General features: G+C 45.1%; 112 protein-coding genes and 1 riboswitch (1 of these 113 cut by a window edge). Of the genes, 80 read left to right on the top strand and 32 right to left on the bottom strand.

From position 1 onward, the window contains the following. Positions 1–4: 4 nt before the first annotated feature. The 4 genes from chvE to TCA2_RS14200 all read left to right on the top strand — a co-directional run bounded on the left by chvE (position 5) and on the right by TCA2_RS14200 (position 5,026). Positions 5–1,090 (top strand): multiple monosaccharide ABC transporter substrate-binding protein, encoded by a 1,086-nt coding sequence (gene chvE, locus TCA2_RS14215; protein ID WP_047912253.1) that lies wholly within the window; start codon positions 5–7, stop codon positions 1,088–1,090. Between the two features lie 36 nt (positions 1,091–1,126). Further along, complete coding sequence (mmsA, locus tag TCA2_RS14210; RefSeq protein ID WP_047912252.1) at positions 1,127–2,677, top strand: multiple monosaccharide ABC transporter ATP-binding protein; 1,551 nt, start codon at positions 1,127–1,129, stop codon at positions 2,675–2,677. Next, positions 2,670–3,833, top strand: coding sequence for a multiple monosaccharide ABC transporter permease (gene mmsB, locus TCA2_RS14205; RefSeq protein ID WP_047912251.1), 1,164 nt, complete (start codon positions 2,670–2,672; stop codon positions 3,831–3,833). The genes mmsA and mmsB overlap by 8 nt, the downstream gene beginning before the upstream one ends. Before the next feature lie 407 nt (positions 3,834–4,240). Further along, the gene (locus TCA2_RS14200; RefSeq protein ID WP_047912250.1) at positions 4,241–5,026 is read left to right on the top strand and encodes a C40 family peptidase; all 786 of its coding nucleotides are present in this window, start codon (positions 4,241–4,243) and stop codon (positions 5,024–5,026) included. A 46-nt stretch (positions 5,027–5,072) separates the two neighbouring features. On the opposite strand, the gene TCA2_RS14195 is transcribed toward TCA2_RS14200, so the two are convergent. Further along, positions 5,073–5,978: a transcriptional regulator gene (locus TCA2_RS14195; protein WP_081872500.1), complete on the bottom strand. Its 906-nt coding sequence runs from the start codon at positions 5,976–5,978 to the stop codon at positions 5,073–5,075. 199 nt (positions 5,979–6,177) lie between these two features. Here TCA2_RS14195 and TCA2_RS14190 point away from each other — a divergent pair, with 199 nt between their 5' ends. The 7 genes from TCA2_RS14190 (at position 6,178) to TCA2_RS14160 (ending at position 13,729) form a co-directional block, all read left to right on the top strand. Continuing rightward, positions 6,178–7,692 carry an alpha-N-arabinofuranosidase gene (locus TCA2_RS14190; protein WP_047912249.1) on the top strand — a complete coding sequence of 505 codons (1,515 nt, stop codon included), beginning with the start codon at positions 6,178–6,180 and terminating at the stop codon, positions 7,690–7,692. 712 nt (positions 7,693–8,404) lie between these two features. Next, complete coding sequence (locus TCA2_RS14185) at positions 8,405–8,653, top strand: hypothetical protein (RefSeq protein ID WP_047912248.1); 249 nt, start codon at positions 8,405–8,407, stop codon at positions 8,651–8,653. Positions 8,654–9,055: 402 nt separating this feature from the next. After that, a complete protein-coding gene (locus TCA2_RS14180) occupies positions 9,056–9,613 on the top strand; it encodes a MarR family winged helix-turn-helix transcriptional regulator (protein ID WP_047912247.1) in 558 nt (185 codons plus the stop codon). 63 nt (positions 9,614–9,676) lie between these two features. Next, positions 9,677–11,134, top strand: coding sequence for an aryl-sulfate sulfotransferase (locus tag TCA2_RS14175; RefSeq protein WP_047912246.1), 1,458 nt, complete (start codon positions 9,677–9,679; stop codon positions 11,132–11,134). Next, positions 11,127–12,137 carry an ABC transporter substrate-binding protein gene (locus TCA2_RS14170; protein WP_047912245.1) on the top strand — a complete coding sequence of 337 codons (1,011 nt, stop codon included), beginning with the start codon at positions 11,127–11,129 and terminating at the stop codon, positions 12,135–12,137. Before TCA2_RS14175 ends, TCA2_RS14170 begins: the two co-directional genes overlap by 8 nt. A gap of 14 nt (positions 12,138–12,151) precedes the next feature. Continuing rightward, entirely contained in the window at positions 12,152–12,928 is a 777-nt protein-coding gene (locus tag TCA2_RS14165; protein WP_047912244.1) for an ABC transporter ATP-binding protein, read from the top strand. A 27-nt stretch (positions 12,929–12,955) separates the two neighbouring features. Continuing rightward, positions 12,956–13,729, top strand: a complete 774-nt coding sequence (locus TCA2_RS14160; RefSeq protein ID WP_047912243.1) for an ABC transporter permease — start codon at positions 12,956–12,958, stop codon at positions 13,727–13,729. A 74-nt stretch (positions 13,730–13,803) separates the two neighbouring features. On the opposite strand, the gene TCA2_RS26960 is transcribed toward TCA2_RS14160, so the two are convergent. From TCA2_RS26960 to TCA2_RS14130, 6 genes are all read right to left on the bottom strand, one after another. Continuing rightward, positions 13,804–13,977, bottom strand: a complete 174-nt coding sequence (locus TCA2_RS26960; RefSeq protein ID WP_193746051.1) for a hypothetical protein — start codon at positions 13,975–13,977, stop codon at positions 13,804–13,806. 107 nt (positions 13,978–14,084) lie between these two features. Then, positions 14,085–14,912, bottom strand: coding sequence for a hypothetical protein (locus TCA2_RS14150; protein WP_052512002.1), 828 nt, complete (start codon positions 14,910–14,912; stop codon positions 14,085–14,087). Positions 14,913–15,104: 192 nt separating this feature from the next. Next, entirely contained in the window at positions 15,105–15,575 is a 471-nt protein-coding gene (locus tag TCA2_RS14145) for a DUF5381 family protein (protein WP_047912241.1), read from the bottom strand. Between the two features lie 23 nt (positions 15,576–15,598). Next, positions 15,599–16,663, bottom strand: coding sequence for a WXG100 family type VII secretion target (locus TCA2_RS14140; protein ID WP_047912240.1), 1,065 nt, complete (start codon positions 16,661–16,663; stop codon positions 15,599–15,601). Between the two features lie 242 nt (positions 16,664–16,905). Beyond that, on the bottom strand, positions 16,906–18,702 hold the full coding sequence (locus TCA2_RS14135) for an ABC transporter ATP-binding protein (RefSeq protein WP_047912239.1): 1,797 nt from the start codon (positions 18,700–18,702) through the stop codon (positions 16,906–16,908). After that, on the bottom strand, positions 18,692–20,437 hold the full coding sequence (locus TCA2_RS14130) for an ABC transporter ATP-binding protein (protein WP_047912238.1): 1,746 nt from the start codon (positions 20,435–20,437) through the stop codon (positions 18,692–18,694). The genes TCA2_RS14135 and TCA2_RS14130 overlap by 11 nt, the downstream gene beginning before the upstream one ends. 390 nt (positions 20,438–20,827) lie before the next feature. Between TCA2_RS14130 and TCA2_RS14125 the strand changes: the two genes are divergently transcribed. Together TCA2_RS14125 and TCA2_RS14120 are read left to right on the top strand one after the other, a co-directional pair. Next, a complete protein-coding gene (locus tag TCA2_RS14125; RefSeq protein ID WP_047912237.1) occupies positions 20,828–21,733 on the top strand; it encodes an S-layer homology domain-containing protein in 906 nt (301 codons plus the stop codon). 107 nt (positions 21,734–21,840) lie between these two features. Beyond that, entirely contained in the window at positions 21,841–22,362 is a 522-nt protein-coding gene (locus TCA2_RS14120) for a Crp/Fnr family transcriptional regulator (protein WP_047912317.1), read from the top strand. Here the strand turns inward: TCA2_RS14120 and hmpA are convergent. Beyond that, on the bottom strand, positions 22,357–23,586 hold the full coding sequence (gene hmpA / locus TCA2_RS14115; protein ID WP_274520938.1) for an NO-inducible flavohemoprotein: 1,230 nt from the start codon (positions 23,584–23,586) through the stop codon (positions 22,357–22,359). The two genes, TCA2_RS14120 and hmpA, sit on opposite strands and share 6 nt — an antisense overlap. Before the next feature lie 164 nt (positions 23,587–23,750). On the opposite strand from hmpA, the gene TCA2_RS14110 reads away from it, so the two are divergent. Further along, a complete protein-coding gene (locus TCA2_RS14110; RefSeq protein WP_152557757.1) occupies positions 23,751–24,695 on the top strand; it encodes an EcsC family protein in 945 nt (314 codons plus the stop codon). A gap of 112 nt (positions 24,696–24,807) precedes the next feature. Here TCA2_RS14110 and TCA2_RS14105 read toward each other — a convergent pair whose 3' ends face one another. Continuing rightward, positions 24,808–25,401 carry an NAD(P)H-dependent oxidoreductase gene (locus TCA2_RS14105; protein ID WP_047912234.1) on the bottom strand — a complete coding sequence of 198 codons (594 nt, stop codon included), beginning with the start codon at positions 25,399–25,401 and terminating at the stop codon, positions 24,808–24,810. A gap of 76 nt (positions 25,402–25,477) precedes the next feature. On the opposite strand from TCA2_RS14105, the gene TCA2_RS14100 reads away from it, so the two are divergent. Both TCA2_RS14100 and TCA2_RS14095 read left to right on the top strand, forming a co-directional pair. Then, a complete protein-coding gene (locus TCA2_RS14100) occupies positions 25,478–26,545 on the top strand; it encodes an AraC family transcriptional regulator (RefSeq protein WP_081872498.1) in 1,068 nt (355 codons plus the stop codon). 22 nt (positions 26,546–26,567) lie between these two features. After that, positions 26,568–26,768 (top strand): hypothetical protein, encoded by a 201-nt coding sequence (locus tag TCA2_RS14095; RefSeq protein ID WP_047912233.1) that lies wholly within the window; start codon positions 26,568–26,570, stop codon positions 26,766–26,768. Positions 26,769–26,929: 161 nt separating this feature from the next. On the opposite strand, the gene TCA2_RS14090 is transcribed toward TCA2_RS14095, so the two are convergent. The 7 genes from TCA2_RS14090 to TCA2_RS14060 all read right to left on the bottom strand — a co-directional run bounded on the left by TCA2_RS14090 (position 26,930) and on the right by TCA2_RS14060 (position 32,783). Then, on the bottom strand, positions 26,930–28,198 hold the full coding sequence (locus TCA2_RS14090; protein ID WP_047912232.1) for an MFS transporter: 1,269 nt from the start codon (positions 28,196–28,198) through the stop codon (positions 26,930–26,932). A 219-nt stretch (positions 28,199–28,417) separates the two neighbouring features. After that, complete coding sequence (gene queF, locus TCA2_RS14085) at positions 28,418–28,915, bottom strand: preQ(1) synthase (protein WP_047912231.1); 498 nt, start codon at positions 28,913–28,915, stop codon at positions 28,418–28,420. Positions 28,916–29,231: 316 nt separating this feature from the next. Next, positions 29,232–30,011, bottom strand: coding sequence for a 7-carboxy-7-deazaguanine synthase QueE (gene queE / locus TCA2_RS14080; RefSeq protein ID WP_047912230.1), 780 nt, complete (start codon positions 30,009–30,011; stop codon positions 29,232–29,234). Further along, positions 30,004–30,498 carry a 6-carboxytetrahydropterin synthase QueD gene (queD, locus tag TCA2_RS14075; RefSeq protein ID WP_047912229.1) on the bottom strand — a complete coding sequence of 165 codons (495 nt, stop codon included), beginning with the start codon at positions 30,496–30,498 and terminating at the stop codon, positions 30,004–30,006. Before queD ends, queE begins: the two co-directional genes overlap by 8 nt. Next, complete coding sequence (queC, locus tag TCA2_RS14070) at positions 30,498–31,160, bottom strand: 7-cyano-7-deazaguanine synthase QueC (protein ID WP_047912228.1); 663 nt, start codon at positions 31,158–31,160, stop codon at positions 30,498–30,500. The genes queD and queC overlap by 1 nt, the downstream gene beginning before the upstream one ends. A 252-nt stretch (positions 31,161–31,412) precedes the next feature. Next, positions 31,413–31,456: riboswitch (PreQ1 riboswitch) on the bottom strand. Positions 31,457–31,574: 118 nt separating this feature from the next. Continuing rightward, on the bottom strand, positions 31,575–32,279 hold the full coding sequence (locus TCA2_RS14065) for an AIM24 family protein (protein WP_047912227.1): 705 nt from the start codon (positions 32,277–32,279) through the stop codon (positions 31,575–31,577). 63 nt (positions 32,280–32,342) lie between these two features. Next, positions 32,343–32,783 (bottom strand): hypothetical protein, encoded by a 441-nt coding sequence (locus TCA2_RS14060; RefSeq protein ID WP_052512000.1) that lies wholly within the window; start codon positions 32,781–32,783, stop codon positions 32,343–32,345. Between the two features lie 299 nt (positions 32,784–33,082). Between TCA2_RS14060 and TCA2_RS27205 the strand changes: the two genes are divergently transcribed. From TCA2_RS27205 to TCA2_RS14050, 3 genes are all read left to right on the top strand, one after another. Next, positions 33,083–33,238: a hypothetical protein gene (locus TCA2_RS27205; RefSeq protein ID WP_193746050.1), complete on the top strand. Its 156-nt coding sequence runs from the start codon at positions 33,083–33,085 to the stop codon at positions 33,236–33,238. A 199-nt stretch (positions 33,239–33,437) separates the two neighbouring features. Then, complete coding sequence (locus TCA2_RS14055) at positions 33,438–34,202, top strand: hypothetical protein (RefSeq protein WP_238546391.1); 765 nt, start codon at positions 33,438–33,440, stop codon at positions 34,200–34,202. A 230-nt stretch (positions 34,203–34,432) separates the two neighbouring features. Next, on the top strand, positions 34,433–35,437 hold the full coding sequence (locus TCA2_RS14050; RefSeq protein ID WP_047912225.1) for a YafY family protein: 1,005 nt from the start codon (positions 34,433–34,435) through the stop codon (positions 35,435–35,437). Positions 35,438–35,448: 11 nt separating this feature from the next. Here the strand turns inward: TCA2_RS14050 and TCA2_RS14045 are convergent, their stop codons facing one another. Further along, positions 35,449–36,123, bottom strand: a complete 675-nt coding sequence (locus TCA2_RS14045) for a 3'-5' exonuclease (protein WP_047912224.1) — start codon at positions 36,121–36,123, stop codon at positions 35,449–35,451. A 238-nt stretch (positions 36,124–36,361) separates the two neighbouring features. On the opposite strand from TCA2_RS14045, the gene TCA2_RS27200 reads away from it, so the two are divergent. Both TCA2_RS27200 and TCA2_RS14040 read left to right on the top strand, forming a co-directional pair. Further along, positions 36,362–36,526, top strand: a complete 165-nt coding sequence (locus TCA2_RS27200) for a hypothetical protein (protein ID WP_193746049.1) — start codon at positions 36,362–36,364, stop codon at positions 36,524–36,526. An 85-nt stretch (positions 36,527–36,611) separates the two neighbouring features. Then, entirely contained in the window at positions 36,612–38,360 is a 1,749-nt protein-coding gene (locus TCA2_RS14040; RefSeq protein ID WP_047912223.1) for a proline--tRNA ligase, read from the top strand. Between the two features lie 443 nt (positions 38,361–38,803). Here the strand turns inward: TCA2_RS14040 and TCA2_RS14035 are convergent, their stop codons facing one another. Beyond that, entirely contained in the window at positions 38,804–40,642 is a 1,839-nt protein-coding gene (locus tag TCA2_RS14035; RefSeq protein WP_047912222.1) for a 5'-nucleotidase C-terminal domain-containing protein, read from the bottom strand. 360 nt (positions 40,643–41,002) lie between these two features. On the opposite strand from TCA2_RS14035, the gene TCA2_RS27195 reads away from it, so the two are divergent. From TCA2_RS27195 to TCA2_RS14020, 4 genes are all read left to right on the top strand, one after another. Next, a complete protein-coding gene (locus TCA2_RS27195) occupies positions 41,003–41,176 on the top strand; it encodes a hypothetical protein (RefSeq protein ID WP_193746048.1) in 174 nt (57 codons plus the stop codon). Positions 41,177–41,486: 310 nt separating this feature from the next. After that, positions 41,487–42,899, top strand: coding sequence for a deoxyguanosinetriphosphate triphosphohydrolase family protein (locus TCA2_RS14030; RefSeq protein ID WP_047912221.1), 1,413 nt, complete (start codon positions 41,487–41,489; stop codon positions 42,897–42,899). 20 nt (positions 42,900–42,919) lie between these two features. Continuing rightward, positions 42,920–43,864, top strand: a complete 945-nt coding sequence (locus TCA2_RS14025) for an MsnO8 family LLM class oxidoreductase (protein ID WP_047912220.1) — start codon at positions 42,920–42,922, stop codon at positions 43,862–43,864. Between the two features lie 113 nt (positions 43,865–43,977). Continuing rightward, positions 43,978–44,376, top strand: a complete 399-nt coding sequence (locus TCA2_RS14020; RefSeq protein WP_047912219.1) for a hypothetical protein — start codon at positions 43,978–43,980, stop codon at positions 44,374–44,376. Here the strand turns inward: TCA2_RS14020 and TCA2_RS14015 are convergent. Both TCA2_RS14015 and TCA2_RS14010 read right to left on the bottom strand, forming a co-directional pair. Further along, a complete protein-coding gene (locus tag TCA2_RS14015; protein ID WP_047912218.1) occupies positions 44,364–45,419 on the bottom strand; it encodes a glycoside hydrolase family 99-like domain-containing protein in 1,056 nt (351 codons plus the stop codon). The genes TCA2_RS14020 and TCA2_RS14015 overlap by 13 nt on opposite strands. Before the next feature lie 71 nt (positions 45,420–45,490). Further along, positions 45,491–46,504: a glycosyltransferase gene (locus tag TCA2_RS14010; RefSeq protein WP_047912217.1), complete on the bottom strand. Its 1,014-nt coding sequence runs from the start codon at positions 46,502–46,504 to the stop codon at positions 45,491–45,493. A gap of 511 nt (positions 46,505–47,015) precedes the next feature. Here TCA2_RS14010 and TCA2_RS14005 point away from each other — a divergent pair. Both TCA2_RS14005 and TCA2_RS14000 read left to right on the top strand, forming a co-directional pair. Continuing rightward, complete coding sequence (locus TCA2_RS14005; RefSeq protein WP_193746046.1) at positions 47,016–48,728, top strand: methyl-accepting chemotaxis protein; 1,713 nt, start codon at positions 47,016–47,018, stop codon at positions 48,726–48,728. An 83-nt stretch (positions 48,729–48,811) separates the two neighbouring features. Further along, on the top strand, positions 48,812–49,789 hold the full coding sequence (locus tag TCA2_RS14000) for a TRM11 family methyltransferase (RefSeq protein WP_047912215.1): 978 nt from the start codon (positions 48,812–48,814) through the stop codon (positions 49,787–49,789). Between the two features lie 151 nt (positions 49,790–49,940). On the opposite strand, the gene TCA2_RS13995 is transcribed toward TCA2_RS14000, so the two are convergent. Then, on the bottom strand, positions 49,941–50,897 hold the full coding sequence (locus TCA2_RS13995; protein WP_047912214.1) for a D-2-hydroxyacid dehydrogenase: 957 nt from the start codon (positions 50,895–50,897) through the stop codon (positions 49,941–49,943). Between the two features lie 613 nt (positions 50,898–51,510). On the opposite strand from TCA2_RS13995, the gene thpR reads away from it, so the two are divergent. The 3 genes from thpR (at position 51,511) to TCA2_RS13980 (ending at position 54,092) form a co-directional block, all read left to right on the top strand. Continuing rightward, positions 51,511–52,074 carry an RNA 2',3'-cyclic phosphodiesterase gene (gene thpR / locus TCA2_RS13990; RefSeq protein ID WP_047912213.1) on the top strand — a complete coding sequence of 188 codons (564 nt, stop codon included), beginning with the start codon at positions 51,511–51,513 and terminating at the stop codon, positions 52,072–52,074. 314 nt (positions 52,075–52,388) lie between these two features. Further along, complete coding sequence (locus tag TCA2_RS13985) at positions 52,389–53,288, top strand: cell wall hydrolase (protein WP_047912212.1); 900 nt, start codon at positions 52,389–52,391, stop codon at positions 53,286–53,288. Positions 53,289–53,408: 120 nt separating this feature from the next. After that, a complete protein-coding gene (locus tag TCA2_RS13980; protein WP_047912211.1) occupies positions 53,409–54,092 on the top strand; it encodes a metal-dependent hydrolase in 684 nt (227 codons plus the stop codon). Between the two features lie 123 nt (positions 54,093–54,215). Here TCA2_RS13980 and TCA2_RS13975 read toward each other — a convergent pair whose 3' ends face one another. Continuing rightward, positions 54,216–55,373 (bottom strand): UDP-N-acetylglucosamine--LPS N-acetylglucosamine transferase, encoded by a 1,158-nt coding sequence (locus TCA2_RS13975; RefSeq protein ID WP_047912210.1) that lies wholly within the window; start codon positions 55,371–55,373, stop codon positions 54,216–54,218. Between the two features lie 242 nt (positions 55,374–55,615). Between TCA2_RS13975 and TCA2_RS13970 the strand changes: the two genes are divergently transcribed. The 4 genes from TCA2_RS13970 (at position 55,616) to TCA2_RS27190 (ending at position 64,193) form a co-directional block, all read left to right on the top strand. Next, positions 55,616–56,203, top strand: coding sequence for a TetR/AcrR family transcriptional regulator (locus TCA2_RS13970; RefSeq protein WP_193746045.1), 588 nt, complete (start codon positions 55,616–55,618; stop codon positions 56,201–56,203). 168 nt (positions 56,204–56,371) lie between these two features. Beyond that, on the top strand, positions 56,372–58,663 hold the full coding sequence (locus tag TCA2_RS13965; protein WP_047912208.1) for a YhgE/Pip domain-containing protein: 2,292 nt from the start codon (positions 56,372–56,374) through the stop codon (positions 58,661–58,663). A gap of 582 nt (positions 58,664–59,245) precedes the next feature. After that, on the top strand, positions 59,246–63,841 hold the full coding sequence (gene gltB, locus TCA2_RS13960) for a glutamate synthase large subunit (RefSeq protein ID WP_047912207.1): 4,596 nt from the start codon (positions 59,246–59,248) through the stop codon (positions 63,839–63,841). A 205-nt stretch (positions 63,842–64,046) separates the two neighbouring features. Continuing rightward, entirely contained in the window at positions 64,047–64,193 is a 147-nt protein-coding gene (locus TCA2_RS27190) for a hypothetical protein (RefSeq protein WP_193746044.1), read from the top strand. Between the two features lie 246 nt (positions 64,194–64,439). Here the strand turns inward: TCA2_RS27190 and TCA2_RS13955 are convergent, their stop codons facing one another. Further along, complete coding sequence (locus tag TCA2_RS13955) at positions 64,440–64,811, bottom strand: helix-turn-helix domain-containing protein (protein ID WP_047912206.1); 372 nt, start codon at positions 64,809–64,811, stop codon at positions 64,440–64,442. 223 nt (positions 64,812–65,034) lie between these two features. Between TCA2_RS13955 and TCA2_RS13950 the strand changes: the two genes are divergently transcribed. The 24 genes from TCA2_RS13950 (at position 65,035) to TCA2_RS13840 (ending at position 87,661) form a co-directional block, all read left to right on the top strand. Beyond that, entirely contained in the window at positions 65,035–65,466 is a 432-nt protein-coding gene (locus TCA2_RS13950; protein WP_047912205.1) for a hypothetical protein, read from the top strand. Positions 65,467–65,584: 118 nt separating this feature from the next. After that, entirely contained in the window at positions 65,585–66,343 is a 759-nt protein-coding gene (locus tag TCA2_RS13945; RefSeq protein WP_047912204.1) for a tyrosine-protein phosphatase, read from the top strand. 37 nt (positions 66,344–66,380) lie between these two features. Next, positions 66,381–67,130 (top strand): YveK family protein, encoded by a 750-nt coding sequence (locus TCA2_RS13940; RefSeq protein ID WP_052511998.1) that lies wholly within the window; start codon positions 66,381–66,383, stop codon positions 67,128–67,130. After that, positions 67,111–67,800, top strand: a complete 690-nt coding sequence (locus TCA2_RS13935; protein ID WP_047912203.1) for a CpsD/CapB family tyrosine-protein kinase — start codon at positions 67,111–67,113, stop codon at positions 67,798–67,800. The genes TCA2_RS13940 and TCA2_RS13935 overlap by 20 nt, the downstream gene beginning before the upstream one ends. Positions 67,801–68,053: 253 nt before the next feature. Continuing rightward, entirely contained in the window at positions 68,054–68,962 is a 909-nt protein-coding gene (gene galU, locus TCA2_RS13930) for a UTP--glucose-1-phosphate uridylyltransferase GalU (RefSeq protein ID WP_047912202.1), read from the top strand. Positions 68,963–68,991: 29 nt separating this feature from the next. Continuing rightward, complete coding sequence (locus TCA2_RS13925; RefSeq protein WP_047912313.1) at positions 68,992–69,651, top strand: sugar transferase; 660 nt, start codon at positions 68,992–68,994, stop codon at positions 69,649–69,651. A 21-nt stretch (positions 69,652–69,672) separates the two neighbouring features. Beyond that, on the top strand, positions 69,673–70,614 hold the full coding sequence (locus TCA2_RS13920) for a GDP-L-fucose synthase (protein WP_047912201.1): 942 nt from the start codon (positions 69,673–69,675) through the stop codon (positions 70,612–70,614). A gap of 28 nt (positions 70,615–70,642) precedes the next feature. After that, a complete protein-coding gene (gmd, locus tag TCA2_RS13915; protein ID WP_047912200.1) occupies positions 70,643–71,626 on the top strand; it encodes a GDP-mannose 4,6-dehydratase in 984 nt (327 codons plus the stop codon). 23 nt (positions 71,627–71,649) lie between these two features. Beyond that, positions 71,650–72,747, top strand: a complete 1,098-nt coding sequence (locus TCA2_RS13910) for a glycosyltransferase (RefSeq protein WP_047912199.1) — start codon at positions 71,650–71,652, stop codon at positions 72,745–72,747. Positions 72,748–72,749: 2 nt separating this feature from the next. Further along, positions 72,750–73,790 carry a glycosyltransferase gene (locus TCA2_RS13905; RefSeq protein ID WP_047912198.1) on the top strand — a complete coding sequence of 347 codons (1,041 nt, stop codon included), beginning with the start codon at positions 72,750–72,752 and terminating at the stop codon, positions 73,788–73,790. Positions 73,791–73,793: 3 nt separating this feature from the next. Further along, positions 73,794–74,690, top strand: a complete 897-nt coding sequence (locus tag TCA2_RS13900; RefSeq protein ID WP_202964137.1) for a hypothetical protein — start codon at positions 73,794–73,796, stop codon at positions 74,688–74,690. Further along, positions 74,606–74,938, top strand: a complete 333-nt coding sequence (locus TCA2_RS27385) for a glycosyltransferase (protein ID WP_202964136.1) — start codon at positions 74,606–74,608, stop codon at positions 74,936–74,938. The genes TCA2_RS13900 and TCA2_RS27385 overlap by 85 nt, the downstream gene beginning before the upstream one ends. Before the next feature lie 21 nt (positions 74,939–74,959). Beyond that, complete coding sequence (locus TCA2_RS13895) at positions 74,960–76,465, top strand: lipopolysaccharide biosynthesis protein (protein WP_047912197.1); 1,506 nt, start codon at positions 74,960–74,962, stop codon at positions 76,463–76,465. 84 nt (positions 76,466–76,549) lie between these two features. Then, complete coding sequence (locus TCA2_RS13890) at positions 76,550–77,791, top strand: hypothetical protein (protein WP_152557747.1); 1,242 nt, start codon at positions 76,550–76,552, stop codon at positions 77,789–77,791. Continuing rightward, entirely contained in the window at positions 77,788–78,975 is a 1,188-nt protein-coding gene (locus TCA2_RS13885) for a glycosyltransferase (protein ID WP_047912195.1), read from the top strand. The genes TCA2_RS13890 and TCA2_RS13885 overlap by 4 nt, the downstream gene beginning before the upstream one ends. Before the next feature lie 14 nt (positions 78,976–78,989). Further along, positions 78,990–79,916 carry a glycosyltransferase family 2 protein gene (locus TCA2_RS13880; RefSeq protein ID WP_047912194.1) on the top strand — a complete coding sequence of 309 codons (927 nt, stop codon included), beginning with the start codon at positions 78,990–78,992 and terminating at the stop codon, positions 79,914–79,916. Continuing rightward, positions 79,885–80,475: a putative colanic acid biosynthesis acetyltransferase gene (locus TCA2_RS13875; protein ID WP_047912193.1), complete on the top strand. Its 591-nt coding sequence runs from the start codon at positions 79,885–79,887 to the stop codon at positions 80,473–80,475. Before TCA2_RS13880 ends, TCA2_RS13875 begins: the two co-directional genes overlap by 32 nt. Further along, positions 80,472–81,749, top strand: a complete 1,278-nt coding sequence (locus tag TCA2_RS13870; protein WP_047912192.1) for a glycosyltransferase family 4 protein — start codon at positions 80,472–80,474, stop codon at positions 81,747–81,749. Before TCA2_RS13875 ends, TCA2_RS13870 begins: the two co-directional genes overlap by 4 nt. After that, the gene (locus tag TCA2_RS13865) at positions 81,746–83,107 is read left to right on the top strand and encodes a sugar phosphate nucleotidyltransferase (protein ID WP_047912191.1); all 1,362 of its coding nucleotides are present in this window, start codon (positions 81,746–81,748) and stop codon (positions 83,105–83,107) included. The genes TCA2_RS13870 and TCA2_RS13865 overlap by 4 nt, the downstream gene beginning before the upstream one ends. After that, the gene (locus TCA2_RS13860; protein WP_052511996.1) at positions 83,085–84,242 is read left to right on the top strand and encodes a hypothetical protein; all 1,158 of its coding nucleotides are present in this window, start codon (positions 83,085–83,087) and stop codon (positions 84,240–84,242) included. The genes TCA2_RS13865 and TCA2_RS13860 overlap by 23 nt, the downstream gene beginning before the upstream one ends. After that, positions 84,239–85,573 (top strand): UDP-glucose/GDP-mannose dehydrogenase family protein, encoded by a 1,335-nt coding sequence (locus TCA2_RS13855; protein WP_047912190.1) that lies wholly within the window; start codon positions 84,239–84,241, stop codon positions 85,571–85,573. Before TCA2_RS13860 ends, TCA2_RS13855 begins: the two co-directional genes overlap by 4 nt. Before the next feature lie 62 nt (positions 85,574–85,635). After that, complete coding sequence (locus TCA2_RS13850) at positions 85,636–86,586, top strand: LCP family protein (RefSeq protein ID WP_047912189.1); 951 nt, start codon at positions 85,636–85,638, stop codon at positions 86,584–86,586. Next, positions 86,583–87,110 (top strand): VanZ family protein, encoded by a 528-nt coding sequence (locus TCA2_RS13845; RefSeq protein ID WP_047912188.1) that lies wholly within the window; start codon positions 86,583–86,585, stop codon positions 87,108–87,110. Before TCA2_RS13850 ends, TCA2_RS13845 begins: the two co-directional genes overlap by 4 nt. Before the next feature lie 59 nt (positions 87,111–87,169). Beyond that, entirely contained in the window at positions 87,170–87,661 is a 492-nt protein-coding gene (locus tag TCA2_RS13840) for a hypothetical protein (protein ID WP_047912187.1), read from the top strand. Between the two features lie 123 nt (positions 87,662–87,784). Here the strand turns inward: TCA2_RS13840 and TCA2_RS27880 are convergent, their stop codons facing one another. After that, the gene (locus TCA2_RS27880) at positions 87,785–87,910 is read right to left on the bottom strand and encodes a hypothetical protein (protein WP_274338231.1); all 126 of its coding nucleotides are present in this window, start codon (positions 87,908–87,910) and stop codon (positions 87,785–87,787) included. A 313-nt stretch (positions 87,911–88,223) separates the two neighbouring features. On the opposite strand from TCA2_RS27880, the gene TCA2_RS13835 reads away from it, so the two are divergent. The 4 genes from TCA2_RS13835 (at position 88,224) to TCA2_RS13820 (ending at position 91,579) form a co-directional block, all read left to right on the top strand. Then, entirely contained in the window at positions 88,224–88,604 is a 381-nt protein-coding gene (locus tag TCA2_RS13835) for a hypothetical protein (RefSeq protein WP_152557746.1), read from the top strand. 73 nt (positions 88,605–88,677) lie between these two features. Further along, entirely contained in the window at positions 88,678–89,583 is a 906-nt protein-coding gene (locus tag TCA2_RS13830; protein WP_047912311.1) for an ABC transporter ATP-binding protein, read from the top strand. Continuing rightward, entirely contained in the window at positions 89,580–90,359 is a 780-nt protein-coding gene (locus TCA2_RS13825; protein ID WP_047912185.1) for an ABC transporter permease, read from the top strand. Before TCA2_RS13830 ends, TCA2_RS13825 begins: the two co-directional genes overlap by 4 nt. Before the next feature lie 140 nt (positions 90,360–90,499). Continuing rightward, a complete protein-coding gene (locus TCA2_RS13820) occupies positions 90,500–91,579 on the top strand; it encodes an AI-2E family transporter (RefSeq protein WP_047912184.1) in 1,080 nt (359 codons plus the stop codon). Between the two features lie 99 nt (positions 91,580–91,678). Here TCA2_RS13820 and TCA2_RS13815 read toward each other — a convergent pair whose 3' ends face one another. Further along, positions 91,679–93,031 carry a hemolysin family protein gene (locus tag TCA2_RS13815; protein WP_047912183.1) on the bottom strand — a complete coding sequence of 451 codons (1,353 nt, stop codon included), beginning with the start codon at positions 93,029–93,031 and terminating at the stop codon, positions 91,679–91,681. Between the two features lie 277 nt (positions 93,032–93,308). On the opposite strand from TCA2_RS13815, the gene cls reads away from it, so the two are divergent. Together cls and TCA2_RS13805 are read left to right on the top strand one after the other, a co-directional pair. After that, a complete protein-coding gene (cls, locus tag TCA2_RS13810) occupies positions 93,309–94,748 on the top strand; it encodes a cardiolipin synthase (RefSeq protein WP_047912182.1) in 1,440 nt (479 codons plus the stop codon). Between the two features lie 184 nt (positions 94,749–94,932). Next, complete coding sequence (locus TCA2_RS13805) at positions 94,933–95,820, top strand: YitT family protein (protein ID WP_238546401.1); 888 nt, start codon at positions 94,933–94,935, stop codon at positions 95,818–95,820. Between the two features lie 146 nt (positions 95,821–95,966). On the opposite strand, the gene ligD is transcribed toward TCA2_RS13805, so the two are convergent. The 4 genes from ligD to TCA2_RS13785 all read right to left on the bottom strand — a co-directional run bounded on the left by ligD (position 95,967) and on the right by TCA2_RS13785 (position 99,949). Further along, complete coding sequence (ligD, locus tag TCA2_RS13800) at positions 95,967–96,860, bottom strand: non-homologous end-joining DNA ligase (RefSeq protein ID WP_047912180.1); 894 nt, start codon at positions 96,858–96,860, stop codon at positions 95,967–95,969. Positions 96,861–96,863: 3 nt separating this feature from the next. After that, positions 96,864–97,820, bottom strand: a complete 957-nt coding sequence (locus tag TCA2_RS13795) for an RNA ligase family protein (RefSeq protein ID WP_047912179.1) — start codon at positions 97,818–97,820, stop codon at positions 96,864–96,866. A 31-nt stretch (positions 97,821–97,851) separates the two neighbouring features. Beyond that, entirely contained in the window at positions 97,852–98,715 is an 864-nt protein-coding gene (locus tag TCA2_RS13790; protein WP_047912178.1) for a VOC family protein, read from the bottom strand. A 304-nt stretch (positions 98,716–99,019) separates the two neighbouring features. Beyond that, positions 99,020–99,949 carry a Ku protein gene (locus TCA2_RS13785; protein ID WP_047912177.1) on the bottom strand — a complete coding sequence of 310 codons (930 nt, stop codon included), beginning with the start codon at positions 99,947–99,949 and terminating at the stop codon, positions 99,020–99,022. Between the two features lie 180 nt (positions 99,950–100,129). On the opposite strand from TCA2_RS13785, the gene TCA2_RS26955 reads away from it, so the two are divergent. From TCA2_RS26955 to TCA2_RS28030, 8 genes are all read left to right on the top strand, one after another. Further along, the gene (locus TCA2_RS26955) at positions 100,130–100,453 is read left to right on the top strand and encodes a hypothetical protein (protein ID WP_152557745.1); all 324 of its coding nucleotides are present in this window, start codon (positions 100,130–100,132) and stop codon (positions 100,451–100,453) included. A gap of 1 nt (position 100,454) precedes the next feature. Beyond that, complete coding sequence (locus TCA2_RS13775; protein ID WP_370510356.1) at positions 100,455–100,640, top strand: H-type small acid-soluble spore protein; 186 nt, start codon at positions 100,455–100,457, stop codon at positions 100,638–100,640. A 162-nt stretch (positions 100,641–100,802) separates the two neighbouring features. Beyond that, positions 100,803–101,285 (top strand): tRNA (adenosine(37)-N6)-threonylcarbamoyltransferase complex ATPase subunit type 1 TsaE, encoded by a 483-nt coding sequence (tsaE, locus tag TCA2_RS13770; RefSeq protein WP_047912176.1) that lies wholly within the window; start codon positions 100,803–100,805, stop codon positions 101,283–101,285. Between the two features lie 2 nt (positions 101,286–101,287). Beyond that, positions 101,288–102,109: a tRNA (adenosine(37)-N6)-threonylcarbamoyltransferase complex dimerization subunit type 1 TsaB gene (gene tsaB, locus TCA2_RS13765; protein ID WP_047912175.1), complete on the top strand. Its 822-nt coding sequence runs from the start codon at positions 101,288–101,290 to the stop codon at positions 102,107–102,109. Between the two features lie 20 nt (positions 102,110–102,129). After that, positions 102,130–102,651, top strand: a complete 522-nt coding sequence (gene rimI / locus TCA2_RS13760; protein WP_047912174.1) for a ribosomal protein S18-alanine N-acetyltransferase — start codon at positions 102,130–102,132, stop codon at positions 102,649–102,651. Next, entirely contained in the window at positions 102,648–103,694 is a 1,047-nt protein-coding gene (tsaD, locus tag TCA2_RS13755; protein ID WP_047912173.1) for a tRNA (adenosine(37)-N6)-threonylcarbamoyltransferase complex transferase subunit TsaD, read from the top strand. The genes rimI and tsaD overlap by 4 nt, the downstream gene beginning before the upstream one ends. A gap of 162 nt (positions 103,695–103,856) precedes the next feature. After that, positions 103,857–104,348: a hypothetical protein gene (locus TCA2_RS13750; protein WP_047912172.1), complete on the top strand. Its 492-nt coding sequence runs from the start codon at positions 103,857–103,859 to the stop codon at positions 104,346–104,348. 127 nt (positions 104,349–104,475) lie between these two features. Next, the gene (locus tag TCA2_RS28030) at positions 104,476–104,838 is read left to right on the top strand and encodes an Imm26 family immunity protein (RefSeq protein WP_052511994.1); all 363 of its coding nucleotides are present in this window, start codon (positions 104,476–104,478) and stop codon (positions 104,836–104,838) included. Between the two features lie 327 nt (positions 104,839–105,165). On the opposite strand, the gene abc-f is transcribed toward TCA2_RS28030, so the two are convergent. Beyond that, entirely contained in the window at positions 105,166–107,112 is a 1,947-nt protein-coding gene (gene abc-f, locus TCA2_RS13740; RefSeq protein WP_047912171.1) for a ribosomal protection-like ABC-F family protein, read from the bottom strand. A gap of 412 nt (positions 107,113–107,524) precedes the next feature. Between abc-f and TCA2_RS13735 the strand changes: the two genes are divergently transcribed. From TCA2_RS13735 to groL, 7 genes are all read left to right on the top strand, one after another. Then, positions 107,525–108,208: a 5-formyltetrahydrofolate cyclo-ligase gene (locus TCA2_RS13735; RefSeq protein ID WP_081872491.1), complete on the top strand. Its 684-nt coding sequence runs from the start codon at positions 107,525–107,527 to the stop codon at positions 108,206–108,208. A 20-nt stretch (positions 108,209–108,228) separates the two neighbouring features. After that, positions 108,229–108,735 carry a cyclic pyranopterin monophosphate synthase MoaC gene (moaC, locus tag TCA2_RS13730; protein WP_047912170.1) on the top strand — a complete coding sequence of 169 codons (507 nt, stop codon included), beginning with the start codon at positions 108,229–108,231 and terminating at the stop codon, positions 108,733–108,735. A gap of 16 nt (positions 108,736–108,751) precedes the next feature. After that, a complete protein-coding gene (locus TCA2_RS13725; protein ID WP_047912169.1) occupies positions 108,752–109,246 on the top strand; it encodes a molybdenum cofactor biosynthesis protein B in 495 nt (164 codons plus the stop codon). Between the two features lie 148 nt (positions 109,247–109,394). Beyond that, positions 109,395–109,637 (top strand): twin-arginine translocase TatA/TatE family subunit, encoded by a 243-nt coding sequence (locus TCA2_RS13720; protein ID WP_047912168.1) that lies wholly within the window; start codon positions 109,395–109,397, stop codon positions 109,635–109,637. A 107-nt stretch (positions 109,638–109,744) separates the two neighbouring features. Next, a complete protein-coding gene (tatC, locus tag TCA2_RS13715; RefSeq protein WP_047912167.1) occupies positions 109,745–110,530 on the top strand; it encodes a twin-arginine translocase subunit TatC in 786 nt (261 codons plus the stop codon). Between the two features lie 216 nt (positions 110,531–110,746). Beyond that, positions 110,747–111,028: a co-chaperone GroES gene (gene groES, locus TCA2_RS13710; RefSeq protein ID WP_047912166.1), complete on the top strand. Its 282-nt coding sequence runs from the start codon at positions 110,747–110,749 to the stop codon at positions 111,026–111,028. Between the two features lie 137 nt (positions 111,029–111,165). Next, on the top strand, positions 111,166–112,800 hold the full coding sequence (gene groL / locus TCA2_RS13705; RefSeq protein WP_047912165.1) for a chaperonin GroEL: 1,635 nt from the start codon (positions 111,166–111,168) through the stop codon (positions 112,798–112,800). 329 nt (positions 112,801–113,129) lie between these two features. Here the strand turns inward: groL and TCA2_RS13700 are convergent, their stop codons facing one another. Then, positions 113,130–113,408 carry a hypothetical protein gene (locus TCA2_RS13700; RefSeq protein ID WP_047912164.1) on the bottom strand — a complete coding sequence of 93 codons (279 nt, stop codon included), beginning with the start codon at positions 113,406–113,408 and terminating at the stop codon, positions 113,130–113,132. A gap of 237 nt (positions 113,409–113,645) precedes the next feature. On the opposite strand from TCA2_RS13700, the gene TCA2_RS13695 reads away from it, so the two are divergent. Then, a complete protein-coding gene (locus TCA2_RS13695) occupies positions 113,646–115,010 on the top strand; it encodes a TrkH family potassium uptake protein (protein ID WP_047912163.1) in 1,365 nt (454 codons plus the stop codon). Positions 115,011–115,112: 102 nt separating this feature from the next. On the opposite strand, the gene TCA2_RS13690 is transcribed toward TCA2_RS13695, so the two are convergent. Further along, on the bottom strand, positions 115,113–115,343 hold the 3' portion of the coding sequence (locus TCA2_RS13690; RefSeq protein ID WP_152557744.1) for an RICIN domain-containing protein. Its footprint extends 1,782 nt past the window's final position; the window shows 231 of its 2,013 coding nt (coding positions 1,783–2,013); its start codon lies off the right edge, out of view; it ends in the stop codon at positions 115,113–115,115.

The following is a 115,343-nucleotide window of genomic DNA, read 5'->3' as shown; positions in this document are numbered from 1 at the left end:
AACGATGAAGAAAGCACTAACCTATCTTCTTCTCTTCGTGCTCGTTATCTCTTTGAGTGCATGTAATCTTGCGGAGACGACAGGCGGCAGCGAAAGTCAGGGCTATGTCGGCATCGCCATGCCAACGAAATCGGCGGAGAGATGGGTAGCCGACGGGAATAACATGGTGAAGCTGTTTGAAGAGAAAGGCTTCAAGACCGATCTGCAATATGCGGAGGATGTAGTCGAGAATCAGATTGCACAGATCGAGAACATGATTACAAAAGGCGTGGATGTGATCGTGATTGCATCCGTTGACGGAAATACATTAACCGATGTCATCAGCAAGGCTCATGACCAAGGCATTCGTGTCATTGCTTATGACCGATTGATTCGTAATACAGAGCATCTGTCCTATTATGCTACATTTGATAATTTCCAAGTCGGTGTTCTTCAAGGCTCTTATATAGAGGAGAAGCTGGGCCTCAAGGAAGGCAAGGGACCGTTTAATATCGAGCTGTTTGGCGGATCACCGGACGATAACAATGCTTACTTCTTCTTTGACGGCGCTATGTCTGTTCTACAGCCGTATATTGACTCCGGTCAGCTCGTCATACGAAGCAAACAGAATTCAATGAGTCAAATCGCTACGCTCAGATGGGATGGTGCGGAAGCGCAGAAGCGGATGGATAATTTGATCAGTGCGCATTACTCAAATGAGCGGATTGATGCAATTCTTGCTCCTGCTGATTCGTTAAGTCTGGGCATCATTTCTTCTCTAAAAGGTGTAGGCTATGGAAGCTCTAACAATCCGATGCCTGTAATTACTGGACAGGATGCAGAGCTGTCCTCCATCAAATCCATCGTCAGAGGAGAACAGACACAAACCGTATTTAAGGATACACGTCAGCTGGCGGAGCGAACGGTTGCCATGGTTGAAAGCGTTCTCTCTGGGACCGAAGCAGAAGTGAATGATACGGAGAGCTACGATAATGGAAAAATGGTTGTGCCGTCCTACCTGCTTGAGCCAGTATCTGTGGATGCGACGAATCTGGAGGAAGTTGTAATTGATTCCGGATACTACACCAAAGATGAAGTTGGGCTGGAATAGAATATCTGTTAACTTTTGATGCGGGAAGGTGAAATCATGGCTGAATATATACTTGAAATGCGCGGGATTACAAAGGAATTTCCCGGTGTTAAAGCATTGGAGAATGTAAACCTGAAAGTGAAGGCAGGCGAGATTCATTCCTTATGCGGCGAGAATGGTGCCGGTAAATCAACACTGATGAAGGTACTGAGCGGAGTGTATCCTTACGGTTCCTACGAGGGAGATATTCTATTCGAGGATCAGGTATGCGAATTCAAAACGATCAAGGACAGCGAGGAGAAAGGGATTGTCATCATCCATCAGGAACTCGCGCTTATCCCATACTTGTCTATTGCCGAGAACATTTTTCTAGGTAACGAGCGGGCAACCAAAGGGGTAATCAATTGGCAGGAGACCATCACGAAGACCTCTGAACTGCTCAAGGAAGTGGGGCTGGATGAGAATCCTAACACGCTGGTCACGAATATCGGTGTCGGTAAACAACAGCTTGTCGAGATTGCAAAGGCGCTGTCCAAGAAGGTGAAGCTGCTTATTCTGGATGAACCGACAGCAGCGCTTAATGAGACAGACAGTCAAAATCTGCTCAGACTGATGCTGGAATTCAAGAGGCAGGGAATCGCTTGTATTCTCATTTCACATAAGCTGAACGAAGTATCTGAGGTGTCGGACTCTGTAACGATTCTGCGAGATGGCAAGACGATCGAAACGCTGGATATGAAATCGAAGGATATGAGCGAGGACCGAATTATCCGAGGCATGGTTGGCCGTGACCTAACGGATCGTTATCCGGAACGCAGGCCAAACATTGGTGAAGTTATGCTTGAAGTCAAGGACTGGACTGTATACCACGAGCATCATGCCGATCGCAAAGTACTGGATGGAGTCAATCTCAATGTACGGCGCGGAGAGATTGTAGGAATTGCCGGTCTCATGGGAGCGGGACGGACGGAGCTTGCGATGAGTATTTTTGGAAAGGCCTACGGACAGAAAATCTCAGGGGAGCTGCGCAAGGACGGACAGGTCATTCACAATAACACAATCAATCAGGCGATTGATAATGGATTTGCCTATGTAACAGAGGATCGCAAGGACTATGGGCTTGTACTGATCCAGGATATTAAGCGAAACATTTCGTTAACCGGAATCAAGAAGCTGCAGAAGGCTTCGGTTATTAATGAAAATGAAGAAGTGATCGTTGCGGAGCAAATGCGTAAACGGCTCAAGATCAAAACAAACAGTATCCACCAGGAGGTTCAGAACCTTAGCGGTGGTAATCAGCAGAAGGTTGTGCTGAGCAAATGGATCTATTCCGAGCCGGATATTCTTATACTCGATGAGCCTACGAGAGGAATTGACGTAGGGGCCAAGTTTGAAATTTACTCGATTATTCAGGAGCTGGCGAATGAAGGAAAGGCCATTATCGTTATTTCTTCCGAGCTTCCAGAAATACTCGGCATCTGTGACCGAATCTTCGTTATGAATGCAGGAAGGATCACAGGTGAGGTGAATCGGAGTGAAGCGAATCAAGAGCTGTTGATGAAATACATGACGAACACGACCAGATCGGGAGGGCATACAAATGGATAACTTAATGCAGCTGCTCAAAAATAATATTCGCCAGTACGGCATGATTATAGCATTAATACTCATTATGATTTTGTTCGGGGTCCTTAGTGGCGGATTATTATTCGAACCAATCAATATTACGAACCTCATTTTGCAAAACAGCTATATTCTCGTCCTCGCCATTGGTATGGTGCTGGTTATCATTACAGGACACATTGATTTGTCCGTAGGCTCCGTAGCTGCCCTGGTAGGTGCTTGCGCTGCAATTATGATGGTAGATATGAATTTGCATCCGGTCGTAGCGGTCATTCTGTCGCTTCTGCTGGGAGCACTGATCGGCGCATGGCAAGGGTTCTGGATAGCATATGTCCGTATACCGGCCTTTATCGTCACTCTTGCCGGGATGCTCTTGTTCCGTGGTCTTACGATGATTGTACTGGAAGGCCAGTCCATATCCCCTCTTCCGGAAGGGTTCCAGAAGATTAGTGCAGGCTTCATTCCGGACTTCGGGAATGCAGGGACGAATCTGGTAGCAATTCTTGCAGGTGTGATTGTAACCGTACTTTACATTATTAATGAAGTGAAAGCACGTAAAAATCAGCAGAAGTATAAATTCGAGACCAGTTCTACGCCGCTGTTTATAACGAAAATGGTGCTGATTGCGATCGTCGTTAACGTATTTTTCGTGGCGCTTGCCAGCTATGCAGGGATTCCGAACATCCTGGTGCTGCTTGCCGTGCTTATTGTAGGTTATTCCATTGTTATGAATAAGACAGTTATGGGACGTCACATCTATGCGGTAGGCGGTAATGAGAAGGCTGCAGGCCTGTCTGGTGTAAAAACAAAGAAGGTTACCTTCTGGGTATTTGTTAACATGGGGGTACTTGCTGCGATCTCCGGCTTGATCTTTACTGCAAGATTGAACGCGGCTATCCCAAGAGCGGGTACAAACTTTGAGCTTGATGCGATCGCGGCCGCGTTTATCGGTGGAGCCTCCGCATCAGGGGGAATTGGAACCGTATTTGGCGCTATTATCGGTGGTCTGGTTATGGGTGTGCTGAATAACGGGATGTCGCTGATCGGGCTCGGTATCGACTGGCAGCAGGGAATTAAAGGACTTGTATTGTTGTTAGCTGTCGCGTTTGATATTTACAACAAGAACAAACGAGCTGCTTAAACTGTAAACGTTTCAATAGGTTACAAAAAGGTTAAAAAGTAAAAACAAAACTTATTGACGGATATAATATCCAATGTAACTACTAGTAAGTTTATCCAATTCATAAAACAGCCTTTTTATTTATAGGTCTATATACCTAATAAATTTAAGGCTGTTTTTTCTTGCTTATTTGTAATAATGTGTTGATATATAAGAATATTTTGATTTGTTTTCATCAGTATTATGCAATCTGGAATTAAATCATATAACGTATTTATATAGTTTTATATACCTATCTTTATAAAGGGGTGATCAGGACTAAAGTCCGATGATTTAGGTTGCTTGCCTGTCCTACAATGGGGACAGTTGATGGCAAGGTGATGTCATGAGGAATTAACAAAACCTAAAACTTCAGGAGGTTCTACAACATGAAGGTTACAAAAAAGATACTAACTGCAACTATAGCATCAGCATTAATGTTCGGCTCAGTGAGCATGCCTGTATTCTCAAGCCAGGCTTATGCAGCTACAACAACTAAGGAAGTTCTCTACGGTGTTAACCTGAGAGAGAAAGCAACCACTTCTTCATCCGTCATTCGCATGCTGAAAAAGGGAGAAACCGTATCTGTTCTTGGAACATCTGGATCCAGCTGGCTTAAAGTCAAAGATACAAAAGGAAACACAGGATATATTTCTTCTTCTTCTAAATATACAAAGACAGTAAGCGGCGGAAGTTCTTCTAGCGGTGGCAGCGTCTCTGCCAACAGCACAAGTTCAAAGACTGTGGAGAAAGTGATCGACGCGGGCGCGAAGTATCTGGGAACGCCTTATGAGTTCGGCGCACCACGCAGCAGCACCAAGACATTTGACTGTTCTTCTTTTGTAAGACGTGCATTCATGGATGGGGCGGGTATTACGCTTCCAGCGGATTCTCGTCAACAAGGAACATATGTTAAGAACAAAGGTAATGCAAAATCCAGCATTTCTTCTCTGAAACGCGGTGACCTGATGTTCTTCATGTCTTACAAAGGTTCGAGCAAATCCTCGTACTCCGGAATCAATAAGAGTTCAGCAAGAATTACGCATGTCGCGATTTACCTGGGTAATGGCAAAATGCTTCATACGTACTCGACTGAATCCGGCGGCGTAAAAGTCGATACCTTCAAAGGCAAGCATTGGGAATACCGCTTCCTGTATGGCGGCAGCGCGCTGTAATATCCTATCTAAGACAAGCCTCTTCCTTAACGGAAGAGGCTTTTTTTTAGTGGTACAGTCTCAGAATGATGTTCTGATTATAGTTACCGAAGCCTTCACCGTATAATGTTAATCCACCGACATGCTTCGCGTCCTGTTCAACAGCTAGACGGAATGTCCATTGATTACGTTCTATCGGAATATCTTGAATGGTCATCTCCGACATGCGCTGTCCATCAATAAAAGTAGCCTCGTTCGTGATGCGAATGACCTTCAAGAGTCCATATTGATTCACTTCATCCTGCCACCACTCGGGTGTGAAGACACCTCTGCCATTTCCGGAGTCTCCGGGACTTGTCCATTTTCCGAGCGGTATGCCGTTTAAGGTAAAGGAAATGTCAGATGGCCAGTTGGGATTAACGCCTGGAGCCTCAGAGCCGATCTCAAATGAAATTTCAATCTCTGTAATTTGTTCGTTTTGCAGCAAATAATTCGGGATTTTATATTCTACATATCCTCTACCAAACCATAAGATGTGTGCATTCACACGCTCGGGATCGAGAAAATAACGCGGATCATCGTACTGTCCAATGACTTTTTCTGTCGTTGACAATCCACAGGTCGGATACACATCAAACTCGGTGTAATGCCCGATTGGAATAGAGGTCTCCTTATACTTGCGTGCTAGCTGCTGAACCTTGTTCGGCATCATAATCTCGATCCAATCGACGGCCAGGGAATTAATCTTATGTGTTCCGCCATCCTTGCGGATCATCTTGGATTCCACAATGCCGACTTCTTGCAGTTTGCGGACGTGGCTGGTTACAATCGCGCTGCTTAGTTCAAGAGAGGCCGCAAGCTCCTTAATATTCATAGGCTGCTCTGCAAGAAGCCGGATGATGGACAGCCGGACACCGCTGGCTAACGCTTCGTACAGAGGGAGCCATTTATCTTCAGCATTTGCTCTTATCATATGTTCTATTCGCTCCTGAATCCGTTGATTTAATTATTAACTCTTATTATAGGATTAATGATTAAATAAATTCAATAATATTTTAAAAATATCAAAAATGTTATTGCATTTAAGTTTTATTTGGATTTTAATAAAAGAGGGAATTATGATTTGCTTAAAGGATTAATAATTAAATTAATTTAAGGAGTTGGCATAATTCATGGCAGATAAAGCAAAGATGATCGTCGACAAAGATTTTCGAATCGCAGAAGTGGACAAACGAATTTATGGTTCTTTTATAGAGCATTTAGGTCGTGCGGTATATGGAGGAATTTACGAACCAGGTCATGAGACTGCGGATGAAGCTGGTTTGCGTCAGGATGTATTGGGACTCATCCGGGATCTTCAGGTTCCGATTGTCCGTTATCCAGGGGGCAATTTTGTATCCGGTTACAATTGGGAGGACAGTGTGGGTCCGAAGGAAGACCGTAAACGCCGTCTGGAGCTGGCATGGCGCACAGTGGAAACCAATGAGTTTGGCTTCAATGAATTCGTGGATTGGGCGAAGAAGGCCAATACCGAGGTCATGATGGCCGTTAACCTGGGTACACGCGGAGTCGATGCTGCCCGTAATATTGTCGAGTACAGCAATCATCCTTCCGGCTCCTACTACAGTGATCTGCGTATTAAGCATGGTTACAAGGATCCGCACAACGTGAAGACCTGGTGTCTTGGTAATGAGATGGATGGTCCATGGCAGATTGGACATAAGACGGCAGAAGAGTATGGTAGAGTTGCGCTTGAGGCTGCTAAGGTTATGAAGTGGGTGGATCCAACGATTGAACTTGTTGCCTGCGGAAGCTCCAGCATCAACATGCCGACGTTCCCGGAATGGGAAGCGACCGTGCTTGATCATACCTATGATCATGTAGAGTACTTATCGCTGCACCAATATTATGGCAATCGTGAGCAGGATTCTGCGTTATTCCTGGCGAGATCGCTTGAAATGGATCGTTTTATTGAGACCGTCACGGCAACCTGTGATTATATCAAAGCGAAGAAGCGCAGCAAGAAGAAGATGCTTCTCTCCTTCGATGAATGGAATGTGTGGTTCCACTCCAATGAGAACGACAGCAAGATGGAACCATGGCAAATTGCGCCTCCACAGCTCGAGGACGTCTATAATCATGAGGATGCACTGCTTGTTGGCTGTATGCTGATCAGCCTGCTCAAGCATTCCGACCGTGTGAGAATGGCATGTCTCGCTCAGCTGGTCAATGTCATTGCTCCGATTATGACAGAGAATGGCGGGGCTGCTTGGAAACAAACGATCTATTACCCTTATCTGCATACTTCTGTATACGGTCGAGGTCAGGCCCTTGTGCCGCTGGTTCAATCTCCTAAATATGATACGAAGGAAATTACAGACGTTCCTTACCTTGAAGCCATTGCGATCCATAATGAAGAGGCCGAGGAGGTTACGGTCTTTGCTGTAAACCGCCACCTCAATGAATCCTTGCCTGTGGAAGTGGACTTGCGCAGCTTCGGCCAATGCCAGATCATTGAGCACATTGTGCTTGAAAGCGATGATCTAAAAGCAGTGAATACAGCAGCTCAGCCAGACCGTGTTGCTCCGCATAAGAATGGAAATGCGGTTGTTGATGGTACGACGGTGACTGCGCAGCTGGGTAAGGCGAGCTGGAATGTCATTCGGTTGAAGGTGAGTGCGAAGTAAAGTGTTGAGGTTTTGAAAATGAGTGAGGTGGCTCCAGCTAAGGACGCTGCGAGGTGAATGTGGGTTCGGATCGTAAGTTGTCTGCTGATTCCCGGATTAGACTCAGGCAAGGAAGGAATCAGCAGACAAAAAACGAACGCTGACGCTTCCTCTCTCCACAATCACCTCTTCGCTAATCGCTGGAGGCAAACCTCAAACCATCTTCGCACCCCCTTTTATGGGGAGCGGGGGTGAGGCCAGAGCCGCAAGTATGCGAAGCTCTGGCCTTTTTTTGTAAGTAGTGCTGCGAGGTGAATGTGGGTTCGGATCGTAAGTTGTCTGCTGATTCCCGGATTAGACTCAGGCAAGGAAGGAATCAGCAGACAAAAAACGAACGCTGACGCTTCCTCTCTCCACAATCACCTCTTCGCTAATCGCTGGAGGCAAACCTCAAAGGCACCTTCGCATCCCCTTTTGTGGGGAGGCGGGGGTGAGGCCAGAGCCGCAAGTATGCGAAGCTCTGGCCTTATTTTGTAAGTAGGGCTGCGAGGTGAATGTGGGTTCAGATCGTAAGTTTTCTGCTGATTCCCGGATTAGACTCCAGGCGAGGCATGATGGCGATAATCCTTTTTCTATGATTCAAGTAACGTGTATACTAGTTAAGATTGGAGCTAAGTATTATCTTAAAGAAACAAGCTCCAAAAATAATAGCGAAAAGGTATAAATATGAAATATGAAAACATACACCTGTCTTGTTTGTGGATACAATAATCTGGAAGACCCTCCCATATATGAAACTGGAGAGAAGTCATTTATCGTTTGCCCATGCTGTGGATTTGAGTTTGGCTTTCACGATGATGATCAAGAATACACTTATGAGGGTTATTTAAAAGAGTGGATTCAAAATGGAGAAAATTGGGCTTACCTTCCTAAGCCAGAAAATTTTGATTTACAAAAACAGTTAAAAAATATTAAGCAATAGCTAAAAGAAAGAAGCAGCCGTTACTGGGTGCTTCTTTATCAATTTATACAAATTTAAGCAAAATTTTAAATGCAAAGCATTATCTAAAAACACACTTGACAGGTTGGATTAATTGGTTTAATCTTGCAACAAGACATTTACACCACAACTCATTAAATGAGTGCTCATTAAGTAAATGTTCATTAATTAAGCAATCGTTATTTTAATACTGAAGCATTTGGTATGAAGCGAACGATCAACATTTGATTCATACCATATGCCTAACTAACTCAATACATAACGGTCAGCCGATTGGACCAACCAAAGGCTCCTAACCATCTCTTCCTTCGTGATGCGAATGCATGCGTGAAGAGGTGCTAGGGGCCTTTTTGCATTCCATGGTATGCACCTGAAAGGAGCGATATGCAGGAGAAGGATTGGATTCTACTGGAAGAGGTCGATTATTTGTTCCGCAAAGTGGTTCGAAGATTTGTGAAGGAGAGAGACAAGGTATCGGTGGAAGGCATATCCCTCCCGGGTCTTCTTATCCTGAATACGATCTTGCGCGAAGGTGATCAGCGGCTTGGTGATCTTGCGGAGCAGCTTGATTTTACCTCAGGAGCAGTGACTGCTTTATGTGACAAGCTGGAGGCTAGTGGATTTGCCATACGCAAGCGGAGTGATACTGACCGGAGATCGGTCGTTCTTGGAATTACTCCATCGGGTAATGAAATGATCATGCGGAACAAGGATAGTGGCTCCATTATCATTGATGAGATTTTTGGTTGCTTTACAAACAAGGAGCTTGAGTCTGCTGCCACTTTTCTGAAACGACTGAATGTACAGCTAGAGGGGTTGTCTGACAATGTGATTACACGGATAGAAGCGACTGTGAATCAGATAACCGCTGAATCTGTGAATGAGTATGAGGGTCGATCAGACAGTGAATTAGACAGACCCAATCGATTTATATCCTATTAAAAAATTTCTGCAATTATATGATCCAGTGCTTGTTAAACCACAAATTTGAGGGGAGAAATCAACATGGGACATCCAACCATTTATCCAACAGGGGCAACGGTATATTTGCCAGAGAAGGCATGGGGCGGGTACACGATTTTTCAGGCGGCAGATACGGGAGCGCTGCTTATTGATATGAACGGCAGAGAGGTGCGGCTGTGGAAGGGGCTGAGAGGATTTCCGAACAAGCTGTTTCCAGGCGGCTATGTACTGGGAAGCACGAAGGAGAGAGATCCAAAATACGGATTTCAGGACGAAGCGAATCTGGTTCAGGTGGACTGGGATGGCAATATTGTCTGGAAGTTCGATCGGCAGGAATGGATTGAGGACCCGGATCATGAAGGGGAGTGGATGGCACGCCAGCATCATGATTATCAGCGTGAAGGCAATCCAGTAGGCTATTACGTCCCAGGTCAGGATCCGAAGGTCGACTCCGGCAATACGATCATTCTCGCTCACAAAAATGTACACCGTCCCGAAATATCCGATAAGGAGCTGCTCGATGACATCATTATTGAAGTGGACTGGGAAGGAAACATCGTATGGGAATGGTCAGTGAGTGACCACTTTGAAGAGCTCGGATTCGATGAGGATGCCAAAAGATCGCTTTACCGCGATCCGAATTCCCGCGGCTTTGGTAGTCACGCCGGAGACTGGATGCATATCAATTCAGCGTCTGTTTTAGGACCTAATAAGCATTACGATGCAGGCGATGAGCGTTTTCATCCGGATAATATTATATGGGATGCGCGGGAGACGAATATTATCGCCATTACAGATAAGAAGACAGGCAGCATCGTGTGGAAGCTGGGACCAGACTATGGGACAGAGGAGCTTAAGCAGATCGGATGGATCATTGGACAGCATCATGCTCATCTGATACCTCAAGGATTGCCTGGGGAAGGGAATATTCTTGTATTTGATAACGGGGGCTGGGCCGGCTTCGGAGCTCCGAACCCGGAAGCACCGGACGGCGTAAAGGTAGCACGTCGTGACTACTCCCGAATTCTTGAGATTAACCCGCTTACGCTCGAAATTGAATGGCAGTATACACCGGCAGAGGCAGGATATATTGTACCCCTTGATGCTTACCGGTTCTACAGTCCTTATATCAGCTCCGCCCAGCGCCTTCCGAATGGAAATACACTCATTACCGAAGGAGCAGATGGCCGGATCTTTGAAGTTACCCGAGAGCATGAGATTGTGTGGGAGTATATATCTCCATATAAAAATAAAATAAATGCCAATATGGTCTATCGTGCTTACCGTGTTCCTTATAACTGGGTTCCCCAGCTGGAACAGCCTGTTGAAGTGGAAATTGCTCCACTGGATGTCGCTGATTTCCGTTTGCCGGGTGCAGCCCCAAGAGGCGCGGTCAGTGCCGTCGAAGTACAGGGAACAGAATCTTATGGAGAAGGGGCCTTCTGTGTAGCGACTCAGGATGAAGTCACGCAGCGAAAGGGCGGGGATCAACATGAGTAAATTAAGAGCGATCATCCGTTATGTAAGCTTGTTTGCTGCCCTTATCCTTACCGTCTCCCTGCTTAGCGGCTGCGGGACTTCTGCAGAAGGGCAAGGCAGTAACAAGCTCAAGCTCCGAATTGCAGATATTTCAACAAATCCGATTTTTCGAGTGGCGAAGAGCAAAGGGATCTTCGATAAACACGGGATTGACGCAGAGCTTGTTACTTTTGCAACACCAGCAGAAGGAATTAACTCACTCTTCATTAAACAGGTAGATGTTGCTTTTGGAGCGGATTATCCGCTTATTAATGCAGTGAGCAAGGGAGACTACTCCATCTTCGCTTCTTCAGGCAGCGCTACCGATCAAGGCGCCAAGGAGTGGAAGCTCTATGTACGCAATGAGATCAAGAGTGCGGAGGATTTAAAGGGGAAGAAGCTGAGCTTCTCCAGAGGTACCTTCATTCCTTACTTATGGGATGTGTATCTGTCTGAGAATGGAGTGTCTTTATCCGAGGTTGAGCTCATTGGCCAAGGCGCATTTGACGAAGCTTATGTCGCTCTTCAAAAAGGAGAGATTGATGCAACCTGGATATACGGAGCCGTGCTGAATGAGAAATTCAGTGCACTGGAGGAAGCTCATGAATTGACAGATATGTCACAGACGCCTGTGCGGCTGGGTACGGGCTTAATTGCAACCAATGAAGTGCTGGACAACAACCAAGAAGGTATGGTTGCATTTCTAAAAGCACTGGACGAAGCTTCTGAATACGCCCAAGCTAATCCTGATGAAACAGCTGATATTCTGTATGAGGAAGTCAAGCAGCCGAGAGAAGCTACGCTGAAGGACCTGCCCAATAATCCATGGAATGTCGGGTTTAGCGAGAAGGCCTATGAAGGACTGGTCGGACAGAAGGAATACATGATCAGTTCGGGTACGATTGAAACAGATTTTGATCTGAAAGAGAAGATTAATCTGAATCTGATTCGCACCGCTTTTCCGGATCGGGTTGAAGTGGAATAAGGAGGGGATACGTTATGAGAGCAGCAGCAAGCGCCAATGAGATCTATATCGAGCAGCTTAATAAGAGCTTTACTCAACAGGCCCAAGGGGAGCTCCATTACATCATTCAGGACGTTAATTTGACGGTCAAAGGAGGAGAATTCTTTATTCTGCTTGGTCCGAGCGGCTGCGGTAAATCTACGTTGCTCAGTCTGATCGCAGGATTCGTGTCTAAGACGTCGGGGCAGGTCAAGGTTGGGGAAAAAGAGGTTGAGCGACCGGGACAGGATCGTGCGGTTGTATTTCAGCAGGCGGACTCTTCCCTGTTCCCTTGGCTTACGGTGAGGGAGAATGTGGAGTTTGGTCTCCGGATGAAGCGGATACCCGCTGCAGCACGCAAGCAAATTTCGGATCAGTATATATCCATGGTAGGGCTTGCCGGTCATGAGCACAAGTTCCCCAGGGAGCTGTCAGGCGGAATGAAGCAGAGAGTTCAGCTTGCCAGAGTGCTATCCAATGACCCTGCTATTTTGCTGATGGATGAACCCTTTGGTGCGCTGGATGCGATGACGAGACGAACGATGCAGCGAGAGCTCGTGAAGATCTGGCAGGAGACAGACAAGACGGTGATCTTTGTAACGCATGATATTCAGGAAGCACTGCTTCTTGGGCAGCGAATCGGCATTATGTCTGCAGGCCCTTCCTCCAAAATAACAGATGTATATGATGTTCCTTTTGCTTATCCAAGAGATTTGTCTGCACCTGAGTTTCATGAAGTCTATAACCAAATTCAATCTCATTTTGATGAATAAAGCGGATATCGGAAGGCGGAGATTGTTATGAGCAAGTATAAAAAAGCAGCACTGCATATCACCTTCTGGTTCGCACTTATTATCCTGTGGCATCTGCTGTCACTTGTATATGAACCAGAAATTCTACCAGGTCCACTCTATACACTGCAAGGCGGCTATGAGCTGTTCATGGATGGCACATTGCTTCAATATATAGGAATCAGCTCATACCGAGTGCTTCTGGGCTGGACCCTTGGCAGCCTTCTGGCTATACCCGTAGGGATTACAATTGGGAAGGTTCATGCGATCCGGCTATTCGCCGAGCCGTTTCTGAATTTTATCCGGTTCATACCGCCGATTGCCTTCATTACATTGTTCCTTGTCTGGTTTGGGATCGGGGAGACGTCCAAAATTATGCTGATTCTGTACGCAACCTTCTTTATCGTCACACTGAATACGCTCACGGGTGTTCTGTCCGTGGAAGAGGATAAGATTCGTTCAGCCAGAAGCATGGGGGCGTCAGAGTGGCAAATTGTTCTTCATGTTATTGTTCCAGCAACCGTGCCTTATATGTTCACAGGGATTCGGTTAGCTATGGGGACCTCCTTCATGGCGATTATTGGCGCAGAGATGATTGCTTCCAATGAGGGAGTGGGTTACCTGATCTGGAACTCACGGCTCTTCTTCCGCACCGACTGGATCTTTGTTGGACTCTTATGCCTGGGGCTCATGGGATTTCTCACGGACCGAATCGTAGGACTGATCGGACGAAAACTTCTCTCCCGTTACGGGGTAGTCAGCTCCAATGCGCTGCGCAGGTAAGGTGAAAAAAGCTTCACGGTACAATGTGACCGTGAAGCTTTTATTTTGGTATAGAGAGGTTCGGCTCTGTTGAACTACAGATTTGGATCCTGCTCCAGATTGTTATTTTGGGATGAAGGCTGCTTCTCAAACACATGAGCTGCTTCTTCAGCAGAAAATTCAGTGTCATTCTCCCCAGGGACTGGCAGCTTGTTCAGCTTCGTGGAGATGACCTCGGCTTCTGTAGCTTGGTTCTTAGATTTGCTCATCAGTAACACACCTCCTCCCATCTCCGCATACTCAAGTATTTTTTCAAGCAGGCCAGAATTTTATACCTGTTCATGCAGGATAAGGAGGTGAGCTATACAATTAGGTATTACTGATTGGCAAATTGCTTGATCATGCCTTGAAGATGAGTCCGCAGGCTGCTCTCACCAGTACGTTCAATGGTGATGAGCGTTTCGGCTTCTGATTCCTGTGGGGTATCATATACGCTCCAGAAATGATTGTCTGTGTGGAGCAGCAGTAATATGCTCTCTGCAGCCGGCAGCTCTTCCTGTGAATAATTCATAATGCTGAGGTTATCCAGGCTTCGTCCGGATGCTTGAAAATCGGTGCACCAGGATACAATCAGATCCTTATCCGCGGCATCGACGGACCATTCGTTAATTAAACGCTCTGCATTATTAAGGGCAGGGTTCTCCGTCAATTGGCTCCATTGTGATTCAGGCAGCTGGAAACGGGAGGAGGTACCAGGCGGTAGCGTACGTGCTTGTCCCACGTATAGACGGTATAATTCTTCTTCCCATTCACTTGGCTCCGTCCAGGTAAAGAGGTGGATGCGCTGATCAATAGATAAATGATAGAGGTATGGATCTCCTGATTCGGTTCCTTTATGGATCGTCAGAACTTTCTCCTGGCCGTCCCAATCGGTGTAGCCTCTGAGCATGCTCCGGCTTTTTGCAAAATGAACAAGCATGTCCAAGAGCTCGGGGACGAATTCAATTTCATTTTCTTCCATACGTACGATGAGGCCTTTGGATAGAAGACTATGTGATGCTGCTCTCAGCACTAGCTCCCATTCATTTTCTTTAAGTTCACCGTACATTGGTTTCAGCAGGCCGGCTGCGACATCATCTGCGCCCAAGGAAGCCAGTGCAAAACCAAACTCTTCGATGGATAACGTAATTAATGATTTGTCCATAAGATCTCCTTTTTGCTAACGATATTTTGGCTGATTAATAGATGATTTTTGCAAGAAAGGCTCTGATAAGAAAAAAGAGGAGACATATTAAAGTGTGCAAAACAACAATTTTACGATGATAAGTTACTTTAGTCATGATCTGCCTCCATAAAATATAGGACAGTTTTGAATAGGTTCAAACTTTTGGAGTGGTCATGATTTTTTTTGTTTATTTTGATTCCAGGCGGAACGAAGCTCTTTTAGTACCTCTGTGTCCTTGTCTTTCAGCAGACTGTAAGTATAAATCCTTTTTTCGGACTTGTCGTTCAGTACAACAAGAAAGTGAGAGGGTACGGGAAGCAGGAATTTATTCATTTTCCCCTCAATGCTCTCAAGCTTCTTGATCTGATGCCAAGAAATGGTTTGATTGTCGTTAAACACAATGCCTTCTTTATTATAGGAAAACAAAATATTGCTGCCGGCTGTCCTGACAGCGCTCCAATAAAAATGAGGGCCCATAAACCAAAAAGCAAGGAAAGCGCCAGAAGCATAATAGAATCTAAAGATCATACTATGCCTGCCATTAATGACTTCCCAGGTAAGAAATAAACCGACAATAATAAACACGAAGCAGATAAGAGTGTTACGTATTGCAGTTTTGCGTTCAAAGGTAACAGAAGTCATGATAGTATACTGCCTCCAAAAGGTTATTTAAACAGCCCGCTGACCCACTTGATTCCTTCTTCCGCAGCCTTGGCAAGATGTCCCCCCGCAACCGAACCAATTGTACCTCCAATATATGCGCCTACTGCTGCACCCGCAGGTCCCAATACGGCTCCAGCTGCTCCACCCAGCACTGCACCGGCGCCGGCTGCAGCAGATTTTATTACGACATTGGATGCAGATACGGCGATATCCGTACCGGTAAGGGTTCCCGCTTTAATTTTTGAGACTGTTTTAACTCCTTCATCGAAGACATTGAGTCCGACGTTAATCGGAAACAGTCTCTTCCCGATCATCTTGGGAATGGCAGATATTTTCATTCCGTATTGCCCTTTGGGTACACCAGCTACAACGTTACGAGTCCACTGAGAGAAACTATTCGCTTTACTGAAGCCGAGCCCAAGCTTACCCATCTTCAATGTCCCTGCGAGCTTATCGAAGCCTTTGAGTCCCTTCATGACAAGTCCAGGATTGCGGAACTGTTTATCCATTCGACGTGCCATGTTTCTAAGAAAAGTATTCGGACCCTTGCCATTGACCCACTTGGCATTATGGACAACTGCCCGGGTAGGATTCTTTGGACTGCGCTTGAATTCAACGGTTTTGGTCAGCACAAGTGTGCTTGCCAAAAGGCTGTACATGCCTGTACCTGCGAGCGCCAAGTTCCCGCGAATGCCGTTAGCAGTACTCCAAGCATTCTCCCCATGATCAAATAAGTTAGACAGGGTTTCCTTCGGATTTTGTCCTTGAGAATTACCGTCCGTATGTATTCCGTTGCCTGCGGTCTGATCGGTTTCGGCAAATTTAACAGCAATGGAGCGAAGCTCGGTTCCAATGGATGCAACAGAAGTGGTGAAGCTCTCCATTTGTCCGCGAGCGACCTGAAATTCTTGAAAGAAACGTTCTTGCGTAATGCCTGCCCATCTGCTCTGCAGAGACAGAATCTGTCCGTTCAGGTTAGAGATCATACTGCTAGTGAGCGTAGAAGCTTGAGCAAATTGCTGTGATATTTCCTGAATTCGTTCAGGAGGGACAACAATTCTAGTCACCTTGTTCACCTCGTTTGTATAGTGGGTTCTTACTTATATAGAAGCTGTGAAGTCATCAACTTGGTATATATACCCATTAATTGTAAGGTCAGAAACGCTGCATTGGCAACGAAAGTCGGATAAAACAGGACTTTTGTAAGAGGCTCGTAATGGAGAACTGCATCCAAAGTCCAGCTTTTGCGTCATGAACCAATAGCCGACTCGGCAGAAAAATCGCGAGTCGGCTCTAGTGGACAGCAGGTCTATCCTGCATCATTATGCGTATGTTCCTTGGAAGCCGTACCGGATTCCAGGGCATGATCGTATAGTTCTCTATAATAGCCGCCAAGCCGCATAAGCTCCGGATGCGTACCAGACTCGACAATGGAACCATCCTTCATGACCAGAATACGGTCTGCATGCATCACGGTGGACAGCCGGTGCGCAATGACGATCGTCGTCCTTCCGGCGGAAACCGAATCAAGTGCAGACTGAACCAGCTGCTCGGTATGGGAATCAAGATTTGCTGTTGCTTCATCCAATATGAGAATGCGTGGCTTGAAGACAACAATCCTGGCAAAGGATATAAGCTGCCGCTCTCCCGCAGATAGTCCGCTTCCTCGCTCTGACAGATGCGTATCATAGCCCTCCGGCAATCTGGAGATCATCAGATCCGCACCCACATAGCTGCACGCCTCGATGACTTCTTCACGGCTGATCTCCTCGCGGAACATCCGTACATTATCAATGATTGAGCCTGAGAACAGGAAGGGCTCCTGTTGAATGAGACCGACAATCCGGTGAAGGCTCTGCTGTGGCAGCCGCCGAATATCGATATCATCGATTAGAATGCTGCCCTCTGTTACATCATAGAAACGGTTCAGCAGAGAGATCACCGTGCTCTTGCCCGCACCGGTCGTTCCTACGACACCAATCATTTCTCCAGGCCGTATCGTAAGATTCAGTTGATGAATGATAGGCTGGTCCGCTGAATAACCAAAGGACACATCGTCGAATGTGATCTTGCCCTTCACTTGATCCGAGTTCAATTTTACGGTATCCACATCCTTCGGATCTGGAATTTCGGGCTCAGTACTGAGAATACTCCATATTCTTTCCATGGAAACGGTGGTGGACTGGAATGTATTCCATTGCATCGTAATTTGGTTAATCGGCTGAAAAAATTGACGGATATAGCTGATAAAGGCGTACAGCACACCGACCTCGAGAGATTTGCCCAGCACAGCCTGCCCCCCTAGCCAGACCATCAATACAAGAGCGATGTTGCCCAGTATATCAAAGGTCCGGTTAAATATAACGTTGGAGCGGACCTGACGAATATTGGCCGAATAGTAGCTTTCATTCTGTTTATTGAACTGCTTCAGCTGCTCCTTCTCCTGATGGAAAGCCTGAATCAAGAACATCCCCGACAGGTTCTCTGCAATAAAGGCGACAAGTCTGGACAGCCGGGTTCTCGCTTGCTGATAAGTCTCCTTCAAATAATTACGGAACAGGACGGCAACGATCGCAATGACCGGAAGTACAGCCAAAGAGTAGGCGGCGAGGGTAACATCCAGCTGGAACATAAAAAAGATAATCATAATGAGCATCATGCCGTCACGAATCAGACTGAGCAGCACCTGAGTAAAGAACTGGCTGATCGTCTCGGTATCACTGGAAACATTCGTGACCAGACTTCCGCTGTGTCTGCGGTCAAAGAAGGACATGGACATTCTTGTGATGTGTTTGAACAAATCCCTGCGCAGCGATGCGACGATGCTCTGTCCGGTAAATTGGAGCAGATTGTTCTGGATATACGTAAATATGAAGCTGATAATGGATAGAACCAAATAAAGAACAGCGATGTAGATGAGAAAACGAAGCTCTGTGTTTCCGATTGCAAGATGATCATCGATCGCGATCTTAATCAGATACGGCTGTGACAGCTCAGCGGCTATACCGAGCAGCGAACAGAAGAAGATGAGTACAAACTTCATCCGGTGCGGCCGGCCATAGCTTAATATTTCACGAAATGCACTCCGATTCGGTTTAGATCCCATGATTTAACCCCTCCTCCTGAATGCGGGCAAGTGATGCATATTGTCCGCCCAGTGACATGAGCTGCCGATGGCTGCCTTGCTCCACGATCCGTCCTTCCTCCAGAACGACGATGAGATCGGCATGCTTGACCGCGCTGATGCGGTGAGAAATGATGAGTGTGGATTTGTTCTTTCGTTCCTTCTTCAAGCTGTTTAATATTCCGGTTTCGGTTACGGCATCGACAGCACTCATACTATCATCAAGAATCAGCAAGGGTGCCTTCTTCATCAGTCCTCTTGCGAGACTGGTCCGCTGACGTTGTCCTCCAGACAAGGTGACCCCGCGTTCCCCGAGAGGGGTATCAAATCGCTTCGGAAACTGGATGATATTATCAAAAATCATCGCCTGCTTCGCCGGTGCTTCTACTTCAGTCTGGGATGCACTGCGGTCGCTGAAGGCAATATTGTCCCGAATCGTCGTGCTGAACAGGAATCCGTCCTGCGGAACATAAGACAATTTGGAACGGAGACTCTCGAGCGTTAATTGCCTGATATCAAGACCGCTGATAAAAACGGTGTTTGCAGGCGGTTCATAAACACGCAGCAGCAGTTTGACGAGAGTACTCTTGCCGCTGCCTGTTCGGCCCACAATGCCGATGGTTTTGCCAGCGGGAAGGGCAAGATTGATATTATGCAGGGCATGTTCCTTGCTTCCGGGATATTTGAAGGATAGATTACGAATCGTAATATCCTCTACCTTGCTTAGAGGAACAGCATCCGGCACTTCTTGGACATCCGGAATTTCAGCCAGCAGGTTATTTACCCGGTCGAGCGATGCGCTGGACCGCTGCATCATATTGATCACATTCCCAATCTGCTGAAGGGGACCCATAATCATGCGCAGATACAGAGTTAGCGCGACGAAGCTTCCCAGGCTGATCGTATTCTGTATCGTCATATAACCGCCGATGACAATGGAGATGACTAGAGACACGGCCCCGAGCAGGGGCAGAAGGGCTTGAAACAAAGAGGACAGCCTTACGAGCCGCAGCTGCTTATCTCGAATAGCATCAACAGAGGCGCCGAAACGGTTCTGCTGGGTCTCCTCTATGGCAAAGGTCTTGGTTACTCGAATCCCGCCCAGCTGCTCTTCAGCGGACTCGGTCATGGATGCAAGTGCTTCCTGCACATGCTTGGATCTCTCGCGGATCCGTGGTCCGAAATAGACAACAAGCACCGGAATGGCAAGCAGTGGACCGACGCTGATTGCAATCAGGGTTAGAGGGATTCCGTCAATCATCATCATGACAATGCAGGATAAGAGCAGAAAGACAGCATTCGTTGTCTGGTTAATTCCATTTGAAATCGCTTCACGTACCGAGGTTACATCGTTCATCACATAGCTGAGCAGTTTTCCCGTACCTTGCTTGGCAAAATATTTCTCACTCAGCTCAGAAAATTTACCGAACAGCTTCTCACGTGTGACGTACTCAAATCTGCGTCCGAGCCGCATAATCATAAATTGACCCAGGCCAAACAGCGCATTATAAGAGATGGCAATGAGGAGCAGCTGCAGGCTGTAATAAACAATTTTTTCCATGGTGAGTGTTTGAAGCTGGAGTTCATCTGTAAAATTACCAACCACACGGGGGAGCAAAGCCTGATCAATATTAGAGATGATAATCAGCAGGATGGCAGCGAGGTAGGAAGGCCAGTGAGAACCGACATAATGGCGAAGCATACTTCGATCTTGCATAAGGCAAGTCATCTCCTTGGCTATTTTTTAGTTAGACACGGCAAGAAAAGGGCAGATGCCTTTTTTATCAAAAAAAGCATGCATGCCCCTTCACATACATAAACGTTTTGTTCGCATTTCTAACCGAAACTAAAGGTATTATGAAATGGATTCATCCGTAAACAACATACATTTAATTCTTATGCATAATACCTTCGTTGTCAAACCATCAATTATGTAAATATCAGTGGAAATAATTTGAGAGACGGATGGAGAGACTTCAATCTAAGGTTAATTAAGGATATGGAGCGAAGAACCTCAGGCAAGTGAAACATTTTGGAGCCGGGGCTCGTTTAGAGTGTAAATAGAGATGGAAAATATAGATTGACTAAAGATGGAGGCTGGTTACTAATGAAGCGTAGAACGATTAAAGCATCTGTAGCTGCAATGAGTATCGCGATGGCACTGGGCGGAGCGTCCGCTTATGCCTTTGATGATGTCAGCTCGAAGGAGCAGTTAAGTCTGTTGGATTCACTGAGAAGCAAAGGAATTGTGAGCGGGGTGACGAGCCAGCTGTTTCATCCAGAGCAGCGGTTGACTGAGGCGCAGGGTATTCAAATGATCGTAAATGCTTATGACCTGAAAGATGAAGCGAATGCTGAAGCCGTACGCTGGTATGATGGAGCAGTGAATGCTGCCAAAGCACACGGTCTGTCCGTTCCTGAACAATTCGATGCGAGTAACAGCTTGACGAGAGAAGTGTTTGCCCAGCTGCTGTATGAAGGGCTGAATACGACAGGAACTTATCCTACGATTCTTCGTTACAACTTCATTGCCGATGGTGACAAGATCAACAAGGAATATGAGGGCTCGATTCAAACCTTGCTGAACATGAATATCGTCAGTTTGAACGATAAGGATGAATTCAGACCGGATGAAGAGCTGACCCGAATGGAGGCAGCAGAAATGGTATTTAACGCACTCAAGGTTGTAGATCGTTATGGAAACGGTGGTGGTTCTGAGGAACAACCAGGTACAGATATTCCAGGGAGCGGCCAGCAGGCTTATGTACCTGAAGTGACTTCCCAAACCGTAGATGAGAAGACGATTAAGGTCAAGCTCAGCTTGGAGCTGCCAAATCCGGGCTATGGACTTGAGATCAAGAAGGTAGAGCTTGGGAAGGATGGCAAAGCGATAATTAAATATCAGATTATCCAGCCAGACCCGGACAAGATGTATCCACAGGTCATTACGGAGCGTACAGCGGAAACCAATATCCCATCCGGATATACGCCGCTCGTAGAGCCTTTTTCATAAAAATGTTCCTGAATATAAAGGAAGCCTCGGAATGTATTCCGGGCTTCTTTTTTGTTAAGATGAATCAGTATCATCACTCAAATGTATTAGAAAGCTGGAGGAGAATCATGATTTTACATAAAGGCGAGATTCTTTTTCGTCAGGGAGATACAGGGCCGCTGTATCATCTTCATAAAGGCTTGCTAAAAATCGTCCGAATTCAGGAGGATGGCAATGCTTATCTCGTTAATCTTATTGTACCCGGAGAAACCATTCCTCATCATAGCCTGATCAGTCCGGGTCCTTGTTTCGGAACGGCTATTGCTCTAACTACATGTGAGATTGAAGTGATCCCTTCCACAGCATGGTATCATGCTTTATCGGAGCAGCCCGCGAAGTATCGGGATATCGCGCTTCTGCTGCAAAATAAGGTTAGAATGATGCAGGAGAGAATGGATCAAATGACAGAGACCAATCCCGCAGAACGGCTTCGCCGGCTTCAGGGCTGGATGGAAGGTTACCTCGCTCCAGAGAAAATGACCGATGTGCTCACCCAATCCGAGATCGGACAGCTGATTGGTCTCCGAAGAGAGACAGTTAACCGCTTGCTGAGAGCAGGTACATCAGAAGAGCAGGGGCCGGACTTATAGCTGCTCCTTGGGTCCGAAGAATTCATAATGCAAATCCTGCTCACATACACCCCAGTCCAGCAGCATGTCCCGAAGACTCTTCATGAACAAGGTCGGTCCGCAGAAGTAAAAATGAGCATCTGTCGTCTGAACGACCTCTGCAAGCCAGGCTGAATCGATTCTCCCTGCTCTGTCGTATCCCTCATCTTCGGATTGAGGATCGCTGTAACAGAAGTAAGCAGACAGACGGTCATGCTCCTGTTCCAGTTGCCTGATCTGTGGTCCCATGGCTTGGACCTTCATGTGCTGAGCTGCATGAATGAACGTAATGTCACGTTCTGCGCCGCTGGCCAGTTCAGCGTGAAGCATGCTGTTGAGGGGAGTGATGCCGATGCCTCCTCCGATGAGCACAAGCGGACGATCATCCTGGATGTCAAGCTTGAAGTCTCCTGCAGGTGCTGACAGCCATAGGGTGTCGCCTGCGTGAATCTGATCGTGGAGATAGCTGGATACTCTGCCCGCAGGTGAATCCCCTCTGGCTGCCTCTTTCTTGACACTGATTCGGTAATGCGGCAGACCGGGAGCGCCCGACAAGCTGTACTGGCGAATTTGGGTATATGAATCACCTGGAATTTCGACTTTCACACTAATGTATTGCCCAGGATCGAACGGAGCGAGCGGCAATTGATCTGCAGGCTGTAAGTAGAAGGAACGGATAATGTCACTTTCGTCCACGGTTTTTACGACCTCAAATGCACGGAAGCCTTCCCAGCCTCCAGGCTGATCTGAAGCCTCCTCATACATTTTGGCCTCCATTTGGATAAATACGTCGGCAATGATCTGGTAAGCATTCCCCCACGCCTCAATAATCTCATCTGTAGCGGCTTCACCCAGTACATCCTTGATCGCCATAAGCAAATACCTGCCAACGATGGGATAGTGCTCTGGCTTTACCCCAAGGCTGCGGTGCTTATGGGCGACTTGGGTAACAGCTGGCAGCACAGTTTCAAGTCGATCAATATATTTGGCAGCAGCATATACCATCGCGGCTAGTGCTGCTTGCTGCTTGCCTTGGCTCTGATTGGCATGATTGAAAATATGGAGCAGCTCGGGATGATGTTCAAACATCAGCTTATAGAACCGCCGTGTAATCTCATTGCCGTGCACTTCGAGCACAGGAACAGTAGACTTGATGGTACGGATATCTTGAGTACTTAACATAAATAAAGCCCCCTTCTGTTGAATTATCTCAAGTATAGAAGAGACATAGGGGGCAACTTGTGATTTGGATCACACCTAATGTGAACAGGAAATGAAGAATAGAAATGCATCCTTTCTCCATTCTAACTCGTATACATGTTGTGAAATTCAAGAGAAATGAATAGAAGGAGAACGACAACATAATGAAGATGGAACATGCCGATGAATTGAAGAGCCAGCTGGCTGACATAGAGAAATGGGAGAACGAGCAGAAGGATATCTTTTTTTGGGAAAAGCTTGGCCGGCTGCCCTTTGTGATGCTGGATAAGATGACACCGAAGATTATACGCGACAAGCTGGGAGACGTTCTGAATGAAATGGGTGCTTTTATTCAGAATGGCGGTAAATTTCTGGTTAACCCAAAAACGGTGCTTCGCCGGATTAATGACATACTGCAAGGTGAAGCTCAGGAAGGTTCCACTAAGGAAGAAGACAAGAAAGGCAGTATGAAGACGCTGTTCAAACAGCTGAGCACAGCCGCTTCAAGCGTCACTGCGAGTGTAACAGGCAAAGGCCAGAAGCAGAAGGATGCTGACCATGAAGAGGCCTCTGCAATTTCACTTGAACAGGTATCACACCTGCCTGTCTTGGTAATGGACCAGGTAGCAGATGACATTATCTCGGAGCGCGTGAAATTTGCAGCGGCAAGCGGTGCAGCTACCGGGGTCGGCGGATTTATTACGATGGCTGCAGACATGACGCTGGTTCTCGGCAATTCACTCAAGACGCTCCAAGAGATCGCCATCTGTTACGGCTATGATCCGAATGATCCCATGGAGCGAGTATTTGTACTCAAATGTCTTCAGTTCTCTTCCGCCGACATCGTCGGAAAGAAAGCGATCCTAACCGAACTCGCTACCTTCGATGAAGAGCATACGAATGCTGAGGTCATATCCCAGATCCAGGGCTGGCGAGAGGTGGTTAATACGTATCGGGACAGTCTTGGCTGGAAGCAGCTATTTCAGATGATTCCCATTGCAGGAATTATATTCGGGTCCATCAGCAACAAAGGAACGCTGTCCGATGTGTCTGAAGCCGGGAAAATGCTGTATAAAAAGCGCCGCTTGCTCAAACGATTGACAGAGCTTGCGTAGAGTCTTACTCTCAGTCATACAGCAACCCCGCATGGGCATTTGGAGAACAGCATGGGAACCATAGCAAGATACGAATCAATCCTATCGCTCGATGCATAACTTTTCTGTAACGTCAGGCCAGCTTGGCTCCAAGCTTGTAGATTTTACTCAGCCACTGATGTCTCTTAACGTCTGTCGATGTTTTAACTGGACCGATTTCGGTAATTTTCCGTGTCTTGATCCCGCAGTAACCGAATATACCTTGTTTGACCACTCGGTGTCCTGCCCTTCCATATATGAGCCGATAATACAAGGATGGAGTATCCATCGTGACAATAAGGTGGGCTGTCTTGCCGTTAAGAAGCTTATCCCAGAGCAGACTGCTCGGACGCTGCAGATAAGCATAGTGGGGAAGAAGAATCCGATCAAAGAAGCCTTTGAGAAGCGCCGGCATGCTTCCCCACCAGAGGGGATAGATCAGGACAATGTGATCCGATTGCTTGATCATCTCCTGAGCATACAGCAGGTCCGGCTCCAGCTCGGTGCGTTGTCTGTATCCGTATTTGAGGTTGGGGTTGAAGCTCAGCTCGCCGAGTTCAAGCAAGTGAACGGTCGCTCCTTGCTCTCTAGCTCCCTTCATATAAGCTTGAGCGAGTGCGGTGCAGTAGCTGTCACGATCAGGATGTCCTAGTATAATGGTAATTACGGGTAGTTGAGATTTACTCATATCATTCAATCCTCCTAATGGATGCGTGTGAAATGTTCTTCGTTACTCATCATATAGGAAGTTTGAATTTATACTTATGATCTATCACGCAGAATTCATGTTCTATTCTGCTTTTTTAAGGGAGGTGGGGGAGATCGTCGATTATGGCATATCCATTACGATGCTATATACCATGATCAAGAGCGTTTCTTTATCCGGTTATGATGTGGACGCCTTTTGCCGGGACAATGGTCTGGACCCCAGATTGCTGCAGGATCCGGAAGCCCGCATTGGGGCAGAGCAGCATGTGAAGCTGGCTTGTGCGGCGGCAGAGCTTCTGGAGGATGAGCATTTTGGACTTCACCAGGGTTCTCAAATGGAGATGGCGGATCTTGGAGTGCTGGGGTATACGATGGTGCATTCGGGGACGATTGGGGAATGTATTCACGCCTATCAAAGATATTATGCAACGGTCTGCAGCGGTTATGATATACGGCTCTCTAGGCAGGGTTCAGAGGCGGTACTCACTTTATCGCTGGAAGAGCTGTCCTATCCGCCATCAAGACATTGTGTAGACGATATGGTGAGCTCGCTTGTTCATATCATGATTCGGCTTAGCGGCAGAGCCATCAAGTTCAGTAGGATAACGCTCATGCATCCGGAACCGGACATCGGAGATGAATACAGGAAAGTGCTGGGTGTGAGACCAGAGTTTAATAAGGACCATACAAGTCTGTATTTTCCTCAGGAAGTACTGGAGTATCCAGTGCTTTATGCCGATGCCCGGCTTGCCGGATGGTTTGAAGAACGGACTTCAGATGTACTCCTTAAGCTGAAGGCCGGCCGTCATTTTACCGATGAGCTCACAAGGTGGATCATGGAGCAGCTCAGGGTCAGCCTGCCAAGTATAACGGATGCTGCAGCTCATTTTCATATGAGCACGAGAACGCTCCAGGCTAAGCTTCAGCAGGAGAATACGACATACACAAGGCTGCTCAATGATATTCGCAAGGAGCTGGCGCTTAGATATCTTAAGGAGCCGGAGCAGTCGATTGCAGACATTGCTTATTTGCTTCATTTTTCGGAGGACAGTGCGTTTCAGCATGCTTTTAAAAAATGGACAGGGCTCGCTCCAGGACAATATCGTATAATCGGTGCGAAGTGAAGCGAAGGGAGTGCAGCGTGCGGTGAAGAATACTAGGCGAAGGACGGGGAATCGTCTCTTTTATACGTTGATTGGACTGGTGATTCTATTCCTTATGGTGACGGCAGGTATCCCTGCTCCATTCATTATCATAGGTATTATATTTATCGTCGTGCAATTACTTATATCAATGCTAGTACAGAAGCGGCCTGACGACAGCAAGAGGAATAACATAGATAAGTAACAGAGGCGAAGTAACAGAGCGGGAATATTATAAACACAGGAAAACGGCCTAAGTAATTAACAAGCCTCTTCTATTGCAGTGGGTTGCTGCAGACAGAAATAAAGCGCACGGGATGATTCCCGAGCGCTTTTCTACGTTACCTATACAATTCTAGTATTTCCTTAGGAAGCGGTATGATCCGTCCAGGAGGCGAGACGTTTATCGGTTGGCAATAGGAAGGTGAGTACACCCAGCAGCGGCATGAAGCTGCAGACGAACATCACTGTATTAATTCCTGCTGCGTCGATCCAGTTGCCAAGCACCAATGAGCCAAGGCCCCCGAGTCCAAAGGCAAGACCTGTGATCATGCCGGATACAGTACCGATCTTGCCCGGCACGAGCATTTGGGCATAGACGACGGTTACGGAGAAGCTGGACAGCATGATAAATCCGATGATGGTCAGCAGTACTCCTGTCCAGAACAGATTCGCATAAGGCAGAATCAGTGCAAGCGGAGAGGCCAGTGCCATTGACGCCAAAATGACATTGCGCTTACCAAAACGGTCAGCCAGCGGTCCGCCCAGGAAGGTACCCACTGCACCTGCTCCCAGGAACAAGAAAATAAAAATCTGTGCATCTTCCGTCGAAAGCGCAAAGGCATCCTTCAGGAAGAAGGCATAGTAGCTGCCGATCGATGAAATATACCAGGACCGTACAAATACGAGCAGAACGAGTACGACAAAGGCATACATAATTTTGTTTTTCACTGCTGGATTCATGACACCTGCGTTTGCTTTTTTCTTGGCGTACCCTGCGCTTCGAAGGGTTCTTCCGTACCATCTCGCGATGTAGATTTGAACAGCAATTCCAACCATTGCCAGGGCTGCGAAGCCGAGTGAGCCCATAAGTCCAAAAGGAATGAACACCCAGCGGGTTAGAAGCGGTGCCAGCGACTGGCCCGCGTTACCTCCAACCTGAAAGATAGATTGAGCCAAACCGCGGCGATTGCCTGCCGCCATATGGGACACTTTGGAGCCTTCGGGATGGAAGGCGGCCGAGCCTAATCCGACCATAATTACCGCAAGCAGAATCGCCATATAACTATTGGCAAAGGCGAGGAAGATCATCCCTGAGCAGGTAAACGCCATACCGATCGGAAGCAGCGCGGGCGTTGGCCGTTTATCGGAGAAATAACCTACGACCGGCTGCATGATCGAAGCGGTGATATTCAGGGCGAATGCGATCCACCCCATCTGACTGTAGCTGATCCCCATGTTATCCTGCAGCACCGGAAAGATCGCGGGAATGACGGATTGCACCGAATCATTGAGCAGATGCACAAGACCAATGGCAATCAGAATGGGGAAGATTGTAGTCTGCGGATCACTGCCCGGACGCGGCAGCAGCCGGGCGCCAGAACCGCCGGCTTTTGTTAACGAATTGAGTGACATGTGATGGTCTCCTTTGAAGTACAGGGAAGAAAAGATAAGGTGTAATCGATGCCAATCATCCCCTGCATAGTTAAGTGAACAACCGTAAGCAACGAAGATTCTCTCATCATATGGCAAAAATTACTTAACCTGCAATGGCGGAATAACGGTAAATAGCAAAAGGAGCCCCTTCACTGCAAAGTGAAACGGCTCCATACACCTGTTAGCTTGGAATCTCGATTAACGGTTATCGATTTTCTCCGGGTACATATCATGCTGGAACAAGCGCTGTGTAGCCAGCTCTTCATATTTGGATCCTGGACGGCCATAGTTGCAGTAAGGATCAATGGAAATTCCGCCTCTTGGCGTAAATTTACCCCATACTTCAATGTAACGCGGGTCCATCAGCTTGATGAGATCATTCATGATAATGTTGACTACGTCCTCGTGGAAATCTCCATGATTGCGGAAGCTGAACAGATACAGCTTCAGCGATTTGCTCTCGACCATTTTGATGTCTGGAATGTAGCTGATATAGATGGTCGCGAAGTCAGGCTGTCCTGTAATCGGGCACAAGCTTGTGAACTCCGGGCTGTTGAATTTCACGAAGTAATCTCTGTAAGGATGCTTGTTATCGAAGGTCTCCAGAATGTCAGGGTCATATTCAAAATTGTATTTCGTTCCTTGATTGCCAAGCAGGGTAATATCCTGCAGTTCATCGGATTGGCGTCCGGCCATTGTCATCATTCTCCTTGGATGCGGAACAATTTGTGTAAAAGCGTTCGGTTTTTGGCTGAATCACTCCGGTTGACTACGTCAAAAGTCGTTCTTCATCCAAAAACCTCACTCCATATTCTGAAATTGCTTCCGCTTTATTTTTATATAGGGGGGCGTTGCTCGCTGATATTAGGCTCGCAGGCCCGATGTAGAAGCGTTCGGTTGGTTTTTGACTGAATCACTCCGGTTGACTACGTCAAAAGTCGTTCTTCATCCAAGAACCTCACTGCGTATATTGAAAATTGCTTCCGCATTATCACTGCTTCAATAGATGACGCTACACTCCGCGCTTATTGCCCCACACTAGCGTGTGCAGCTGTGGAAGCACCCTCACCTCATTCATATCAGGCAGCTCCATCGTTCGGTCGATCAGCCATTCATATCGATGCAGCAGGGAAGAGGCATGGTTCTCCACATCACCAGTGGTAACATCTGGGTTGCCTGTTTGCAAGTACATGGATACTTCCGGGTAGCGCTTATGCACCTTACGTGCATACTCCAGATCCTTCTCATCAAAAATGACGACTTTCAGGCTGTAAGCTGTGTCACTCGTACGGTTTGCAAGGCGCTGAACGATCTCATCAAGCTTCTGCCAATCGGTTGTCATTCCTGAGCTCGGCGGCTTCGGAGATAGTGTGACTTCACTGATATCCATCAGCCAGTCCTGCCATTTGGAGCCTTGAGTCTCGACGGCCGTACGAATGCCTCTAGCCTGCAGCAGCTTCACGAGCTCTCCCATCTGAGGCAGTAAGGCCGGATTCCCTCCGGAAATCGTAACGTGGGAGAAACGGTCACCGCCAATTGCTTTCAGCTCACTCCAGATGTCCTCACTGCTCAGCAGACGAATCTGATCCTTGGCACTGCCATTCCAGGTAAACGCCGAGTCACACCATGAGCAGCGGTAATCACAGCCAGCCGTTCTGACGAACATCGTTTTCTGGCCGATGACCATCCCTTCCCCTTGAACGGTTGGCCCAAAGATTTCGAGCACAGGGATGGGACGATGAGCTGGAGATCTCCGCTCGGACGGAGCAGTCGATAGATCTGTGCTATTCATCAAGCATCCACTCCCGTCTGACTTCCGCATAGCTCGTTGGAGTCTCGAACAGTCTCACAAATTCGGTCCGTCCACCTTCAATTTGTGTCTTGTATGGCTCACTCTGCAGCGCAGCCTCCATTTGTTCATAGATCCAGACCACCATATTTTCCGCCGTTGTATTCATGGCCGGGAGTGTTTCGTTCAAATATTGATGATCGAGATAGCCTTCAATTTGAGTCTTCCAAATTTCTTTGACATCTCCAAAGTCCACGGTGATCCCCGTCTCACCAGGAATACCACTGATACCAAAAACGACTTTGTAGGTATGGCCGTGCAGGTTCTTGCATTTTCCCTCATAGCAGTGCAGGTGATGCGCCGCGTCAAAGGTAAACTCCTTGCTGACAAGGACCCGCTTCCGGTGATAGCGGAGCTGCTCTTGCTGAATGTCCTCACCTATACGCTGCAGCCGTTCTACAATCCGAAATGTGCCGGGTTCTGGTCTCATCACTTTACACCGCCTCGTTCAGTCAAATATTCATCAAGCCCTGCTTTGCGCAGCTTGCAGGCAGGACACTCTCCACAGCCGTCACCTTTAATGCCGTTGTAGCAGGTCAATGTACGCTCGCGTACATAATCAAATGCACCCAGCTCATCCGAGAGCGCCCATGTTTCGGCTTTGTTCAGCCACATGAGCGGCGTATGAATGACAAACTCATAGTCCATTGCCAGATTGAGCGTGACGTTCAGCGATTTGACGAATACATCACGGCAATCTGGATACCCGCTGAAATCTGTTTCGCACACGCCTGTAATAATATGCCGTGCGCCTTTTTGCTTGGCCATTACTGCTGCGAAGCTTAGAAAGAGATGATTTCGGCCGTCTACAAAAGTACTCGGCAGCTGTCCCTCTTCCTGTGTAATCTCAATGTCACTGCGTGTAAGTGCATTCGGCGAGAGCTGGTTCAACAGGCTCATATCAAGCACGGTTTGCTCTACATCAAGATCGCGGGCGATATCGGCAGCTACCTCGATCTCCAGCTTGTGCCGCTGTCCGTAGTCAAAGGTAACGACCTCTACTTCCGCAAAATGCTTCTTCGCCCAGAACAGGCAGGTCGTGCTATCTTGACCGCCGCTAAATACGACGATTGCTTTTTCATTTTTAAGCATAAAAAAACCTCTCCATCTTCTAGAATTTGCGTGCCGTAAATACAGTACGCTTCAAAGGAAGAAAAGAGAGGTTCCCTAACTCGTTCAACAAAAAACAGGCCTCTGCTCTACGGGCAGGGCTCATATATAGATTGACGTTTCAAGATGACAGGCATAAGAAAAAAACAATCCAGGGTAACTCTAACCAAGCTGTATTACAGCAATCAGTCAGGTTACAGGCCCAGACAGTAAATTTAAAGTTCATCTTTGACAATCTGTATAGTTTTTTATAGAGGGAGTTCGCGAACCTCTCCCATGGATCTCATCCATGGATTTCAATTTTCAGTTGTCATATAAGCTAATCATAACAAAAGTTCCAGTAAGTATTATATCAGAAAAACCGAACATTAGAAGCTATTTTTCATTATCCACATTTTACTTGATCCACACATTGCCAAAGGGCAGCATTTCACGCATCAAGCGCTTAAAGAAGCCTTCATCATTAATATCGTTCTCCAGCTTCTGATTCTCCCGGCCCGCCTGGAACAGAACGGTTCCGTGACCGGTCATCTTCCAGTGGTAGTTCATATGCTGACTGGCAAGGTGATTGCCGTACACAGTCAGCTCTAGCTTCGCATTCTCCGGATAGGCAATGATGCTGCCTGCATCCACATATAATGGAGCGGTTGGATGAAGCTCTTGTTCACAGACCTGTCCTTGGGTCAGGATCCCGATCGTACCTTTTCCGGAAAATTTCATCTTGATCGCATCCCGGGTGATGAGCATGTTCTTCAGCTTGAGAATGCGGGTCTGCATTTCAATTCCATCGCTATAAAATAGTAAATGCCGAAAATCGTACAGCAGATCGCTGTGCTCATCCAGGTCGATTCTTTTCATCGTAATACCCGGAGGGAGGGCACATACAAACTGGCAAGGCCCGCTCATTTCAGAGCGAATCAGCTTTCTTTTGCGGTACATGCCCTGGATATTTGTCAAACGATCGTTCCGACCGCTTGACGGCCCCCGATAGGCAACGATTTGCTGAGGGTGGAGGATATGAATCTTGTCCTGCTCCGTCAGTGAAAAGGTTGCTGCTTGTCCGGACATACCCGGTGCATCCATACTTTGTGAGATTTGCATTGATCAAGATAATCTCCTCTAATCGATTGATTGTCATTGTGTGCACTATAATCCTGGCAGGATCTAGTGTCTTGAAGCTCGGCGCATTCGGAACCGTATAACTCGGATGAACACAAAATACCCGATAATGAGCAGGACACCCACAATTGCCGTATTGATGACCTTCTGCTGCGCAGCCTTACGGTCAGCCTCGGCCTGCTGCATCTGTGAAACAAGCTGATTCAGATTGGCATTCTGCTTCATGAGCTCCTCATTCTGCTGAATCAGGTCTTCGTTTCTCTCCTGGAAGGACTCCATGTTTTGCTTGGCACTGTTCAGCTCATTCATCGTTTGCTCATAGCTTTGCTGCAATTGATTGACTTCCTCAGGGAGCTTAGAGTACTGCTCGTAACCGTTATATAGATTCTCCCAAAACCCCGCGTGTGTTCGGGCGTCAGATATGAATAGTGTGATACTGTATAGGACCATGGTGAGAAGTGACAGCTTCATTCCTGTATTTCTCATCCAATCACCACCTTATTTTCAGAATACATACAAGTGGTTGTTACCCGTTGTGAGTCTAGCGAAATCTGTTATTTTATACGAGATTTTCTTATTAATTGTTTCATATTTCACCATCGTTTGCCAATGAAAAGTTTGTAATGTTCTTGTTTAATCTTGTAGATAAGAGGGTAAGTAGAAGAAGGAACGACACGAACTTAGAGCTCATCACCGTCCATTTCATAATTCCCTATTAGGATACGAAGCGAAACAACATATATAACAAATGAGAACGCAAGGATAATAAAAGGAGAACGATAACAATGATGAACAATCAAATGGAAAAAGAAGTACACAAGACGATTATGATTACAGTAAATGGAAAACCGGTAGGAAGCGGATATGTATTCGACGGCTATACACTTGCTCCCATTGATCACGAGCGATTGAATACCGAAGATAAAGTATTGGCCGTCTAAACGACACATATGAATTCACTCATTATAACCACTGATCTTGGAGATTGGTGGTTTTTTTGTCGTTTTGAGTCGAATTTACAAAGCCGAATCGCGTAAAGTCACATTTTTTTGCAATATTTTGTACCGAACATATGTTCCGTGACAATCAGTTGTCGATTTGAACTGTTAGTATTAAGAAAAGCCTTACAGGGGAGGAGAAATGATGAGTTCGATATTGGACGTATTTTGCACCTGGAATCGTGAAGTAATTTCTGTCTCTGGAGAAAACTCACTGTATTTGCTGATGGAGTGGCGCAGCGGTCCTCCTGCCAAGAGACAATCCAAGCTCACGCCCAAGCTCTTATATCGTGATGTAGAGCTGCTGCTTAAGCCGGAAGACGGGGTCATTATCAGAGCCGTACACGGAGCAAGAGCGAAGGAAACGGATGCAGGCTGGGTCTTGCAAATGGGAAGCGCTTATAAAGGAAAAACCAAAACATTACTGCTTGAGCTGGGAGTATCTTCACAGTCTGCCGGTAAAAAATCAGTATGCTCCGCCTACTGGAGTGCCTTCAAATCGAAACAGGAACAGCGCGTTCTCTTGCGCAGGGAGCAGATCTATCTGCAAATTTCAGCTCACTTGGGACTTATGAACAAGCAGCCTGATCCGAGAGTTCAAAAACATGTCAAGCTGAGCGAGACGACGGGAATCATGAAGCAGGCACTTCGCGCTTTTGAAAGAGGAAGAACAGAAGAAGGCTGCGAAATCATTAAGCGGCATACCGATGAACTGCTGATTATGGCTGTTAGATCGGGAGATTTAGAATATTACCGCGAAGCTCAGATTCTGATTCAGTTAGGCGAATATTATCAAATGACATATGAGAAATTAAATGATGAACATAGCGACACAGTCAGAGAATCATCCGGTACCTATTATCTTGAAGAAGATGATGAAGATTTCATAGAGAAGCAAGCTAAATAATGAATTCGAACACGAACAATATAGAGAAAGATCATCCGTTGTCTGCAGCGTTTATTATCGTATGAAGTTATACATAATGAAATAAAGGGTAATAACCGATATAAGTCTAAAGCACTATGTTAAAGGATGACGATAAGGATATCACTAGATAGAATGGACTATATGAATATAGGTCTATAGCACATGAGTTCATTTTAAAATGTTAAGTTTATCGTTGTAGGAGGATACGCATGACAGAGCGACTTATTCGATTAATGCGCATTATTACCTTGGTACAAGCGAAGCCTGGTATCTTGGCCAGAGAGCTTGCTGAACGCTGTGAGACGACGGAGCGCACCATCTACAGAGATATGGATGCCCTAAGTGCAATGCACATTCCGGTTGTAAATATGGGACATGGCCGGGGCTATCAGTTTATTAGCAGATTTGCACTTTATCCGCTGAACTGGACAGAGGAAGAAGATGCAGCCTTTGCAAAAGTAGCGGAGGAGATGGATCAGATTAAGCCGATCCTGCCCTCTGCTTTTGAAAGTGCTTATGAGAAGGTCATGGCTGCAAGCCTTAAGAAAAATAATGAACGAGTGGAATGGGCCGAGCAATTTGCAGCGGTTATGAAGCTGGGAGCCGGTTATGACAATGAGCAGGATGAGAAGGTGCTCGTGTCCATCGTTCAAGCTTCTGTCTTTCAGAATACGATGGAAGTGACGTACTCGTCGCCAGCTAAAGGAACAGAGGGACATATCGATGGAGGATCTGGCGACCGGTTAAGAATAGATCCCTATTATCTGCTTCCGAAGGAGCATCATTTTTATGTAATCGGTCATTGCCATCAAACAAATCGTGTTGAAGCACTGCGGATGAGCTGTATCAGAGAGGTAGATATCATGACACAGACATTCCGGCGCGAAACAGCGGAGCTGCAATCGTTTTTCAAAGAAACATGGTCTGTACATAAAGGTAACGAGCACACTACATACAGGGTTCGATTTAAGCCGCATGCCGCAGATCGGGTCAGAAGAAGTGAGATGCTGGTACAACCCGTGTTAATAGAGGAGCCAGGAGGAAGCCTGCTTCTTGAGATAACCTTGAATGATCACAAGGAGTTCATGGACTGGCTGGTCCAATATGGATCAGATGCGGAAATTCTCGAGCCCCCGCAGTATCGGAATGAATTGCGAGAGAGGCTCAAGACTTGGCTGGCGCTGTATGAGAATGAGGGTAGTATAGAGGCTTGATATAATAAATATCACGAATCGGATGATCCCAGCAATTTTGCCAGATCTCCAAATGGATTGTGCTTGTCTTCATCTCCGCTGGAATATACGAGCTTGGATTTGGTTCCTTCCTCTTCGGCAGCATTATTCTGCTCCAGCTTGAGCTGGTTGAAATGATGGATGAATACTTTGGCTGTATTCAGAGCGTCATCCAGTGCCCGGTGCTGCGTTCCGTCGAACTCGATGCCGCATAGCATTTGGGCCTGACTAAGACCAAGCTGACGTGGACCGCCTTCTTTGCGCAGGATGCGGGAGATTTGCTTCTGTACATCATTATGATTCATAATCCAGTTGACCTTCATTTGGTGCGTGCGGCAGTGGGAGACGAATTTGCTCTTATCATCCGGACCCCATGAACATAGAAAGTAGGATTCAGGAAGCCAGTTAATGAGCTCCTTCACTGCTTCAGGGAACAGCGGAGCTGCGTCGATATCCTTTTGTGTAATGCCTGTAAACTGGATGGTGTCCGCAGAGAGCACCGATTTATTAGAAGGTCTTACATACGTATGAAATGTATCCATTACAGCCAGTGTGCCGTCTTCACCTACGGGAGCTACCCTGACTGCACCGATATCAATAATTTCGGATGTGTAGCGTGTGCTTCGACTAACGGTAAATTCCAAGTCATAAATAATATAATTTAACATGATCAATAACTCCTTTCTGCTTGAGATGAGGCCTGTATACTATATTACCTGGTAGCTGCAAGACTGTCAGCGTATTTTCTTTCCACTTTGTGTTTAGAATGATAGAACTACAGCACGTTATATGGAAAAGGATTGACAATAATCAGTAAATCTATTATTCTGCTCTGTAAAATGTGAACAGCAATGAACAAGGACATGGTATATGCTAATAGCCTCCTGTCAGAGAAGAGATCCGTTAGTGCTGAGAGATCTCCAGGTAAGCTTCTTATACTCCTACCTTGGAGCTGCATATGGGTACGATATTTTGTTTGTATTCATCTGCCGGAAGCTCGGCACGTTAAGCCAGCGCAGAGGATCTCGCTTTGAAGAAAGGGCATGCCCGGACGATTTCGAGCAAGATTAAAATTAGGGTGGTACCACGACACTTTCGTCCCTGACGAGAGTGTCTTTTTTTGCGTTGTAATACACACACAAGGAGGAACATCGGTATGAAACAAAGTCAGCTGCTCGCCCCAACCTTAAGAGAAGCGCCTGCAGAAGCGGAGATCAGCAGTCACAAACTGCTGCTTCGCTCAGGAATGATTCGTCAGACGGCTTCTGGAGTGTACAGCTTCTTACCGCTGGGGAGAAGAGTGCTTCTTAAGATTGAGCGAATTATTCGTGAAGAAATGGACCGTATTGGTGCACAAGAGACCTTGCTGCCTTCGTTGCAGCCACTCGAGCTGTGGGACGAATCCGGAAGATCAGACGATTATGGACCAGAGCTGATGAGATTGCAAGATCGGCATGAACGCCCTTTTGCACTGGGGCCTACTCACGAAGAAGTCATTACATCGCTTGTACGTGATAATGTGCAGAGCTACCGCCAGCTGCCCGTTACACTGTATCAAATCAGTACCAAATATCGGGATGAGCGAAGACCACGATTTGGTGTGCTCCGTGGCCGTGAATTTACGATGAAGGATGCATACTCGTTCTCATCGACATATGAGGATTTGGATACGACATATACAGCAATGGGTGAGGCTTACTCCCGCATATTCACACGTCTGGGTCTGAGATTCAAGCAGGTCGAAGCCGATGCTGGAACGATTGGAGGCAGTGGTGAGACTCATGAGTATATGGCACTTGCGGACATCGGTGAAGATACCATTGTTTTCTGTACCCACTGCGACTATGCTGCTAATCTGGAGAAGGCGGGGTATGGAATTGCTCTGAATCTGGATAATAGCAAAGCTCTCGATGCCGCCCAAGAGCAGCATAGAGCTACAGCTAAGGTGAAAGTACACACACCGGGTATGAAGTCCATTAGCGAATTAACACATTTTTTAAAAATGGCAGCTCAAGATGTAATCAAGACCTTGCTATATGTGGCTGATGGCAGGCCTATAGCCGTGCTTATTCGCGGCGATCATGAGGTCAATGAGATTAAACTGCAGAAGGTGCTTGGAGCACACACCCTTGAACTCATGCCGGAAGAAATGAGCAGAGAGCTAAATCTGCCTGTTGGATATCTGGGTCCATATGATCTTTCGATGACAGTCATTGCTGACCACGCAGTCACGAAGATGACGACGAGTGTTACTGGGGCTGGAGAGCAGGACTATCATTACGTTCAGTCCGTGCCTGGACTGGATTTCACTTGGGATGAAGTTCATGATGTGAGAAATGCAGCCAGCGGTGATACTTGTCCCTCATGCGGTACAGCGCTGTCCTTCGAGCGAGGGATCGAAGTAGGGCATATATTCAAATTGGGTACAAAATATAGCGATGCAATGGGGGCTTCTGTCCTCGATCAGCAAGGGCAGCCGCAGGTACCGATCATGGGATGCTACGGAATTGGAGTGTCGCGTTTAGTGGGAGCTGTGGCAGAGCAATATGCCGAGGACGGTATGATGCACTGGCCTGCATCGATTGCCCCGTATCATGTGCATATTATTCCTGTATCAAGCAAGGATTCGGTTCAGATGGAGCTTGCTAACGAGATGGAGAAAGCCTTGTCTCAGCTGGGGCTCGAAATCCTGGTCGATGATCGCCATGAACGGCCGGGAGTCAAATTCAAGGATGCTGATTTGTTCGGGATACCGCTAAGAATTATTGTAGGAAGAGAGGCTGCCGACGGGCGAGTGGAATGCAAGCTCTATACCGAAGCGAAGCTTGAAGGAAGTCTTGCGTCCAGCTGTTCTCTAGCAGAAATTATTGATTTGGCGAAGCTGCATCTTATACCCTATTTGTGATAGTCAAATTGGATAATATAATATATTCGATTCTAAAAGATTTGACCCTGCCATATATCCTAAATCGGGTCCACGGGAAATCTATCATTTTCTGATAGCTGACATTAAATTACTAGAAACAGAGAAAAGTCCTGAACCTTGAGTTCAGGACTTTTCTTGAATGGCATCAAGCTTAGATGAAAATCTAATGTCGTCATATGATATTCTTCGTCTTACTTATCTCGTGGGTTTGCTATAAAGATCATTCATAGGTTAGTGTGACTTAGTACCTATTCGGTACGTATATTATTACATATGTCACACTCGATTCACTCCTAAATAATTACTATATAACTATAATATCGGATTCTTGTTAAGGATATTAATAGTTTTTTGAATATTTTTAGAATTATTTAGAAGCCCAACCCATAGCATACGACTTTTGATCTATAGATTGCGTGTTTTTATGAAGCAGAAGGTAATTTTAAAGTTTGACCTGGATAAATCCAGTGAGCATTTTTAATCTTGTTGAGCTTTTGAATCGTTTGCCAGGTTGTGCCATGTTTCTTCGAGATTGAGTAGAGTGTATCACCAGATTTAACGACATATACCTTTGGTTTCTCGACAGAAGGTGTTGTTGGTTTCGTCGGTTTCGTTGGTTTCGTTGGTTTGGTCGTTGTATCTGGTTGTTCTTCTTCCACTGGTGCTTCTGGAGCCGGTGTCTCTTCTACAGGAGTGGTTACTGTAGGAGCTGCGGCTTCTGCGATACGTCCATCTGTCGTTACAGCCGCACTTCCCAGCTTCTGCAGATGTGTAATCAATGCTTCGTCCAGGGAACCGTACATACCGGCTTGAGCATACTTGGTAAACATTTCATATTCGTCACCGCCGATAGCAGTGAAATCATTCGTTGCCAGTGTGTAAGTAGCTTCAGGGTCGATAGGCTCGTTGCCTACCATTACGGAATGCACGCGGCTTCCTGGCTCCTTGGCTGGATCAATCTTAAAGCTGAAACCGGAGATCTGCGGGAATCCGCCGCTCGCTTCAGGATAGCTTTTTACCCCGTTCTCTAGGGCAGCAATGACGTCTTCTCCTTTAACATTCAAAGTAACGATCTGATTACCAAATGGAAGAACCGTGATAACCTCTCCTTTGGTTACCTCTCCCTTTTCAATCGAAGCACGAATTCCACCGCCATTGGTAAGGGCAATGTCAGCACCAGATACTTCACGAAGTGCATCTGCGATCAGATCACCCAGATTCGTCTCGCCTGCACGAACCTTCTCGCGTGTACCTTCCAGATCAGTGGAGATCGTAGCAACGACTTCATCCAGAATTGGAGCTTGTTCTTCTGTAACAGAAGCCACAAGAGCAGCTACTTTCTCGTTAGGAGCGATGCCTGCAGCTTCGGTCTCATCAATCAAGGTTGCTTTCTTGGAGACGACTTTGCCTTCATCCACCCATAGATCAACCACACCGACATAATTCGTATATTCGCCGGCGCTTGCAACAAGTGTACCATTGTCAGCAACGAATCCGTCCTCCAGCACCGTGTGGCTGTGTCCGTCGATATAGATATCAATGCCGTCAACTTCGTCCAGAATGTCAAAGGTGTTGTCCATATCTGAATCATCTTGACCGATATGGGCGAGCATAACGACAACATCTACTTCATCGCGGATTTCATCTACATATTTTTGAGCTTCATCCGAAGGATCGGTAAAATCGATCTCATCTACGTTCTTAGGGTTCGTCTTATAAGCTGTCTCTGGCGTTGTTAATCCAATGATACCGATCTTAACCCCATCTACTTCTTTAATAATGTAAGGCTCGTACAGGCTTGTCCCATCGGTTTTGAGTCTTACGTTAGCACTGATCGTTGGGAAATTAAGCTTGTCAGTCAGTGTAACGAGATGCTCCCAGCCATAATTGAATTCATGATTGCCGGGAACGAAGGCATCATAGCCCATCTCGTCCATGACTTTTATAATGCTCTCTCCATTTACCAACGTAGCAAAGGTCGTTCCATGTACAGCGTCCCCCGCATCGAGAAACAGGGTGTTCGGGTTCTCAGCACGGTATTTATCAAAGATCCCTGCTACCTTAGCGTAGCCCATATTTGGTGAAGACTCGACTGCACGGGCGTGTGAATCATTCGTATGTAATAGTGTAATGTGTGTCCCGTTGTTGTTCGGAGTAGAAACAGAACCTGTTGTTTCTGAAGCAGCGCTGGCAAGTCCTAAAGAACTAAATAATAGTGCAGCAGCCGCAGCTGAAGAAATTGCTGTTTTCCATTTAAACATAGATGGCCAACCCTCCCAAATTTTAACTTAAGCACATTCTATCAGAGAAATTAAATATAATCTTCATCATTTATGTAAAATATCTGCCGCCAACGTGACGTGAGGCTCTTTTTTTCACAAATTGTTACAAAATAGCTCGAAGTATACCATATTATCCCTTTGCGGTAAGTTTCTATTCCAGATCCTGATCTGTTCCTGTGCGATGTACGCGCATCTGAATAACGAAGCAGGTAGGGTCATGATGACTCCGTCTCGAGACGGAGTCATTTTCATGCTTGCAGTTCAGACCCTAAGCCGACGTTGAACAGCTGGATTACCGGTACAATGAGTTCAAATAGAGGAACAGGGAGAGGGTTACGGATGAGAGAAGAAATGATGGTAAACATGGTACGTATGGAAGAACTGAAGCTACATTATCTAGGACATGAGCGGCAGCCTTCATTCTATAATAATGGGTCAGAGAAGTCGGTTGTAAATAAGACATTAAAGACACGATTGTTAATTGCGATCTCAAGCCTGTTCGGAAGAAGGTAAGGAGCAGGGGTTGCAGAGTACAGACGATTGTAGCTGAGATAAGTCGCCTCTCCTGTCGAGAAGCGGCTTATTTCTGTAAGTGCTTAATATAGTGGAAGAAGTGTAACTAGTGAAAATGATACGTATTGGGGTTATACTGGATACAATTTCACAATTCGAATTCTGCACATTTAATAATGTACAATTGTAGAATTCTTAGCATTGATTACAGCAGCTAAAGGCATTATGAAATGATTTCGGGTAATAAATAAATGAAGAGATAGGATTCATTCTTATACAAGTGGAACGTTCAAATCATTGGAGGAGTTATATGGAGAAGCTGAGAGAACATAGACAATATGCTGAACTTAATAAATCGGAAGGATCAAGGGCGACGTATGAACGCGACTATTCCCGTTTGATCCATTCCCCAACCTTTAGAAGACTGCAGGGCAAATCCCAGGTGTTTGGAGCCGGAACAGGTGACTATTATCGGACACGGCTGACACATTCACTTGAGGTGGCCCAGATTGCGCGCGAAGCAGCCAAGAGTCTCTTAAGACGCTACCCCGATGTTGAAGAGCTTCGTGCCGATAATCCGGGACTTGTTATCGATCCGGAGGTCGTCGAATGCGCCTCGATCGCCCATGATTTTGGACATCCTCCGTTCGGTCATAAAGGGGAGGAAGTGCTGGGGAGCATTCTGAACGACTTGATTGAGGATAAGACCTTGTCGATTGTAGATCCCAGCGGAACAGGGAAATCCTCGAATCATCAGTATCGGACCGTAGAAGAGACGATGCGCCGGAAATACGAGCACTTTGAAGGGAACGCCCATAATTTCAGGCTGATTATGTTTCTGGAGAAGCGTGAGAATATAGACGGCCTTAATCTATCGGATGCGGTGCTCCTGGGCATCAATAAATATCCTTATCCCGGCACGGAGAACAGGAAGGGCATGTACCATCATGAATGGAGCTATATTAAGGAGATACGCAGCGAATGGGGCATACCGGCAGGCCAGAAGACCTTGGAAGCGCAGCTGATGGATCTATGTGATGACATTGCGTATTCCGCGCATGATCTGGAGGACGGAATCAAGGCTGGAAAGATTGAGGTGCATGAGCACTTCCTGCACGATCCTTATGTCAAAAGACTGATCGTAGACAAGATTATGACCTTGGATGATCCGTTCTGGATGGGATGGATGCCTGAGAAGATTGAGCCCAAAGTAGATGAGGTACTGAACGAATTCCTGCGGATTTGGAATGAGAAGCTTCCGGGCTGTGATCATGACTATTCCCGTACTCGGCGGGAGGTCAAAGCGTATTGGGTCAGCTTATTCGTAGCGGCTCTGGGAATTATTGATACGGGCGACTGGAAGAAGGTTACCTTTATAAAGGAAGGAAAGGAAGACCTCGATATGCTTCGTACCGTTAGTGTGCTGAAGAGCTTCGCGTGGGTGACGATGATCAAGGACCTAAGAGTCCAGCGCCTGCAAAAAAGAAGCGAGTGGATCATCCGCAGACTCTGGCATGCCTTCAATGATCCGGTTACTTCGAAGGCCATTATTCCAACCGACTGGCTGCAGCGGTATGAGAAGGATCAGGCTCGTCTGAGCCCGATATGGACCTGGGAGCATATGATTATTGATTACATTGCGGGGATGACGGATGCTTTTGCCGAGAAGATATATAACGAGCTCTATGGACTGAAGGTCGGCTCTATATATGACCTGGACTAAGCAGATAAGGAGATTACATCATGATGGAAACGAAGCGAATAGAACTCGGCATACTGGATCTTGTGCCAAGCCTCATGGACAGCTCACCGGAAGAGGCGATTCGCCGATCGGTAGAGCTGGCAATGGAAGGAGATCGTCTCGGGTATGCAAGGTATTGGACCTCAGAGCATCACAATCTGCCAGGCGTTGAATCGGCAAGCCCGGAAGTGCTGCTATCCCATATCGGGGCCCGGACTCATCAGATTAAGCTTGGTTCAGGAGCAGTACTCCTGCCCTATCATCATCCAATTCTAGTGGCAGAAAGATATAACCTGCTCTCTACCCTGTACCCTGGGCGAATCGAGCTTGGCATTGGCCGTGCTCCCGGCGGATCTGCCCATCTATCGATGGCTCTGGCGGGCAATTTTCTGCAGAAGGTGGCGGAATATCCGGATCGGGTCAAGGAGCTCCAGCAGCTCCTTCAAGGGGAGTATACCTATGAAGGGGAAGTAGTGGCTGCGAAGCCAGTCCCGGTCAGCGGCCCCGGTCTGTGGATGCTTGGCACGAATGTGAAGAGTGCAGACTATGCTGCAAGTTTAGGAACAGGTTATGTATTTGGCCAATTTATGAGTGAGCACGACGGGGCAGAGATGATTGAGAGATATACGGCAAATTTTGTTCCTTCCAAAAGTATGGTTAGACCTCAGGCCTTCATCGCAGTCAGTGTGATCTGTGCTCCAACGACGGAAGAAGCCCATTCCTGGAAGGAACAAGCTTCCGTCAAGCATCAGGAGAAGTCGTCTCCAGGTCTCCCTGCTGCTGAATATCCAGTCATTGTCGGGAACCCGGAGAAGGTAAGGGAAGAACTCATCAGGCTGAGTGAGCGTACACAATCCAGCAGCCTGCTGATCGCAACCCGTGCCGCCCGCTACGAGCAGAGGCTGGTGACATATCAATTGCTGGCGGAAGCAATGCAGCTTTCTTGATTAGGCAGACTATCATTCTCTATTGAAATAGCCATTGAATTGTACTTTTGCTATATAGCAAAAGAGAAGCAATTACATAGAATGGATAGTAAAAAGGAAGGAGTGATAGAATTATGCCGACTTTTGATCAGGTACTTGTAACGGGGAATCAAACAATTCTCGGCCATCTTCATGTCAATGGAAATTCAACCATCGGAAATTTAGATATCGCCGGCAGTATGAGTATATGGGGCGGCGGCGTGTTTGTAGATGATAATGCAACAATCCAAGGGAATTTGGGTGCGGGTCTAAATGTGAGCGCAGGGCAGAATGTAGTGGCTGGATCTCGGCTCATGTCCGTAGGAACTCCTACAGTTCCTCCGGTAGCAGCAAGTACGGTCTCAACGCGGTTTTATCCTGCAACCTTACCGACGCAGCCCGGCCTCATGCTTAAGGGTACAGACGGACTCAACTATATGATTATTGTGGATACCAGCAGTGGTCTCCCTACACTTGCGATTCATGGCGCGTAATTCAGAAGCGCGGTTCTGACCGCCTCCAAATAGGCGAAGCCGTGATCTTTGTCCGGCTCTAGATAGGTCCCCTCCGCCCATTCATTCCACGCATTGACGAACAGAAATGAAGAATTGTATACCTGAGCTGCCCGCTCTATTTGTCTAGTCAGATAGTAAGCAAATTTCTCCGGACTGGATCCGATGCAGCTCTGCCCGTGGTATCCTCTGCGCGGGGTATTATCCCAATTCACATAAGCACCAGGTATAATTTGCTCTCCGCTTCGATGAGGAGAACGGGACAAGATCATCTCCCAGGCACCGTCATAGTCAAATACCAGGTGCTCGTTCTCCTTCTTTTTTATCTTGCTCCATAGGCCCTGCGTATGTGCATGCGCAAAGGTATAATGCGGCTCAAATTCAACACTCGCCTCAAATCCGGCTTGATTCGGAATATCAAACCCGCCCAGCGTCCTTACAAAATAGATGCCTTGAAGTCCATGCTGCACCGCAAGCTTGTTCCAGTATTCGAGCATTTCTTCACACCTTGGAATCAGACCCGGACGATAGATTACGAATAAGGGCTTATTCTCAATACGAATATACCTCTTGTCATTAAATACTTTAAGCAGCTCAACGAAGTGTTCAGCCCAATCGGCTTCATCTCCATAATCCTGGGGCATGAGGATTTCATCATCACTGCCATCCCATCTGCGTGTCCACGGCTCATTGGCCCAGGAGAGACAGAAGGGGAAGTCAGGAGTATCGGACTGAAGCAAGGCTTCAAGCGGCTTTTCGAGCAGCCGTTTTCCTTTGAACCAATAATGGTAATAGCAGAACCCATAGATGCCATAATATTGGGCCAAGCTCGCCTGCCATTCCCGAACCGACGGGTCCATCAAATTATAGTAATAATCCTTTAGTGGCTCCTTTGGCTGTCGGTGATTGGGATACAGCGGCCGTGCTTTTTGTGTATTCGTCCATTCAGTGAAGCCTTCTCCCCACCACAGATCATTCTCAGGGATTTGATGAAATTGAGGTAAATAATAAGCGATCAGCTTCATGCAGGGACACCACCTAATCCTGAGTATGGTTAGCTAGCTAATAGAATAGATTGTTTAACTGCGGGATTAGTTCATATCAGACTGTAGATTAGTTTCATAGCAGACTGGAGAAAGGAATAATCGTATTTGCTGCTATAGAGAGCTCTTGAAGCAACCATTCTTTTTTGATCCGTGTTCTCGCTGTAGTATTGGAGCTTGGAGCCAAGCTGTTCGGGGTTGCTGAAGATGACAACATCCTCGCCAGGCTTCATCAGCTCGTGAATATCCGGAGAGTTCTCCACTATTTGAAATACCCCGCACGCTGCGATCTCATACAATGGACGAGGTGCAGCATCCCAATGAACGATCATGTTGGCTCCGTTATAGTACGCACTGAGCATCATCTCGCTATCGGGCTGACAAATCTCAATCTGATCCACAGATTCCCAGTTTCGACCTAACGCTCGGATCTTCTTACCCTCACATCGCTGGCGGATGACATGGACATAGAGGAGACGTTCCTCTGAGTAATCTCCAACAATGAGGAGATCGGAATGGAAATTGGGCTGTGGCTGATGAGGCTTGTAAACTAACGGATCCGCACTATATGGCATAACAACAATGTGTCTATAACTGTATTTCTCATATACAGGAAGATGCAGCATGTTCTGTGTGATGACAAGGTCCCAGTCATGGTATGCAAAAGCGATATTCTCGCAAGGCTCATAAGGATCATTCAACCAGAGGGCTGTTCTTGTATGAATCGATTGTGATATGAGTTCAGGTGTAATGAATTGTGCAGCTTGATTGCCGATACATAGTAAGAGATCTGGCTTATAAGTCGACAGACTATCTTGAAGATTCTCATTGATCTTGAGAATGATGACTTCTTTGACTAGCATGCGTAGCGAGTCTGTAATCTGGCTTTCCATTGACGGAGTAAACTGTTCTGTCAACGGAATCAGGAGTGCGAGCCGCATGGATTTGGCGTTTCTGGGATCATGGGTCTGGACGTCTGGCACAGGCTGACGCTGATGCGATAACCATCTTCGGTTTGGCTGTAGTGATAAATCCTCTTGAGCAGTTTCCATCCGGGAAGGACGCATGACTATTGGGACTGCCGGTGTGGCTTTGGCTGAGGCTCTGAATTTAGATTTGCGTAGGACTTTGTCTTGAAGTGTACTCTGAAGTTTGTCTTGGACATTCTCCTGGGATTTATTTTTGAATCTATCTGGAGACTTACTCTGGGATTTACTTAGAGACTTATTTAGAGATTTACTCTGTCTCTTATTAGAAGGGATCTTATTACGCACGGTAGTGGTGCTTCGGATTTCCGATTTTTTTTCTTTTTTTCTCATAGTTAAACCCGATCCTTAATCGTCAGATTTATTCTAGTCTATGATGTGAGCCCCGTTTGTTTCAGGACAATTACCTAAGTGTTGATAAAAAGGGCGTTCGAAACAATTTGAAATATACATAGTGGTCAAATCTTATAATTTGTAAGCTGCTTACCGAAATAATAGTAGGAGAGAATCCATTTCATCGTTCAAGTGTATTATGGAATGGCTTCAGGCTACAACACAAAGAGCTTTATATAGCTGCACAGGGGGAGAACAGGTGTTTAAATTAAAAAGCATCAGGCAGAGAATATCGGTTGTCATGGTACCGCTGCTTATCTATGTCGTCGCAATTGGGATCATTACTTTAACACTACTCGGAACGATGGAAAAGAACACGACGAGCATTACGAGAAACTGGATGCCGTCCATTAGCAAGATTGACGATCTAATCTTCACGACTGAACATATCCAATCCTTGAGCTACAGTTACTTCTTGGCGTCTGTTTCCGATCAGGAGAGCAAAGCGGCTATTGCCAAGGAACGTACGGATTACATACGACAGCTTACTGCTGTCAGACAGGCATATGGCTCGCTGATTGCAACAGATACAGAAAGGGAATATTATAACGCCTTCTCTGCAGCTTGGGAGGAATACTTCAAGATCAATACCCAAGCGATGAATCGGAGTGATGCGAATGATATTGAGCTGGCTTATGAAGTGCTCATGAAGGGCACGGCTTCTTTCGACAAGATGCAGAGTGAGCTGATGTCTTTATCGGCTTTTATTCAAGAAGAAGCAGATCGGTCGGCCCAAGAGCTTGAGGATAGTGCCAGAACCTCAGAAATTGTACTCTTTATCGGGATTGCCTTTATAGTGGTGATGACATTAATCAGTACTTATGCGCTGATCAAGACATTGGTTACGCCGATCAAGCAGATTGAAAACAATGTCAAAGAGATAGCCGCGGGTAATCTGTCTGTGGAGGATATCCAACGTGATATGGAGGATGAGCTGACTACACTTGGACAAGGGATTAACCAAATGAAGGCGAGTCTAGTTCAGATTGTGAATCGAATTAAGAGCTCTTCAGAGATCATTGGTGAGCAGACCACTCATCTGGCAGCCACATCCGAAGAGGTGAAGATTGGCAGTCAGCAGATTGCCTTATCGATGGAGGAATCAGCCAAAGCGGTGGAAAGTCAGGCAGAAACAGCACAGTCCTCTGCAAGAACCGTTGAGCGGTTGAATGAGCATATTCAGGACCATGCGGCTAAAGGAGAGCAGCTTAGAGGGATGTCGGAGCTGGTACTTGAACAAGGTACACTGGGTAAAGATACAATGAGTCAGTCTATTGAACAGATGAGACAAATCGCAAGTCGGGTATCCATCTCCATGGAGCAGGTGAATAAGCTGGATCAATCTAACGAGAATATTTACCAGCTGCTGCATGTCATTCGTGATATTGCGAAACAGACAAACCTTCTGTCCCTGAATGCTTCGATTGAGGCAGCGAGAGCGGGTGAACATGGGAAGGGCTTTGCTGTCGTAGCTGAAGAGGTACGCACACTCTCGGAGGATGTTTCACAGGCAGTAGGTCAAATCAATGAGCTGACGGAAACGATTCAGCAGGAATCTAAGTCGGTCGTTCAATCGCTGCAAAGCGGTGTAGAAGAGACGAGAAGAGGAACGGCACAGATGGAAGCCGTGAATGAGGCCTTCAACCAGATTACGAGCTCGGTGCATCAGATGGTGGATGTCATTCAAGAGATTTCTAATGGCCTGTCTGAAATGGAAGATCTCAGTGGACAAATGAACGATTTCAGCCAGCTGATCTCTGCGATATCTCAGCAATCCGCAGCCAGTGTGGAGGAAGTGTCTGCTTCTGCAGAAGAACAGTCCGGTTCGCTGGAAGGTGTGGCAGAGAATATTCAGCAGCTCAAGAAGCTGTCAGAAGAACTGCTCGCTTCGGTATCGGCGCTTCGAGTATAATAGGAGCGTAACGACACAGTGAATATGAGCAAGCAGCCCGGCTGCTGCATTCACCATTCAGAAGGGAATTGCTGAGATTGCTAATGACACATACACACAATAAGGAACATCATCCTACAGATTTAATATACATTTATGCCTGTCACGAGAGTGAACAGGCTCTTTGTCATTTGGAGCTGCAGCGTCTTCTGGGTACGAATGTACCCCCGAAGCAAGCTTATCTTCGTTCCACTCGCCTCATTGAACCGTCACGCAGTCCCTTCATGAAGCTGCGTCTTGAGGTCATCGCTGAGAATAAGGAGTATGACGGGCTGCTTGCAGACATCGATTCGCATGCGATTCAGGTGCCGAAGGATCGTACGTTTAAAGTTGTATATATTAAGGAAGGGGTTCACTGTCCGTATGATGAACAACGGAAGCTTGAACGCAGAGCAGGGGAATGCATTACAGGAACGGCTAAAATGAAGGACCCTGACATAACCTATGGATTAATGCAATTGGAGAACACATGGGTATTCGGCATCGCCCGGTATGCGGAGCCCATATGGCTGCAGCATAAGAATAAGCCTTATAATTATTCGACCGGCCTCAGCTCACGCATCGCAAGAGCAATAGTCAATGTGGCAGCTCCTGAAGGGGAGAAGGTCTCAATGATGGATCCTTGCTGCGGTATGGGGAATGTATTGATCGAAGCCCTCTCGATGGGAATTAAGATTAGAGGCAACGATCTGAATCCGCTGGCTATTCGGGGGGCGAGAGTCAATCTCGAACATTATGGTTATGACGCAAATCTTGTCACCTTGGGGGACATGAATGATCTGATGGGTCATGCTGACCGTGCTGTTCTTGATCTGCCCTACAATCTGTGCTCTGTATTATCTATGGAGGAGCAGCTAGGAATGCTGCGGAGTCTGGCGAGACTTGCTGATGAAGCGGTCATCATAAGCACAGAACCATTGGAGGAGCAATTAAACAGGTCAGGATGGAGGATTCAGCATCATGTCCAGGTTACGAAGGGGTCATTTACTCGAGATATATGGTTGTGTGAACATCAAGGATAAGCAGTGATCTATTCAAAATTGAAGTAAATGGCAAATAAGGTCTGATACGCATCTGCAGTTCACCGCAGAGAGCATCAGACCTTATTTTATTTTTCAGATTGAGCTAATGAATGAAGCACAGGTGATGGACGATTGACCATCCTCAGGCTGGTTAATAGGATCGGCTGTAATCTACCAGGTTACGGGGCAGATCCTCATTCTTGACATAGGCCTTTAGATTCTCAAGGAAGACCTCGAATGCGCGTTCAGAATAATGAGGTGTGCTGCCGGCAAAATGCGGAGTGATCAGTACGTTGTCCATTCCCCACAGAGGATGATCGGCTGGCAGCGGCTCTTCCTCGAATACATCGAGTGCTGCAGCGGAGAGCTTCTTCTCTTCTAATGCTTTAACCAGAGCAGATGTCTGAACGGTTGCTCCTCGCCCTACATTGACGAAGCAAGCACCCGTCTTCATTGCACTAAAGGTCTGTTCGTTGAACAAATGCTTCGTATCCTCTGTAAGAGGGAGGATGTTAATGATGTAGTCACCTTCAGACAATACTTCCTCCAGCTGCTCCATCTTCACCATCTTGCTTACATGAGGGGCAGGCTTGCCGGATTTGCGTACACCGACCACGTTCATACCGAAGGCTTCTGCCAGTCTGGCTGTTGCGGTCCCAATCTCCCCTACACCCGCGATGACAATGGTCTTGCCATGAAGCTCGCTCATCGCGGTATCGTTTGAGTCCCAATTCCGACTTGCTTGATTGAGAATTGCTTGCTTCAGCATGCGGGACATGGACAGCAGCATACCGAAGACCATCTCAGAGATCGGTATGGCATGAATTCCACTTGTATTCGTCAACAGAATATTTCGATCACTCAGCTCGGCCTGAGGCAGATAATCCACTCCGGCAGACCAGGTTTGAACCCATTTTAATTTACTGTCTGGATCAAGCAGCGTATCTGCATGGTTTCGGGCCCAGCCCACCAGAATTTCGGCGTTCTTCAGGACGGAAGGATCCAGCTCCTTGGCTTTACCTATTGTTAGTTTGTAATCAGGGGCTATTTCTTGAACTAGCTGTTGCTGTGACTCTGTAAATGCGTGTAAGCTTACAATACTGCTCATATCGAGATCTCCTCCTGCTACCATAATAGCTCTAGTGTAGCAGTGTTGCCGCAAGCGGGCAATTATAACGCAGTTCGATAAACGGTGGGTATATATAAATAGAAGAAGTTCACTCGACGCTGCTAAAAAGTAAAGATTTTTCTGGATAAATGTAAATTTATATGTATATGTTATATATTGGTATTTCTGTGCGTGAGGAGGTAACTTCTGTATACTTATATGACATGAACGGTGACATTGAACCTACTATGGCATTGTATACATATTATATAGTAAGAAAAAAATTTTAACGATGAAATAGAGAAGAGGATCATGGTTCTTATCTTTTATTTAGTGCGGTAAACTGCTTGTTTCTTTACATAGGATCAGATGGATAAGGAAATGATGAATTAGAGGTAAGGCAGATAATTTAAACCAATTATTTTGGTGTGAAATAGGCTGTAAGTCATATGTTGCTATGGAAAATATACCTAATATACCGCAATTAGTACCTGATACTAGTACTAGGATATTGTTAATATATTCTGGTGTATAATGGTTGTACGTGGAAGGCGTATGACGATAACTTATTGAATTCATCTTACTAAAAAACATAAAGTGAGGATAAATGCATATGTCAGATCACAAGGTACGACTCTTTACCGCTGTCCGAATACCGGATGAAATAAAAAATAAGCTGCATCAATGGATGGAGCATCACAAGGATCAGCTTCCTTTTCGAAATCGGACTCATCAAGAGGATTATCATATCACTTTGCAATTCTTGGGCGATACGGATCCAGCGGTCCTGGACAAGCTGCATGAAGCTTTGCAGGAAGCAGCGAATCAGGTGCAGCCTTTTCCGCTCAAGATTGGGGAGCCGGGTGTGTTTGGTTCCGAACGGGCACCGAGAGTATTGTGGAGAGGGGTGGAGGGTGAGCTGGACAGCCTGTTTTCACTGCAGCAGTCAATCGTACAATCAACCCTACCATTAGGGTTTGTACCGGAGGAACGTCCCTATCGTCCGCATATTACAACGGCACGCAAATTTAATCAGGAGCGCCTAGGCTCTTTTAACTTAAGTGAGCTGATGGACGGGGTATGGGATGACACTTGGCTGGTGGAAGGATTTGTGCTATATAAGACAAATATGGGTCAAAAGCCGATGTATGAAATGATAGGAAAATACGATTTATAATGCATAAATTCATAGACTCCTTAATATGGTAATCTATAACCATTTATAGCTTTTACAACCAGAAAAAAGATATAATTTGAGTCAAAAAAAACTAAAGTTCACAAAAATTATATTTTTTATTTAGTATTTTTTGGGATCAGGTGTTCGGGTGCGAAAAAGCTTGATAGATCAACGGAATTTTTGATGTGGACAAGCATCCGCATAGAGCACTTTTCCCTGTTGTAGAGACTGTATTTGGTATATTATCTGTTATTCAAACCTTGCATTTTTGGTTACAGTTAAGTAGAATTGTGCCGATATAACAGGAGGTCATTATGAATACAAATAGAGAGATTCGCTGGGTAGCACCTCTGATGATCGTGCTGCTGGTGTTTATATTGGGGGCCAGCCTTATTGTGAAGGCTGTTGAAGTATATGGGGATAGTGCAACAAAGGAAATGCCGGAGACGGCTCAGACCGCTCATCATAATGAAGCGGCAGATCATATTCGCAGGACAAGCTCTGATGGGGACGGAGCCACTGCTGTGAAATCTATTGCAAGGACATCTGCAATTCATGAAATGACGAACCAATCGGTGACCGCGGTTGGCACACCGCGCATTGCCACGGACTATATTTCGATCAAGGCAGCTGAACATTTGGAAGCAGAAGCTCTCAAAGAACAGCAGCAAGCCGAGAAAGCGAAGAAACTGGCGGCTCTAGAGAAGCAACAGAAGCTGGAGAAGCAAAAAGCACTTGCTCAATTAACCGCTGAAAAAATGAAGACCACTCCCCCCGAAACTTTATTCTTTACCCGTACGGAACTATTAACTCAGGCAGACAAAGATAAATCGACCTGGGACTACCCCGTGACGGATAAGGAACTGCTTATGCTGCAAAAAATTGTGATGGCAGAAGCAGAAGGCGAACCGTACGAAGGCAAAGTAGCTGTAGCTAACGTTGTCTTAAACCGGCTGCGGTCAGCCAATTATCCCGATACCATTAAGGATGTAATATATCAGAAATATCAGTTCAGTCCTGTTGCGAACGGCCGTATGGACCGTGTGACGCCTAACGAGGACGCTATTCAAGCTGTAAACGAAGCCATGCACGGGCGGAAGGAAGTACCTGATGATACGCTCTTCTTCTTATCTATTACCCTGGCTGACGACCTTACCGTACACCATTCTCAAGAAAAGGTGAAAACAATTGGTCACCATACCTTTTATAAATAGGCCGAATCCATTCATAATCCCTTTTGAATGATTTATGAAATTGATTCGACAAGTGATATAATGGATGTGATATGTCCGTTATTCCACGGGGTATAACCTATGCATAGGAGGTAATAATCTATGAAAATTACGTACTATGGTCATTCTTGTTTGTTCGTTGAAGCTGAAGGCAAACGGGTCATTATCGATCCCTTTCTATCCGGAAACCCGAAGGCAACGATTGCTCCGGAAGAGGTTAAAGTGGATGCGGTGCTGTTGACTCATGCCCACTCCGATCATTTTGGTGATACCCTTGCCATTGCCAGAGCAAATGACTGCCCGGTTGTAGCTGTATACGAGCTGGCTGATTATTGTCAGAATCAAGGCGTGAAGACGCATCATATGAATACAGGAGGCAGCCATCAGTTTGACGGCTTCAAAGTGAAGTTTACACTGGCATTCCACAGCTCGTCTCTTGATATCGACGGCAAGCCTGTTTATTTGGGACAACCTGCGGGCATTCTGCTGACGATGGGCGGCAAGACTTTATATCATGCTGGAGACACGGCTTTATTTGGTGACATGCGTATCATCGGAGAACTGAACCATATTGATATTGCTGCGCTTCCGATCGGTGATGGTTTGACGATGGGACCAGAGGATGCTGCGATGGCAGCCACCTGGATTCGCACGAAGCAAGTCATTCCTATTCACTACAATACGTTCCCTGGGCTGGAGCAGGATCCGAATCACTTCCGCCAGCTTCTGAGCCAGGAAGAGATTGAGACTGTAATACTGGAGCCGGGAGCGAGCACAACACTGTAACTTGTAATACAGATTATGAACAGATCTGAAGATATAATAAGAGCTGCATTTGCGTAATTCGCCAACCGTGGACGAATGGGCATGCAGCTCTTTTTTGGATATGGTATGGAATGGGATGACGTATTAACGGGAAGCATATTGCATAACCGGAGTACGGCGTGTTGCGCTCTGCATCAACAGCTCATGCACGGTTCTTGTGCAGGCCTCTGGCTCATACTCATTCAGTCGGGTGTCAGCAGCGCTCACTGCAATGCCGTTTGCATACAGATGGTGCAATCTTGAGAATTGCTGATGAAGTACATACGAGTTCTGAAGAACAGTACCATATCCGGATTTAACAAAATAATCACAATTCTCTTCCTCCTGCCCGGGCAGCGGGGGAGCAAACAGCATAGGAAGACCTTTGGCCAGCCCTTCTGTACAAGTCATGCCGCCTGGCTTCGTTACAAGAAGATCTGAAGCATCCATCAATTTGCTAACCTTGCGTGTGTAGCCTATGATATGAATATCGGGATGCTGGAACATAGCGGATTCTCTTAGACGCTCGGCCAGCTTCTCATTGTTGCCGACACAGAAGACGAGCTGAATCTTGCCCTTCCAGGAAGCGATGTCTTCCATGAGCTGATCCTGAAGCGGCAGTCCCCAGCCTCCCCCCATAATCATGACCGTAGGGATATTCCTCAGACTAAGCTCCTCTCGGACCGCCTCCTTCGGCTGCTTGTTCCAGAAGTCAGGATGAACCGGTATGCCGGTAATCCGAATTCGCTGCGAATCTACGTTTCTCTCAAGCAGCATTCTCTCAACCTTGGGAGACGAGACGAGGTATTGATTGACCTCCGGACTAATCCAGGTCCCATGAGCATCGTAGTCCGTTATTAAGGTGTACAATGGGATGTCTAGTCCAAGACGCTTCAATCTGGAAATCACCGCATTCGGAAAAGGATGCGTGCAAATAATAACATCCGGGTTCAGCTGAGTCAGCACCTTCTTGGCGTGGTTATAGAATAGCCGGTGAAGCGCGAGTCTTCGAAATCCGGTCAGGCTTCGGTTATAATTGGTTCGATAGATCATCCCGATCAGCTTGGGGCTCATCGTGATCGTTCTGCGATAGGCACCCAGAATGAAGGGCGCTACCGTGGGATTCAATATTTTGCCAAGCTCAATGACACGTGCATTCACATGAGGGTACAGAATTTTGAGCCCCTTCTCAATGGCATGTGCTGCTTGTGTATGTCCGGTACCGAAACCTTCTGACTGCAAGAGCACTCTCTTCTTCTTCATAAATTCACCTATTTCATAAATTGAGATTTGGCTGTTCGGTATGTATAAAGCTCTCTAAATCATATGACGAAACGGGAATAATAAAACCCTGCAATACATTAAACGAATTTGGCATGTAAGAAGTCTCAAAAAATGTGATTTTTCTTGCTAAAAAGAAATAAAAGTGATAAAGTGGTTTTTGACTGAATGACCAAAATAGATTTTTGGTCATTAATAAATAGATGACAGAGGGAGGAGACATGTTGGCACAGGTAAATCGCCGCAAGCTTATAGTTCAGGCCGCAGCCCAGTCCTTTGCTCTATTTGGATATAAAGCGACGACGATGGATCAGGTAGCGAAGATTGCTAATGTGGGGAAAGGCACAATCTATACTTTTTTTACGAATAAAGAAGAGCTGTTCGATGAGATTCTGCATGACGTTATTCTGGAGATGAAGGAGCTTGCAGAAAGGGAGCTAGATTCAGAACAGACCTTTGTCACGAATTTGTATCGCATTCTTGATGCCCTGCTCGAGTTCAGGAAGCAGCATGAGCTGCTCATCAAGCTGTCTCAAGAAGTCAGAGAATTCGGTACGGCGCAGGCGAAGGCTGGTCATGAGAAGGTAGAAGCAGTTATTACGGGCTATTTGGAGAAGCAGCTGACTACTGCAATGAACAAAGGTGAAATTAAGCCATGTGATCCGAAGGTTGTCGCTTTTATTATGTTCAAGCTGTATATTGCGCTAACCTCCGATTGGAATCGGATCAATGAACCGCTAAGCAAGGAAGAGATCAAGCAATATCTTCAGCTATTTCTTGTAAACGGCCTGTCGCAGGAAGCGGTAGGATAGCTCAGCAGTCAGGGCCGGTATTCACGCAGCAGGAAGTGGAAGCCGGCTTATTTATATTAAGTTTATAAAGACCAAACATCTCTGATATAGAAATGTTTATTTTTTTCGAATGAAATGACCGAATGAGGATTATGGTCAAATCGTATAATAGAGAAGGAGTAAGGGGAAATGAAATCATTATCTGTTTTTTCTAAAGATGTACTCAGAGCAGTCAAGAATCCCAAAATACTGATTCCCATCATTGCGGTAATTTGTATTCCGATTCTGTACACAGGGATCTACTTGACTGCCTTCTGGGATCCGTACAATCATTTGGAGCGGCTGCCCATTGCGGTGGTGAATGAGGATAAGGGAGCCGACTTTGAAGGCGAGAGTCTTACGATCGGTCAGGATTTAATGGAGGAGCTGAAGGAGGACCCCGAGTTCGACTGGCAGTTCGTCAATAATGAGGAAGCTCAGGAGGGCATAGATAACAATAAGTATTACATGAAGATTACGATTCCTGAGGATTTCTCGTCCCGGGCGACAACACTGCTTGATGACAAGCCAAGTCCGGCCGAACTGATCTATGAACCGAACGGAAGTTATAACTTTGTCGGGGCTCAGATCGGAAATACGGCGATCAAGGAGATCAGCAAGCAGGTATCTTCTGCTGTAACCGAGTCCTATACAGAAACGCTGCTGGATAAGTTCTCTGAAGCATCCGATGGATTTGGTGAAGCAGGGGATGGAGCAAAGGATATTAACGAAGGAGCTGTTAAGCTCGATGACGGTGCTGTGACCCTCCAGGATAATCTGAAGAAGCTGTCGGAGGGGACCTTGGAGCTGCAGCAAGGAATGGATCCTCTGGCAGACGGGGTGAAGACATTAAATGACGGAACGGGACAGCTTCATACAGGAGCTAATGAGCTGTCGACCGGTTTGAACCAGCTCGTCACGGCTGAAGGTCAGCTGGAAGAAGGCTCAGGCAAATTACAGAGCGGCGCTGTGGAACTGAAGGATGGCATTACTTCTTCACGAGATGGCGCAGCGGCGCTGAGTGAAGGTCTTGCTTCTGCGGAGCAGGGAGCCAGTGCACTAAACGAAGGCTTGCAGGGCGCGAAGCAGGGAAGTGCGCAGCTAAGCAGCGGACTCTCCGCTGCGGAGGAAGCAAGCGGCCAGCTGGCAGCGGGGGCAGAGACACTTGCGGCAGGACTTCAGCAATTGGCCGAGTCGAACCCCGAGCTTGCCGCGAGTCCGGAAGTGCAGAAGCTCCTTGCTGCTAGCCAGTCACTGGCCGAAGGAGCGGGACAGCTTCATGCGGCAGATCAGCAGCTGCTCAGCGGAGCGCAGGCCTTGAACCAAGGGAATGAGAAGCTTGCAGCAGGTGCACAGCAGCTTCTCTCGGGGCACAAGGAGCTTGCATCTGGAGCCTCTGCCTTGGCAGCCGGCCAAGAGCAGCTGCTTGCGGGTGCAGATACGCTGGCACAAGGTCAAGGAGAGCTGAATTCCAACCTGGCATTGTTTGGTGAGAAGCTGTCTGAAGCCGCAAGCGGCGGAGAAACTCTGCGTGCGGGAGCATCAGAGCTCTATACCGGAACCGGCACGCTGCTTAGCAGCATTGGTGAATTGACAGGGGGCGTGACAACGCTGGCAGATGGCTCGGCTCAGCTGACGGATGGTGCCGGCAAGCTTCACAATGGGCTGAGTGAAATTAAGGATGGCTCGAGCGAGCTGTCAACCCAATTGAAGGATGCAGCGTCAGATACCTCTGAGCTGCAACAGACGGATGAAGTGATCAGCATGTTTGCTGAGCCTGTCCAAACGATCGAGGATGAGACCCGAAGTGTAGCTAATTACGGCACAGGCCTCACGCCGTATTTTATGTCCATCGGTTTGTTTGTCGGGGCACTGATTACGACCATTATTATGAACATGCGAGAAACAAGTGTACCGGATGCGGGCCCGTGGAGCCGGTTTGTAAGCCGCTTCCTTGCCTTTGGGGGAATGAGCGTGCTGCAGGCAGTGATCCTGGCAACCTTCATGCTGTATGGCTTGAAGCTCGAAGTCGCGAGTATACCGCTGTTCTACGTATTCTCGATTATCGTTGGCTTTACTTCCATGATGATTGTTCAGGCGCTCGTAACCTGGCTTGATCTAGTGGGCCGCTATCTTGTCATCGTACTGCTCGTATTCCAGCTGGCAACTAGCGGCGGAACGTTCCCGCTCGAGCTGCTGCCGGAATGGATGAAGCCGATCAGCTCCCTGCTGCCGATGTATCACAGTGTGATCGGGTACAAAGCTGTCATTATGAGCGGCAACTTCAATCTTATGTGGGATAAGGCGGCGACACTCGGAATATATGCCGGTATCTCTCTGCTGCTGACACTGATCTATTTCCTGTGGAGCGGACGCCGAAGAAAACAGGGCTCCGTTACAGAGGATGCACAGCATACCAGCGGAGATGTTGTGACTGTCTAGCTCTAACTATAAGCATGATTCACAAGCGAAGCTGTGTCCTAGTTAACATAGGATGCAGCTTTGTTTTATTGTTATTGAAATTATACCAGGGTCCTTTAGTTACATATGAATCTATGATTGATAGAACTAGTCCTAAATGGTAGGGCTTACATAGAGGGATTGTACAAATTTTTAGATAAATGCTCCATTCAAATGTGACAGGCGAGAGCAAATAATAAAGAACAATAAAAAACATGAAGGGACAATAGGAGTCCTGAACTGCACTCGGATATGAATAAATATCCAAAAAAATGTTGGTAATAAACGTCGATGCACTAAAGCTGTAATGCAAAAAGATAAATTATCAAACCTATAGAAATTTTGAATTGCGCTGATGTAAGGTCGATGTTAAAATGATAGAACTATACTTATAAACGGTTTTACCCTGTGTTTTATTTATGCAAAATCAGCTGGCAGCGGGAGCCTGAGCGGATCTTAAACAAGTTTGTTACGGCGCTGTCATCCAAATGTTGCTTGTCCCCTCGTTGGTCACTTTTGTCACGGATGTTCACCAAATTTTTCGTAATAGAAAGGTTGCGTTCCATGAGACAGACTGGATTACCTCCTAAACAGGGTCTATACGACCCTCAGTTCGAAAAAGACGCTTGCGGTATGGGCTTTGTAGCTAACATCAAAGGCGTACCTTCCCATGATATTGTTAGTCAATCCCTGACGATGCTGAGCAATATGGAGCATCGTGGCGGCCAGGGAAGTGAGCCGAATTCGGGTGACGGAGCCGGAATTTTGATTCAGCTTCCCCACCGTTTTTTTGCAGAAGAGGCTGTACGCCTTGGCTTTGCCCTTCCTGAAGCGGGTCATTACGGAGTAGGGATGATCTTCACTTCCAATGATGAAGAGGTTCGCAGTTCGCACCTTGCGATTCTGAAACAGATCGTTCAAGAGGAAGGACAAGAGTTCCTTGGAATTCGTGAGGTTCCGACGTATGACGAGATGCTGGGTGAATCGGCTCTGGCTGCGAAGCCTTATGTATGTCAGGCATTTATCGGCCGTGCTGAAGGGATCCAGAATGAGCTTGATTTTGAACGGAAGCTGTATGTAATTCGCCGCCGGGCAGAGCAGGCGATCCGCTACTCGGATCAGGTGAAGGATGCGAACGCCTTCTATATCCCGAGTATGTCCTGCCGCAAGATTGTTTACAAAGGCATGCTGACAACAGAACAGGTAGGACAGTTCTATCTTGATCTGAAGGATGAGCGTGTTGAATCTGCGATGGCGCTTCTGCATTCCCGTTTCAGTACGAATACGTTTCCGAGCTGGGAAAGAGCGCATCCATACCGCTTCATGATTCACAACGGTGAGATTAACACCATGCGTGGTAACGTGAACTGGATGCATGCACGTCAGTCGCTGTTTGAGAGTGAAGTGTTCGGGGATGATCTGTCCAAAGTGAGACCTGTCATTAATGCGGACGGTTCTGATACGGCGATGTTCGATAATACACTGGAATTTCTGTATTTGAGCGGACGCTCCCTGCCTCATGTAGCCATGATGATGGTTCCTGAGCCTTGGAGCAATGATGAAGGAATGGATGCAGAGAAGAAGGCATTCTACGAATACCACAGCACACTTATGGAGCCATGGGATGGACCTGCTGCTATGGCCTTTACAGACGGTGTGCAGATCGGTGCTATTCTGGACCGGAACGGACTTCGTCCTGCGCGTTACTATGTAACGAAGGATGATCGTATCGTTCTTTCCTCAGAAGTAGGTGTTCTGGATATTGCACCTGAAGATATTTTGTACAAGGACAGACTGCGTCCAGGACGCATGCTGCTTGTGGATACCAAGGAAGGACGCATTATTTCTGACAGCGAAGTGAAGGCACAGATTGCTTCCGAAGAGCCGTACCAAGAATGGCTCGACGAGCATTTGGTAGATCTGCACGAGCTTCCTGATGCTCCAGAGCTTCCGGAGCCGAAGCATGATAACGTGAACCAGCTTCAGCTGGCATTCGGTTACACCTTCGAGGAGCTGCGCAAGATCATTGAGCCGATGGCATCGACAGGCATGGAAGCGACAGGCTCCATGGGTTATGATGCACCGCTTGCGATTTTGTCAGATCGTCCTCAACGACTTTATAACTATTTTAAACAAATGTTTGCCCAAGTAACCAACCCGCCGATTGATGCGATTCGTGAAGAGATCGTAACCTCGACGCTGACGACGATCGGATCCGAGCGCAACCTGCTCATTCCAGAACCGGAGAGTGCGAGACAGATTCGTCTGGCGACTCCGATCTTGTCCAATGAGGAATTTGCGAAGATCCGTCATATCCGCAGACCAGGCTTCCGTTCCATGACCATTCCGATCTTCTTCCCGGCCAAAGAGGGAGCCGAAGGTCTGAAGAATGCAATGGAGGTTCTGTTCGAAGCAGCGGACCGGGTCATTGAGAAAGGGCATAATATACTCATTCTGTCTGACCGCGGTATGGATGCGGAGAATGCAGCCATTCCAGCATTGCTGGCCGTATCGGGTCTGCATCACCATCTGATTCGTCAAGGGACACGGACCAAAGTCAGCATCCTGCTTGAATCCGGTGAGCCTCGTGAGGTGCACCATTATGCAGTCCTTCTCGGCTACGGCGTAAGTGCAGTGAACCCTTACCTCGCATTCGAGACATTGGATGATATGATTCAGCAAGGCATGCTGCGCGGCATCTCTCATGACAAAGCCGTGAAGAATTATATCAAAGCAGCTACCAAAGGGGTCGTTAAGATTCTGTCGAAGATGGGGATCTCGACCATTCAATCTTACCGCGGAGCTCAGATTTTTGAGGCTGTCGGTTTGAATAGTGACTTTGTAGACCGCTACTTTACCTGGACACCTTCTCGTATCGGCGGTATCGGTATCGAGGAAGTGACAGAAGAAGCACTTGTGCATCATAACCGTGCGTTTACGGACAAAGACGGTAACGATAAAGTGCTTGATTCCGGTGGTGAGTATCAATGGCGTAACGATGGAGAGGATCACCTCTTCACACCGCAGACGATTCACACACTGCAGCACGCAGTAAGAACGGGAGATTATAATCTCTACAGAAAATATGCGAAATTAGTTCAAGGCGAGAATGAGAAGAAGCTGAGCATTCGCTCCCTGCTGAAGCTGAAGCCGAATGGCGAGGCGATCCCACTGTCCGAAGTGGAATCCGCTGAGTCCATTATGCGTCGATTCAAGACAGGTGCGATGTCCTTCGGCTCCATCAGTAAAGAGGCGCATGAAGATCTGGCGATTGCGATGAACCGCATTGGCGGTAAGAGCAATACGGGTGAAGGCGGGGAAGATCCAGCCCGCTTCACGCCTGACGCGAACGGAGACTCTCGCCGCAGTGCGATTAAACAGGTTGCATCCGGACGTTTCGGTGTAACTTCGAACTATCTCGTGAATGCCGATGAGATCCAGATTAAGATGGCTCAAGGGGCTAAACCGGGTGAGGGTGGACAGCTTCCGGGACGTAAAGTATATCCCTGGGTAGCGGAAGTCCGTGGCTCGACACCAGGTGTCGGACTAATCTCTCCACCACCGCATCACGACATTTATTCGATCGAGGATCTGGCAGAGCTCATCTATGACTTGAAGAATGCCAATCCAAGAGCAGATATTAACGTTAAGCTTGTATCCGAGGCTGGTGTAGGTACAATTGCAGCCGGTGTAGCCAAAGGCCGTGCCGATGTTATTCATATCAGCGGATATGATGGCGGAACAGGTGCGTCACCTCAAGGCTCGATCAGACATGCAGGTATGCCGTGGGAGCTCGGTCTGGCAGAAACGCATCAGACGCTCATGCTGAATAATCTGCGTGATCGTGTGGTCATTGAGACCGACGGCAAGATGCTGAACGGCCGTGACCTTGTGGTCGCTGCCCTGCTTGGCGCAGAAGAATATGGCTTCTCTACAGCACCGCTTGTTGCTCTGGGCTGTATTATGATGCGTGTATGTCAGATGGATACGTGCCCAGTAGGGGTGGCTACTCAGAATCCTCAGCTTCGGAAGAATTACATGGGTGATCCGGCTCATGTCGTGAACTTCATGCGTTTTGTCGCGGAAGACACACGTGAGATTATGGCAGAGCTTGGCTTCCGTACCATTGAAGAGATGGTAGGACGCACAGACTGTCTGGATGCGGAAGTTGCAGCTGAGCATTGGAAGAAGAAAGGCATTGATCTATCGGCTCTGCTTCATGTCGCTGATGCTGCGAACTCTGCTCGAACTCGTATTCAGAAACAAAATCACGGTCTCGAAGAGACGCTGGATATGCAGAAGCTGGTTCCACTCGCTGCGCCTGCGATTGAATCCGGTAAGCTGGTTGAAGCCGTACTTCCGATTACGAACGTGAACCGTGCAGTCGGAACCATCCTAGGTAGTGAAGTGACGCGTAAATATGGCGCAGCTGGACTACCGGAGGATACGATTCAATTCAAATTTGTCGGCTCTGCAGGACAAAGCTTCGGGGCCTTTGTACCTAAGGGAATGACCCTCACCGTTGAAGGAGACTCCAACGACTACGTGGGTAAAGGTCTCTCAGGTGGTAAATTGATCGTGAAGCCTTCTCCAAGCGCAACCTTTGCTGCAGAAGATAACATTATTATCGGTAACACAGCATTGTATGGAGCGACTAGCGGTGAAGCGTACATTAACGGAATCGCCGGTGAACGGTTTGCAGTCCGTAACTCAGGAGCGCGTGTGGTTGTAGAAGGCGTGGGTGACCATGGCTGTGAATACATGACCGGCGGACGTGTTGTCATCCTGGGCGGAACAGGCCGCAACTTCGGAGCAGGTATGTCTGGAGGGATTGCATACGTATACGATCCAGAAGGCACAATCCTGTCACGTGTGAACCTTGAGATGGTACTGCTTGAGCGTGTAGAGGACTCGGCTGAGGAAGAGGATCTGCGTGGTATGATCAGCCGCCACGTTCAGTACACGGGCAGCAGCCGTGGTGAGCAGATTCTTGCCAACTGGCAGCAGGAAGTCGGCAGCTTCGTACGTATCATTCCTAAGGACTTCAAGCGTATGCTTGAACAGATCGAGAAGGTACAGGCAGAAGGACTTACAGGTGATGCAGCATTGCTTGCCGCATTTGAAGCCAATATGCGAGAACTGGCCCGTTCTGGTCAGTAATTGAACTTATAACTAGAACAGGACTTTGTAGCAGGACCTTCACTTAAGAAGGACGCTATAAAGTCCTGTTTTTTATTCGACAAAATTAGAACCTCAAAAACCTGACATTCCGCCATGAGACGACAACATTACTAGGAAATATTTCGTATAATAGGTCTAGTTAATTTAACATACATATAAAAAGGTATAGGAGAGGTTGTCCGGTATGAACATGGATTATCCAAGCAGGAGCGATGATCAGCCGATGAACCAGAACAACCCGAGGAAACCGCTTGATATCGTGGATGTTTTGAAGCAATGCGGCATCGATCCGAAGAAATGGCAATCTCTTGTTCCCCCTCAGGATAGATAAGATCGTTATAAGGGAAGAGATGAGCGTGATCACAATAAGAGCTGTGATATATATTCCTTAAGTATGAAGTTCATGTCGCAGCTTGCAATGTTGGTGTTTGCTGGGTGGATAACTTACCTCTGTAAAACTGGCATAAGAGATATATTGAACATAAAAAAAGGTCCCTCACAACGAGGGACTACAGTCAGAATTCTACAATGATGATTATAGATATAGGACTAAATGATCAGGTTGCGAGAACGAAGATCAGGAGTCCATATTACGTTCCATTCGTACGAAGGCGATGAATCTCCGTGCTTCTTCCTCTGACAACGGCTTGCCGTCAATCATCAGCTCGAATTTATTCAGTACCTCCCGATCGGAGAGCTCCAGTGCGTCGACAAATCCTCTCACATCGTCATCCAGCACCATCTCCGGTTGACTCGTTCTTCCAAGCAAATAATCGACAGATACATTGAAGGTATCAGCGAGCTTGGTGAGGGTCTCAAAGTCCGGCTTGCGCCTTCCCTTCTCATAGTGAGACAGTGAAGCTCTCGTAATCTCAAGCACATTGGAGAGCTCCTCTTGAGTCATGCCCCTTTTTTCTCTTAATTCTGCAATGCGGTGTCCGTAATCCATCTATTTTTATTCCTCCTGGTTACTAAATGAACGTTTACCGAATCTAGCTGTCTTTGTCATATAAGATACGATGTGTCCAAAAATCTATTGACACGATACGATTTGTATCGTAAATTGGATACATCAAGGTTACAAATTGTATCATTTTATCGCACATTTCTAGCCTTGACCCCGATTCATTCATTCATACCTGGGATCGCCAATATGTAAGGGATGGAAATCTATGAAACAGGTCAGTAGTCAGGGTATTAACGCAAGTATGTATATTCACAAGTATGAAGAGCAAGTCATTAACAGCAGGAGCCGTCCCATTGTTATTCTTGGGTTGAATCAGAAGTCCATTCACTTCTTGAGCGATCTCATCATTCCTCCTGTACCTGAGCTTCTCGTTGGGCTAGAACTGGAAGGTCAGAAGAACAATGTCATTCATCTCGATTGTACATTGCAGTGGAAGCAGGAGTTAGGAAGTTTCACCCTATATTATGCAAAGTTACATATTCATGAAGAACACAGACTATATATATATGGTCAGTTGAATCAGATGATTTATCAGCTGCAGTATCCGGTACATTCCTATTTCCAGAAGCAGCTGGAAGCTTGGACCGTAATCGAAGACATACCATATCCGTATTCACGGATTAATACTCAGGCTTAGCCTGTGCTAACGCCATTTTACTATATTTATCATGTTCCTGCATTAGTTCTTTGACCCCAATATAAATGTGTAAAACATATTTTGATGAGGGGGGACATAGTATTGAGGGTGCACACGTATGATTGAAATTCATTGTCACATCTTGCCTGGTCTGGATGATGGACCAACATCCATGGTGCGTTCACTGGCTATGGCACAAGCTGCTGTTGCAGCAGGGATCACTAAGATTATTGCTACCCCGCATCACTTGAATGTGAGTCACGATAATCCGAGTCATCAAGTGGAAGAAGCCGTACAGTTGTTTAACTTGGAACTCAGGGAACATAACATCCCGTTACAAGTTCGCTCGGGTCAGGAGATTCGAATTCACCCCAGACTTATCGATCTGTTGAATAATGAGGAGCTTCTTACCTTGGCTTCAAGTAAATATATGCTGCTGGAGCTGCCGAGCCGAGAGGTGCCTTCGTTCTTTCCCAATCTGCTTCACGAACTGAAGGTCCGCAATATCATCCCGATCATTGCACATCCAGAGCGTAACGCTGTCTTGCTGCGAGAGCCTGAATTACTCTTGCAATATATGAGTCAAGGTGCACTATGTCAGATCACCGCTCAATCGTTCCTAGGGCTTTTCGGTCGAAAAGTTCAGAAATGGTGTTTTCATTTTTGCAAACAAAATGGGTTTCATTTCATTTCATCAGACGCACATGATACAGAACGTCGCAGTTTCGCGCTCCAGGCTGCCTATGAACGACTAGAATCACGGTTTGGGCTCGAAATGGTAGAGCAGCTCCAAACCAATGCGCGAAGAGTATGGGATAACAGGTTGGTAGAGCTTGCAGAACCAGTGAGTACACGGCGCCGCATACTTCCATGGTAAGACTTTCGCGCGCTACATGAATGAAGGAGGAATAGAAGTGGAACTCAAGGAGTACATGAATATTATTCGAAAAAGGGTTTGGCTTATTGCAATTATTGTGATCGTGGCATGTATTGGTGCAGGAGTTAAGACCTATATGACGACCCCTCAATATCCAGCCGAAGCCAAGATTATAGTTAACCAGACCTATGACAGACAAGGAACGGCAATGCTTGACTATACGCTGATCCAAACGAATGTCATGCTGATTAATTCTTATACGGAGATTATTAAATCCTCTGCCATTTTAGATAAAGTACTGGAGGCTTACCCTGATCTTGGTTTTACAACGGAAGAATTAGCTTCCATGATTACCGTGTCTGCTGCGAACGAATCACAGATTATGAATTTGGCAGTGACAGCGACTTCCTATGAGAAGGCCGCCAAGACCGTAAACGCCGTCGCCAGAATATTCGAGCGTGAGATTCCTACCATCATGCAGGTGGATAATGTCACAATCCTGAACCAAGCACCGCTCGAGGCAAATGTCCCTCCTGTGAATATTAATTTGATGATGAGCATATTAATCAGTTTTGTTGTTGGTTTGATGCTGTCCGTTGGTCTCGTATTCCTGCTTGAATATTTGGATGATACCTTCAAGACGGAAGCGGAGCTTGAGAGAGAGCTGGGATTGCCAGTTGTCGCCGTCATCGCAAGAATCAAGAAGGACGATGTCAAGTCATCACATCATACATCTATATCACAAGGGCAGGTAGGTGAGGCGAACTATGCCACGGTCAACCAGTAATCAGCATAATCTAGTAACTGCAGTCAATCCGAAGGCGCCAATATCGGAAGCCTATAGAACACTGCGGACAAATATCCAGTTCTCAGCAATTGATGATCAGATCAAGGTCCTTATGGTGGCTTCCGCTCAATCGGGAGAAGGGAAGACGACAACCGTTAGTAACCTGGCCGTGACCTATGCACAGGAAGGCAAGAAGGTGCTGCTGATCGATACGGATCTAAGAAAGCCTTCCTTGCATCAAGTGTTCACAGTCTCGAATCATGCCGGACTATCCAGTGCGATTGCAGCGCAGTATCCGGTTCAAGAAGTGCTGCAAAAGACCGCTGTTCATAATCTGGACGTCCTGCCATCAGGACCGATTCCTCCGAATCCTTCCGAGATGCTGGGGTCGAAGAAGATGACAGCTTTATTAGAAGAACGAAAGGAAATGTATGACATTATATTGTTCGATACACCGCCAGTGCTTGCGGTTACGGACGCAATGATTATCAGCTCCTTGTGTGATGGTGTTGTGCTTGTCGTCAATTCAGGCAAAGTGAAGAAGGATCTCGTGAAGAAGGCGAAGGGCCATCTGGAACATGTGAATGCCCGAATTCTGGGAGTGGTGCTGAACAACTTACAGCTTAGCAAGAACCAGTCCAATTACTACTATTACTACGGCGAACGCTGATAAATTAATAGGAATGATCTCATTAAACAGGTAATGCCTGCTGTACCTCTATCACTGCAGGCACTCGGTCACACTGTGGGTCAGTGTACCTTAGACGTTCATCGTCGAGGGTGTGATGTGAGGTGGGGTTTAATGCCCTGTTATGAAATTGAAAGTAAGAATTGTATCGCTTACATTCATATTTTTACGTAAACGGTACAACTCGTGCTTTTAAGTCATTCAATATAAATAGAGAAGGATAAGGTGATGATGTATGAAAAAAGTGAGAAAGGCCATCATACCCGCTGCAGGTCTAGGTACTAGATTCTTACCTGCGACAAAGGCGATGCCGAAGGAAATGCTGCCGATTGTAGATAAACCGACCATCCAATACATCATCGAAGAGGCGATTGCATCCGGAATTGAAGATATTATTATTGTCACAGGCAAAGGGAAGAGAGCAATTGAAGATCATTTCGATAATGCCTTCGAACTAGAGCATACCTTACAGTCTAAGGGCAAGTTCGATCTGCTTGAAGAAGTTCGGAAGTCATCCAATGTGGATATCCATTACATAAGACAGAAGGAGCCAAAAGGGCTGGGTCACGCCGTCTGGTGTGCGCGTAATTTCATTGGTGATGAACCATTCGCTGTACTCCTAGGTGATGATATTGTTGAAGCCGAAGTGCCATGTACCCGGCAGCTGATTGAACAGTATGAAATGGTAGGCAGATCTATTGTAGGTGTGCAGACTGTAGCTGAAGAGCATACAGATCGTTATGGGATTGTAGACCCACTCAGCTCAGAAGGACGTTTGTGTGCAGTTAACCGGTTTGTAGAGAAGCCGAAGCTTGGCGAAGCCCCTTCTAATCTCGCGATCATGGGAAGATATATTCTGACACCTGAAATATTTGAACTATTGGGTGATCAAGAGGCAGGCACTCATGGAGAGATTCAGCTGACAGATGCAATCCAGCGGCTGAATGAAGCAGATGGCGTATATGCATATGATTTCGAAGGGACTCGTTATGATGTGGGTGAGAAGCTAGGCTTTATCCTGACGACAATTGATTTTGCCTTAAAAAATGAAGAGCTCCGTATTCCGATTCTAAACGCATTAGGGGACATACTTGAGAAGGAATCGGTTGCGAGACTGGCAATCGGTGGAGGTGAATTCGAGTGAGCTCGAATCCGCGGACGAATGATGCAGAGATTGCACTAGAGTCTGGAGTCTATGAAGCAACGCTCGAACGAACAGAAGCAAATCAAACCTACCTTATAATGAAGAGATTAACGGATATGGTCGCCTCGCTGCTAGGATTAATTGTACTATCTCCGCTGTTTCTGCTGCTCGCCGTATTGATTAAGCTGGAGGATCCGAAAGGTCCGGTATTCTTCAAGCAGCAACGTGTAGGCAAGAATGAGAGAGTCTTCTATATGTATAAATTCCGATCCATGGTTCACAATGCGGAGGAGCTGCTGGAGCAGCTCTTATCTCAGAATGAAGTGAGTGGGGCCATGTTCAAGATGAAGAATGATCCGCGTGTGACCAAGATCGGCCGTTTCATTCGCAAAACAAGTCTGGATGAGCTTCCGCAGCTATGGAATGTCGTCCGTGGTGACATGAGCCTGGTCGGTCCAAGACCACCGCTGCCAAGAGAAGTCGAGGAATATTCCTTATACGACAAGCAACGACTGCATGTAACACCGGGTTGTACAGGTCTATGGCAGGTTAGCGGCCGTAATAGTGTTGGATTTAAGGAAATGGTCGAGATGGATTTGCAGTATATCAGAAACCGTAAGTATTGGTATGACATTGGAATTATTTTGAAAACGGTGAAATTGTTGTTTGGAGCGAAGGATGCATTTTAATGTACAGGAGTGTGGAGCGCAATGCTACAACAAGATTCAAAAATTTACATTGCAGGACATCGTGGATTGGTTGGATCAGCCATTTATCGTGCATTGCAACTGAGCGGGTATACAAATCTGATTGTTAGAACGAGCAGTGAGTTAGATCTAAGAAATAAGGATGCTGTTGACGAATTCTTTAAGGAAGAACAGCCTGAATTTGTATTCCTTGCTGCAGCTAAAGTCGGAGGAATCGTTGCAAATAATGAATATCCAGGGGACTTTATTAGAGATAATCTACTGATCCAGACTAATGTTATAGACGCAGCATATAGGAATGATGTGAAGAAGCTTCTGTTCCTTGGCTCTACTTGTATCTATCCTAAATTTGCGAGTCAGCCTTTGAAGGAAGAATATCTACTTACCGGACCTCTGGAAGAAACGAATAATGCTTATGCCATAGCGAAGATTGCTGGTATTACGATGTGCCAATCTTACAATAGACAATTTGGTACCCGATTTATATCTGCGATGCCTACCAATATGTATGGTCCCAACGACAACTTTGATCTTAAGACATCTCATGTACTGCCAGCGTTAATAAGAAAATTCCATGAAGCGAAATTAAATGGGAGTCCTGCTGTAGAAGTATGGGGAACAGGCACTCCTAAACGTGAATTTCTGCATTCTGATGATTTAGCTAATGCTTGTATCTTTCTGATGAAGCATTATGAAGACGATGAAATCATTAATATCGGGGTTGGAGAAGATATATCCATCAAAGAGTTAGCCGAGATGATTCAGAAGATTGTGGGCTATGAAGGTGAAATTACATATAACACATCTGCACCAGATGGAACACCTCGTAAATTAGTGGATGTAACTAAAATAAATAACTTGGGCTGGAAAGCACAGATTTCTCTTAGAGAAGGTATTACAAAAATTTATCAAACTTATTCCAACCAAATGTTTTTAAAATTATAGTATAGATTTTAATTATGGAGGAATTAAGATGAAAAATGCACTAATAACTGGTGTGACAGGTCAAGATGGTTCTTATCTGGCTGAACTACTATTAAATAAGGGATACACAGTTTATGGACTTAGACGAAGGTCAAGTACTGCTAATTATGAAAATGTGGAGCATATTCAGGAGAAGATACATTGGATATCAGGTGATTTAACGGATCTCGCTTCTTTAATTGAAGCAGTTAAAATATCAAACCCCGATGAAGTATACAATTTAGCAGCTCAATCTTTTGTAGCTGCATCCTGGCCTCAGCCTTTGCTGACTGGTCAAATTACAGCTTTGTCTGTAACAAATATGCTAGAAGCAGTACGTATAGTGAAACCAGATGCAAAATTTTATCAAGCTTCGAGCAGTGAAATGTTTGGAAAAGTCGTAGAAACACCACAGAAGGAGACGACACCTTTTTATCCGAGAAGTCCATACGGTGTTGCGAAAGTGTATGGTCATTGGATAACAGTGAACTATCGTGAAAGCTTTAATATGTTCGCATGTTCTGGAATATTGTTTAACCATGAATCACCTCGAAGAGGACTTGAATTCGTTACAAGAAAAGTTTCTGATGGTGTCGCTAGAATTAAACTTGGTTTGCAAAATGAACTTAGGATGGGTAACCTAGATGCCCTTCGTGACTGGGGGTTTGCCGGAGATTATGTAAACGCTATGTGGCTTATGTTACAACAACAAGAACCAGATGATTATGTAATTGCATCCGGTGAAATGCATACAGTAAGAGAACTTCTTGAAGTGGCCTTTTCTTATGTTGGTTTGAATTATAAAGATTATGTTGTAGTAGATCCTGAATTTGTAAGACCAGCAGAAGTAGATCTTTTGCTTGGAGATTGTAGTAAAGCAAAAGAAAAACTTGATTGGAAATTAGAAGTGAACTTTAGACAGTTGATCGAATTAATGGTGGATGAAGATATTAAGAGGATTACTAAAAAATATGAATTAACTAAGGTGTACTAAACTTACTGTAAGAGGAGAAAAACATGAGGGTATTAGCCTTACTTTCGGACGCATTTGGTGGACACGGTGGTATATCTAAGTTTAACAGAGATTTGTTAAATGCTCTATGTAGTTTCTCTGAAACTACGGAGGTTATTGCACTACCAAGAGTGATGCCCTTTAGTAGGGGGGAGATACCTGATAATTTAACGTATCTCCCTCCTAAAAATGATAGCAAGATTATATATTTGTTATCTGTAATTAAAGAAGTGCTTAAAAGGAAAAAAATTGATTTGATAGTTTGTGGTCATATAAACATTGCTCCATTAGCAAAAGTTGTAAAATATATCACCAATGTTCCTGTTCTAATGGTTATACATGGAATAGATGCCTGGGAACCAATTGAGAACAAGTTGGTCTTAAAATCATTAAATTCTATAGATCACATTATCTCTGTAAGTCAACTTACATTAAATAGATTTAAAGAATGGTCGAATCTAATACAAGAAAACAACTATTATATTCTGCCTAATTCTTTCGAACCGGGCATATTCAAACCAGGCAACCCTAATCCGAATCTATTAAAGAAATACAACTTAGAGGGTAAAAAAGTAATCATGACTCTTGGTAGATTAGCTGGTAAAGAAAGGTACAAAGGATTTGATGAAGTTATTGAGGCAATGCCCTTTTTAATTGAGGAAAATCCAAACTTGGTGTACTTAATTGTTGGTGATGGAATAGATAAAGCTAGGCTTACTAAAAAGGTTGATGAGTTGAATTTATCTGCACATGTTGTATTTACTGGAATGGTATCGGAGGTAGAGAAAGTTGACCATTACAGACTAGCAGATGCCTTTGTACTTCCTAGTAGAGGAGAAGGATTTGGTATAGTCCTTTTAGAAGCAATGGCATGTGGAATACCTGTACTTGCGAGCAAAATAGATGGAAGCAGTGAAGCATTAATGAATGGAAAATTAGGTTATTTAGTTGATCCCAGAAATACTATTGATGTAGTGAATGGGATAAAAGACGTTATTAAAAAGGAGAAGGGTATTGTACCAGAAGAATTGGATTATTTCTCATATAAAAATTATGAAAAAAGAGTTCATAATATAATTATCGAAACTAGAGGTGTGCAGTAGGGATGAGTAAATTAGATATATTATATATAGGACATCTTAATACTGAAGTCAGGGCGTATCAAAGATATAAAGCACTCTGTGATTTAGGATTAAGGGTTACACCCTTAAGTTCTGTCCCTGCATCAAGGACTTATTATTATAAGTCTAATATAATTGACAGAATTTTATGGAAACTTTCAATTCCTAGAGATATTACTGGTGTTAATAAAGTTATTAAAAATATAGAGTACAGAAATTATCCAATAGTTTGGATTGATAAAGGCAATACAATTAAACCTTCCACTTTGAAGTTTTTGAAATATAATAATCCTAATGTAAAGATTATTAGCTTTGCAGAAGACGATATGTTTGTTAAGCATAATCGCAGTTTTTATTACAGAAAATGTTTAAAATATTATGATTATATTTTTACTACGAAGAGTTATAATGCTGACTTTAAAGAATTACCATCATTAGGAGCTAAGAATGTCATTTTCATTGGAAATGCGTTTGATCAGAACTTTCATAGACCAATTAGTTTAACCAAAGAAGATATAGATAAATATTCTACTGATGTGGGGTTTATTGGGACATATGAAAAAGACAGAGCGGACTCTATACTTTATCTTGCCAGTAAAGGCGTAAGGATAACTGTGTGGGGTAAAGGATGGGAAAAAATAGATTCACAATTTGATAATCTGAAAATAAATAATAAAGCGTTATTTGGAGAAGAATACATTAAATGTATCGGTGCTACCAAAATAAACCTAGGTTTCTTAAGAAAAATAAACAGAGATCTTCAAACTGCTCGATCAGTTGAAATCCCCGCATGCAATGCATTTATGTTAGCTGAACGTACTGAAGAACATATGAACTTATATAGAGAAGGTGTTGAAGCAGAATTTTTTAGTAGTGATGAGGAGTTATTCGAAAAAGTTATGCATTATTTAGAAAATGACGAAATAAGAAAAGAAATTAGTCTAAATGGATATAAGAGAAGTATTGATCATTATAGTCATCATAGTAGACTAAAGACTATGCTTAGTTATGTTATAGGAGAGTGAATTATGAATGTTGTTATTTCTGTAAAAGGTCGATTCCATGCATTTTATCTGGCTCATCAAATTCAGCAAAGAGGCTATTTAAATGAACTAATAACAACATATCCAAAGTTTGAAACCAAAAAATATGGAATACAAAGTAACAAAATTAAGTCCCTAATTAGCCATGAGCTTTTAGACAGAGTTTTAAGGAAATATTCAAATAAATATACTTATAATAACTGTCAGTTCTTTCTAAGAGAAATATTTGATAGGCATGCTGCTATGAAAATTAGATCGGATGCAGATATTTTTGTGGGTTGGAGTTCTAATAGTTTGCACTCCATTAGAAGAGCTAAGAAAAATGGTATCAAGACAATTGTTGAGAGAGGATCAAGTCATATTGAATTCCAGAACCAAATTTTATCTGAAGAGTATGGACTATTTGGATTAAAATACAGTGGAATTCCTAGTGAAATTATAGAAAAAGAAATTAAAGAGTATGATGAATCGGATTATATTTCTGTACCATCTACTTATGTGAAGAGAACATTTCTTGAAAAAAATATTGAAGAGAATAAGATAATTCAAATTCCATATGGAGTTAATCTTTCTAACTTTTATAAAGTGCCCAAAAATGATAATATATTTAGGGTTATATTTTGCGGGGCAATCAGTTTGAGAAAGGGAGTTCAATATTTATTAAAAGCGTTCCATGAGCTAAATCTTCCAAACAGTGAACTGATACTAATTGGTTCTGTTCAAAAAGAAATGGAAAAAATATTAGATAAATATAAAAAGAAAATATTATTTATACAGGAACATTACCAGAGAAAGAATTGTACAAATATTACTCTCAGGGTAGTGTTTTTTGTTTGCCTTCTATTGAAGAGGGTCTGGCCATGGTTCAAGTCCAAGCATTAGCCTGTGGGTTACCTCTAATATGTACGACCAATACAGGAGGAGAAGATTTAATTGATGATGGTAAGCAAGGTTTCGTGGGACCGATAAGAGATGTCGAGTTCTTAAAGAATAAAATTGTTACTCTATATGAAGATAGTGAATTGACCAGTTATATGGCAGATGAGGCTATGAGAAAAGTATCACAAGAATTTACTTGGAAAAATTATGGTGATAAAGTTATAAAATATTATATGGATATTATAGAATAATTTAAGAATGGTTGTGTTAAATTGCAATCAGAATTTTCTGGAATCATAGGTAGGATTTCCAAAGGAATAGGTGCTAATATTGTTACTCAAATTCTAAATATGTTATCTAAGTTGGCAATTGTACCTTTATTTATATACAGTTGGGGAACTCAACTATATGGTGAGTGGTTGTTAGTATCGTCGTTTGTATCATATCTTGCATTAACTGATATGGGGGCTACGAACTATGTAATAAACAAACTTACACAGAAATATGCCGAAGGAGACTTGAAAGAATATAATCATGTAGCACAAACTGGAATAAGAATTTTCTTACTTTTACCTATTATAATCTTAATGTTAGCTTTAATAATGGTGTTAGTAATTCCTTTTGAAAATATATTTAATATGCAATTAATTTCGGGGTTACAATTAGATGTTATTTTGTTACTCTTTGGATTTCAGGTTGCTGTTTCTTTATTTTCAGGATATATAATCGGAATATATAGAACAATAGGTTTATATTCACGAGGAATTATGTTATCAAACCTCAGCTTACTAACTCAATTTGTTTTAACTGTCACGATTTTAGTGTTAAAAGGAAATATATTTGCAATAATATCTTGTCAAATAATACCTATTATAATCATCATGTTCTTTGCCATTTATGACTTAAAAGACAGAATACAACTAGATTTACTCTTGATCTCAAAGAAGTCTTTTCTATTTAACAAAAATGATATTTCATTTATGGCATCGTTTTTTTATCCCAGTTTAAATTTCTTATTCATCCAAATCTCTCAAATTGTTATGCTACAAGCGCCTGTGTTGATTGTTGGGGCACTATTCGGACCCGCACAAGTAGTTGTTTTCTCTACCTTAAGGACAATTGTGAATATTGTAAGACAAGTACTAGGCATAATGATTAATTCAGCAAAGCCAGAGATAACGCGTTTAGATATACTGAATAAAGATAATGAGTTGTCTCTATTAGTGGTGAATATTATGAAGTTTTCTATAAAAATCGGTGCCTTATTTGGAATTATTTTTCATTTGTTTGGGTTTTATATTTATAGATTATGGATAAATGAAGCTACTTATGATCCTGAAGTAATGGATTTATTTATGGTTAACACTTTGATTTTAATTTATTGGTTTTCTTTTGCAGATATTCTAATGGCAATAAATAAACATAAAAAGTTATCATTTATACTATTAATCTCGTCAATGGTAAGCCTTATATTCTGTTATGGGGGCTCTTATTTTATAGGTTCATTAGAAGGAGCGGTATTAGGGTTAATCATAGCTGATCTAATTCTTCCTCTGTGGTTGGTTCCTAAATTAGTATTAAATTATAAACCTCTTCTAAATGTTAAGGATGTATTTATAAATTTTGCATTAATACTTGCATATATAATTGTGATTTCTTTGAATAATGATATTTTCGGCTATCTTATGCTCTTTATCTTATTAGTTCATCTTTATTTAGAGACAAGGAAACTCATAGTTAGTAAGAATTTTTCAAGAGAAAATTCCTTCAAACTTTAGAATGGAGTGCGATATATGATTTTTTTATATTTAGTTTTATTTACTATATTGTGTCTCTTTATTGTGAAGAGTAGATGGAGGAATTTGGGAATAGTTGAATTATATATTATCAGTATATATATTTACTTAGGAGTTTACACTGCAGTAGATGTTGTTAAAAATGGTGTAACTCCTGATTTTAATGTCAACTTTTTATTCAAAACATTTTCATATATATTGTTATCTGTTCTTCTTCTATATTTGTTTTCTCAAACAAGTATATTTAAAAATTATAAACTGTTTAAATTGGAAAATTTAATCGAAAAAATAAAAGAAATTACACTTAAGCAAAGTATATTCCTTCTAAGTGGTATAAGTTTAATAACATTGTACACCTATTTTAGGTATGGTTTGCTTGGTAGAGGAGACGTAGCATTTCTTGAAGAGAGTTTGCCTTATTATTTGAGCTCAATAAGGTATATTATTCCAACTGCATCATTCATGTTATGTGTAATTAGCTATATTAAGTTTACTACAACTTCTAATTATAAATTTATCTGGATAGTAGTTGGCTTGATTAGTTTTTCAATTGCCTTTTTATATGGAAGGCGAATAATGTTCACTATAATCTTAGTATTGGTAATACTGTATATAATTCAAAGTAAACGACTAACCAGTAGGGTTATATTTAGTCTCTTAATACTGTCTTTTTCCACAATACTTCTAAGTAATGTATTTCAAAATTATAGATATCTTATTTATGATTTTCACTCAACAAATGAAGAGAAGCCGGCGCTTAGAGATGCATTATTGAATTTTGAAACAACAACAGACAATCTAAGTGAAAGAACTGCTATGTGGAAGTTAAACTATTTAGTAGCTCAAAATCAAAATCATTCTTTTTATAATGATTACGGATTGCTTTTATTAGAAGGAACTAAAAATGCAATACCATCAGTTATTTGGGAAGGTAAAAAGGTGTCTGATCTTGATTCCATTCTTGCAACGAACCTATTGATACCTGTAACTGACTTTCCTTCAAATATTCTCGCATTTACTAATTATGATTTTAGAATGAATGGAATTTTCATTTTTGTTTTATTTATACTTCTAATATTATATTGTGCTTACTTGATATTATATTACAGCCAAAAATATTCCTTCTCTTATACGTTGATATTTTGTAACTGTCTTATTAACTTTATGAATATAGAAAATACTTACACTTCGTTTTATACAATGTTAAGGGATAATTTAATTATTCTCATAGTAACTATTACTATAGTTACTCTATTCAGTAGACAATCACAATCGCCAAAACATTCCTATAAGGGGAGATATGTTTGAAAATTTTACACCTCATAGCGAATTTAGCAACAAGATACGGAGGACCGTCCCAGGCTATATTGGGAATGACAAAGAGTCTAGTCGAATTAGGAAATGAAGTTACAATATTCACTACAAACCAAGATGGAGATAAGGAACTTGATGTCCCCCTTTATGAACCACTGGTAAAAGACGGAGTTAACATTGTTTACTTTCCTATACAAAATCCACGGTTTTTTGGAACTTCGTTACCCATGGCAAGACACTTGAAAAAAGCACTTAAAAATCATGAGTTTGATATAGTGCATATCCACTCGCTATATTTATTCCATGGAGCTGTAGCAGCATCTTATTGTAGGAGATACAACATCCCTTATATAATTCGTCCTCATGGAACTCTAGACCCTTTTTTGCAGAAACGTAATCGTGGTAGAAAGGCAATAGTTGAGATTTTATTTGAGAATAGGAACCTAAATTATGCCTCTGCCTTACATTATACTACGGAAGAAGAGAAAGTGTTGGCGCGTCCTTTCGTAGGTCATGACCGAGGATTCATTGTACCAAATGGACTATATTTAGAAGATTATCTTATTACTGTGAATAAGGGTGAATTTAGAAATAAGCATCCTCAAACCGCAAATAAAAAAATTATTTTATTCTTCAGCAGACTGAATTTCAAGAAAGGACTAGATATTCTAATAGAAGCTTATAGTGAACTTTTGTTAGAACGAGAAGACATTCATTTAGTAATAACTGGTCCTGATAATGATGGTTATGGAGATAAGGTGAGACAATGGATTGAGGAGAAGAAAATAGAGTCTCATGTGACATTCACAGGAATGCTTACTGGATTAGAAAAACATCAGGTTTTAAGAGATGCTGATGTATTTGTATTGCCTAGTTACTCAGAGAATTTCGGAATATCTGTTATTGAGGCTATGATATCCGGATTGCCAGTTATCATTTCGAACAAAGTCAATATCTATAGGGAATTGCTTGATCATGAAGCTGGTGAAGTTGTTAATTGTGATCCTATAGAAGTTAGAAGTAGTATATCTAGAATAATAGACGATAATGAATATGCTTTGAAGTTGAGTAGGAATGGATACGAATTTGTCTCAAGTAATTATGACTGGAATAAAGTTGGACTAAAATTATATAAGAATTATGAGCTAATTTTATCAACATCACATGCAGTTAAATGAAAGTAGGGGAGTTCATGACTGACTTAACTGTAATCATTCTTACGAAGAATGAAGAGGTTAATCTGATCAAGTGTGTTTCGTCTCTTCAAGATTTAGCAAAGCGTATTGTCGTCATTGATAGCTACAGTACGGACAGAACGGAAGAAATTTGTAGAGAATTGAAGATAGATTTTTATCAACATGAGTTTACAGATCACGCTTCTCAATTCAATTGGGCTCTTGATAATGTTGATATTAATACACAATGGTCTATGAGAATGGACGCAGATGAAGAATTAACGGTGGATTTATATTCAGAGATAAAGACAAAACTACATCAAATTAAAGAACCTGTAAACGGAATTATTTTAAAACGTCGTGTATATTTCTTAGGAAAATGGATTAAACATGGTGATGTGTATCCCCAATGCCTTCTAAGGATTTTCCGTACAGGAACTGCGATCTGTGAGCAAAAGTTAATGGACGAACACATTGTGCTCTTAAGTGGCACTTCAATTACTTTTGATAAAGATTTGATAGATAATAACACTAAGGATTTAGAATGGTGGACACAGAAACATAACTGGTACTCTGGGAAAGAGATGGAGGAATATTTAAGAGGAATCAAACGGATTGAGGAAGAAGAAGTTCATAATATTAAACCAACATTATTTAAAGGTCAGGCAGAACGGAAAAGATGGATCAAAGATACTATATATTACAAAATCCCCCTTTTTACTAGACCAGCATTGTATTTCTGCTATAGATATTTTATAAAATTAGGATTTTTAGATGGAAAGCAAGGTGTTATATTCCACTTTTTACAAGGGTTTTGGTACAGGTTTTTAGTTGATGCAAAAATATACGAGTATCGAAGAAAAACTAGCTCAGTGGAGCTAGCTCTTAAACAAAGTGGGAGTGAAAGAGTAAATGAAACAAAAAATAAGACTAGATCAATATAGCCAAGCTGATTTTTCTAGAGGAAGAAACGGCTTGGTTATTTTGCTATGGTGGTTCATTCAGGGAACGTTATTTCGATTCTCATTACACCCTATGTATAAATGGAGAAATTTTTTGCTGCGATTGTTTGGAGCTAAGGTTGGTAAAGGAGTACAAATTCGTTCCTCAGCCAAGTTCACTTATCCTTGGAAGGTAGAGATCGGTGATTTTTCCTGGATTGGAGACAATGTCGAGTTCTACAGCTTGGATCAAATAGCGGTCGGAAAGCACGTTGTTGTATCCCAGAAGAGTTATCTATGTACTGGCAGTCATGATATGAACGATCCGCGATTTGGATTAATTACCAAACCAATTCGCATTGAAGATGGCGCATGGATTGCTAGCGACGTCTTTCTATATCCTGGAGTCTCTATCGGTGAAATGGCAGTTGTCGCAGCTCGAAGTACGGTAACTAAATCTGTACCTGCTAATGAGGTCCATGCCGGATCACCGGCCAAATTTATTAAACATCGGTTTGAGGATTTGGGACAGACCATGTATACAGGAGAGGTTGTAGTATGAAGCCAAATGCAGTATTTGTGATTAACTATTTTCATCCGGATTATGCTTCGACGGGGCAGATACTTACTGATTTATGCAAGTATCTACAGAAGGATTTTAATATTACAGTAATTGCCGAACTGCCTCCGATGATGAGGGATTCTCAAGATACCTCCAAATATCAGTATGATCGGCTAGAGGATATTAACATTATTCGAATTCGCTTGCCTCAAGTGGATAAGGGAAATAAATTGAGTAGATTACGTTATATAGTGAGTTATTTTTTCAGCGCACTATACATATTGCTAAAGCAGAAAAAAATCGATTTTATATACACTATTTCTCAGCCACCTATATTGGGTGGACTTATAGGTTCCATAGGGAAAATACTCAAACGAACAAAGCATATATACAATGTACACGATTTTAATCCCGAACAAATTGAAGCCGTAGGCTTCAATAAGAACAAATTGCTTATTGAAGCTGCAAGGTGGTTAGATAAGTTGAATTGTCAGATTTCTGATCACGTCATCACTGTAGGACATGATATGCAAGATACACTCAGTCATAGATTTAACGATCGAAATGTCCCTGCGAATTCAGTTATTCATAATTGGACAGATGAGAAGGATATTACACCGTTGGATAAATCTCATCCTGAAGTAGCTAAATTCATAAATGAGCTGAATCTGACTAACAAATTCATCGTCATGTACTCTGGGAATATGGGACTGTATTATGATTTGGAAAATCTTATTCGATTCACAGATCAATTTAAGGATTGTGAGGATTTAGTGTTCTTGTTTATCGGTGAAGGGGCAGTAAAGAATAAGATGATGGAACACGTAACACAGCATCGCATACAGCAGGTTGAGTTTATCGGGTTTCAAGATAAATCAAGAATTAAATATTCACTTAATGCAGCTGATCTCCATCTGGTCGTCAATCAAAAGGGGATTAAAGGGGTATCCGTACCTAGTAAGATCTACGGTGTAATGGCAGCAGGTAAACCTGTTCTAGGAGTGCTTGAGGAAGGAAGTGAAGCTTACCGACTAGTAAAAGCAAGCGGTTGTGGCGAGCTTGTCGAACCTCAACAATATGAAGAGTTTGTGCAAGCTATAAAGAAAATGTACTTTATGGATCGAGCTCACTTAAAAGACATGGGTCGGCAAGGAAGAGTGTATCTGGATCAGCATCTACAAAGAGAGACAGCCATGGAAAAGTATCGTTATCTTCTAAACAATATAAGTTCTATCCACAATTCTAGACAAGAGGGAGCTGAGATGAACTTATGAAACTTGTTCTGTTATCCGGTGGTTCTGGTAAGAGGTTGTGGCCGTTATCCAATGATGCCAGGTCTAAACAGTTTTTAAAGGTACTGCAAGATAAAGATAACAACATGGTATCTATGGTACAGCGTGTGTGGTCACAGATCGAAAAAAATGGCCTAATAGAAGACAGCTATATAGCCACTAGCAAATCCCAGGTGGAAATTATGGAGAGCCAGGTCGGTCAAGGTGTTCCCATAATTATAGAGCCCGAACGAAGAGATACCTTCCCTGCAATCGCCCTAGCTGCAACTTATTTATATTCTGTCTCCGGTGTGTCGCTTGATGAGACCATAGCAATATTGCCAGTCGATCCTTATGTAGAGGATCGATTTTTTGATGTTGTTAAAGTGCTAGATAATACACTACTGGACTCAGAAGCTGATCTTGCTTTAATAGGTGTGAAGCCGACTTATCCATCTTCTAAATATGGTTATATTATTCCTTCAGAGGAATTGGAGAAGGAATATGTTACTGTTTCGAGATTTCAAGAAAAGCCGTCAGAACAGGAAGCAGAGTTTCTAATTGCTGAAAAGGCCTTATGGAATTGCGGAGTTTTTGCATTTAAGCTCGGTTATCTCATTTCATTACTAGTAGAGAAAGAGATACCCATTCATTACGAAGAGCTGGCGAAACAGTACAATAAATTGCCAAAGATCAGCTTCGACTATGAAGTAGTGGAGAATGCGAAGCGGATCGTTGCTGTTCCTTACGATGGTTACTGGAAGGATTTAGGTACATGGAACACCTTGACTGAGGAGATGGGCAGCTGCCAAATCGGAAAAGGGATTATAAGCGAAGATTCTGCTAACACGCATCTTATCAATGAGATGGATATTCCTGTTACGGTGCTGGGTATATCAAATGCAGTAGTCGCTGTTAGTCCTGATGGGATATTAGTAACCGACAAGCCTTCCAGTCCACGAATTAAAGATGTGGTCAATTTTGATCAGGGACCAATGTATGAAGAGAAGCATTGGGGCTGGTGCAGAATTCTTGATAGTCAAACGTATGCAGATGGAAATCGAGTTGTCACTAAAAAGATTAGTATTAAGACAGGAAAAAACCTGAGTTATGTACTTAGTACCGAACGTCAGGAAGTGTGGACGATTGTCAAAGGAGAAGCAGAATTCATCCACAATGGTAATTTAATGGTGATTAAGGAAGGGAATGTTCTTCATATTCCAGCTAAGACCATGCATGGATTAAGAGCAAAGAGTGAAGTTGAATTCATTGCGGTTCAGACAGGTCCAATTAATGGATTTGAAGATACGGTTGAGATATATAGAGAGTGGGCTGATATTGAACAACATTGCAGCAAGTAATGAATCATCGGTCATTATGTACTATATCTCTGATTATGGATATGGTCATGCTGCTAGAAGCATAGCTCTGATCCGCAGGCTCATGGAAAGAAATATAGGTGAAAATATCTTGCTTGTCATTTGCAGTGGACGTTCCTTGCCATTTATCAGAAAATCTCTTGCAATGTATGAACAGCAGATTGTCTATCGAAACACTCAACTGGATTTGGGCTATATCACGAAGCCTGGCTCAGTTGAGCTGGATTATTCTGAAATGAAAAATGGATATAAAGAATATATCAGGAGGTTTCCTACTCTTGTGAAGCAAGAGAAGGAATTTTTATCAATAACAAATGCTGATTTAGTTATTTCTGATATTTCGCCAATCCCATTTGTTGCTGCTGATTCGTTGAATATAACGTCAGTTGGTATATCTAATTTTACCTGGTACACAGCTTATCTTGAATTATTTGAGGACAGACAGTTAGATCCTTTATTCCAGGCATATTGTAAAATGGATTATTTCATTTCCCTTCCTGGAGCATATGAGCCCCCGTGGGGGAGGCAAGAAAGAGCCAAGGTAGGCTTTTATTCAAGGCAACTGATCAAGCATGAACTCAGTCGTATTAAACAGGAACTCAATCTCGAACGATTTGAAAAAGTGTTGTTTTTCACTGCTGGTTTAGGGATAGAAGGTTTGAAGGACTTGGAATTTCTTCGATTATGGAAGAATCCTAATGTGGCCTTCTTAGTCTCATCTACGATGTCAATCCGACAGGATAATATATTCCATATTCCAAAGGATTACCTGGAATCACAGCATTACGTTGCTGCAGCAGACTATGTAATAACAAAGCCGGGATGGAGTACCATTAGCGAAGCTATTCTCTTTGAGAAACCATTAATGTTAATTAGACGGTCAGGAATGAGAGAAGATACTAATTTGATCACCGCTTTAGTAGATCAAGGAAGCAATTCATTGGAAATATCCAATTGGGAGGAATTTATTGAACTAGATGCTTCCTACTATGAAATTAATAAGAGGGATAATCTTAACCCAGACAACATAAATATTAAGATAAATCATTACCTAGATGACATTTGTCTCATATTTGATAGGTTATTAATAAGGGAATGGAAGGGAGAACCAATATGAATATTACCGTCATCGGTACCGGATATGTTGGTTTGGTATCAGGGGTATGTTTCTCGGATATCGGTAACCATGTTATATGTGTCGATAATAACCCTGCTAAGGTCGAAATGCTGGAACGTGGTGAAGTTCCGATATATGAACCTGGGCTTAAAGAACTCATAGACAAGAACAAGGCAGCCGGAAGGCTGTCTTTTACTTTTGATACGCAAACGGCGGTTCAGGCATCGGATCTGATCATCCTGGCCGTGGGAACTCCATCATTACCGAATGGAGAAGCGAACCTGCAATATATCGAACAGGCAGCTCGTGAAGTAGCCCTTGCGATGAACGGACGCAAGATTGTAGCTACGAAGAGTACAGTGCCAGTAGGTACGAATGAACGTATTAAGCATATCATCTCTGAGTATAGTCAGCATCCATTCTCTATTGCTTCTCTGCCAGAATTCCTTAGAGAAGGCACGGCGATCTGGGATACGATGAATCCGGATCGTATCGTCATTGGTAGTGAGGATGAAGAGACGGCAGATACACTGAGTGCTCTTCATGCTCCACTCACGGATAATATCATTACCACCGATATCCGATCCGCAGAGATGATTAAGTATGCCTCGAATGCATTTCTTGCGACCAAGATCTCCTTCATTAATGAGATTGCAAATATCTGTGAGAAGGTAGGAGCCGATGTTACCCGAGTTGCCGAAGGGATGGGGTATGACCGTCGAATCGGAAGCTCCTTCTTGAAAGCAGGGATCGGGTATGGAGGTTCTTGCTTCCCTAAGGATACTCAGGCGCTTATTCAAATTGCGGGTAATGTAGATTATGAATTCAAGCTCTTGAAATCCGTAGTTGAAGTGAACAAGGATCAGCGGTTTAATATTATTCACAAGCTGCAGCTAGCCCTCGGTTCTCTGACAGGGAAGCGGATTGGGATCTGGGGACTCGCATTTAAACCCAATACGGATGACATTCGTGATGCGCCTGCGATTGAGATCATTCAGGAACTGGTTCGTGCAGGTGCTTCGGTATACGCATATGATCCTGTAGCTACAGAAAATTTCCGGCGTGAAGTAGATAGTGACTCTATCTATTGGTGTGATGATGCTCAATCTGCTGCAAAAGACAGTGATGCCTTATGCTTGCTCACGGAATGGCAGGAATTCGGTGAAGTGGATCTGACCGAGTTAGCCAGATCGATGAATCGGCCAATACTGATTGATGGTCGAAATGTATATGATCCTGAGAAGGTGAAGGAAGCCTCATTTATTTACTATTCTGTCGGACGTCCGAATGCGGACAATATTTCAGATTCTTATACTACAGCTATGTCCTAGGGCATAGCTGTCTTTTTTTGCTTTATTGACTTCTCACTTCATGAAAGAAAGGTATGGCTCATATGAAACGTTGGTTAAAGATTAGTCTCGGCGGAGTCGCTGCTATTGTCACTGTCGGTGTAGGTTTCGTGTGGTATATGTATGCTTCCCTTGAGACTACAGCGAATACAATCTATGAACCGCGTGAAGCGGTAATACCCGTTACCGATATCGGTGGGGGGCAGGAGTCTGCTCCGGCTGTACAGCCTAAGGTAGAGAAGATTAAGGAAGTAGATCCCTTCTCCGTGTTGCTGCTAGGTGTGGATGAGAGAGCCAATGATGCGGGCAGATCAGATACAATCATTGTTCTGACGGTGAATCCACAGAAGCAATCCATTCAGATGTTTAATATTCCAAGGGATACGAGAACCGAAATCGTAGGCAGAGGTTCAGTAGATAAGATTAATCACGCGTACGCGTTCGGTGGGGTAAACATGTCGATACAAACGGTAGAACAATTCCTTGACGTTCCTATTGATTATTATGTCAAATTAAATATGGAAGGGTTCGTATCGGTTATTGACTTATTGGGTGGTGTTGAGGTGAACAATCCATTCGAATTTAATATGGGTGACAAGAAATTTGTGGAAGGGCCAATTACACTATCAGGCGAAGAAGCTCTACTCTACTCCCGTATGCGATATGATGACCCACGTGGCGACCTTGGAAGGAATACAAGACAGCAGGAGATTGTTCAAGAGCTGATGAAGAATGCACTTCAGGTATCGAGTGTTATGCAGATCCAGAACATCCTGGATGAAGTCGGGGGAAATGTGAAGACCGATATTACATTTGATGAAATGAAGAAATTTGTGTTGGAATATGCAAGTAGCCTGAAGAAGATCGACACCATGGAGATTCAGGGACATGGGCAGCGAATTAACGGGATCTACTATTATATTGTGGATGAGCAAGAGAAACAGAGGGTGACTGCAGCGATAAAAGAGCATATGGATGAGGCAGAACCGTCTTGAGCAGAGCTGAGCGAAGACAGGATCATAAAAAGAAGCAAAGAAAGCGGGTCCTTCTAGCCCTCTTCCTGCTATTCTGGATTCTGTTCATTCTGTTCATGTCCACTAGGACGTATCAGCAGCAGACCATTCGCCCTCTTCTCATCCAAACCGTTCAGAAGCTGAATATTGATTTCGAGTTGCCTGATATCCGAATCAGCTATGGAGGTCATACCAATTCGCTCCGCAATAATCCATACGGCTTCACGGAGTTCGTATTCCGCAAATGTGCTCACATGTTCGTGTATGGTATCTTAACGCTGGCAGCTCATATGATTCTGAAAAAGCGGTGGGGACCTACCCTTACAGTCTATTGGGTACCGTTGGTCATTACCTTACTGATTGCGAGCGCTGATGAGTTTCTGCAGCGATTCTCCGCAGGCAGGACATCCTCCTTCGATGATGTTCTGCTGGACTTGACCGGGGGCTGTATTGCTATTCTTCTATATGTATTGTTTCAGTATGTGCGGCACAAAAGGAAGGTCTAAAGCCTCTTCCTCTCTCATACCTTGAGTTACAAGGGACAAGAGAGGAGGAGGCTTATTTGATGTTGCGCAAACGACGGGCAAATGGTCTGCTTAAGATCGTGGCTACCTTACTAATTGTGGGTCTGTTGGCTCTGCTCTTCTTCAGTATTCAAGGGGTTATGAAGTCGAATGAAGAAGAGGATGCGCGTAAAGTGATTGAACAATTCTATACATATGAGCAAGAGGGAGATTTCGGGAGCTCATGGGAGCTGTTTCATTCTCTGCTGCAGGAACGATATAAGAAGCCGGACTACGTCCAGACCAGGGCCCATGTGTTCATGCAGCATTTTGGCACCAATACCTTTAAATATGAAGTATCTGAACCCGAGAGGCTGTTTGATGTTCAGCTCATTGAAGGAAAAGAAGCGTTGGCCGAAGTCTATCAATTCACCGTCACCCAGATCTATCATTCTTCCTTCGGTAACTTTAAGATGGTACAGCCCGTATATGCTTCACAGGAGTCCGGAGAATGGCGCGTACTATGGTCGTTTGATAAGGCACAAGAGTTCTAATCTGGATTCGTATTTAATGGGAAAAAGCACCTTATTGCCAAGAGCCTGTCCTCTCTTAGCAATGAGGTGCTTTTTGTCGTGTGCTCGTACATAGGCGTAAGACAAATATTCTTACAATTTGTCCTATTTCTGCAGAACCATGCGTACAATAAAGTAGGTCAAGACCGGAGCCCCAGCGATAACAGCGACCGGCACCACGGAGATCGTTCTTGATGCGCTTCTCCTTAGTTTACGAATCGTTCTTTTCAACACACGTTCCCCCTAGAAAAAAATGTACTACAATACAAATTGTATCACTGAGTGTCCTGCTCTGTGAATGTTTATGACATGTTTTTCATGAAAAAAAGTGAAAACATCTATTTATTAAGCGTTTTCCTGCCCTTTTCCTGGTTAAATATCTAATAACCCTCAAAAATTCTTGACAAAAATATGGGACTCTATTATGTTCAAGATACAATTTGTATCGAAAAGAATCGATTTATGCGGTTGGCTATGGAATGCCCCAGAAGTTGGTTTCACAGGTAATGAAACTATGTGTCTTTATGAATGGAGGACGGCTGAAGTGATCGTGACAAGTCGATTTTATTGTGTCGCCTGTGGGAGGATATTGTCGGTAGACACGGAATATCCAATGGAGTCGAGAGGAATAGAAGAGGCCAAAGTCTCAGGTAGTCTATCATATGAACAGTCCATTTCCAGGATGAAAGACCTTCCCCATATCATACCTAATCAGGTCTTCCGGACCGGATTCTACAGAAATGAAATGCCCTTGGGCTACTGTATCTGCTGCCAGAACGGTGAAGAGACTGTGGAAGAGCAGCAGGAGGCCGCTCCCGCTGCAGAGGAGGAACATTCGCCGTCTCCCGAAGCAGAGCAAGCGGAACAGAATTGCTTCATTCCCTCGAATACACGGGACAGGTTCTCACAGATTATGTTACACTAGGCACGAAGCTTATGAGTGAGAATCCATGCTCGAATCACGATTCGAGCATGATCAAGAGGGAGTGAACTATGACATGCACCAGGAACCTGTCGTTCGTATGCAAGGTGTAAGTAAGGTCATTTCTTCCCGCCATCTCGTGCAAGACCTGACTCTGGATATTTATCCAGGCCAGGTCTTTGGTTTTTTAGGGCCCAATGGCGCGGGGAAGACGACCACAATCCGCATGATGGTTGGTTTGATGTCTATTAGTAGAGGGGACATCTTCATTGCCGGTCACAGTGTGAAGACGCAGTTTGAGGATGCTATCCGTGAGGTTGGCGCTATTGTAGAGAATCCGGAGATGTACAAGTTCCTGACGGGCTACCAGAACCTGGTTCATTTTGCCCGAATGTCACCGGGTGTGACCAAAGAGAGAATCCAGGAAGCGATTGAGCTCGTTGGCCTCCGTGACCGGATTCATGACAAGGTCAAGACTTACTCGCTCGGTATGCGTCAGCGCCTTGGCGTCGCACAAGCCATTCTGCATCGTCCGAAGCTGCTCGTGCTGGACGAGCCGACGAATGGATTAGACCCGCAGGGTATTCGCGAGCTGAGGGATTATTTGCGCAAGCTCACGCTTACTGAAGGGACGACCGTCTTCGTATCGAGTCATTTGCTGTCCGAGATGGAGCTGATGTGTGATACGGTCGCGGTGATTCAGGATGGGAAGCTGATTGATGTTCGGCAGCTGAGACCGGAGAGTGGAGCTCTTGAAGTCCTAGAATATACGTTTGAGGTAAGTGATCCCGAGGCGGCATTTCAGCTCGCTGGACAGGGACGTACTGAGGGCCCGGTGCTGAGCATATCTTGTACTAGAGATGAAGCCGCCGAGCTGAATGCAAGACTGGTCCAACATGACATTAAGGTGTATGGTATTCGGGCACGAACCAGCTCCCTGGAAGATCAGTTCCTGGCCATGACGGGAGGTGAGCGTCCATGAGTAACTTTCTAATGCTGGTACATAATGAGAATATGAAGATCTATCGCCGTGTACGGACTTGGGTGATGCTCGGGATTATTATTGTGATGTCGATCCTGATTCCTTATCTGCTGTCCAGCACAGGGGGCGGCGCCTCGACCTACTATTGGGAAGGCGCCATGCTGACCGTGTCGTTCATCAGCTTCCTGAATACGATCTTTGCGGTCGTCATTGCGGCAGATTCGGTGGCAGGTGAATTCTCTTGGGGTACGATTAAGCTGCTGCTGATTCGTCCGTGGACCCGGAGCAAGATTCTGGCTTCCAAATATGTATCGGTGCTGCTATTTAGTCTGCTGACGACCTTGCTGATGACAGGGTTATCGCTCCTTACTTCCTCGGTGCTGATGTCTACAGAGACGGTTGTGTCACAGATGCCGGGTGATTACACGCCTGCAGGCTATGCGCTCATCAGCTGGCTGTATGAATATGTGGACTTGTTTATCACCTTGGCGATCGCCTTCATGGTATCCACCGTATTCAGATCTGGAGCTCTTGCTATCGGGTTGTCTCTATTTATCTTGTTCACTCAAGGGATCTTCGGATTAATCTTCGATCCGGAACGGTATTCCTGGGCGAAATATATTCTGTTCACCAATATGGACCTTGGTCAATATATGTTCGGTTCGAGTGACAGTGTAATGAGTCTGGGCTTCTCCATTACAGTGCTTGCTGTTTATTATGTTCTATTTATGGGTATTGCCTGGTATGTCTTTCACAAGAGAGACGTGGCAGCCTAGAATAGAAGAGTCTTGTCATTCGATTAGGACCCCTTCATTTGCTATAATGTCTAGGAGTGCGGTGTGAGAGGATGTTGCATAACTCGTTATGTGACTTACATATTTACCATTAGAAATAGACATGAATGGAGGAAGTGAACTTGGCTCAAACCAACAGGTTTTTCCGATTCTGTATCGGTATAATCCTGATCCTGCTTGTTATCTTCTTGGGTGACAAGGTCAAATTTATTTTTAATCCGCTGATTTCTTTACTCAGCGTAATCTTAGTGCCGGCGATGCTGGCAGGATTCTTCTACTATCTGCTAAGGCCGCTCGTTGAGCTGATGCATAAACGAAGAGTCAATCGGACGCTCGCCATTTTCCTCATCTACCTGGTATTCGGTCTGATTATGGCTGGATTTATTATCGGGATCTGGCCGTCGCTGCGGGAGCAGTTCCTCGCGTTCATTGAGAATGCGCCGAATTTGATTAAAATGCTGACTGAGCAGGTTCAGGAGCTGGAAGAGAGTGGAATGCTGGCACAGTTCCTGCCGGAGGGAAGCAACATATTATCCCGGATCACAGAAGTCATTGATCAAGGGTTTACCGTGCTGACCGATTACATGTCTGGTGTAGTCTCCTTCTTCTCCAGCTTCATTATGGTGTTGTTTGTTACTCCGATTATTCTCTACTTCATGCTGAAGGAAGGCGGGAAATTCGGGGAGAGGATTGTAGGCTTCATGCCGAAGCGTTTCCGTGACGAGGGTACAGCTCTGATGGATGAGATCGACAGCTCTCTCAGTGGATTCATCGTTGGACGTGTCATCATCAATGTGGCGCTTGGCGTACTGATGTATATCGGATTTCTGTTTATCGATTTGCCATATGCCTTGCTGCTGACCGTGATCGCGGTCATTATGAACTTTATCCCCTTCATCGGGGCGTTCTTGTCATCGGTGCCAATTGTGATCATTGCCTTTATCCAATCTCCTTCGATGGCGATCTGGGCACTGATTATTATCCTTGCTGCACAGCAAATTCAGGATAACCTGCTGGCGCCTTATATCTTCAACAAATCGCTCGATATCCATCCGATCACGACGATTGTTGTGGTGCTTGTGGGTGGCGATATTGCAGGCTTGATGGGGGTTATTCTTGCCATTCCGTTCTATATGACGCTGAAGATTGTGATTACCAAGGTGTATCATATCTTCTTCAAGGACAAATGGGAGAAGGCATAGCCTTACAGCGCCGGTGTCTGTATTATATTAATAAAACCAATAAGGCCCGCAGGTCTGTCACGAACAGACATGCGGCCTTATCTATTATATAGTAACGAATTACTCTGCGAGTGCGGCTTCCTCTTCGCCGTTTGCGGTATTCAGAGGTTCTCTAGGAATAACAGCGACCTTCAGGAAGCGGTTCTTCTCTGCCTCCAGCAGAACGAAGGTAAGTCCTTCATATTCGTATTCTTCTTGTTCATTCATTTCGGGCTGATGACTGTACAGCCACCCTCCAATCGTATCCCATTCGGTTGTGTCCAGGGAGGAGAGGAGTAGATCATTCACCTTGGACAAGGATACCTTCCCGTTAAATATAATGTAGTTCTCATCCACGAACTGGATTTCTTCTTCCTCATCGGCGTCGAATTCATCCCGAATCTCTCCGACGATCTGCTCCAGCACGTCTTCGATCGTGACCATACCCGAGGTTCCGCCATATTCATCAACCAGGATCGCAATATGATTGCCTTCCTGCTGCATCTTGTGAAGCAGTTCTTTGACCGGAGTTGTTTCGTGAACTGCAGGAATCGGATGGATGAGGCCGGCAATGTCAATGTCGGAGGAGTTGCCTCCGTAATACTCCAGGAAAAATTGCTTCGTATTAATGATGCCGATAATATCATCCTTATTCTCATTCACGACCGGGAACCGGGTGTACTGCTCTTCACGAATGATGGCGAGATTCTCATCAACGGATTTGTTGACGTACAAGCATACCATATCGGTTCGGGGAACCATGATTTCCTTAGCGAGCATTTCATCAAAAGCGAAGATCCGGCTTACATATCCAAATTCGCTCTGATTAATCTTGCCGCTCTCGAAGCTCTCATTAATAATAATCTGCAGCTCTTCCTCAGAATGAGCGTCTTCGTGCTCAGAAGCAGGCTTAACGCCAAACAGCTTCACAAGACCATTGGCAGAGCCGTTCAAGACGAAAATAAATGGGTACATGATTTTGTTAAACCAAATGATCGGTTTGGCGGTTAGCATCGCAACCGTTTCTGCTTTGCGAATGGCAACGGTCTTTGGTGCGAGTTCACCGACAACGACATGTAAGTAAGTAATCACCATAAAGGCGATTATGAAGGACAAGAATGATCCTACGGCCTCCGGTAATTGCATTCTTTCAAATAGCGGGTGCAGAATCTTCTCGATGGTCGGTTCCCCCAGCCATCCGAGTCCCAGCGAGGTAATCGTGATCCCCAGCTGACAGGCGGATAGATAGCCGTCCAGATTAGCAACCACCTGTCTAACGGCGGCGGCTCTTTTGTTCCCTTCTGCGATCAGTTGATCCAATCGACTCGTTCTTACACGTACAATCGCAAACTCTACTGCGACAAAAAATGCCGAAAAACCAATCAATACGGCCACTAGGACCAGGTATATCGCGTACCTACTACCTTCTTCCATTTCACATCTCTTCCTCTTCATGAATTTAAACTATAAAGCGAATCGAATTCAACAGATGAATCATGTATGAACTTGATTCAGTTTATCGAATATTATAGCTCAATTCAGAGCGCCTGAAAATACGCCCTAAAGTACAGTGAATGTCAAGTACTTTAATTACAAAGCTATTTTTGAGCGAAAATTCTATATTTTTTGGTTCTGACATGCATGTTTCTTGCAAAAATTTGTCACACTGTATAGATGACTCCGAATCCTTACATAAGAAGGGGGCTGGCATATGATTTGGCTGGTCATCGTGATACTGATCTTATTTTATTTCCTGCAAACCGTCCTCTTGTTTGTACTGGAGTATGAGAGACCGGCCAAGGCGGGAGTATGGATTCTAATCTCCATCTGCCTGCCTGTTATTGGAATAGCGCTCTATTTCCTGGCCGGCCGTCCCTACAAGCGAATGAGGAAGCATGTGAAGACGGAGGTGTGGGAACACATTCATCAGCATCTTGCTTCACAGACCACCGTCATAACGAAGGCAGAAGACATGCAGAGTGAGGTCTTTACATCACATACCCGGCTGTTCAACTTGTTGTCCCCTATTCCGAACAGTGCGATTACGGGCTGCAACCAAACGAAGTATTTTACAGAGGGTGAACCGCTGTTTGCGTCCCTGCTGCATGATATAGAGAAGGCGCAGCATCATATTCACATCCAGTTTTATATTTTTCGTGATGACATTATCGGCACCATGTTTCAGGATCTCCTCATTGAAAAAGCCAAGCTGGGCGTGAAAGTCAGCATCATCTGTGATGGATTCGGCAGCAAAACCCTGCCTAAGCCCTTCATTCAAAGAATGAAGAATGCGGGAATCGAGATTCATTTCTTCCTGCCGCCCGGCCTTGCGATGAAGCTTCGTAAGCTGAACTACCGCAACCATCGCAAGATTGTTGTCGTCGACGGTACGATCGGATATACCGGAGGAATGAATATCGGAGATGAATACCGGGGCCAATCGCAGAAAATGGGGTTCTGGCGGGATACGCACATGCGGATCAGCGGAGATGCCGTGTACTTCCTGCAGACAACCTTTCTCAAGGATTGGGAGATGGTATCGGGGCAGACCGTAGATGAGGAGCTCATTCCTTCCCTATTCCCTCCGCATGACTGCCAGGTCAATGAGCAGGTTCAGATTGTGGAGAGCGGGCCGGATGAGACGCGTCATCTGATTCAGGAGGTCTGCTTCAGTGCCATTACACAAGCGAACAAGCGGATCTATATTACAACGCCGTACTTCATACCGGACGATGCGCTCATGACTGCACTGAAGACAGCTGCTTATGCGGGTGTGGATGTACGCATTCTAATTCCGTATGAGGCGGACTACGCGATTGTGCTGCAGGCAACGCTGTCTTATGTAGAAGAGCTGCTGACGGCGGGAGTTCAGTTCTATCGTTATAAGAAAGGCTTCATTCACTCGAAGGTCATCGTCGTCGATGATTTGCTCGCTACGGTGGGCTCGGCCAACCTGGATATGCGCAGCTTCTACAGCAATTTTGAGCTGACGTCGGTCATGTATTCAAAGAGTGCGATCGATAGGCTGGTGCAGGATTTTGCAGGCGATCTTACGCATAGCATGAAGGTGGAATTAAGCACGTTTAGTCAGCGTTCAAAATTAGGCAAATCCACCGAAATCCTATGTAGGTTATTATCTCCTCTACTCTAAGGATTTGGGATGATTTCTGTCATAAAAACCTGCTTTCTATTCCATTATCTCGTCTTTGCTGACTCTTTTAGTGTTTTATGGATTCGGAGTATGGTATAATAAAGTCTCAGGTCATGTCTTGCGGACATAGAAAGCTTAAAAGAATAGGGGGGATTCTATGTCAAATATGACAACGAAGGAAATGATGCCGAGTCCGGGCAAACAGACGAAGGCAAACAGTTCTCCAATTAGCTTGAAGCTGCTGCAGCGTGCCATCATGATTGTGGTCGGCGCATCGCTTATGGCTATAGCTCTTGAGATTTTTCTAATTCCCAATGGCGTAATTGATGGTGGTATCACAGGGATATCCATCATGGTGTCACAGCTCTCCGGCCTGCCGCTTGGTGTATTGCTGACCTTGTTCAACCTGCCGTTTCTTCTAATTGGGTATAAGCAGATTGGCAAGACCTTTGCGGTATCTACACTGTTCGGCATTGTTATCATGTCGATCGGAACACATCTATTGCATCACGTTCAGGCGTTAACGCCGAATGAGCCGCTTCTGGGTGCTGTATTTGGCGGTGTTATCCTCGGCGTGGGGGTAGGACTCGTCATCCGTTCAGGAGGTTCTCTGGATGGGACGGAGATTGTTGCAATTCTGGTAAGTGGAAGATCTCCATTTTCGGTCGGACAGGTCGTACTGGTCATTAATGTGTTCATCTTCGTTATGGCAGGCTTCGTGTTTGGATGGCCAAACGCGATGTATTCCATGATTGCATATTATATTGCGATGAAGATGATTGACGTCACGATTGAAGGTTTGGATCAATCCAAGTCGGTATGGATCATTAGTGAGAAGTACCGGGATATCGGAGAAGCTCTTACAGATCGTCTTGGCCGCGGGGTTACATACCTGGATGGAGAAGGCGGATTCAGCGGGGATGAGAAGAAGGTGATCTTCGTCGTCATTACGCGTCTGGAGGAAGCCAAGCTGAAGAGCATCGTAGAGGACTGGGATCCACAGGCCTTTGTAGCGATTGGTAATATTCATGATGTAAAAGGCGGACGTTTCAAGAAAAAAGGCATTCATTAGCGAGCGATTCGTTCGACTATGGGTATTTGTATAAAGAACCCGGTATTCCTAAGATGTTTAGGAGTACCGGGTATTTTATTATGCGCGGAAGGAAGCTATCCGGTGTACGGGATACGTGATATACACACTTTTTGTGCTGTTGTTATCTACTTCTTATTCTTCAGGTGCTTCAATACATTCTCCAGTGGCTGCGGCGGCAGAGCGGAGAGGAGATCGCCTTTTTCGGCCAAGCGGGCGCCAATATTGAGCAAATGGAAGTCCTTCGGACGTACGTCTGCTGCTACCTCATCCCATAAGAGAGGCGTTGAAACGGAGGCGTGTTCCCTGGCGCGTGGAGTGTAGGGGGCGGCCAAGGTTTTACCACCATAATGCTGGAGATAATCAAAATATATCTTGTTGCCCCGATCCTTCTTTAGCCGTTCCAATGTGAATAAGTCTGGATGCTTCTGGCACACGTACATGCCGACAAAATGACCAAGCGTCCGAAGCTCCTCGAACGTAATCCCGCTCTGGATGGGCACAATAATCTGCACACCTGTAGCGCCCGACGTCTTGGGTACGGATTGAATGCCAAGTGAACTTAGGGTCTGCCCGACGATGTGCGCGGCTTCCATTATTCGGGGTTCTTCGGGCAGGCTGGGGTCGAGATCAATCATCCATTCGCAGGGCAGCTTACTGCCTGCATAATGAAGCGAAGGATGAAACTCAAGCGCGGCAAGGTTGCCAAGCCATAGAAGGACTGGAAGGTCCTCCATCACAATATAATTGATCCCTTCGTGAACGGCTGTCTTGACATAGGGAGGGAGGGGCTCAGGCGCATTTTTTTGATAAAAAAATTCTCCATGAATCCCATGCGGATACCGGATCGTCGTGAGCAGGCGGTTCCTGCAGTATTTCAGCAGATAGGGGGAGAGCTCTGCCAGCTTCTGCAAATACATGGCTTTGGTAACGCCGGCTTCAGGCCAGAGCGGCTTGTCTGGATTCGTAATCGTAATATCCTGTCCTTCAATTTGAATCGTGCCCTTGATCGAACGCGGCATAGGTCAGCTCTCCTCCTTCTGTGATACTTGGCATTCTGCTGCAGGGACGTGAGGGGCGAGGCTCTCTATTGTAGGGTGGCGCATCGTTCCGCCGGGTGTCCATTCGAGAAAGGTAACACGTACGACCAGCTTGGGCTGTATCCACAGTGCCCCTTGATTTCTACCCGGTACATTGACAAAAGGCATACGCTGTACACCCATGCTCAGCACTTGTTCGGTAAGGGTCCGCCAGTCCTGCACTGTAAATCTGCCGGTTCCGGCATGTCCGATATACTCCAGCTCTCCCTGTTGGTTATACAGACCAAGCAGAAGAGAATTAACGACCTTGTCTCTGAATGTAACGCCGCCAATAACGGCATACAAATCTCCGTTCTTCTTGCGTTTCTGCCACCGATTATCTTTGCCGTCTAGAGCGTAGGTACTGTTCAGATCCTTGACGACGACACCTTCGAGCTGCTGTGCTTTGGCTGCTTCAAACAAGGCATTGCCATCCGGAAAATTCTGTACCAGCTGAACCTGCGGATGAGGCTTGATCATCTCAGCGAGCAGCTGCTGCCGCACCGACAGGGGCCTATCCATTACCCATACTCCATTCAGGTACAGGATATCGAAGACCATGTAGGTAACCGGAACGCTCTTCAGGCCTTGCCGGATACTGCGCTCGCTTCGAAGACTGTCTCGTCTCATGATCTCATGAAAAGACGGCTTGCCCTCTCTGAATGCAATCAGCTCTCCATCGAGGATAAAAGAAGAAGCGGATGAATAGACATCCGCTAGTGTGAATTCGGGATACTGCAGGGTTCGGTCATTCCGTTTGCGATTAATGAGCTTCACTTCATGCCCGTCATAATACGTTAGCATGCGGACACCGTCCCATTTCACCTGGGCAATCCAGGGAGGGCCGACAGGAAAAAGATTCGTTCGGATCGGTTCGAAAGGAATGACCGGCTTAAGTTCCATGCACCTGCTTCTCCTTTAATACTGAAATTATTTATGATTGATAGGTCAAACGAATGCCAATACCAAATGGATCGGTAACATAGCCTTCTGAATCCTGAGTAGTTACGTTATATCCGCCGGACTGAAGACGCAGCAGCGTATCGTCGAACGCTTCTTTATCCTCAAATAAGATGGTGAAATAATCGATTCCTACCGCATCGTGAGGGGTAGCCGGAGCATTCTGTCCCGCCCAAATATTAAGTCCGATATGATGGTGATACCCGCCGGCCGACACGAATACGGCCTGAAAGCGCGGATCATCCAGCACGATATCAAACCCGAGCAGCTTGTTGTAGAATTCGCGGGCTGCCGGGAGGCTGGATATATGAAAATGCACATGACCGATAACGGTGTCTGCAGGCAGTCCTATAAACGGTTTGTCGCCCGCCAGCGCGAGCAGTCCGTGAACATCGACAGGATCGGTTCCCATAATATAATGATTGTTCGCATCGCGGCGCCATACACTTCGTGGCCGGTCAGCATAAATCTCAATGCCGTGCCCGTCCGGGTCATTAATATAGAGTGCTTCACTAACACTGTGATCGCCTTGCCCAATTTCAATTCCGCTGTCGATCAGGTGGCGAAGCGCAAGGCCCAGAGACTCACGGTCCGGCAGAAGAATTGCATAGTGGTACAGTCCAGCGTGGCTTCTTGGGCGGATCGGCTTGGCATCCGCAAGCTCTTCCAGTATGACAAGTGAGCGCACGCCGTCACTGGTCAGTACAGCCTGATTCCCTTGTTGAGACAGCACCTTGAGTCCTACGACCCGTTCATAAAAATCAATAGAGCGTGTAAGCTCGCTGACGCGAAGCTTCACTTCACCGAGTGTCGTTGCGGGATGAATAGAGTATGTCATATTTGTAATTGCCTCCTTGATCATGTCCATAGATGGAGTGGTTAAAAAACTAAAATTACTAACCTACACTAAGTTACTTTATGTAAGTTAGTATATAGTGTACCCTTGGACGCGTCAATGGTAAGCGAGATCGTTCAAGCCTTTCTAATTGCGACTCCCACCATACTGGTTAACCTCTCTACATAACCATGCAGGATGTTAGCATCCTACAATTTGAAAGTATCAGATGCAGCATTTCCGTATCCAGCAGCTGTGCTGAATATCCCAGGACCCGAGTAATCTGCCTGTGGAACTGGAAACTGCTTTAAGCTCCGGTCTCTTTCTTTTTGGCGGTTTTTCGCTTTGTTGTCTTTGGCTTGACAACGGGTTCATCGCGATTGTTGTCTTCTGCGGAGGCGGCCTTTTTACGAGTCGTCCGTTTCTTGGCAGGCTTGGCCGGTCCTGGATCGGTAACAATCGGCGGCTGCTGCTGCGTGGCCTCAATACTAGCTTGAAGCGCAGCCATAAGATCGACGACATTCGCTTCCGGCTTGGCTGGAGCAATCTTGTACTCTTCGCCTGCGACTTTATGATTAATGAGTTCAAGCAGTCTTTCACGATAATCGTCAGTATATTTCTCCGGGTCGAATGGCGTACTAAGCTGATCGATCAGCAGCTTGGCCATGGTCAGCTCCTTGTCGTTCACGGCAATATTCTCGGGCAGATTAGGCACCTGGGATACAGGACGGATCTCATCAGGGTAGAAGATCGTTTCAATGGCAAGGCAATCCTCAAGCACCCGAATGGCCGCAAGGCTGCTCTTTGAACGGATGGAGATCTTGGCAATTCCGATCTTGCCAGTTTCACGCATAGCCGTCATCAGCAGCTGGTACGCATTACCTCCGGACTGATCAGGAGATAAATAGTAGGTCTTCTGAAAATAAATCGGATCAATATCCGTTAAATTCACAAAATCCAGTATCGAAATGTTCTTATTGGCCTGCTCAGACAGCTGATCGAGCTCATCCTTCTCGAACAGCACGAATTTTCCCTTCTCATATTCGTATCCCTTCGTAATCTCCTCCCATTTGACTTCAACCTCACAGGATGGACATTTACGAATATAGCTGAGCGGACTGCCGCATTCGGTATGAATGTATCGCATCGAAATATCCTTGTCCTCCGTAGCAGAGAACATTTTGACAGGGACGTGAACCAGTCCGAAGCTGATGGCTCCTTTCCAAACGGTATGCATGACGATCCCTCCTTCAAATAATCTGTAGTATGATCTTTCTTCATATTATGGGCAAAAAAAGACGTTTGTAATCTTATTCATGGAACGTGAAGAGTTGCTTAGTCAGAGTCAGAGAAATGATGCATGATTGTTGCTCCATCCGGACATATTACGGATTAAAAAGGGCGAAGGAGAGAAGACATGTCCAGAACAAGTGATATGTACGAGCCGGACAGAAGAGACAGGGTGAATGGAGATGCAGCTGGATCAGATCGATTCTGGGATGCACTCAGCGGCACGGATATGCTCGCAGCCGATATGGTGGACTGGGAAGAGGTCACCACGCCGGAAGCAAGAGATGAAGAGAGTGTAGAAGAGACGGCATTTGACGTGGATCGTATGGTGAACGAAGGCCTGGGCGGTGGACAGGTCACTGACGACAATGGTTATATCGGAGACAGCACTTCAGATGCATTATTTGATGAGCATGAGCTGGAGATTAATGAGGAAGAAGGAGACCTATAACATGATGGATGCAAACCGTGCAAAAGCGATTTATGAAGCGAAGGAAAATATCTCGGTCAAGCTGGATGGTGAACAGCCTATATGGATTGAGCATGTGGATGTAGAAAACCAAATGGCAACCGTGCAGATCGGCAACAACCCGCTGGAGACGCATACGGTGCGAGTGGATCGTTTGGTCGAGAGCTAATCATACGATAGTGAATATGCACCCGGGGTCTATGGTACCCCGGGTTTTGTGTGTCTTCCTTACCTTGCTTGGACAGATGGGGAACTATATAATGAGGTGAAGGATTTGCCCTGATAACTAGCGAATGGTTTGCTTACGATAGATCGAAAGAAGGTTAGCATATTGAAATACGAGCATCAGGAGTGGGTGTACCACTCCATTAGTGTACAGGATACGGAGCTGCTCGCTGCCCGTCTAGCCAAGCTCGCTGTGCCTGGCTCGGTTATCGCCCTTGATGGTGATCTGGGTGCAGGGAAGACGGCATTTTCCAAATATTTTGCACAGTATTTAGGTGTAGAGGGCGTTGTGAATAGTCCGACCTTTACATTGATTAAGGAATATGAAGGCAGACTTGCGTTATACCATATGGATGTCTACCGGATAACGCTTGACGAAGCCGAGGGACTTGGGCTGGATGAATATTTCTATGGCAGTGGAGTAAGCTTGATTGAATGGTCCAGCATTATCTCGGAGCTGCTGCCGGAGGAACATCTGCATATCCAGATGACGGTAACAGAGACGGGAGATCGTATCATTCGCCTGAATGGTTATGGCTCGCCGTACACGGATTGGTGCGAAGATTTGAAGAGAAGTGGAGTCGATTGAGGATGAAGGAAGAACGGAAGCCGCGTGAGCGGTTTTTGGCGTTGGATACGTCAACAGCGGTACTCGCTGCGGCATTAATGGAGAACGAGACGGTGCTCTCTGAGTCGAATTCACGTGCGGAGCGTAATCATGCCGTCCATGTGGTTCAGGCACTGGAGGATTTAATGAAAGAACAACATATAGAGCGATCTGAAATCGGCGGCATTGCCGTTGGAATCGGACCTGGTTCCTACACCGGTATTCGCATCGCTGTTACAGCGGCGAAGACGCTGGCTTGGGCATGGGATGTGCCTGTTGCAGCTGTGTCCAGTCTGGAGGCACTTGCTTGGGGAGGGCTCGGTTCCTTCAAGGGCAACAAGGGCATCGAAGCAGCTGCAACAGATTCCGGAAATCCGGCTAAGTCAGAGCAGTCCAAATACTGGGTCGTTCCCCTGATGGATGCAAGAAGAGGACAGGCCTACACTGCATTGTTTGAAGGGTACGATGGTGATAAACCGGTGCACCGGTTTGAAGAGGATGGCATTCGGCTGGTCGAGCCATGGACACAGAAGCTTGCTGCGCAGTATGAGCAGACCGATGCTTCAGACCGGCCTGCTGGCATTATTTTTGCAGGGGACGTGTCGCAGCACGAAGAGACGATCGAGAAGCTGAGAGAACGTTTGTCTTGCGAGCTTGTGTTGATGCCGTATGACATGGAAGGAAGATATGTGGGCAAGCTGGGTTCGCTGAAGCTTAAGGCAGGTCAACACGATGATGTGCATACGCTCATACCGAATTACACACAGCTTGCGGAAGCAGAAGCGAATCTTCTACGCAAGGGATGAAGGGAGTCGTACGTTGAGGCATGGAGAGCAAGGAGCAGACCGGGCGGTTAGAATTTAGATTCATGAAGCTGGAGGACATTCCAGATGTACTCGTCATAGAGAAAGAGTGTTTTACCCTGCCGTGGACGGAAACGGCGTTCGTGAATGAGCTGACACAGAATCACTTTGCAAAATATATGATCATGGAACTGGACGGTCAGGCTATCGGCTATTGCGGAATGTGGACCATCGTGGATGAGGCCCATATTACGAATATTGCGGTGAGAGAAGCCTATCGTGGACGCCGGCTGGGCGAGAAGCTGCTCCATGAGATGATGAAGACGGCAGCTTACCTCGGCATGACGAGAATGACACTTGAAGTTCGGATATCTAATACCGTAGCCCAGAACCTATATAAGAAAAAAGGATTCAAGCCATCAGGACTTCGTAAGGGGTATTATTCCGATAATAATGAAGATGCGCTGATCATGTGGGCGGACTTGCCTGCCAGCATCGATCATGGTTCTGATGGTAAAGAGGAAGGAAGTTTAAAGGATTCATGACACATTCATCCGATACATTACAATCCAGTTATATACTTGCAGTTGAAACCAGTTGTGATGAGACCTCGGTATCTGTCGTCAAGGACGGCCGCGAGGTATTAGCAAATCTCATCTCCAGCCAGGTGGAGACGCACAAGGCGTTTGGCGGTGTCGTTCCGGAGGTGGCATCCCGCAAGCATGTTGAGGTCATCACACTAATGATCGAAGAGGCGATTGCCGCTTCGGGAGTGAAGCCGCAGGATCTATCAGCCATTGCAGTCACCCAGGGACCAGGTCTTGTCGGGGCACTGCTCGTTGGTATTGTTGCAGCGAAGACACTGGCGATGGCACTCGGCAAGCCGCTCATTGCAACCCATCATATTGCGGGGCATATCTATGCAAATCGTTTGATAGAGGAGCTGCAGTATCCAGCTATGTCATTGGTGGTGTCCGGAGGACATACGGAGCTGGTTCATATGGAAGCCGAAGGGAAATTTGAAGTGATTGGCCGGACTCGTGACGATGCGGTAGGCGAAGCCTATGATAAGGTGGCGCGAGCACTGGGGTGCCCGTATCCGGGAGGTCCCCATGTGGATCGTATGGCGCATGAGGCAGATCACGCTGTGACCCTGCCTAGAGTCTGGCTCGAGGCTGATTCCTATGATTTTAGCTTCAGCGGACTCAAATCCGCCGTGCTTAATGTGGTGAACCAGGCCTCCATGAAGAAGGAGACACTTGACCCGGCGGCGGTTGCCCGGGGGTTCCAGGAATCCGTTGTTGAGGTGCTGGTCGAAAAAGCCATTCGAGCCGTGCGTGCCTACAGTTCGAAGCAGCTTCTGTTAAGCGGAGGTGTCGCTGCAAACCGTGGTCTTCGTAAGGCGCTGGAAGAGCGCTGCGCCAAGGAAGGGATTCATCTGCTGATTCCACCAATGGAATATTGTACAGATAATGCAGCCATGATTGGGGCGGCAGCACATCTGAAATGGCAGCGAGGCGAGCTGGCCGGTCTTGATCTGCAGGCTCAGCCTGGATTGTCACTCGAAGCGTGGTCCGTTAAGTCTTAAGTGTGGTAAAGTTTATATAGAAGATATATAGAAGCTCATCCATCAATTTGGACGAGCTTCTTTGTATTTGTCGAGGAAATCATATTTCTTAACAACTATTTTCACCTTAAGAAAGGCATTTTGTATATAATGGATTTAACTAAAAATAGGGCGTGAATTTATATGGAGCGCAAATTAAATATTAAATCAATGATAGAATATTATATTGGCAACGGACAGTATCATCATTACTTGTCGATATCAGAACTTCGGTTGTTTACTGATCACATAAAGGAAGTATGTGATACACCTAATTATCTTAGAATTACTCCTTTCTATATTAATCAAAAGATTGACCGACAGATAGAATTTGAGGATATTATGTTTTATGTTGAGTTTAATGAATATTTTGATAATGATAAGTTAGAAAAACATATAGGTGAATGTGTTGGTAAAAACTATGAATTACTTAGTGAAGATGAACAGAGATTAGGTCACATCTTGTTTCCTTTGTGTAATACTAGTGACATAAATGCATTTCATAATGCGGTACAGAACTATTTGTATTTCTTATTTGAAGTCATTCCCAAAATGATGAGCGACAAGATTTTGAAATTAATTGATAACGAGGATATTGGTTTCGGTTATTTTTGTTTTGAGATTCATAGCCGCTAGAAGATGAGTGATACAACCAATGTATGTGACTACGATTTTTTTGTTGTTGAAGGGCGGGGAGTAGCATGGAGGATTTTACTGAACTATTAGTGCAACAGAAAGCAGAAAAAAACCACGGGCAGGAGATGTGTTTTCTTTAAAGTTGGAAGAGAATCTGTTCTATTATGGAAAAGTAATTAAAGTAGAACTAGAGAGTACTAACGTATTTCTTCGGGGATGGTATCTAATACACATATACGATCATCCTACGAAAACACGTATTGATCCATCTGAGAGGGGTTCAATTAATCAATCATTGATCATTCCGCCGATCGTAACAAATAACAAAGGTTGGATCGATGGATACTTCTTAACAGTTGATAACATACCTGTTACTAATACAGATTTATCAATTGATTATGGATTTTGGGATATAATACCGCCTATAAACAAAGCGAAGCCACTTGCGTGTGTAATCACGCCATGTGGTTTTTTCTTATGTCGAAATTAAACACAGCAATTACTCAAAAGTCGTAAAATGTCAATATGTGCACAAAATTATCCACATATCCGGAAGATTTTGGGGATAAATAGCAAAAGTCGAATTTGGACGTGTTTTCGAAAATGAATGAAAATAAACTCATCCAGCAACCATAAAATTGTGGATAATGTGGACAATTTAGTGGATAATATTGGTTTTTTCTATGAAACACCTACCATAACGCCAAAAAAACAGCCTCATCGGCTGTTTTAATGGATATATTATCCACTTTTGTTGTGGATAATGTTGTTAATTATTGGAATGCTGCAAATTGTGATCATAATTTGAAACCTTTTTTTATTCGGCTAAAGCTTCCCACTCTTCATAAGCAGTGCTGAGATTCGACTTTAATGTCTCAATATGCTGCTGAATCTCCTGCAGCTTCATGTAATCCTGATACACTTCAGGCTTGGCCATTTCGGCCTGCTGCTCATCAATCTGCTCCTCAAGGGTTGCAATCTGTACCTCCAGGCTGTCCAGCTTCCGCTGCCGGTTTCTTTCCTCACGCTTCGCCTGCTTCTCCGCCTGGAAGGTGGCAGCTCCGGATTTCTCCGGGGTTGTCTCTACCACAACGGTCTTATTGGCAGCCGCCTGCTGTTCAAGACGTTCCTGGGCAATCTCCTCAAGATCCTGTTTCTTCTGAACATAGTCATCATAATTTCCTAGGAAATGTTGTGTGCCGTCCGGATTCAATTCAATAATCTGCTCTGCCATCTTGTTCAGGAAGTAGCGGTCATGTGAGATGAACAGCAGGGTGCCTTCATAGTCGATCAGTGCAGACTCGAGCACTTCCTTGCTGAACAGATCCAGATGGTTCGTCGGCTCGTCCAGAATGAGGACGTTGGATTCCTGCAGCATCAGCTTGGCAAGCGAGACACGTGCTTTTTCCCCGCCGCTCAAGGAACTGATCTTCTTGGTCACATCATCTCCACTGAACAGGAAATTACCAAGCACGGTCCGAATTCGGGCTTCCTCCATGTGAGGATACTCGCTCCACAGCTCTTCAAGCACGGTGTTTTGCGGATTGAGTCCGGTCTGCTCCTGATCATAATAGCCTACCTTAATCTTGGTACCCCAGTTAATGGTCCCGGTTCGTGGATTCCTCTGTCCGGTGAGACATTTCAGTAATGTAGATTTGCCAATTCCGTTCGGCCCGATGAGGGCGACCGTCTCGCCGCGGCGCAGATCAAATGCGGCATGCTCGAACAGCGGCTTGCTCGGATCCTCGAAGCTTACGGAGAGGTCGCGAACCTGCAGTACCTCTTTGCCGGACATATAAGCGATATCAAATGAGAAGTGGGCTTTCTTCAGCTCGCCCTGCGGACGATCCAGACGGTCCATTTTCTCCAGTGCCTTGCGCCGGCTCTGCGCTCTCTTGGTCGTGGATGCACGGACGATATTTCGCTGTACAAAAGCTTCCATCTTCGCGATTTCATCCTGCTGCTTCTCATATTGCCTCAGCTGAGACTCGTACTCTGCGGCTTTGATCTCCATATAGCGGCTGTAATTGCCTGTATATTTTTTGGAGCGATGACGCTCGATTTCGACGATGCTCGTCACCAGCCGATCGAGAAAATACCGGTCATGGGATACGACAAGCAGTGCGCCGGAGTAACTGCGAAGATAGTCTTCGAGCCAGGTCAGTGTTTCGATATCCAGATGGTTCGTCGGCTCATCCAGCATGAGCAGATCCGGAGCCAGCAGCAATATTCGGGCAAGTGCCAATCTTGTCTTCTGACCGCCGCTAAGTGTAGATATCTTCGTGTCCGCAGGAAATTCGCCGAAGCCCATCCCGTGCAGCACGCTGCGAATTTTCGTCTCAATCTCGTAACCGCCCCGATCCTTGAACCAATCGGAACGTCTGGCGTATCGCTCCAGTAATTCTGCATATTTCTTCTCGTCTTCCATATATTTCGGATCTGAGATCTGCTGCTCCATGCGCCGAAGCTCGGCTTCTGCTTCAATGAGATCTGCAAATACCTTGCGCATCTCCTCCCAGATCGTCCCGTCTGATTCAAGACCGCTGTTCTGAGCGAGATATCCGAGCGTAGTTTCCTTCGCTTTGAAGATCTGCCCGCCGTCGTAGGACATTTCTCCTGCGAGAATCTTTAGCAGCGTAGATTTGCCTGCGCCGTTGACACCGACAAGTCCGATGCGTTCACGCTCTAATATTTGTAGGCTGACACCTTCTAGAATACTGTCAATGCCGTATCTTTTAATAATTCCACTAGCCTGAAAAAGCATGATGGTTCCTCCGTTAATGTAATCTTCGTTCTGTAGTGAATAGGGCTGTAAACATACTATTTCTAGTGTACATGAAAAAGGGAAGCTTTGCATCGCATAGAACAGGTTAAAACATTTAAACACCACGTTTTCTTCTGTCGATTCTCTCCTTGAGGCTTATAGTCTTTTCTTCGAATAGATGATAAACTAAAAAATGAAAAGAAAGCATGTAATCCATTTCATATGGCTTGAAATGAACTTCAGCCGAATCTGTTGTATATCTCACGGAAATGATGAATTTGAAACTATATATAGACGAGCTGTAATGATTGAATCTATATATCCATTTGATCAGACCTGCTCAGGGATTATGAAACGGATTTAAACTCTTTCATTCAACTTAACGAAGAATAGACTGGAAGGTGCGTAATTAATGGAGATGGACCCACAGCTCGGCCCCAAGAAGCAGCTTCGCTCCAAGATGCATCGGATTCGAGATGCCCTATCCATTGAAGCACGACTCCAAATCTCTGAGCAGCTCTGCCAACATGCGATTCATGAGATAGAGCAGCTGAGAGTACTTTCGAATAAGGACAGACTGGTCATCTTCTCTTATATTGCATACCGCAGTGAAGCCGATACTGCCTTGATCCTTAAGCATGGTTTTGAGCAGCAGGATATCGTGCTCGTACCAAGAGTAAACAAGGATTCCTCTCTAATGGAGCTTCGGCGAATTCAGGGAATGCAGGATGTTCAGCATGGCAGATGGGGAATTCTAGAACCTGCTGTCCACACGGAGGTATGGGAACGGGAGCGATGGACAGACATTGACCTCGTTATTGTGCCGGGACTTGCTTATGATCTTCAAGGCGGCCGGATCGGATACGGTGGTGGCTATTACGATCGGTTCGCTGGAGAGGTTCGTGCTAGAGTTCTTGCGTCCAAGTTGTCCGATAAGCAGGTGCCGGAGCAGATGACAAATCAGGTGACAGAGCCCGTATATACAGGGCTTGTACTGCCTGGACAGCTGCTTCCGGCAGGAGAGATCCCCATGGAGCCGCAGGACTTCAGATTGAACCTGCTGTTCACGGAGCACGGCGTATTACATATACAATGAACGAAGGAAAGTGATGAGTCATGAATATGAATTCAGGAGAAGGACAGGCGGGGAACAGTTCATTTACGCATTTTAATGAGCAGGGCCGTGCACGTATGGTGGATATATCCGGGAAGGCGGTAACCGCGAGGACAGCCGTTGCCGAATCCAGGCTCACGATGGCAGAGACCACACTGCAGGCGATCAAGGAAGGCCGAATCGGTAAAGGCGATGTGCTCGCCGTAGCTCAGGTGGCTGGGATTCAGGGTGCGAAGAGAACCTCGGACTGGATTCCAATGTGTCATCCGCTTCCGCTCACAGGTGTGAATATCTCCTTCAGCGATAATGGTGTGAATGAATTGTATATTGAAGTAACGGTGAAGACAGAAGGAAAAACCGGTGTGGAGATGGAAGCTTTAACAGCAGCATCTGCTGCCGCACTGACCATATATGATATGTGTAAGGCATTACAGAAAGATATGGTGATCGGGCCTACACAGCTCGTATCCAAAACAGGCGGTAAAAACGGAGATTATTATTCCAAATAGGGGGAAGGGTGATCTTATGTTGTGGAAGACAGCGATCCTGACGGCAAGTGACAAAGGAGCGCGAGGAGAACGGGAAGATACAAGTGCACAGGTCATCCGTGAACTAGTGGAGGAAGAGCTCGGCGGAGAAATTATCGAGTATCGGATCGTCCCTGATGAGCCGGATGAGATCATTGCGGCGCTTATTGAAATGACGGATTATTTTCATGCGGATCTTGTCCTTACGACAGGTGGAACTGAGCTTGCGATAAGGGATGTAACGCCAGAAGCGACACGCAGAATCATCGATCGTGAAGTTCCAGGAATGGCCGAAGCGATGCGAAGTACGGTGCTCCAGAAGAATCGGGCAGCCATGCTGTTCAGAGGGATCGTCGGCATTCGCGGGAGAACACTGATTGTGAATCTGCCGGGTACACCGAAGGGGGTTCATGAGAATCTTGCAGCGATTATGGATCAGCTTCCTGAAGCGCTGCTTATGGTTACAGGACAATTCAGACAACCGGATTTATAGTATAGATAGGACGTAAGGCTGAATAAGCTCATTTTTCCAGATTCTTGAGATATGGTCTATGTATGTGATTACAATTATGATATGATTCAAATCAGATAGACTTGGATTTTATTGGATACATATCCATACACAAGAAGGAGGAGCAGGAATGCCGAATATCGGACCTACAGGCTTTATTCTCATCGTCGTTGTTGCTTTGCTGCTGTTTGGACCTAATAAGCTGCCTGAGCTTGGACGGGCAGTGGGCAGAACCTTCCGGGAATTCAAGAATGGCGCACAGGAGATTATGTCAGATGACAGTTCTTCTTCCAGGAAGGAATCTGGCACGGCAGCATCGAAGATAGAGGAGACGAAGGCGACTACGGCGGAGGACAAGCGTCTGCCGGAATAACATGCCCATGACACTTTTTATGTACACAGAATGAAGCAGCACCCCTTCTCTTTTAGAAGGGTTTTGTTTTTTCTATCATGAGAGAGCAGAGAGGGAGTGTATTCAAGATGTCGGAACTCAAAGAGGGAATGTCGCTGGTAGATCACCTGGGGGAGCTTAGAAGACGTCTTGTTGCGGTGCTGGCCGTTTTTGTCCTGGGTCTGGTGGGTGGTTTCTTTGTCAGTGATCCGATCTACACCTATTTAACACAAGAGGGGCCGATCGCAAGTTATGATATTGAGCTTCATGCTTTGACCTTATGGGATGGACTTAGTATGTATATGAAGATTGCGCTGCTCTTTTCTTTAATCGTTACACTTCCCTTCACAGCCTATCAGGTGTGGAAATTTGTTAGTCCTGGTCTTAAGCCTCATGAACAGAAAGCCACGCTCCGCTACATACCTTATGTCTTTTTACTGTTTCTTGTGGGGATCGCGTTCTCCTATTTCGTTGTCTTTCCCATGGCTGTCGGTTTTACCAATAAGATCAATGTCAGCTTGGGCCTGGTAGAAACGTATGGTATGGCACAGTTTTTCACATTTATGTTCAATCTGATCCTTCCTATCTCGCTGCTGTTCGAGCTGCCCGTCATCGTCATGTTCCTGACTAAGCTGAGAATTATTAATCCACTTCGGCTCAAGAAAATGCGCAAAATTTCTTACTTCGTGCTGGTCATCATCGCTGTATTCGTTACTCCGCCTGATTTTATCTCGGATGTCATTGTAATTATTCCTCTGATTCTTCTTTATGAATTCAGTGTGTTCTTATCTGCAGTCGTCTACCGCAAGCAGCTCGAAGAGAAGGAAGAGTATGATGCGAAATATGTGAAGCTGGATTCGGGTGAGAAAGCTTAATTCTCCGGGCATATTTTAGACAGCGATGGATAGAATGGTAGAGGGCTTGCCAGCGGATGGACAAAACTTCATCTGAATTTATTCAAAAGGACTTGAAATCATTCTCTAATTTCAGTATCATGAAATTGGTTGTTAGCACTGACGACTGTCGAGTGCTAATAGGAAGTGCAACAACCGTAACATAGGTAACAATATTAATTAAGGAGGCTATTTTTCATGATCAGACCTTTAGGTGAACGCGTATTGGTAGAACCGATCGAACAAGAACAAACAACAGCTCTAGGAATCGTACTTCCGGATTCTGCTAAGGAAAAACCGCAAGAGGGCAAAATTATTGCTGTTGGCGCTGGAAGCTTGAAAGATGGAGTTCGTGTTCCTCTTGAAGTAAAAGAAGGCGACCGCGTAATCTTCTCCAAATATGCTGGCACAGAGATCAAATATGAAGGTAAAGAATATTTGATTATGAAAGAAAGCGACATTCACGCCATTCTTGGTTAATCCCCGGGATCGTGAATAAGTTTGAATTCAGCAGCTTACTCGTAATATTCGGTATTTGAACTTACACTTAATATGACCGCTCTTACGCGGCTGTACTTAGAATATGGTATATACATTATTAGGGAGGTTTTTCACCAATGGCAAAAGATATTAAATTCAGTGAAGACGCTCGCCGTTCCATGCTTCGTGGTGTGGACGCTTTGGCTAATGCAGTAAAAGTAACGCTCGGACCAAAAGGACGCAACGTCGTTCTTGAGAAAAAATTCGGCAGCCCGCTCATCACAAATGACGGTGTAACGATTGCAAAAGAAATCGAGCTGGAAGATGCATTCGAGAACATGGGTGCTCAGCTGGTTAAAGAAGTTGCAACCAAAACCAACGATGTAGCTGGTGATGGTACAACGACGGCAACTGTACTTGCTCAAGCGCTGATCACAGAAGGTCTGAAGAACGTAACTGCGGGCGCTAGCCCAATCGGTATCCGTAAAGGGATCGACAAAGCCGTTCGTGCAGCAGTAGAAGAACTGCGCAGCATTTCCAAGCCTGTTGAGAACAAGCAATCCATCGCTCAAGTTGCGGCAATCTCCGCAGCTGACGAAGAAGTAGGCGAACTGATCGCTGAAGCTATGGAAAAAGTGGGTAACGACGGTGTTATCACTGTTGAAGAATCCCGTGGATTCGAAACGGAGCTTGAAGTGGTTGAAGGTATGCAGTTCGACCGCGGATACATTTCTCCGTACATGATTACAGACACTGACAAAATGGAAGCTGTCCTCGACAATCCTTACATTTTGATCACTGATAAGAAGATCACAAACACGCAAGAAATCTTGCCTGTACTTGAGAAGATCGTTCAACAATCCAAACCACTTCTCTTGATCGCAGAAGACATCGAAGGCGAAGCGCAAGCGATGCTGATCGTGAACAAACTGCGCGGTACATTCAATGCAGTAGCAGTTAAAGCTCCTGGATTCGGTGACCGTCGTAAAGCCATGCTGCAAGATATCGCTGCTCTGACTGGCGGCCAAGTGATCACAGAAGAACTGGGTCTTGACCTGAAAACAGCTTCTATCGATCAACTGGGTACAGCTCGTCAAGTACGTGTTACTAAAGAAAACACAATCATCGTTGACGGTGCAGGAAGCAAAGAAGACATCGATGCACGTGTTAAACAAATTCGTTCCCAATTGGAAGAAACGACTTCCGAATTCGATAAAGAGAAATTGCAAGAGCGTCTGGCTAAACTGGCTGGCGGCGTAGCTGTTATCAAAGTCGGTGCAGCAACGGAAACTGAGCTCAAAGAGCGTAAACTGCGTATCGAAGATGCGCTGAACGCAACTCGCGCGGCAGTTGAAGAAGGTATCGTATCTGGTGGTGGTACTGCCCTGGTTAACGTATTCGGCGCTGTGTCCGCGGTTGCTGATCAATTGCAAGGTGACGAGCAAACAGGTGTGAACATCGTGCTTCGCGCGCTGGAAGCTCCAATCCGTACAATCGCTGCAAACGCAGGTGAAGAAGGTTCCGTAATCGTGGACCGTCTGAAACGCGAAGAAGTTGGCGTAGGCTACAACGCAGCTAACGGCGAGTGGGTAAACATGATCGACGCGGGTATCGTTGACCCTGCCAAAGTAACTCGTTACGCTCTTCAAAACGCAGCTTCCGTAGCAGCGATGTTCTTGACGACTGAAGCGGTTATCGCTGACAAGCCAGAACCAGCAGCACCTGCAGCTCCAGACATGGGCGGCATGGGTGGAATGGGCGGCATGATGTAAGGCTTTTGAGCCCTTAAATCATATGCTTAGTAGAGCGAATTTTCGATCAAATTGATCGATAACTTGTGAAGCAGTCACTGTTACAAATATTAAATGATCCCATGACCACTTCTTAATAATCTTATTAAGGAGTGGTTTTTTGTTGTTAAAGGTTAGTGGTAAAATGGTGAATGCTTATAAAGCATTAAATATGAATGATATTCCAGGTGAACCTATCCTGGGGCTAGCCTTAAGGTGCTTCAGACGATGAATTTAAGATAGAATAATTTATAAATCGCATGAATGCAAAACAAAGGCCGTTCGCATGGATTACGAACGGCCCTTTATTTTTATTTATCACGATTAGTTGCCTTATATTTCATGCCTTGGCTGTCATAAGTGATCCATTCTCCAACAGGCTCACCCTTGTCGAAATAGCCAGAGCGCTTGATTGTGCCATCGATACGATACCACTCCCAGTACCCCTCCGGCTTGTTCTCTACGATCTGCCCTTTTGACCACATTGTTTTTCCATTGGCATGATACTTGATTGTATATCCATCGATTTCTTCCTGTTTTTTTCCCTTAACACCAGTCGGGTGTATTGGATTGCATTTATCATTCTCCATGCTCTTTCCCCCTTGTGGTTATCCTGCGTTATAATACCTTCTATATTACCACAAAATTTCGTGATCTCGGGAAGAAGCCGTTGTATTCGCATTAAAATCAGGTGTGGACTTGTACCTCTCCATTTTCGTAAATGAATAAATTACAAAACTTTTTACATAATAAACAAAGCTGAATTGCTAGCTGCTTATTAACATCAATATAAGTCGTAAAAGGGTTCGAAAGCGAAGGGGTGCAGTATGATCAAAGTGCGATTAGGGCTGGATAAACTTTCGCCTGCCCAAATTATTGTAGGGTATTATTTGTTAGCCATCCTTATATCTTGTCTATTGTTTAGCCTGCCTGCAGCCTATCGACCCGGGGTAGAAGTGTCTTTTTTTGATACAGTATTCATGGCTGTCAGTGTAGCAACAGACACAGGTATGACTCTGTTTAATATATCGGAGACTTATAGTGTATTCGGGTATTTCATTATGATGATCGTATTGCATTTCTCAGGCCTTGGCATTATGGTGATGAACACAGCTCTTTGGTTATTTTTGGGACAGAAAATTGGATTTCGGCAACGACAGCTTATTATGGTAGATAATAATCAATTCGCACATTCGGGACTCGTTCGATTAGTTAAAGAAATCTTGAAGTTGATCCTATTTATTGAACTCCTCGGGGCACTCATCTATGGAGTTTATTTTATCAATTATTTCCCTACATGGGGGGAAGCATTTCTCCAAGGCTTATTTGCATCCGTTACTGCGACGACAAACGCCGGAATAGATATAACCGGTGAATCTTATATTCCCTTCGCAAATGATTATTTTGTACAACTTCTGACCATTATACAAATTATTATTGGATCCATTGGATTCCCTGTATTAATTGAGGTGAAGGATTATTTATCGAGGAAAAAGTTGAAATATGAGTATTCTTTCCGGTTTTCATTATTCACAAAGTTAACGACGCTTACATACGGAATTCTTATAGTTATTGGGGCAGGCCTTATCTTACTACTGGAATTTCAGCATTATTTTAAGGATATGTCATGGCATAAATCTTTTTTTTATGCTTTATTTCAGACGGTATCAACAAGAAGCACTGGATTCTCTACAATGGATATTACACAATTTTCAGTACCTACCCTTATAGTTATAGGTATCTTGATGTTTATAGGGGGATCTCCCAATTCAATGGGGGGTGGGATTAGGACGACGACATTAGCTTTAAATTTGTTATTTATTTATACTTTTATGAAAGGAAGGCGTTATGTTAAAATCTTTAATCGGGAAATATATCAGGAAGATATTATAAAATCACTAGCCATTACGCTATTAGCAGTTTTCATATGTGTAGCCTCGATTATTATGATGATTATTTCCGATCCGCAGCAGCAGCTTACGGCTATTTGTTTCGAAGTTTGCTCTGCCTTAGGTACAGTAGGCTTTTCTTTGGGGATTACGCCAGAACTCAGTCATTTTGCCAAGACCATTCTTATGTTTCTAATGTTTATTGGAAGAATTGGTTTTCCTTCGATCTTTCTGTTCATCAGGGGAAGAAACAATAAGCAAGAAAAATATCGCTATCCGAAAGAGAAACTGATTATAGGTTAGTATCAATTGACTAGCATTATGTTCCCACTATACCTTAGCAATGAAAAGAAGGCCCATTCCTCTATAAATTGTAGAGAAGTTAGGCCTCTTTGATATTACCTTCTAATTAGCAGGCTCCAAATACCATAACTGTCCGTCGCCGCCCCAGTAAGTCCATTGAACGACATTTGCACCATCAGCGGAGCTTATGTTATATACATCTAAAGCTTTTGTACCACCACTGGCTTTGGTCTTTATTGCATAGGCACCGTTTACATTTACAATTTCGAATTTTTGCATATCACCGCCCCAGTGAGTCCATTGAAGAATATTTGCTCCATCTGTATTCGCACC

Origin of the sequence: Paenibacillus sp. TCA20, from assembly GCF_000732325.1 — a bacterium.
GTDB lineage: Bacteria > Bacillota > Bacilli > Paenibacillales > Paenibacillaceae > Paenibacillus > Paenibacillus urinalis.
The sequence above is the reverse complement of the archived record's forward strand: the minus strand, read 5'-3'. Positions and strand labels throughout refer to the sequence as shown.

Excerpts from the sequence above, each read along its gene's own strand:
- chvE (WP_047912253.1), top strand. The coding sequence starts at position 5 with ATGAAGAAAGCACTAACCTATCTTCTTCTCTTCGTGCTCGTTATCTCT.
- mmsA (WP_047912252.1), top strand. The coding sequence starts at position 1,127 with ATGGCTGAATATATACTTGAAATGCGCGGGATTACAAAGGAATTTCCC.
- mmsB (WP_047912251.1), top strand. The coding sequence starts at position 2,670 with ATGGATAACTTAATGCAGCTGCTCAAAAATAATATTCGCCAGTACGGC.
- TCA2_RS14200 (WP_047912250.1), top strand. The coding sequence starts at position 4,241 with ATGAAGGTTACAAAAAAGATACTAACTGCAACTATAGCATCAGCATTA.
- TCA2_RS14195 (WP_081872500.1), bottom strand. The coding sequence starts at position 5,978 with ATGATAAGAGCAAATGCTGAAGATAAATGGCTCCCTCTGTACGAAGCG.
- TCA2_RS14190 (WP_047912249.1), top strand. The coding sequence starts at position 6,178 with ATGGCAGATAAAGCAAAGATGATCGTCGACAAAGATTTTCGAATCGCA.
- TCA2_RS14185 (WP_047912248.1), top strand. The coding sequence starts at position 8,405 with ATGAAAACATACACCTGTCTTGTTTGTGGATACAATAATCTGGAAGAC.
- TCA2_RS14180 (WP_047912247.1), top strand. The coding sequence starts at position 9,056 with ATGCAGGAGAAGGATTGGATTCTACTGGAAGAGGTCGATTATTTGTTC.
- TCA2_RS14175 (WP_047912246.1), top strand. The coding sequence starts at position 9,677 with ATGGGACATCCAACCATTTATCCAACAGGGGCAACGGTATATTTGCCA.
- TCA2_RS14170 (WP_047912245.1), top strand. The coding sequence starts at position 11,127 with ATGAGTAAATTAAGAGCGATCATCCGTTATGTAAGCTTGTTTGCTGCC.
- TCA2_RS14165 (WP_047912244.1), top strand. The coding sequence starts at position 12,152 with ATGAGAGCAGCAGCAAGCGCCAATGAGATCTATATCGAGCAGCTTAAT.
- TCA2_RS14160 (WP_047912243.1), top strand. The coding sequence starts at position 12,956 with ATGAGCAAGTATAAAAAAGCAGCACTGCATATCACCTTCTGGTTCGCA.
- TCA2_RS26960 (WP_193746051.1), bottom strand. The coding sequence starts at position 13,977 with ATGAGCAAATCTAAGAACCAAGCTACAGAAGCCGAGGTCATCTCCACG.
- TCA2_RS14150 (WP_052512002.1), bottom strand. The coding sequence starts at position 14,912 with ATGGACAAATCATTAATTACGTTATCCATCGAAGAGTTTGGTTTTGCA.
- TCA2_RS14145 (WP_047912241.1), bottom strand. The coding sequence starts at position 15,575 with ATGACTTCTGTTACCTTTGAACGCAAAACTGCAATACGTAACACTCTT.
- TCA2_RS14135 (WP_047912239.1), bottom strand. The coding sequence starts at position 18,702 with ATGGGATCTAAACCGAATCGGAGTGCATTTCGTGAAATATTAAGCTAT.
- TCA2_RS14130 (WP_047912238.1), bottom strand. The coding sequence starts at position 20,437 with ATGCAAGATCGAAGTATGCTTCGCCATTATGTCGGTTCTCACTGGCCT.
- TCA2_RS14125 (WP_047912237.1), top strand. The coding sequence starts at position 20,828 with ATGAAGCGTAGAACGATTAAAGCATCTGTAGCTGCAATGAGTATCGCG.
- TCA2_RS14120 (WP_047912317.1), top strand. The coding sequence starts at position 21,841 with ATGATTTTACATAAAGGCGAGATTCTTTTTCGTCAGGGAGATACAGGG.
- TCA2_RS14110 (WP_152557757.1), top strand. The coding sequence starts at position 23,751 with ATGGAACATGCCGATGAATTGAAGAGCCAGCTGGCTGACATAGAGAAA.
- TCA2_RS14105 (WP_047912234.1), bottom strand. The coding sequence starts at position 25,401 with ATGAGTAAATCTCAACTACCCGTAATTACCATTATACTAGGACATCCT.
- TCA2_RS14100 (WP_081872498.1), top strand. The coding sequence starts at position 25,478 with ATGATCTATCACGCAGAATTCATGTTCTATTCTGCTTTTTTAAGGGAG.
- TCA2_RS14090 (WP_047912232.1), bottom strand. The coding sequence starts at position 28,198 with ATGTCACTCAATTCGTTAACAAAAGCCGGCGGTTCTGGCGCCCGGCTG.
- queF (WP_047912231.1), bottom strand. The coding sequence starts at position 28,915 with ATGGCCGGACGCCAATCCGATGAACTGCAGGATATTACCCTGCTTGGC.
- queE (WP_047912230.1), bottom strand. The coding sequence starts at position 30,011 with ATGAATAGCACAGATCTATCGACTGCTCCGTCCGAGCGGAGATCTCCA.
- queD (WP_047912229.1), bottom strand. The coding sequence starts at position 30,498 with ATGAGACCAGAACCCGGCACATTTCGGATTGTAGAACGGCTGCAGCGT.
- queC (WP_047912228.1), bottom strand. The coding sequence starts at position 31,160 with ATGCTTAAAAATGAAAAAGCAATCGTCGTATTTAGCGGCGGTCAAGAT.
- TCA2_RS14065 (WP_047912227.1), bottom strand. The coding sequence starts at position 32,279 with ATGCAAATCTCACAAAGTATGGATGCACCGGGTATGTCCGGACAAGCA.
- TCA2_RS14060 (WP_052512000.1), bottom strand. The coding sequence starts at position 32,783 with ATGAGAAATACAGGAATGAAGCTGTCACTTCTCACCATGGTCCTATAC.
- TCA2_RS27205 (WP_193746050.1), top strand. The coding sequence starts at position 33,083 with ATGATGAACAATCAAATGGAAAAAGAAGTACACAAGACGATTATGATT.
- TCA2_RS14055 (WP_238546391.1), top strand. The coding sequence starts at position 33,438 with ATGATGAGTTCGATATTGGACGTATTTTGCACCTGGAATCGTGAAGTA.
- TCA2_RS14050 (WP_047912225.1), top strand. The coding sequence starts at position 34,433 with ATGACAGAGCGACTTATTCGATTAATGCGCATTATTACCTTGGTACAA.
- TCA2_RS14045 (WP_047912224.1), bottom strand. The coding sequence starts at position 36,123 with ATGTTAAATTATATTATTTATGACTTGGAATTTACCGTTAGTCGAAGC.
- TCA2_RS14040 (WP_047912223.1), top strand. The coding sequence starts at position 36,612 with ATGAAACAAAGTCAGCTGCTCGCCCCAACCTTAAGAGAAGCGCCTGCA.
- TCA2_RS14035 (WP_047912222.1), bottom strand. The coding sequence starts at position 40,642 with ATGTTTAAATGGAAAACAGCAATTTCTTCAGCTGCGGCTGCTGCACTA.
- TCA2_RS27195 (WP_193746048.1), top strand. The coding sequence starts at position 41,003 with ATGAGAGAAGAAATGATGGTAAACATGGTACGTATGGAAGAACTGAAG.
- TCA2_RS14030 (WP_047912221.1), top strand. The coding sequence starts at position 41,487 with ATGGAGAAGCTGAGAGAACATAGACAATATGCTGAACTTAATAAATCG.
- TCA2_RS14025 (WP_047912220.1), top strand. The coding sequence starts at position 42,920 with ATGATGGAAACGAAGCGAATAGAACTCGGCATACTGGATCTTGTGCCA.
- TCA2_RS14020 (WP_047912219.1), top strand. The coding sequence starts at position 43,978 with ATGCCGACTTTTGATCAGGTACTTGTAACGGGGAATCAAACAATTCTC.
- TCA2_RS14015 (WP_047912218.1), bottom strand. The coding sequence starts at position 45,419 with ATGAAGCTGATCGCTTATTATTTACCTCAATTTCATCAAATCCCTGAG.
- TCA2_RS14010 (WP_047912217.1), bottom strand. The coding sequence starts at position 46,504 with ATGCGTCCTTCCCGGATGGAAACTGCTCAAGAGGATTTATCACTACAG.
- TCA2_RS14000 (WP_047912215.1), top strand. The coding sequence starts at position 48,812 with ATGACACATACACACAATAAGGAACATCATCCTACAGATTTAATATAC.
- TCA2_RS13995 (WP_047912214.1), bottom strand. The coding sequence starts at position 50,897 with ATGAGCAGTATTGTAAGCTTACACGCATTTACAGAGTCACAGCAACAG.
- thpR (WP_047912213.1), top strand. The coding sequence starts at position 51,511 with ATGTCAGATCACAAGGTACGACTCTTTACCGCTGTCCGAATACCGGAT.
- TCA2_RS13985 (WP_047912212.1), top strand. The coding sequence starts at position 52,389 with ATGAATACAAATAGAGAGATTCGCTGGGTAGCACCTCTGATGATCGTG.
- TCA2_RS13980 (WP_047912211.1), top strand. The coding sequence starts at position 53,409 with ATGAAAATTACGTACTATGGTCATTCTTGTTTGTTCGTTGAAGCTGAA.
- TCA2_RS13975 (WP_047912210.1), bottom strand. The coding sequence starts at position 55,373 with ATGAAGAAGAAGAGAGTGCTCTTGCAGTCAGAAGGTTTCGGTACCGGA.
- TCA2_RS13965 (WP_047912208.1), top strand. The coding sequence starts at position 56,372 with ATGAAATCATTATCTGTTTTTTCTAAAGATGTACTCAGAGCAGTCAAG.
- gltB (WP_047912207.1), top strand. The coding sequence starts at position 59,246 with ATGAGACAGACTGGATTACCTCCTAAACAGGGTCTATACGACCCTCAG.
- TCA2_RS27190 (WP_193746044.1), top strand. The coding sequence starts at position 64,047 with ATGAACATGGATTATCCAAGCAGGAGCGATGATCAGCCGATGAACCAG.
- TCA2_RS13955 (WP_047912206.1), bottom strand. The coding sequence starts at position 64,811 with ATGGATTACGGACACCGCATTGCAGAATTAAGAGAAAAAAGGGGCATG.
- TCA2_RS13950 (WP_047912205.1), top strand. The coding sequence starts at position 65,035 with ATGAAACAGGTCAGTAGTCAGGGTATTAACGCAAGTATGTATATTCAC.
- TCA2_RS13945 (WP_047912204.1), top strand. The coding sequence starts at position 65,585 with ATGATTGAAATTCATTGTCACATCTTGCCTGGTCTGGATGATGGACCA.
- TCA2_RS13935 (WP_047912203.1), top strand. The coding sequence starts at position 67,111 with ATGCCACGGTCAACCAGTAATCAGCATAATCTAGTAACTGCAGTCAAT.
- galU (WP_047912202.1), top strand. The coding sequence starts at position 68,054 with ATGAAAAAAGTGAGAAAGGCCATCATACCCGCTGCAGGTCTAGGTACT.
- TCA2_RS13920 (WP_047912201.1), top strand. The coding sequence starts at position 69,673 with ATGCTACAACAAGATTCAAAAATTTACATTGCAGGACATCGTGGATTG.
- gmd (WP_047912200.1), top strand. The coding sequence starts at position 70,643 with ATGAAAAATGCACTAATAACTGGTGTGACAGGTCAAGATGGTTCTTAT.
- TCA2_RS13910 (WP_047912199.1), top strand. The coding sequence starts at position 71,650 with ATGAGGGTATTAGCCTTACTTTCGGACGCATTTGGTGGACACGGTGGT.
- TCA2_RS13905 (WP_047912198.1), top strand. The coding sequence starts at position 72,750 with ATGAGTAAATTAGATATATTATATATAGGACATCTTAATACTGAAGTC.
- TCA2_RS13900 (WP_202964137.1), top strand. The coding sequence starts at position 73,794 with ATGAATGTTGTTATTTCTGTAAAAGGTCGATTCCATGCATTTTATCTG.
- TCA2_RS13880 (WP_047912194.1), top strand. The coding sequence starts at position 78,990 with ATGACTGACTTAACTGTAATCATTCTTACGAAGAATGAAGAGGTTAAT.
- TCA2_RS13875 (WP_047912193.1), top strand. The coding sequence starts at position 79,885 with ATGAAACAAAAAATAAGACTAGATCAATATAGCCAAGCTGATTTTTCT.
- TCA2_RS13870 (WP_047912192.1), top strand. The coding sequence starts at position 80,472 with ATGAAGCCAAATGCAGTATTTGTGATTAACTATTTTCATCCGGATTAT.
- TCA2_RS13865 (WP_047912191.1), top strand. The coding sequence starts at position 81,746 with ATGAAACTTGTTCTGTTATCCGGTGGTTCTGGTAAGAGGTTGTGGCCG.
- TCA2_RS13855 (WP_047912190.1), top strand. The coding sequence starts at position 84,239 with ATGAATATTACCGTCATCGGTACCGGATATGTTGGTTTGGTATCAGGG.
- TCA2_RS13850 (WP_047912189.1), top strand. The coding sequence starts at position 85,636 with ATGAAACGTTGGTTAAAGATTAGTCTCGGCGGAGTCGCTGCTATTGTC.
- TCA2_RS13840 (WP_047912187.1), top strand. The coding sequence starts at position 87,170 with ATGTTGCGCAAACGACGGGCAAATGGTCTGCTTAAGATCGTGGCTACC.
- TCA2_RS13830 (WP_047912311.1), top strand. The coding sequence starts at position 88,678 with ATGCACCAGGAACCTGTCGTTCGTATGCAAGGTGTAAGTAAGGTCATT.
- TCA2_RS13825 (WP_047912185.1), top strand. The coding sequence starts at position 89,580 with ATGAGTAACTTTCTAATGCTGGTACATAATGAGAATATGAAGATCTAT.
- TCA2_RS13815 (WP_047912183.1), bottom strand. The coding sequence starts at position 93,031 with ATGGAAGAAGGTAGTAGGTACGCGATATACCTGGTCCTAGTGGCCGTA.
- cls (WP_047912182.1), top strand. The coding sequence starts at position 93,309 with ATGATTTGGCTGGTCATCGTGATACTGATCTTATTTTATTTCCTGCAA.
- TCA2_RS13805 (WP_238546401.1), top strand. The coding sequence starts at position 94,933 with ATGCCGAGTCCGGGCAAACAGACGAAGGCAAACAGTTCTCCAATTAGC.
- ligD (WP_047912180.1), bottom strand. The coding sequence starts at position 96,860 with ATGCCGCGTTCGATCAAGGGCACGATTCAAATTGAAGGACAGGATATT.
- TCA2_RS13795 (WP_047912179.1), bottom strand. The coding sequence starts at position 97,820 with ATGGAACTTAAGCCGGTCATTCCTTTCGAACCGATCCGAACGAATCTT.
- TCA2_RS13790 (WP_047912178.1), bottom strand. The coding sequence starts at position 98,715 with ATGACATACTCTATTCATCCCGCAACGACACTCGGTGAAGTGAAGCTT.
- TCA2_RS13785 (WP_047912177.1), bottom strand. The coding sequence starts at position 99,949 with ATGCATACCGTTTGGAAAGGAGCCATCAGCTTCGGACTGGTTCACGTC.
- TCA2_RS26955 (WP_152557745.1), top strand. The coding sequence starts at position 100,130 with ATGTCCAGAACAAGTGATATGTACGAGCCGGACAGAAGAGACAGGGTG.
- TCA2_RS13775 (WP_370510356.1), top strand. The coding sequence starts at position 100,455 with ATGATGGATGCAAACCGTGCAAAAGCGATTTATGAAGCGAAGGAAAAT.
- tsaB (WP_047912175.1), top strand. The coding sequence starts at position 101,288 with ATGAAGGAAGAACGGAAGCCGCGTGAGCGGTTTTTGGCGTTGGATACG.
- rimI (WP_047912174.1), top strand. The coding sequence starts at position 102,130 with ATGGAGAGCAAGGAGCAGACCGGGCGGTTAGAATTTAGATTCATGAAG.
- tsaD (WP_047912173.1), top strand. The coding sequence starts at position 102,648 with ATGACACATTCATCCGATACATTACAATCCAGTTATATACTTGCAGTT.
- TCA2_RS13750 (WP_047912172.1), top strand. The coding sequence starts at position 103,857 with ATGGAGCGCAAATTAAATATTAAATCAATGATAGAATATTATATTGGC.
- abc-f (WP_047912171.1), bottom strand. The coding sequence starts at position 107,112 with ATGCTTTTTCAGGCTAGTGGAATTATTAAAAGATACGGCATTGACAGT.
- TCA2_RS13735 (WP_081872491.1), top strand. The coding sequence starts at position 107,525 with ATGGAGATGGACCCACAGCTCGGCCCCAAGAAGCAGCTTCGCTCCAAG.
- moaC (WP_047912170.1), top strand. The coding sequence starts at position 108,229 with ATGAATATGAATTCAGGAGAAGGACAGGCGGGGAACAGTTCATTTACG.
- TCA2_RS13725 (WP_047912169.1), top strand. The coding sequence starts at position 108,752 with ATGTTGTGGAAGACAGCGATCCTGACGGCAAGTGACAAAGGAGCGCGA.
- TCA2_RS13720 (WP_047912168.1), top strand. The coding sequence starts at position 109,395 with ATGCCGAATATCGGACCTACAGGCTTTATTCTCATCGTCGTTGTTGCT.
- tatC (WP_047912167.1), top strand. The coding sequence starts at position 109,745 with ATGTCGGAACTCAAAGAGGGAATGTCGCTGGTAGATCACCTGGGGGAG.
- groES (WP_047912166.1), top strand. The coding sequence starts at position 110,747 with ATGATCAGACCTTTAGGTGAACGCGTATTGGTAGAACCGATCGAACAA.
- groL (WP_047912165.1), top strand. The coding sequence starts at position 111,166 with ATGGCAAAAGATATTAAATTCAGTGAAGACGCTCGCCGTTCCATGCTT.
- TCA2_RS13700 (WP_047912164.1), bottom strand. The coding sequence starts at position 113,408 with ATGGAGAATGATAAATGCAATCCAATACACCCGACTGGTGTTAAGGGA.
- TCA2_RS13695 (WP_047912163.1), top strand. The coding sequence starts at position 113,646 with ATGATCAAAGTGCGATTAGGGCTGGATAAACTTTCGCCTGCCCAAATT.